102 protein-coding genes and 2 pseudogenes (1 of these 104 only partly in view) are annotated in these 114,183 nt (G+C 61.6%); 49 read left to right on the top strand and 55 right to left on the bottom strand.

All coding sequences use genetic code 11. From position 1 onward, the window contains the following. Positions 1-264 precede the first annotated feature (264 nt). The 11 genes from L4G42_RS03575 to L4G42_RS03625 all read left to right on the top strand — a co-directional run bounded on the left by L4G42_RS03575 (position 265) and on the right by L4G42_RS03625 (position 13,298). Positions 265-1,380: a DUF1615 domain-containing protein gene (locus tag L4G42_RS03575; RefSeq protein WP_237259572.1), complete on the top strand. Its 1,116-nt coding sequence runs from the start codon at positions 265-267 to the stop codon at positions 1,378-1,380. Positions 1,381-1,724: 344 nt separating this feature from the next. Further along, complete coding sequence (locus tag L4G42_RS03580) at positions 1,725-2,204, top strand: hypothetical protein (protein WP_237254822.1); 480 nt, start codon at positions 1,725-1,727, stop codon at positions 2,202-2,204. Between the two features lie 267 nt (positions 2,205-2,471). Then, positions 2,472-3,323, top strand: a complete 852-nt coding sequence (locus L4G42_RS03585) for an STAS domain-containing protein (protein WP_237254810.1) — start codon at positions 2,472-2,474, stop codon at positions 3,321-3,323. Between the two features lie 4 nt (positions 3,324-3,327). Further along, the gene (locus L4G42_RS03590) at positions 3,328-3,690 is read left to right on the top strand and encodes an STAS domain-containing protein (RefSeq protein ID WP_037010489.1); all 363 of its coding nucleotides are present in this window, start codon (positions 3,328-3,330) and stop codon (positions 3,688-3,690) included. Continuing rightward, positions 3,687-4,091: an anti-sigma regulatory factor gene (locus L4G42_RS03595; protein ID WP_237254811.1), complete on the top strand. Its 405-nt coding sequence runs from the start codon at positions 3,687-3,689 to the stop codon at positions 4,089-4,091. The genes L4G42_RS03590 and L4G42_RS03595 overlap by 4 nt, the downstream gene beginning before the upstream one ends. Next, positions 4,082-5,107, top strand: a complete 1,026-nt coding sequence (locus L4G42_RS03600) for an ATP-binding protein (protein WP_237254812.1) — start codon at positions 4,082-4,084, stop codon at positions 5,105-5,107. The genes L4G42_RS03595 and L4G42_RS03600 overlap by 10 nt, the downstream gene beginning before the upstream one ends. Next, the gene (locus tag L4G42_RS03605; protein WP_237254813.1) at positions 5,100-5,999 is read left to right on the top strand and encodes a sensor histidine kinase; all 900 of its coding nucleotides are present in this window, start codon (positions 5,100-5,102) and stop codon (positions 5,997-5,999) included. The genes L4G42_RS03600 and L4G42_RS03605 overlap by 8 nt, the downstream gene beginning before the upstream one ends. Beyond that, the gene (locus L4G42_RS03610; RefSeq protein WP_237260561.1) at positions 5,989-7,929 is read left to right on the top strand and encodes a response regulator; all 1,941 of its coding nucleotides are present in this window, start codon (positions 5,989-5,991) and stop codon (positions 7,927-7,929) included. Before L4G42_RS03605 ends, L4G42_RS03610 begins: the two co-directional genes overlap by 11 nt. Before the next feature lie 154 nt (positions 7,930-8,083). After that, positions 8,084-10,339 carry an ATP-binding protein gene (locus L4G42_RS03615; protein WP_237254815.1) on the top strand — a complete coding sequence of 752 codons (2,256 nt, stop codon included), beginning with the start codon at positions 8,084-8,086 and terminating at the stop codon, positions 10,337-10,339. 19 nt (positions 10,340-10,358) lie between these two features. Continuing rightward, on the top strand, positions 10,359-10,820 hold the full coding sequence (locus L4G42_RS03620) for a response regulator (RefSeq protein WP_237254816.1): 462 nt from the start codon (positions 10,359-10,361) through the stop codon (positions 10,818-10,820). 81 nt (positions 10,821-10,901) lie between these two features. Continuing rightward, entirely contained in the window at positions 10,902-13,298 is a 2,397-nt protein-coding gene (locus tag L4G42_RS03625) for a hybrid sensor histidine kinase/response regulator (protein WP_237260563.1), read from the top strand. A gap of 282 nt (positions 13,299-13,580) precedes the next feature. Here the strand turns inward: L4G42_RS03625 and L4G42_RS03630 are convergent, their stop codons facing one another. Both L4G42_RS03630 and L4G42_RS03635 read right to left on the bottom strand, forming a co-directional pair. Further along, a complete protein-coding gene (locus L4G42_RS03630; protein WP_237254818.1) occupies positions 13,581-13,985 on the bottom strand; it encodes a type II toxin-antitoxin system HicB family antitoxin in 405 nt (134 codons plus the stop codon). Positions 13,986-14,138: 153 nt separating this feature from the next. Then, on the bottom strand, positions 14,139-15,032 hold the full coding sequence (locus L4G42_RS03635; RefSeq protein ID WP_237254819.1) for a LysR family transcriptional regulator: 894 nt from the start codon (positions 15,030-15,032) through the stop codon (positions 14,139-14,141). A gap of 185 nt (positions 15,033-15,217) precedes the next feature. Here L4G42_RS03635 and L4G42_RS03640 point away from each other — a divergent pair, with 185 nt between their 5' ends. After that, positions 15,218-16,087, top strand: coding sequence for an SDR family oxidoreductase (locus L4G42_RS03640; protein WP_237254820.1), 870 nt, complete (start codon positions 15,218-15,220; stop codon positions 16,085-16,087). 337 nt (positions 16,088-16,424) lie between these two features. Here L4G42_RS03640 and L4G42_RS03645 read toward each other — a convergent pair whose 3' ends face one another. Beyond that, entirely contained in the window at positions 16,425-18,845 is a 2,421-nt protein-coding gene (locus L4G42_RS03645) for a DUF3772 domain-containing protein (protein WP_237254821.1), read from the bottom strand. 725 nt (positions 18,846-19,570) lie between these two features. Between L4G42_RS03645 and L4G42_RS03650 the strand changes: the two genes are divergently transcribed. After that, on the top strand, positions 19,571-20,515 hold the full coding sequence (locus L4G42_RS03650) for a DNA/RNA non-specific endonuclease (protein ID WP_237252483.1): 945 nt from the start codon (positions 19,571-19,573) through the stop codon (positions 20,513-20,515). 93 nt (positions 20,516-20,608) lie between these two features. On the opposite strand, the gene L4G42_RS03655 is transcribed toward L4G42_RS03650, so the two are convergent. Together L4G42_RS03655 and L4G42_RS03660 are read right to left on the bottom strand one after the other, a co-directional pair. Further along, a complete protein-coding gene (locus L4G42_RS03655; RefSeq protein WP_237260565.1) occupies positions 20,609-22,207 on the bottom strand; it encodes a J domain-containing protein in 1,599 nt (532 codons plus the stop codon). A gap of 3 nt (positions 22,208-22,210) precedes the next feature. Continuing rightward, positions 22,211-23,908 (bottom strand): molecular chaperone HscC, encoded by a 1,698-nt coding sequence (locus L4G42_RS03660; protein ID WP_237252487.1) that lies wholly within the window; start codon positions 23,906-23,908, stop codon positions 22,211-22,213. A 351-nt stretch (positions 23,909-24,259) separates the two neighbouring features. Between L4G42_RS03660 and L4G42_RS03665 the strand changes: the two genes are divergently transcribed. The 4 genes from L4G42_RS03665 to L4G42_RS03680 all read left to right on the top strand — a co-directional run bounded on the left by L4G42_RS03665 (position 24,260) and on the right by L4G42_RS03680 (position 30,770). Continuing rightward, complete coding sequence (locus L4G42_RS03665) at positions 24,260-24,961, top strand: DUF3053 domain-containing protein (protein WP_237252489.1); 702 nt, start codon at positions 24,260-24,262, stop codon at positions 24,959-24,961. A gap of 141 nt (positions 24,962-25,102) precedes the next feature. Next, entirely contained in the window at positions 25,103-27,289 is a 2,187-nt protein-coding gene (locus L4G42_RS03670; RefSeq protein WP_237252716.1) for a M48 family metallopeptidase, read from the top strand. A 210-nt stretch (positions 27,290-27,499) separates the two neighbouring features. Then, complete coding sequence (locus L4G42_RS03675; protein ID WP_237252490.1) at positions 27,500-29,251, top strand: right-handed parallel beta-helix repeat-containing protein; 1,752 nt, start codon at positions 27,500-27,502, stop codon at positions 29,249-29,251. A gap of 277 nt (positions 29,252-29,528) precedes the next feature. After that, positions 29,529-30,770: a DUF1835 domain-containing protein gene (locus L4G42_RS03680; protein ID WP_237252492.1), complete on the top strand. Its 1,242-nt coding sequence runs from the start codon at positions 29,529-29,531 to the stop codon at positions 30,768-30,770. On the opposite strand, the gene L4G42_RS03685 is transcribed toward L4G42_RS03680, so the two are convergent. Continuing rightward, entirely contained in the window at positions 30,771-31,232 is a 462-nt protein-coding gene (locus L4G42_RS03685; protein ID WP_237252493.1) for a GNAT family N-acetyltransferase, read from the bottom strand. A 76-nt stretch (positions 31,233-31,308) separates the two neighbouring features. Further along, positions 31,309-32,817 carry a Fic family protein gene (locus L4G42_RS03690; protein ID WP_237252494.1) on the bottom strand — a complete coding sequence of 503 codons (1,509 nt, stop codon included), beginning with the start codon at positions 32,815-32,817 and terminating at the stop codon, positions 31,309-31,311. Positions 32,818-33,117: 300 nt separating this feature from the next. Here L4G42_RS03690 and L4G42_RS03695 point away from each other — a divergent pair, with 300 nt between their 5' ends. After that, positions 33,118-34,158, top strand: coding sequence for a DMT family transporter (locus tag L4G42_RS03695; RefSeq protein WP_237252496.1), 1,041 nt, complete (start codon positions 33,118-33,120; stop codon positions 34,156-34,158). Positions 34,159-34,195: 37 nt separating this feature from the next. Here the strand turns inward: L4G42_RS03695 and mntP are convergent, their stop codons facing one another. The 3 genes from mntP to L4G42_RS03710 all read right to left on the bottom strand — a co-directional run bounded on the left by mntP (position 34,196) and on the right by L4G42_RS03710 (position 37,446). Then, complete coding sequence (gene mntP, locus L4G42_RS03700; RefSeq protein ID WP_237252497.1) at positions 34,196-34,762, bottom strand: manganese efflux pump MntP; 567 nt, start codon at positions 34,760-34,762, stop codon at positions 34,196-34,198. Positions 34,763-35,008: 246 nt separating this feature from the next. Continuing rightward, positions 35,009-36,319: an ATP-binding protein gene (locus tag L4G42_RS03705; protein WP_237252499.1), complete on the bottom strand. Its 1,311-nt coding sequence runs from the start codon at positions 36,317-36,319 to the stop codon at positions 35,009-35,011. Between the two features lie 215 nt (positions 36,320-36,534). Next, a complete protein-coding gene (locus L4G42_RS03710; protein ID WP_237252501.1) occupies positions 36,535-37,446 on the bottom strand; it encodes a LysR family transcriptional regulator in 912 nt (303 codons plus the stop codon). Positions 37,447-37,537: 91 nt separating this feature from the next. On the opposite strand from L4G42_RS03710, the gene L4G42_RS03715 reads away from it, so the two are divergent. Together L4G42_RS03715 and L4G42_RS03720 are read left to right on the top strand one after the other, a co-directional pair. Beyond that, positions 37,538-37,975 (top strand): ester cyclase, encoded by a 438-nt coding sequence (locus tag L4G42_RS03715; protein ID WP_237252503.1) that lies wholly within the window; start codon positions 37,538-37,540, stop codon positions 37,973-37,975. A gap of 20 nt (positions 37,976-37,995) precedes the next feature. Next, positions 37,996-38,916: an NADP-dependent oxidoreductase gene (locus tag L4G42_RS03720; RefSeq protein WP_237252504.1), complete on the top strand. Its 921-nt coding sequence runs from the start codon at positions 37,996-37,998 to the stop codon at positions 38,914-38,916. A gap of 65 nt (positions 38,917-38,981) precedes the next feature. Here L4G42_RS03720 and L4G42_RS03725 read toward each other — a convergent pair whose 3' ends face one another. Next, positions 38,982-39,569 (bottom strand): TetR/AcrR family transcriptional regulator, encoded by a 588-nt coding sequence (locus tag L4G42_RS03725; protein WP_237252506.1) that lies wholly within the window; start codon positions 39,567-39,569, stop codon positions 38,982-38,984. Positions 39,570-39,658: 89 nt separating this feature from the next. Between L4G42_RS03725 and L4G42_RS03730 the strand changes: the two genes are divergently transcribed. The 7 genes from L4G42_RS03730 to L4G42_RS03760 all read left to right on the top strand — a co-directional run bounded on the left by L4G42_RS03730 (position 39,659) and on the right by L4G42_RS03760 (position 46,129). Continuing rightward, the gene (locus tag L4G42_RS03730) at positions 39,659-40,672 is read left to right on the top strand and encodes an NADP-dependent oxidoreductase (protein WP_237252508.1); all 1,014 of its coding nucleotides are present in this window, start codon (positions 39,659-39,661) and stop codon (positions 40,670-40,672) included. Between the two features lie 103 nt (positions 40,673-40,775). Further along, positions 40,776-41,198, top strand: coding sequence for a hypothetical protein (locus L4G42_RS03735; protein ID WP_237259567.1), 423 nt, complete (start codon positions 40,776-40,778; stop codon positions 41,196-41,198). A gap of 128 nt (positions 41,199-41,326) precedes the next feature. After that, positions 41,327-42,322, top strand: a complete 996-nt coding sequence (locus tag L4G42_RS03740) for a YiiG family protein (RefSeq protein ID WP_237252512.1) — start codon at positions 41,327-41,329, stop codon at positions 42,320-42,322. A 245-nt stretch (positions 42,323-42,567) separates the two neighbouring features. Then, positions 42,568-43,572, top strand: coding sequence for an NAD-dependent epimerase/dehydratase family protein (locus L4G42_RS03745; protein WP_237259566.1), 1,005 nt, complete (start codon positions 42,568-42,570; stop codon positions 43,570-43,572). Continuing rightward, positions 43,572-44,330 (top strand): glycosyltransferase family 2 protein, encoded by a 759-nt coding sequence (locus L4G42_RS03750; protein WP_237252516.1) that lies wholly within the window; start codon positions 43,572-43,574, stop codon positions 44,328-44,330. The genes L4G42_RS03745 and L4G42_RS03750 overlap by 1 nt, the downstream gene beginning before the upstream one ends. Beyond that, positions 44,327-44,605: a lipid-A-disaccharide synthase N-terminal domain-containing protein gene (locus tag L4G42_RS03755; RefSeq protein WP_237252518.1), complete on the top strand. Its 279-nt coding sequence runs from the start codon at positions 44,327-44,329 to the stop codon at positions 44,603-44,605. Before L4G42_RS03750 ends, L4G42_RS03755 begins: the two co-directional genes overlap by 4 nt. A gap of 3 nt (positions 44,606-44,608) precedes the next feature. Next, positions 44,609-46,129 carry an ArnT family glycosyltransferase gene (locus tag L4G42_RS03760; protein ID WP_237252520.1) on the top strand — a complete coding sequence of 507 codons (1,521 nt, stop codon included), beginning with the start codon at positions 44,609-44,611 and terminating at the stop codon, positions 46,127-46,129. A 59-nt stretch (positions 46,130-46,188) separates the two neighbouring features. Here L4G42_RS03760 and L4G42_RS03765 read toward each other — a convergent pair whose 3' ends face one another. Next, the gene (locus L4G42_RS03765; protein ID WP_237252521.1) at positions 46,189-47,079 is read right to left on the bottom strand and encodes an SDR family oxidoreductase; all 891 of its coding nucleotides are present in this window, start codon (positions 47,077-47,079) and stop codon (positions 46,189-46,191) included. A 99-nt stretch (positions 47,080-47,178) separates the two neighbouring features. Between L4G42_RS03765 and L4G42_RS03770 the strand changes: the two genes are divergently transcribed. Further along, positions 47,179-48,024, top strand: coding sequence for a helix-turn-helix transcriptional regulator (locus L4G42_RS03770; RefSeq protein WP_237252523.1), 846 nt, complete (start codon positions 47,179-47,181; stop codon positions 48,022-48,024). A gap of 627 nt (positions 48,025-48,651) precedes the next feature. Here L4G42_RS03770 and L4G42_RS03775 read toward each other — a convergent pair. Next, positions 48,652-48,837: a DUF2986 domain-containing protein gene (locus tag L4G42_RS03775; RefSeq protein ID WP_237252524.1), complete on the bottom strand. Its 186-nt coding sequence runs from the start codon at positions 48,835-48,837 to the stop codon at positions 48,652-48,654. A 203-nt stretch (positions 48,838-49,040) separates the two neighbouring features. Between L4G42_RS03775 and L4G42_RS03780 the strand changes: the two genes are divergently transcribed. Beyond that, positions 49,041-49,667: a pyridoxamine 5'-phosphate oxidase family protein gene (locus tag L4G42_RS03780; protein ID WP_237252525.1), complete on the top strand. Its 627-nt coding sequence runs from the start codon at positions 49,041-49,043 to the stop codon at positions 49,665-49,667. Between the two features lie 58 nt (positions 49,668-49,725). On the opposite strand, the gene L4G42_RS03785 is transcribed toward L4G42_RS03780, so the two are convergent. The 5 genes from L4G42_RS03785 to L4G42_RS03805 all read right to left on the bottom strand — a co-directional run bounded on the left by L4G42_RS03785 (position 49,726) and on the right by L4G42_RS03805 (position 54,172). Next, complete coding sequence (locus L4G42_RS03785) at positions 49,726-50,601, bottom strand: EthD domain-containing protein (protein WP_237259565.1); 876 nt, start codon at positions 50,599-50,601, stop codon at positions 49,726-49,728. 98 nt (positions 50,602-50,699) lie between these two features. Further along, positions 50,700-50,951 (bottom strand): hypothetical protein, encoded by a 252-nt coding sequence (locus L4G42_RS03790; RefSeq protein WP_237252527.1) that lies wholly within the window; start codon positions 50,949-50,951, stop codon positions 50,700-50,702. A 34-nt stretch (positions 50,952-50,985) separates the two neighbouring features. Continuing rightward, on the bottom strand, positions 50,986-51,780 hold the full coding sequence (locus tag L4G42_RS03795; protein ID WP_237259564.1) for an NYN domain-containing protein: 795 nt from the start codon (positions 51,778-51,780) through the stop codon (positions 50,986-50,988). A 117-nt stretch (positions 51,781-51,897) separates the two neighbouring features. Next, positions 51,898-52,827 carry a 2-hydroxyacid dehydrogenase gene (locus L4G42_RS03800; protein ID WP_237252531.1) on the bottom strand — a complete coding sequence of 310 codons (930 nt, stop codon included), beginning with the start codon at positions 52,825-52,827 and terminating at the stop codon, positions 51,898-51,900. After that, positions 52,808-54,172, bottom strand: coding sequence for an MFS transporter (locus tag L4G42_RS03805; RefSeq protein WP_237252532.1), 1,365 nt, complete (start codon positions 54,170-54,172; stop codon positions 52,808-52,810). The genes L4G42_RS03800 and L4G42_RS03805 overlap by 20 nt, the downstream gene beginning before the upstream one ends. Before the next feature lie 186 nt (positions 54,173-54,358). Between L4G42_RS03805 and L4G42_RS03810 the strand changes: the two genes are divergently transcribed. Then, positions 54,359-55,114 carry a methyltransferase domain-containing protein gene (locus L4G42_RS03810; protein ID WP_237260568.1) on the top strand — a complete coding sequence of 252 codons (756 nt, stop codon included), beginning with the start codon at positions 54,359-54,361 and terminating at the stop codon, positions 55,112-55,114. An 89-nt stretch (positions 55,115-55,203) separates the two neighbouring features. On the opposite strand, the gene L4G42_RS03815 is transcribed toward L4G42_RS03810, so the two are convergent. The 3 genes from L4G42_RS03815 to L4G42_RS03825 all read right to left on the bottom strand — a co-directional run bounded on the left by L4G42_RS03815 (position 55,204) and on the right by L4G42_RS03825 (position 57,438). After that, positions 55,204-55,647, bottom strand: coding sequence for a thiol-disulfide oxidoreductase DCC family protein (locus L4G42_RS03815; protein ID WP_237260569.1), 444 nt, complete (start codon positions 55,645-55,647; stop codon positions 55,204-55,206). Further along, positions 55,644-56,639 carry an aldo/keto reductase gene (locus L4G42_RS03820; RefSeq protein ID WP_237252538.1) on the bottom strand — a complete coding sequence of 332 codons (996 nt, stop codon included), beginning with the start codon at positions 56,637-56,639 and terminating at the stop codon, positions 55,644-55,646. The genes L4G42_RS03815 and L4G42_RS03820 overlap by 4 nt, the downstream gene beginning before the upstream one ends. 88 nt (positions 56,640-56,727) lie before the next feature. Further along, a complete protein-coding gene (locus L4G42_RS03825) occupies positions 56,728-57,438 on the bottom strand; it encodes a glutathione S-transferase family protein (RefSeq protein ID WP_237252544.1) in 711 nt (236 codons plus the stop codon). Between the two features lie 136 nt (positions 57,439-57,574). Here L4G42_RS03825 and L4G42_RS03830 point away from each other — a divergent pair, with 136 nt between their 5' ends. Beyond that, positions 57,575-58,150, top strand: coding sequence for a TetR/AcrR family transcriptional regulator (locus L4G42_RS03830; RefSeq protein WP_237252545.1), 576 nt, complete (start codon positions 57,575-57,577; stop codon positions 58,148-58,150). Here L4G42_RS03830 and L4G42_RS26110 read toward each other — a convergent pair. Next, on the bottom strand, positions 58,108-59,046 hold the full coding sequence (locus L4G42_RS26110) for an AraC family transcriptional regulator (RefSeq protein ID WP_237260571.1): 939 nt from the start codon (positions 59,044-59,046) through the stop codon (positions 58,108-58,110). The two genes, L4G42_RS03830 and L4G42_RS26110, sit on opposite strands and share 43 nt — an antisense overlap. A gap of 85 nt (positions 59,047-59,131) precedes the next feature. On the opposite strand from L4G42_RS26110, the gene L4G42_RS03840 reads away from it, so the two are divergent. Further along, positions 59,132-60,112 (top strand): oxidoreductase, encoded by a 981-nt coding sequence (locus L4G42_RS03840; RefSeq protein WP_237252547.1) that lies wholly within the window; start codon positions 59,132-59,134, stop codon positions 60,110-60,112. 339 nt (positions 60,113-60,451) lie between these two features. After that, complete coding sequence (locus tag L4G42_RS03845) at positions 60,452-60,802, top strand: hypothetical protein (RefSeq protein ID WP_237252548.1); 351 nt, start codon at positions 60,452-60,454, stop codon at positions 60,800-60,802. Between the two features lie 33 nt (positions 60,803-60,835). Here L4G42_RS03845 and L4G42_RS03850 read toward each other — a convergent pair whose 3' ends face one another. Beyond that, positions 60,836-61,780: a LysR family transcriptional regulator gene (locus L4G42_RS03850; protein WP_237252549.1), complete on the bottom strand. Its 945-nt coding sequence runs from the start codon at positions 61,778-61,780 to the stop codon at positions 60,836-60,838. Between the two features lie 330 nt (positions 61,781-62,110). Between L4G42_RS03850 and L4G42_RS03855 the strand changes: the two genes are divergently transcribed. Continuing rightward, positions 62,111-62,968, top strand: a complete 858-nt coding sequence (locus L4G42_RS03855; protein WP_336886403.1) for a LysR family transcriptional regulator — start codon at positions 62,111-62,113, stop codon at positions 62,966-62,968. A gap of 78 nt (positions 62,969-63,046) precedes the next feature. On the opposite strand, the gene L4G42_RS03860 is transcribed toward L4G42_RS03855, so the two are convergent. Then, positions 63,047-64,081 (bottom strand): alpha/beta hydrolase, encoded by a 1,035-nt coding sequence (locus L4G42_RS03860; RefSeq protein ID WP_237260573.1) that lies wholly within the window; start codon positions 64,079-64,081, stop codon positions 63,047-63,049. 421 nt (positions 64,082-64,502) lie between these two features. On the opposite strand from L4G42_RS03860, the gene L4G42_RS26035 reads away from it, so the two are divergent. From L4G42_RS26035 to L4G42_RS03870, 3 genes are read left to right on the top strand one after another with little or no spacing between them, the layout of a single operon-like run. Beyond that, positions 64,503-64,817, top strand: coding sequence for an SDR family NAD(P)-dependent oxidoreductase (locus L4G42_RS26035; protein ID WP_272905089.1), 315 nt, complete (start codon positions 64,503-64,505; stop codon positions 64,815-64,817). Then, positions 64,807-65,253, top strand: coding sequence for an SDR family oxidoreductase (locus L4G42_RS26040; protein WP_272905090.1), 447 nt, complete (start codon positions 64,807-64,809; stop codon positions 65,251-65,253). The genes L4G42_RS26035 and L4G42_RS26040 overlap by 11 nt, the downstream gene beginning before the upstream one ends. Before the next feature lie 26 nt (positions 65,254-65,279). Further along, positions 65,280-66,362 (top strand): alkene reductase, encoded by a 1,083-nt coding sequence (locus tag L4G42_RS03870; protein WP_237252555.1) that lies wholly within the window; start codon positions 65,280-65,282, stop codon positions 66,360-66,362. A 19-nt stretch (positions 66,363-66,381) separates the two neighbouring features. Here the strand turns inward: L4G42_RS03870 and L4G42_RS03875 are convergent, their stop codons facing one another. Further along, positions 66,382-67,326: a LysR family transcriptional regulator gene (locus tag L4G42_RS03875; RefSeq protein WP_237252557.1), complete on the bottom strand. Its 945-nt coding sequence runs from the start codon at positions 67,324-67,326 to the stop codon at positions 66,382-66,384. Positions 67,327-67,439: 113 nt separating this feature from the next. Here L4G42_RS03875 and L4G42_RS03880 point away from each other — a divergent pair, with 113 nt between their 5' ends. The 4 genes and pseudogenes from L4G42_RS03880 to L4G42_RS03895 form a co-directional block, all read left to right on the top strand. Beyond that, complete coding sequence (locus tag L4G42_RS03880) at positions 67,440-68,630, top strand: CaiB/BaiF CoA transferase family protein (RefSeq protein WP_237252558.1); 1,191 nt, start codon at positions 67,440-67,442, stop codon at positions 68,628-68,630. An 18-nt stretch (positions 68,631-68,648) separates the two neighbouring features. Further along, positions 68,649-69,614, top strand: a complete 966-nt coding sequence (locus L4G42_RS03885; protein ID WP_237252560.1) for a hydroxymethylglutaryl-CoA lyase — start codon at positions 68,649-68,651, stop codon at positions 69,612-69,614. After that, on the top strand, positions 69,611-69,991 hold the full coding sequence (locus L4G42_RS03890; RefSeq protein ID WP_237252562.1) for a VOC family protein: 381 nt from the start codon (positions 69,611-69,613) through the stop codon (positions 69,989-69,991). The genes L4G42_RS03885 and L4G42_RS03890 overlap by 4 nt, the downstream gene beginning before the upstream one ends. Positions 69,992-70,375: 384 nt before the next feature. Next, positions 70,376-70,560, top strand: a pseudogene (locus L4G42_RS03895) (Rhs family protein); the annotation flags it as partial. A gap of 267 nt (positions 70,561-70,827) precedes the next feature. On the opposite strand, the gene L4G42_RS03900 reads toward L4G42_RS03895, so the two are convergent. Further along, positions 70,828-71,124 (bottom strand): hypothetical protein, encoded by a 297-nt coding sequence (locus L4G42_RS03900; RefSeq protein WP_237252564.1) that lies wholly within the window; start codon positions 71,122-71,124, stop codon positions 70,828-70,830. 339 nt (positions 71,125-71,463) lie between these two features. Here L4G42_RS03900 and L4G42_RS03905 point away from each other — a divergent pair, with 339 nt between their 5' ends. Then, positions 71,464-73,260 (top strand): sensor domain-containing protein, encoded by a 1,797-nt coding sequence (locus tag L4G42_RS03905; protein WP_237259561.1) that lies wholly within the window; start codon positions 71,464-71,466, stop codon positions 73,258-73,260. 430 nt (positions 73,261-73,690) lie between these two features. Here L4G42_RS03905 and L4G42_RS03910 read toward each other — a convergent pair whose 3' ends face one another. The 7 genes from L4G42_RS03910 to L4G42_RS03940 all read right to left on the bottom strand — a co-directional run bounded on the left by L4G42_RS03910 (position 73,691) and on the right by L4G42_RS03940 (position 78,825). Beyond that, complete coding sequence (locus L4G42_RS03910; RefSeq protein ID WP_237252567.1) at positions 73,691-74,131, bottom strand: SRPBCC family protein; 441 nt, start codon at positions 74,129-74,131, stop codon at positions 73,691-73,693. A gap of 144 nt (positions 74,132-74,275) precedes the next feature. Continuing rightward, positions 74,276-74,662, bottom strand: a complete 387-nt coding sequence (locus L4G42_RS03915) for a nuclear transport factor 2 family protein (protein ID WP_237252569.1) — start codon at positions 74,660-74,662, stop codon at positions 74,276-74,278. Between the two features lie 62 nt (positions 74,663-74,724). Further along, entirely contained in the window at positions 74,725-75,474 is a 750-nt protein-coding gene (locus L4G42_RS03920) for an SDR family oxidoreductase (RefSeq protein WP_237260575.1), read from the bottom strand. A 113-nt stretch (positions 75,475-75,587) separates the two neighbouring features. Continuing rightward, positions 75,588-76,691, bottom strand: a complete 1,104-nt coding sequence (locus L4G42_RS03925) for an alkene reductase (RefSeq protein WP_237252573.1) — start codon at positions 76,689-76,691, stop codon at positions 75,588-75,590. A gap of 57 nt (positions 76,692-76,748) precedes the next feature. Beyond that, on the bottom strand, positions 76,749-77,330 hold the full coding sequence (locus tag L4G42_RS03930) for a TetR/AcrR family transcriptional regulator (protein ID WP_237252575.1): 582 nt from the start codon (positions 77,328-77,330) through the stop codon (positions 76,749-76,751). 36 nt (positions 77,331-77,366) lie between these two features. Then, entirely contained in the window at positions 77,367-77,882 is a 516-nt protein-coding gene (locus tag L4G42_RS03935; RefSeq protein WP_237252576.1) for a GNAT family N-acetyltransferase, read from the bottom strand. Beyond that, positions 77,875-78,825: a LysR family transcriptional regulator gene (locus tag L4G42_RS03940; protein ID WP_237259559.1), complete on the bottom strand. Its 951-nt coding sequence runs from the start codon at positions 78,823-78,825 to the stop codon at positions 77,875-77,877. Before L4G42_RS03940 ends, L4G42_RS03935 begins: the two co-directional genes overlap by 8 nt. Positions 78,826-78,955: 130 nt before the next feature. On the opposite strand from L4G42_RS03940, the gene L4G42_RS03945 reads away from it, so the two are divergent. Together L4G42_RS03945 and L4G42_RS03950 are read left to right on the top strand one after the other, a co-directional pair. Further along, positions 78,956-79,345 (top strand): RidA family protein, encoded by a 390-nt coding sequence (locus L4G42_RS03945; RefSeq protein WP_108119461.1) that lies wholly within the window; start codon positions 78,956-78,958, stop codon positions 79,343-79,345. A gap of 119 nt (positions 79,346-79,464) precedes the next feature. Continuing rightward, a complete protein-coding gene (locus L4G42_RS03950) occupies positions 79,465-80,160 on the top strand; it encodes a tRNA (adenine(22)-N(1))-methyltransferase (protein WP_237252579.1) in 696 nt (231 codons plus the stop codon). A 26-nt stretch (positions 80,161-80,186) separates the two neighbouring features. On the opposite strand, the gene L4G42_RS03955 is transcribed toward L4G42_RS03950, so the two are convergent. From L4G42_RS03955 to L4G42_RS03965, 3 genes are all read right to left on the bottom strand, one after another. Beyond that, positions 80,187-81,608: a sugar porter family MFS transporter gene (locus tag L4G42_RS03955; RefSeq protein ID WP_237252581.1), complete on the bottom strand. Its 1,422-nt coding sequence runs from the start codon at positions 81,606-81,608 to the stop codon at positions 80,187-80,189. A gap of 107 nt (positions 81,609-81,715) precedes the next feature. Next, on the bottom strand, positions 81,716-84,379 hold the full coding sequence (locus tag L4G42_RS03960) for an ATP-binding protein (protein WP_237252583.1): 2,664 nt from the start codon (positions 84,377-84,379) through the stop codon (positions 81,716-81,718). 221 nt (positions 84,380-84,600) lie between these two features. Next, on the bottom strand, positions 84,601-85,413 hold the full coding sequence (locus tag L4G42_RS03965) for a phosphatase PAP2 family protein (RefSeq protein WP_237252585.1): 813 nt from the start codon (positions 85,411-85,413) through the stop codon (positions 84,601-84,603). Positions 85,414-85,752: 339 nt separating this feature from the next. On the opposite strand from L4G42_RS03965, the gene pmrG reads away from it, so the two are divergent. Further along, entirely contained in the window at positions 85,753-86,439 is a 687-nt protein-coding gene (gene pmrG / locus L4G42_RS03970) for a lipopolysaccharide core heptose(II)-phosphate phosphatase PmrG (RefSeq protein WP_237260577.1), read from the top strand. Positions 86,440-86,465: 26 nt separating this feature from the next. Here pmrG and L4G42_RS03975 read toward each other — a convergent pair whose 3' ends face one another. From L4G42_RS03975 to L4G42_RS04000, 6 genes are all read right to left on the bottom strand, one after another. Next, on the bottom strand, positions 86,466-86,759 hold the full coding sequence (locus L4G42_RS03975) for a winged helix-turn-helix domain-containing protein (RefSeq protein ID WP_237252589.1): 294 nt from the start codon (positions 86,757-86,759) through the stop codon (positions 86,466-86,468). A 90-nt stretch (positions 86,760-86,849) separates the two neighbouring features. After that, positions 86,850-88,229 (bottom strand): ATP-binding protein, encoded by a 1,380-nt coding sequence (locus L4G42_RS03980; protein WP_237259558.1) that lies wholly within the window; start codon positions 88,227-88,229, stop codon positions 86,850-86,852. Then, positions 88,205-88,870, bottom strand: coding sequence for a response regulator (locus L4G42_RS03985; protein WP_237252593.1), 666 nt, complete (start codon positions 88,868-88,870; stop codon positions 88,205-88,207). The genes L4G42_RS03980 and L4G42_RS03985 overlap by 25 nt, the downstream gene beginning before the upstream one ends. A 123-nt stretch (positions 88,871-88,993) precedes the next feature. Continuing rightward, positions 88,994-89,434 (bottom strand): hypothetical protein, encoded by a 441-nt coding sequence (locus tag L4G42_RS03990; RefSeq protein ID WP_237252595.1) that lies wholly within the window; start codon positions 89,432-89,434, stop codon positions 88,994-88,996. A 27-nt stretch (positions 89,435-89,461) separates the two neighbouring features. Further along, positions 89,462-90,226: a COG4705 family protein gene (locus tag L4G42_RS03995; RefSeq protein ID WP_237252597.1), complete on the bottom strand. Its 765-nt coding sequence runs from the start codon at positions 90,224-90,226 to the stop codon at positions 89,462-89,464. Between the two features lie 160 nt (positions 90,227-90,386). Continuing rightward, on the bottom strand, positions 90,387-92,318 hold the full coding sequence (locus L4G42_RS04000; protein WP_237252598.1) for an LTA synthase family protein: 1,932 nt from the start codon (positions 92,316-92,318) through the stop codon (positions 90,387-90,389). A 440-nt stretch (positions 92,319-92,758) separates the two neighbouring features. On the opposite strand from L4G42_RS04000, the gene L4G42_RS04005 reads away from it, so the two are divergent. Further along, a complete protein-coding gene (locus tag L4G42_RS04005; RefSeq protein WP_237252600.1) occupies positions 92,759-94,237 on the top strand; it encodes an ArnT family glycosyltransferase in 1,479 nt (492 codons plus the stop codon). 855 nt (positions 94,238-95,092) lie between these two features. Here the strand turns inward: L4G42_RS04005 and L4G42_RS04010 are convergent. The 9 genes and pseudogenes from L4G42_RS04010 to nosR form a co-directional block, all read right to left on the bottom strand. Continuing rightward, a complete protein-coding gene (locus L4G42_RS04010) occupies positions 95,093-96,487 on the bottom strand; it encodes a UDP-glucose dehydrogenase family protein (RefSeq protein WP_237259557.1) in 1,395 nt (464 codons plus the stop codon). Then, positions 96,465-96,870, bottom strand: a pseudogene (gene arnF, locus L4G42_RS04015) (4-amino-4-deoxy-L-arabinose-phosphoundecaprenol flippase subunit ArnF). The gene L4G42_RS04010 and the pseudogene arnF overlap by 23 nt, the downstream one beginning before the upstream one ends. A 26-nt stretch (positions 96,871-96,896) precedes the next feature. Next, positions 96,897-97,241, bottom strand: coding sequence for an EamA family transporter (locus tag L4G42_RS04020; protein WP_237252604.1), 345 nt, complete (start codon positions 97,239-97,241; stop codon positions 96,897-96,899). Continuing rightward, positions 97,238-98,890, bottom strand: coding sequence for a lipid IV(A) 4-amino-4-deoxy-L-arabinosyltransferase (gene arnT / locus L4G42_RS04025; RefSeq protein WP_237252605.1), 1,653 nt, complete (start codon positions 98,888-98,890; stop codon positions 97,238-97,240). Before arnT ends, L4G42_RS04020 begins: the two co-directional genes overlap by 4 nt. After that, a complete protein-coding gene (gene arnD, locus L4G42_RS04030) occupies positions 98,887-99,768 on the bottom strand; it encodes a 4-deoxy-4-formamido-L-arabinose-phosphoundecaprenol deformylase (RefSeq protein ID WP_237252607.1) in 882 nt (293 codons plus the stop codon). The genes arnT and arnD overlap by 4 nt, the downstream gene beginning before the upstream one ends. Continuing rightward, positions 99,768-101,780, bottom strand: a complete 2,013-nt coding sequence (gene arnA, locus L4G42_RS04035; RefSeq protein WP_237252608.1) for a bifunctional UDP-4-amino-4-deoxy-L-arabinose formyltransferase/UDP-glucuronic acid oxidase ArnA — start codon at positions 101,778-101,780, stop codon at positions 99,768-99,770. The genes arnD and arnA overlap by 1 nt, the downstream gene beginning before the upstream one ends. Next, positions 101,777-102,802 carry an undecaprenyl-phosphate 4-deoxy-4-formamido-L-arabinose transferase gene (gene arnC, locus L4G42_RS04040; protein WP_237252610.1) on the bottom strand — a complete coding sequence of 342 codons (1,026 nt, stop codon included), beginning with the start codon at positions 102,800-102,802 and terminating at the stop codon, positions 101,777-101,779. The genes arnA and arnC overlap by 4 nt, the downstream gene beginning before the upstream one ends. After that, on the bottom strand, positions 102,799-103,947 hold the full coding sequence (gene arnB, locus L4G42_RS04045; RefSeq protein WP_237252612.1) for a UDP-4-amino-4-deoxy-L-arabinose aminotransferase: 1,149 nt from the start codon (positions 103,945-103,947) through the stop codon (positions 102,799-102,801). Before arnB ends, arnC begins: the two co-directional genes overlap by 4 nt. A 708-nt stretch (positions 103,948-104,655) precedes the next feature. Beyond that, positions 104,656-106,020, bottom strand: a complete 1,365-nt coding sequence (gene nosR / locus L4G42_RS04050) for a response regulator c-di-GMP phosphodiesterase, NosR family (protein WP_237252614.1) — start codon at positions 106,018-106,020, stop codon at positions 104,656-104,658. A gap of 240 nt (positions 106,021-106,260) precedes the next feature. Here nosR and L4G42_RS04055 point away from each other — a divergent pair, with 240 nt between their 5' ends. From L4G42_RS04055 to L4G42_RS04065, 3 genes are read left to right on the top strand one after another with little or no spacing between them, the layout of a single operon-like run. Next, a complete protein-coding gene (locus L4G42_RS04055) occupies positions 106,261-107,181 on the top strand; it encodes a cytochrome-c peroxidase (RefSeq protein WP_237252718.1) in 921 nt (306 codons plus the stop codon). Continuing rightward, positions 107,160-108,992, top strand: coding sequence for a DAHL domain-containing protein (locus L4G42_RS04060; RefSeq protein WP_237252616.1), 1,833 nt, complete (start codon positions 107,160-107,162; stop codon positions 108,990-108,992). Before L4G42_RS04055 ends, L4G42_RS04060 begins: the two co-directional genes overlap by 22 nt. Then, entirely contained in the window at positions 108,989-110,395 is a 1,407-nt protein-coding gene (locus L4G42_RS04065; protein WP_237252618.1) for an ATP-binding protein, read from the top strand. The genes L4G42_RS04060 and L4G42_RS04065 overlap by 4 nt, the downstream gene beginning before the upstream one ends. Positions 110,396-110,408: 13 nt before the next feature. Here the strand turns inward: L4G42_RS04065 and L4G42_RS04070 are convergent, their stop codons facing one another. The 4 genes from L4G42_RS04070 to gspD form a co-directional block, all read right to left on the bottom strand. Then, on the bottom strand, positions 110,409-111,224 hold the full coding sequence (locus L4G42_RS04070; protein WP_237252619.1) for a DUF1206 domain-containing protein: 816 nt from the start codon (positions 111,222-111,224) through the stop codon (positions 110,409-110,411). A 546-nt stretch (positions 111,225-111,770) separates the two neighbouring features. Then, positions 111,771-112,745, bottom strand: a complete 975-nt coding sequence (locus L4G42_RS04075) for an alpha/beta hydrolase (protein WP_237252621.1) — start codon at positions 112,743-112,745, stop codon at positions 111,771-111,773. A 73-nt stretch (positions 112,746-112,818) separates the two neighbouring features. Continuing rightward, entirely contained in the window at positions 112,819-113,454 is a 636-nt protein-coding gene (locus tag L4G42_RS04080) for a LysE family translocator (protein WP_237252622.1), read from the bottom strand. A gap of 241 nt (positions 113,455-113,695) precedes the next feature. Next, positions 113,696-114,183 carry the final stretch of a type II secretion system secretin GspD gene (gspD, locus tag L4G42_RS04085; RefSeq protein ID WP_237252624.1) on the bottom strand. Its footprint extends 1,852 nt past the window's final position, so only the last 488 of its 2,340 coding nucleotides appear in the window; the start codon falls outside the window, past its right edge; its stop codon occupies positions 113,696-113,698.

Below are 114,183 nucleotides of genomic sequence, written 5' to 3' on the forward strand. Positions count from 1 at the left end.
GTGACGTCCGAAGCCTTCCCGGCTAAAGCCGGCCCCACTGAGGGAGCGCGGTGTGACAGTAGGACCGGCTTCAGCCGGGAAGAGGCCGGTGTATACGACATCATTTTCGCGGCGTGACGTCCGATGCCTTCCCGGCTAAAGCCGGTCCTGCAATTGGGGTCAGAGCAAGTCCCACTTCAGGAACCACAACCGGCACCGTTTGAATCAGCAGCGCTCCCCGCTGTCCATAGCCCGCCACCCCGTTTGAGTAACCAGCGAGAAGTCATGCCCGTGAATGGAATCAGCCGCCACCTCCATACCCTAGTCAGCCTGATCCTGCTGACACTGCTCGCCGGTTGCAGCTCGCAACGCAGCGAGGAACCCGCGCCAGAACCTTCGGTGGTACGCAGTGAAATCGTGCGGTTATTGCCCGCCAACGTCGCCGACCGCCAGGGCTGGGCCCAGGACATCCAACGCGCCTTCGACGCGCAGAAAATCGACCCCAGCGTTGAAAACCTCTGTTCCGTGCTAGCCGTGACCGAACAGGAGTCGAATTTCCAGGTCGATCCGGCCGTCCCTGGTATGGGCAAGATCGCCCAGGACGAAATCGACCGTCGCGCGAGCAAGGCGCACATCCCCAATCTGCTGGTGCGCAGCGCACTGGACATCCGCTCCTCAACCGGCAAGACCTTCAACGAACGCCTCAGCGCCGCCCGCACGGAAAAAGACCTGAGCGCGATCTTCGATGACTTCATCGGCATGGTGCCGCTGGGTCGTACCCTGTTCGGCAATTTCAACCCTGTGCACACCGCCGGGCCCATGCAGGTCAGCATCGAATTTGCCGAGCGGCAGGCCCGGGATTATCCGTATCCGGTCGAGGGTTCGATTCGCCATGAAGTGTTCAGCCGTCGCGGTGGCATGTACTTCGGCATTGCCCACTTGCTGGGTAATCCCGTCAGCTACGACAAGCCGCTGTACCGCTTCGCCGACTTCAACGCCGGCTGGTACGCCAGTCGCAACGCGGCGTTCCAGAGCGCTCTGGCGCGGGTGTCCGGCAAACGTCTGGCGCTGGATGGCGACCTGATCAGCTATGGTTTCGGCCCGGCGCTGGGGCAGACCGAACTGGCCGTGCGCAGCCTTTATCCGCGTCTGGACATGCGCAACACAACGATCCGCAGCCAGCTGGAGAAGGGCGAGACACTGGCCTTCGAAGACACCGAGCTGTACGCGCAGGTTTTTGCCATGGCCGACAAGGCCGCCGGCAAGCCGCTGCCGAGGGCGATTTTGCCGGGCATCGTGCTGGAAAGTCCGAAGATCACGCGCAAGCTGACCACGGCCTGGTTCGCTCAGCGGGTGGAGGAGCGGCGGGTGCGCTGCATGGCGCGGGCGTCGGGTTCTTGAAATGAGGGTGCGATGAATAAAAGCTTCCCGGCTAAAGCCGGTCCCACTTGCGAAAGCTGGTCCCACTTGCTGAAGCCGGTCCTGCGTGAGGCCGTCAGGTGTGAGTAGGACCGGCTTCAGCCGGGAAGGGGTTCATGACGTCCCACGCGCCGTTCGTCCAGTTCCGGGCACCTTGGGACGGCTCACTTATTCAGAAACAGAGTAGCGTCGCAGGTGATGCCTGCGTCGCCATTTAATTTGCAGGAGGCACCCTTGTGAGCCGTGACACCGAAACACCGATCATCATCACCAGCAGCAACCCGGCTGCCGAGGAGCCGGCGGCGAGTGATCAAGTGGCCGACGCCATGCTGTTCGGATCACCGAAAGACCGGCTGAATTTCTACCGCAATGAAATCCAGTACGAAACGACCATCCTGTCCAACCGCACCAACGCCTATCTGTCCGCTCAGTCCTTTCTGGTGATCGCCTTCGCGTCGTCGATGGCCAACCTCAATCCGGAATGGGGCAAGATGTTCACGCTGGTGGTGCCGCCCTTTCTGACCTTGCTCGGGCTGATCAGCTCCATGCACGCCTGGCCGGGCATCCGCGCAGCGTATGAAATCATTGATCACTGGCACTTCAAGCAGTCTCAGTTGCTCAGCAGTCAGCCGGCCATGGGGTTGGCGTATGACGATTCGCCCCTTTTCAGCGAGCACGAATCTAGCGAGAAGGGCTACCGCAAGTCCCTGATGTTTTCCATGCGCACACCGTGGCTGTTCACGGGGTTCTGGTTTTTGCTGGGGGCGTTTTCGATCTATGTACAGGTTGTCGACAGGGTGTTTTAAGTCCGGGACGATCATGCCGATAAAGAAACAGCGAAAACGGCCTGATGTTACCTTGACACCCTCTCGCCACAGGCGTATCCCGTCTGCGCGGTTTACGCCCGTTGTGGCGGCTGCAATCCGGTGAGCCAGGCAGTGTGCTGGTCCACGCCTGGCAACAACCTGCCGCTCAACGTTTTTCGCTGTTGTTTAGACCATCCCGCATATTTCACAGGCCTGCTCAAGTCGATCAACTCTCATTCTCGACGTGCACTCACTGGAGCCACCCTCATGGCAGCATTGCAACAAATCACCGTGGACGCCCTCAAGCGCTCCGAATCCCATCTGGCCGTTCAGTGGCACGCCGATCTCGAAGCCAGCGGCGCAACGCGCAATCTCAAGCCCGAGGAAATCCGCCAGCAAGTCGCCGACTTCCTGCGCTTGCTGACGTCGACGCTGGAGAAGGGCGGTTCTGCGAACATCACCACCACCGAGTGGGATGATGTTCGCCACTTCCTGGAAAAACTGTCCAGCCAGCGCGCGTTGGCCGGTCAGGATTCCCAGCAGACCGCCAGTTTCATCTTCGCGCTTAAGGGCCCGCTCTTCACCCAACTGCAAAATGCCTTCGCCGACCAGCCGTTGCTGATCGCCGAGCAAGTGCTGCAGATGTCCGAGCTGCTCGATGGTCTGGGTCTGCACACCATCCGCACTTATCAGAAGTCCCGTGAAGCGGTGATCAAGCGTCAGCAGGAAGAACTGCTCGAGCTGTCCACGCCAGTGGTCAAACTGTGGGACGGCGTTCTGGCGCTGCCGATGATCGGCACGCTGGATTCGCAACGCACCCAAGTGGTCATGGAATCGCTGTTGCAGCGCATCGTCGACACCGGCGCGGAAATTGCCATCATCGACATCACCGGCGTGCCGACCGTCGACACCCTGGTCGCTCAGCATTTGCTCAAGACCGTCACGGCCATCCGCCTGATGGGCGCCGATTGCATCATCAGCGGCGTGCGTCCGCAGATTGCCCAGACCATCGTCCATCTGGGGCTGGACCTGCAAGGCGTCGTGACCAAAGCCAATCTGGCCGACGCCCTCGCATTGGCCCTGCGCCGTCTCGGCGTCACCCTCACCAAGGCGGTATGAGCCCATGGAGCGCATCCCGATTCTGCAGATGGGCGACTTTCTGCTCGTCACCATCCAGGTGGACATGCATGACCAACTCGCGCTGACGCTGCAGGACGACCTGTCCGAGCGCATCAGCCGCACCTCGGCACGCGGCGTCCTGATCGACATTTCCGCCCTGGACATGGTCGATTCTTTCATTGGCCGGATGATCGGCATGATCTCCGGCCTGTCGCGGATTATGGACGCCGAGACCGTGCTGGTCGGCATGCAGCCCGCCGTGGCTATCACGCTGGTGGAGCTGGGCATGACCCTGCCCGGCGTCAGCACCGCGCTGAACGTCGAGCGCGGCATGAAGCTGCTGCGCGAGCGAGCCTATTCCCAATGACCGTGCGCAGCAGCGGCAATCAACCCATCCGCGTCGAGCAGGATGTTGTGTTGGCCCGGCAGACCGCGCGCAAGCTGGCCCAGGAATGCGGCATGCGCCTGATCGACCTGACCAAGCTGGTGACAGCGGTCAGCGAGCTGGCGCGCAACACCATGGTCTACGGCGGCGGCGGTGACATGGACTGGGCGATCGTCGAAGACGGCCTGCGCGTCGGCCTGCGCCTGACCTTTCGCGACGAAGGCCCCGGCATCCCCGACCTCAAGCTGGCGATGACCGACGGTTGGACCTCCGGCGGCGGCCTCGGCCTGGGCCTGACGGGTGCCAAGCGGCTGGTGGACGATTTCGAGCTGGACACCGCACCCGGTGCGGGCACTCGCGTGACGATCTGCAAATGGACGTGAACCTGCACAGCCACCTGACTCAGGTGTTGTCGGTGGAGGACATCAGCCAGGTGGGTCATGCCCGGCGCACGGCGCAGAGACTCGCCGAAGAGGCAGGTTTTGACGAGACCGATTGCGGCCGCGTGGCGCTGGTGGTGACCGAACTGGCAAGCAATATCATCAAGCACGCCCAGAGTGGTGAGCTGCACGTGCGCGCGCTGCCGGGCGACGTCTCGGGTGCAGGGGCGGGCGTCGAGATCCTTGCCATCGACCGGGGCAAGGGTTTCGATGTGCAGAACTGCATGGCCGATGGCTTCTCAACCCGTGGTACCCAAGGCATCGGCCTGGGTTCGGTGCTGCGTCAGGCACAGGTGTTCGACGTGCACAGCGACCCGCGCGGCAGCGTGCTGCTGGCGCGCTTCTATCCGCGCAAAGCCTCCGTCAAAGACCTGCGCATGGGCATCACTCAGCATTCGCTGCACGATGACCCGGCCTGCGGCGATGTCTGGGAAGTGGCTATCAAGGGGCAGCAGGTGTCGATCATGATGATCGACGGCCTCGGTCACGGCCCGGAAGCCGAAGAAGCGGGCATGGCGGGCGCACGGGCGTTCATTCGCAACCCCTTTGCCGACCCCGGAGTGTTGCTCGACGATTTGCACTTCGACATGCGCGGCAGCCGTGGCGGCGCCGCTGCGCTGGCGCAGTTCGACGGCGCGTCGGGCAAGCTGCGCTTCATGGGCATCGGCAACATCGGGGCGACGTTGATTGGCGATGACAAAACCCGAGGCATTCCTTCGCACCCCGGCATTGTCGGCCTGCAATACCGCAAGGTTGCGCCGGTGGACTACGCCGACTGCACCGGGCAGTTGTTGATCATGTTCAGCGACGGCCTGCAATCGCGTTGGAATCTTCGCGATTATCCAGGTCTGATGTACCGACACCCCGCGATCATTGCAGCGGTATTGCACCGCGATTACAGCCGGGGCAGGGACGATGTGACGGTATTGGTGATGGCTCTGGAGAGGTTCGATGACTGACAACAACGCCCGTGGGACCCTTGAGGGTTCCGCCGTGATCGACATCGAGACTAGGCTCGAGCTGGAACGCTTGCGCACTGAAGCCGAGTCGCTGCGTTCAGAGCTTGATGAAACCAATCAGGGCGTGCTGGCCCTGTACGCCGAGCTTGAAGATCAGGCCGACCAGCTACGCGAGGCGTCGGACCTCAAGAGCCGTTTTCTGTCGTACATGAGCCATGAATTCCGCACGCCACTGGGTTCGATCCTGAGCATCGCCAGCCTGCTGTCCGATGAGCTGGACGGGCCGTTGAGTCCGGAGCAGCACAAGCAGGTCGCGTTCGTCAGTAACGCTGCCCGTGAATTGAGCGACATGGTCGACGACCTGCTCGACCTGGCGAAGATCGAAGCCGGGCGTATCAGCATATCGCCGGCGTGGTTCGACATGTTCGATCTGTTCTCGGCGCTGCGTGGGATGTTCCGGCCCATCGTCGACACCTCGGCCGTGGACCTGATTTTTGAAGAGCCTGCGGGTCTGCCGAGGCTCTACACCGATGATCAGAAGCTCGGGCAGATTCTGCGCAACTTCATTTCCAACTCGCTGAAATTCACCCAGCGCGGCGAAGTGCGCGTTTCGGCGCGGCTGGAGTCCGAGGACTCGATTCGCTTTGCCGTGACCGACACCGGCATTGGCATTCCCCAGGAACTCCATGACGCGCTGTTCGAAGACTTCGTTCAGGTCGACTCGCCGCTGCAAAAACGCCTGCGCGGGACAGGGTTGGGCCTGTCCCTGTGCAAACGCTTCGCCGAATTGCTTGGTGGCCACGTGGGCGTGGAGAGCCAGCCCGGCGTGGGCTCCACGTTTTATGTGGTGATTCCGCTGGCCCTGGGACAGGGGCCTGCCGATGAAGCCTGAAACCCGGCTGCTGATCGTCGATGACAACACCGCGACCCGTTACGCGCTGCGTCGGCGCATGGAGCGTCAGGGTTTTGTGGTGTCCGAAGCCGGCACCGGAACCGAAGGCCTTGCGCTGATCGCCGAGCGGATCCCCGATGCGCTGATTCTGGACGTCAACCTGCCGGACATGAGCGGCTTCGACATCGTTCGCCAGTTGCGTGCTGCGCCCCGCACGGCGCTGTTGCCGGTGGTGCATGTCTCCGCGGCGTCGATCCAGACCGGCGACATTGTCACCGGCCTGGAAGCGGGCGCGGACGCCTATCTGGTGCACCCGGTCGATCCTGATGTGTTGCTCGCCACCCTGCGCACGCTGCTGCGGGTGCGTGATACCGAGCACGCCCTGCGCGACAGCGAAGAACGCTTTCGCGAGATTTTCGCCAACGTGTCGGCGCCGATTGCCGTCATGGACGGCAGCCTGAAAGTCCACGAGGCCAATCACGCTTTTGCCCAATTGCTCGGTCAGGACGCCGGCGACAGTTCGGTGCTGCGCAGCTTCAGTGAAGATCAGGGCTCGGCGCTGGACGGGCTGCGTGAGGCGCTGGCAGCGGGCGAGCGCTGGATGGGCACCCTGAGCATGCGGGTCAAGGGCGAACTGCGCGAGACCGAGTGGCAGGTCTCACCTTACCGGGTCAGCGGCATGAGCCTGGTGTTCATCGAGGACGTCACCGAGCACCGCCGTCGCGAGCAGTCGCATCTGCGGCAACTGGACTCGGTCAACACCCGGTTGGCCCATGAAGTTGCCGAGCGCGCGCGGGCCGAAGAGCAACTGCTGCAAGCGCAGAAAATGGACGCCATCGGCAAGCTCACCGGCGGCATCGCCCACGACTTCAACAACCTGCTGACGGGCATCGTTACCGGGCTTGAACTGGTCAAGAAGCGCACCGAGGACGGCCGCACGGAAAAGGTCATGGTCTATGCCGATGCCGCATTGGCGTCTGCAAAAAGCGCCTCGGCGCTGACCCACCGTCTGTTGGCGTTCGCCCGCCAGCAGCCGCTCGACACCCGCGCTTCGGACGTCAATCAGTACGTGCGTTCCCTTGCGGACCTGCTGGGTCGCACCATCGGCAAAGGCATCTGCCTGACCCTGGAACTGACCTCGCGCAGCGCCGTGGCGATGGTCGACGCGGGCCAGCTGGAAAGCGCCTTGCTCAATCTGGTGATCAACGCCCGTGACGCCATGCCGGCGGGCGGCAACATCTGGATCAGTACCTTCGAGACCTATTCTCAGGGTCATTCGCGCATGGCGGATGGCGCGTACATTGCCCTGACCGTCCGCGATGACGGCGTCGGCATCGAGCACCATCTGATCGACAAGGTGTTCGACCCGTTTTTCACCACCAAGCCTATCGGCCAGGGCACCGGCCTGGGCCTGTCGACGATCTACGGTTTCGCCCGGCAGTCGGGTGGCGACGTGCAGATTCGCAGCGTCGTCGGCCACGGCACCGAAGTGACGCTGTTGCTGCCGGCGGCGGACGAACAGAGCGTAGACCCCCCGCAGCCCGCTTCTGTGGCCGCACAGGGGGCCGGGGAGCACGTGCTGATTGTCGAAGACACGGCCTCGGTGCGCATGTTCGTCAATGAAGTGCTCACCGATGCCGGTTATCGCTGCACCCCTGTGGGTGACGTCGGCACGGCGCTGTGGTGCCTTGAGCACGACGCCACCATCGACCTGTTGCTGAGCGACGTGGGCATGCCGGAAATGAACGGCCGCGAGGTCGCGCAACGTGGCCGAGGCTGGCGTCCCGACCTGCCGGTGCTGTTCATGACCGGTTATGCCGAAAACGCGCTCAACCGTCAGGACTTCCTCGGTGAGCGCATGGACATGATTCTCAAGCCGTTCCAGTTGGTAGAGTTTCTGTCGAAGGTGCGCGCGATACTGGATGCTTGATGTGAATGGATGGTTTTTTTCGGTAATCAGTGACTTTGAAGTGTTTGAGGCGGCTGGTTTTTGTTACCGTGTGCGCCATTCCCATCCGTGCCGTCCTCTGGCACACATTGCCGACGCCGTTTGCTCAAACGTTGAAGGTTGAAGGAGCCAAACCTTGACCCTCACCGACGACGTCCTCCAGAGCGCGATAGAACAGTGCGCGCGCGAGCCGATCCAGATCCCCGGAAGCATCCAGCCCCAGGGCTTTCTGCTGGTCATCGATGAAGCAGCCTCGACGGTCATACAGGTCAGTGCCAATGTCACTGACTGGCTAGGGCTCGATCCGCAGTCGTTGATCGGTGCAACGCTGTCCGGCGTGTTCGCCGAGCATGAGCTGCTGCTCCAGCGCTTGCAGGCGCTGCCCGATGAGGAGCAAAACCCATTCCATCTGGGTGAAGTGCGCTTTCTGCAGGGTCTCAGCGCCGGTCAGCCGATGACCATGATGGTGCATCGTCATGATCAGGTGTTGATCGCCGAGTTCGAGCCGGCCGGGGACCTGACTACGGCCTACGGCAACGTGTACCCGCTGATGCGCGCCTTCATCAGCCAGATGAACGAGCTGGAAACCATCGATGCGCTGTGTCAGCGCGCGGCGGCCGAGGTCAAGCGCATTACCGGTTTCGGCCGGATTCTGGCCTACCATTTCGACGCCGACGGCAACGGGCTGGTGAGCGCCGAAGTCACCGACGACGGCTATGAAAGCATGCTCGGCCTGAGCTTTCCGGCGTCCGACGTGCCGGCCCAGGCTCGGAAGCTGTATCTGGCCAACCGTATTCGCGTCATCGAAGATGCCAACTACCAGCCATCGGCGCTGATACCGAGCAACAATCCCCTGACCGGCGCGCCGCTGGACTTGACCTTCGCCACCTTGCGCGCTGTGTCGCCCGTGCATTTGCAGTACATGCGCAACATGCAGACGCTGGCGTCGATGTCGATCTCCATTGTGGTTCGCGGGCAGTTGTGGGGCCTGGTGTCCTGTCACCATGCCACGCCACGGCGGGTCAGTTTCCAGACCCGTACCGCCTGTGAGCTGCTGGGCAGCGTGTTGTCGCTGCAGATCGAGAGCAAGGAAGCCCACGCCGACAACCAGCGCAGGCTCAGCCTGCGGCAGCAGATCGTGCAGATGCTGGCGGCCATGGCCGACCTCGACAGCGTGACCGGCGGCCTGCGCTCCATGCCTCAGGTGTTGCTGGATTTTGTGGGCGCGACCGGCGCGGCGGTGATTTCCGGCGACAGCGTCGATGTCTACGGAGAAACGCCCGACCGCGAGCAGCTTTTGAAGCTCTCCGACTGGTTGAGCGGGCGCCATCCCCATGAGGTTTTTCGCTCGGACAACGTCAGCCGCGACATCCCCGAACTCCCTGCGCTGGCAACCTCGGTCAGCGGCGTACTGGCGACAACGATCTCCGAGCTGCATTCCAACTTCATCATCTGGTTCCGTCCCGAGCAGACTCGAGTGGTGAACTGGGCAGGCAAGCTCGAGAAAAACATTGGTCCGACCGGCTCCCTGAGTCCGCGCCACAGCTTCGCCCTGTGGCAACAGACCGTCAGCGGCTTTTCCAGCCCTTGGGATGACATGATCTGCGAAGCCGTAACAGAGTTGCGTACGGCAGTATTGGGCATCGTGCTGCGCAAGGCAGAAGAAATGGCCGCCCTGGCCGATGAACTCAAAAAGTCCAACAAGGAGCTTGAAGCGTTTTCCTACAGTGTTTCCCATGACTTGCGCGCGCCGTTGCGGCACATCGCCGGCTACGCCGAGCTGTTGAGCGACGTTGAAGGCAGCAAATTGTCCGACCGGGGCGTACGCTTTCTGGAAAACATCACCGACTCGGCGCGGTTCGCGGGTACGCTGGTCGATAACTTGCTGAGCTTCTCGCAGATGGGCCGGTCGGCAATGCGCCTTTCCGACGTTGACTTGAACGCCATGGTGGAGTCTATCCAGCGCGAGATGCTGCCCGATTACGAAGGCCGTGCGCTGGCGTGGAAAATCAGCGAGCCGCTGCCGGTGGTCATCGCCGACGCGGCGTTTCTGCACCTGGCGATGCGTAACCTGCTGTCCAATGCGATCAAGTACACCCGCAACCAGGACGCGGCGGTGATCGAGGTCGGCAGTTACGAGGAGGACGGCAAGATCGTCGTGTACATCCGCGATAACGGTGTCGGCTTTGACATGGCGTACGCCGACAAGCTGTTTGGCGTGTTCCAGCGCCTGCATCGTATGGAAGAGTTCGAAGGCACCGGGATTGGCCTGGCCAGTGTCCGACGAATCATCGAGCGCCATGACGGCACCGTATGGGCGCACAGCCAGCTGGGCCATGGCGCTACCTTTTACTTTGCGCTGCCAAAGCGCGGTTCGACTGTAACCCTTTGAGTGTCGAAGGAGACGCCCAATGCTTAAACCCATTCTTCTGGTGGAAGACAATCCAAACGATCTCGAGCTGACCCTTGTCGCTCTTGAACGTAGCCAGTTGGCCAACGAAGTGATTGTGCTGCGTGACGGTGCCGAAGCGCTTGATTACCTGCTGCGCCGCAACCAGCATCAGGATCGTGTGGCAGGAAACCCGGCGGTGCTGTTGCTGGACCTGAAACTGCCGAAAGTCGATGGCCTTGAAGTGCTCAAAGCCATCCGTGAGACCGAGGAGCTGCGCAGCATTCCGGTGGTCATGCTGACGTCCTCGCGCGAGGAACCCGATTTGGATCGTGCGTACTCGTTAGGTGTGAACGCTTACGTGGTCAAGCCGGTCGAATTCAAGGAATTTGTCTCGGCGATTTCGGATCTTGGCGTGTTCTGGGCAGTCCTGAATGAGCCGCCACCGGGTTCCCTGCGACTCGCCCGCCGCCCAGGCTCTTGACCGCAGGCCCTGAATCCGGCGCATGCTGGCCTGCGTGAACGCATTTCGCGCAAGCCCTTATTGGAACAATGACGTATATCGATGCCGCTATCGCAGCTTAAATTGCTTTTGGTCGAAGACAGTTCGCTCGATGCCGAGCTGATTCTGCTCACCCTCGAAAACACTGGGCTGAAGATCGACGCCACGTTGGTCTACAACCATCAGGACGTTGAACGCGAGCTGATGGCCGCCCGTTTCGACCTCATCCTCAGCGATTTCCTGTTGCCGGGCTCGTCGGGAGCCGATGTGCTCAACAGCGCACTGCGCCTGGCGCCGCAGACGCCTTTTATTTTTCTCTCAGGGATCTTCGGCGAGCAGCATGCCGTCGAGATGATGCGCATGGGCGCCGTCGATTACGTCCTCAAGCAGAACATGAAGATGCTGCCCAAGGCGGTGATGCGCGCCGTGTCCGAAGTGCAGGAGCGGGAAAAGCGGCTGTATGCCGAGAAGACCCTTCAAGTGGCGGAAGTGCGCGCGCACCTGGCGATTGAAGCGGCGGACATGGGTATGTGGACGTATGATCCGCGCACCGACACGCTGCTGTGGGACGAGCGCTGTAAAACGCTTTACGGCGTTGGCGCCGACACCTCCGTCAGCCTGGCCCTCATGTTTCTGCTCTGCCATCCGGACGACCGCGATCACTTGCACAGCAAGGTCATGGCCGCGCTGACGGTGGACACCTCCTTCCAGATCGAGCACCGACTGGTCACCGACGACGGCGAGGAGCGCTGGGTGTTTTCCAACGGTCGCTCTTTGTTCGAAGAGGGCCAATGCGTGCGCTTCACCGGCGTCATGCAGGACATCACCGAGCGCAAGCACGCCACTCAGGCGCTGCATCAGCTCAACGATATTCTCGGCGAACGCGTGGTTCAGCGAACCCGCGAGCGCGACCGCACCTGGGAGCTGTCCCGTGAGTTGCTGGGGGTCCTGCACTTCGACATGACGCCGATTGCCCTCAACCCGGCCTGGGAAGCGACGTTGGGCTGGGGCCGCGACGAAGTCGGCCAGCAGCGTTTGAGCGAACTGATTCATCCGGATGACCTCGCCGCCACATTGCGCGAGACCGCCAGCGTGGCCGACGGTCACGTGACGACGCGTTTCGTCAATCGCATGCGCCACGCTGACGGTGGCTTTCGCTGGCTGTCGTGGACCATCGTGCCGGACGACGGCCTGATGTACGCCGCCGTCCGAGACATCACCGGCGAGCGCGCAGTGGTGGACGAGTTGGCCGCGACCAACAAGCGTCTGCGTGATCAGATCAAGGAACGTGAGCGCGTCGAGGCCGCCCTGCAGCAGATGCAGCGGCTGGAGGTGGTCGGTCAGTTGACGGCCGGGGTGGCCCATGACTTCAACAACCTGCTGACGGTGATCCTGACCAGCGCGAATTTCCTGACACGGGATCTGGAAAAAGGTGTGTTTACCAAGTCGCCGCAGCGCTTGCAGAACATCCGTGAAGCGGGCGAGCGGGGCGCCAAGCTGACCAGCCAGTTGTTGTCATTCTCCCGTCGTCAGCGCCTGGAGCCCGTCGCACTGAACCTCAATGACACGATTGCCAGCATGCGCGAGCTGCTGGGTCGTGCGTTGGGCGGCAGCGTCTGGGTGGAAACCGAATTGGCCGAGGACCTGTGGAGTGCGTTGGTGGACCCGACGCAGACCGAAATGATCATCCTCAACCTGGCGATCAACGCGCGGGACGCCATGCCCCAGGGCGGGCAATTGCGCCTGAGCACCTGGAACGAGATGGTGTATCGCTTGCCGCAGCGTCCCGAAGATCCGGAGCCCGGCGCGTATGTGGTGTTGTCGGTCAGCGACTCCGGCTGCGGCATGAGCGCAGAAGTGCTGGCCAAGGCTTTCGAACCGTTCTTCACCACCAAGGCGGTGGGCAAGGGTTCGGGGTTGGGCCTGGCACAGGTGTTCGGCTTCGCCAAGCAGTCCGGCGGCGGCGTGAGCATCGACACCGCCGAAAACGCAGGGACGACACTGCGGGTGTACCTGCCCAGTGTTGCACGCACGGCAGTCCCGGTGGTCAGCGCCTCTGACATGCCCGGCCGCGCCGACGCCGACGACAAGCACCGCACGATTCTGCTGGTCGACGACGATCCGAACGTGCGCTCGGTGACGGCGATGATGCTGGTCTCGCTGGGGTATTCGGTGGTCGAAGCGGACAGCGGCGAGGAAGCCCTGAAGAAGCTTGGCCCCGGCATCGAACTGCTGCTGACGGACTTCGCCATGCCCAACATGACTGGGGGCGAACTGGCAGAAATCGTCCGCCGTGACCACCCGCAGCTGCCGATCATGTTCATCACCGGATTCGCCGACATCGACATCCTCGACGTCGACCCGAAGCTGATCGTGCAGAAGCCGTACAAGGAAGAAGAACTGGCGAAGAAACTGGCCCGCGTGTTGACGAAGGCGCAGGTCCAGAATGTTGCGGGCTGAAGGCGGGCTCCCATTGTGGGACCGGCGTTAACCGGGAAGGCGTCGGTTGCTACACCGTGAGATTGATGCCGTACGCACTGGCCTCTTCCCGGCTGAAGCCGGTCCCACTGGAATTTTGTGTACGTCGCAATACCCTGTGGGAGCGTGGCTTGTCCCGCGATCTGGCGCGTAGCGGCAGCAAATCCGGCGAATGCGGTTTGTCTGAAAGCCCTCGGTCGGCTGGTTTTACGGCTGCTGCGCAGCCGATCGCGGGACAAGCGTGTTGCTGCGGTTAATTGCTACTCAAACCCGCCCGAGTTTTTCCAGCGCCGCATCCGCCAGGAACGAAGATCGGCTTTTGACATTGTGGTCGCGAACATAACGGTCGATGCGCTGTATGACAAACCCCGGCAAGGTGACATTGACCTTCTCGGTCTTGCCCAGATAAGGGGTAATGTCGATCTCGACCATACCCCAGCCCATGTTTGCGTAGTCGTCATGATCGTGATGCGCCCGAGCCGACGATGGCATGGGCACGGCGTGACCGTCGGCAACCAATTCTTCGAGGCAGATGTGGGCAATTTCGACCGCAGCGTTGTAAGCCTCTTCAAATGTGTCGCCAGCAGTCACCGCTCCGGGAATGTCCGGAATCTGCATGCCGACAGCCGTCGTATCGTCGCCCCATTCAATGGCGATTGGATATTGCATAGTGCGCTCCTGCGCTAGGTGGAAGTCGGTCTATGTTCGATCAAGGAAGAAGATGTATCTAGAGTTATGGATGATAGAACAGGGTAATCCTCTTCAGATGCCACGACGCAGTAAGGCTGCATCTTCGCCGGCGACAACGAACGACGCGTCCTCTCACCGCGCCATGAAAGCCGCCAGTTCCTCGGGCGCGCCGTTCGGAAACGCGCGTCGCAAATAATCGAGGAACGCCGACACCCGCGCGCTCAACAACCGTCGCGACGGATACAGGGCCCACAGTGCGACTTCCGGCGCGTCGATGTCGCCCCAGTGCACCAGCGTTCCGTCGCGCAGGTCCTGGCCCACCAGTGACACCGGCAAGCGACCGACGCCCACTCCCGCCAGGACGGCGTCGCGCACCATGACCAGCGAAGACAGACTGAGTACCGGGTCGATGGTCATGCAGGTTCGGCCGGTGGGAGAAGCTATATCCCAAACGAGCGTGCGGTCGCTGGGCCCTCTCGTCACCGCCGCTACCGGGACGTCGGGGGCAGGGCGGTCAAGGTGAGGGCTCGCAACGACCACCAGCCGGTCGTGCATGAAAATACGGCCGATCAGGCTTTCGTCGACGTCCGGATTGACCCGGATCACCAGGTCATAACCTTCCTCGATCATGTCGACGGCGCGGTCTTCGGTGGTCACCTCGAGGCGTACTTCCGGGTGCTCAAGGACAAAGCCCGCCGCCAGCTTGCCCATGGCGGTCTGGGCAAATAACAGCGGGGCGCTGATGCGCAATTTACCCCGTGGTCGCGCCCCGCCCGATGCAATCGCCGCCGCTGTCTCGTCAAGTTCGGTCAGCAACGCCCCCGTGCGTTCAAACAGCGCGCGGCCTTCCTCGGTGAGCTTCAGCGTGCGCCCGCCGCGCTCGAACAGGCGCAAATCCAGGCTGCGTTCCAGCTCCGCGACCCGACGTGACAACGTCGCTTTAGGCCGCTCGGCGGCACGTGCAGCGCGGCCGAACCCGCCATGCCGGGCGACGAGATTGAAATCAGCGAGGGCAAGCAAATCCATGGTTCACCTGAATGACGAAGGCACAGCTTAGAAATGAGCGACAACCCCGGTCGCAGAGCGCCAGGGCCAGAACTGGGAGCGACTGTTCCACAGATGGAACGCCTTGTCTAATTTCGGCGTCTAGCGGCTCACTCCTGATCCATCGATAGTGGTGTCTCCAGTCAAACCCACATCGGTGAACCATCATGACCATTCTCGTAACAGGCGCTACCGGCCGCGTCGGCAGCAAAGTCGTTGAGCAGCTCCTTAAGCGCGACGCGCACGTTCGTGTTCTTGTCCGTGATCCTTCGAACAGTCATTTCTCCTCGCAGGTGGACGTCGTTCAGGGCGAGATGCTCGATATCGAATCCCTTCGTCGTGCGTTCGTCGGCGTCTCCACGCTCTTCCTGCTTAACGCAGTGGCGCCCGACGAGTTCACCCAGGCGCTGATCGCGCTCAATATCGCCAGAGAGGCCGGCGTCAACCGCGTGGTGTACCTCTCGGTCATCCACGCTGACCGCTTCGTCGACGTGCCGCACTTCGCGGTGAAATCAGGCGCAGAGCGGATGATTGAACAGATGGGCTTCAATGCCACGATCCTGCGTCCGACCTATTTCATCGACAACGACGAAATGGTCAAGGAAGCCATCTTCGATCACGGCGTGTATCCGATGCCGATTGGCAGTAAAGGCCTCGCCATGGTCGATGCCCGCGATATCGCCGAAGTGGCAGCCATCGAGTTGATCCGCCGCGATCAGGCATCGGATGAGCTGCCCATCGAAATCATCAATCTGGTCGGCCCGGATACGCTAACGGGAGAGGGCGTTGCCACGATCTGGACGCAAGTCCTCGGACGCCCGGTGGTTTACGGGGGAGATGAGCCGTCGGGGTTCGAGCAGAATGTCGCGAACTTCATGCCCAAGTGGATGGCCTATGAAATGCGCCTCATGGCCCAGCGTTTTGTCAGCGACGGTATGATTCCCGAGACCGGCGACGTGGCACGCCTGACGCAAATCCTGGGCCGGGAGCTTCATTCCTATCGAGACTTCGCGACCCGTTTGGCAGGTTCGGTCTGAACAGGCGGCCAGCGGCATGCTGAGAGGCGAATTTGATCAGTATTTCGCTGGCCGCCCGCTCCGGCGGCGCCGGCACTAAAGCCGGCGTGTTCCGGTGAAAATCGCCGAGAGGAGCGGAATTTCCCCACGACTTCCTGATCGCTTCAATCTTCGGTGCCTTTTACGGACTGACCCTGGCGTGTTTCGTGCCGCGTCTGGATTATCGTTGGGCCCATGCTGAAGATCCGAACAAAGAGGTGAGCTGATCCCGGTGGGGGCGAGGCCCGTCCGCGACTCGCGGCGTGTCAGTCATGAAGCAGTCGACTGTCGCGCCGCGCGCCTCAATTCGACGGGGTGATCAATCAGCCACGGCCGGCGGCGGCTCTTTGCTCAGCCCGTCATTGATCAACACCATGCTCTGCGGTGCAGACAGCGCGATGCCCATTTCCCGCAGGCGCCCCAGCACGGTAAACAGCAGGTCGCTTCGGGCATTCCCCACCGAGCGCGGGCTGTTCACGTAACCACTGGCGCTGATGATCAGGCCCGTGTTGGTCAGGTCTTTAAAGGTGACCGACGGCGCTGGCGTATCGAGCACGGCTTCATGCTCGGTAAACGCCTGCAACAGCAGTTCGCGGATCTGCAAGACATCCGTTTCCAGCGGCAGCGTCAGGGAAATCCCGACAACGCCCAGCGCATTGCCCATGGTCACGTTGCGCACGTTCTGGGTAATGAACTGTGAGTTCGGCACGATCACCGTGGAGCGGTCGGACATCTGGATTTCGGTGGCACGCACGTTGATCCGGCGAATATCGCCTTCGACCCCCGCCAGGCTCACCCAGTCTCCCACCTTGACCGGTCGCTCGGTCAGCAGGATCAGGCCGGAGATGAAGTTCTGCACGATGGCCTGCAAACCAAAACCGATCCCCACCGACAGGGCGCTCACTACCCAGGTCAGGTTCGTCAGGCTGATGTGCAGCGTCGACATCACCACCGCAATCACCAGCACAAAACCGATGTAGCCGATCAGGGTTACCAGGGACGCCTGCATGCCGGCGTCCATGTTGGTTTCCGGCAGCAGGCGTTCGCCGAACCATTCCTTGAGGACGCGCACGCCCAGCAGGCCGATCACCAGGCAACCCAGTGCCAGCAGAATGTCCCCCGGGACGATATTCAGGTTACCCAGGGATTTGTTGGTGATTTCCATCCGGGTGAAGCTTTCGAGCAACTCGCCCGGGCTTGAACCGGAGGGGAGGAAGGCCAGCAGCACGGCGACCAACAACAGCAAACTGCGGCCCACGCCCGCGAGAATGGTGCTCGCCTGGGCCTGATGGCGCGGGGACAGGCCGAGTGCCGAACCCAGGGCCATGCCGCCTGGTTGCTTGGGCGACAACAGGGTCTCGCAGACGTCGCCGAAGAACGCCACCAGCAGGTAGGCGGTCGCCGCCACCACGCTCATCCAGAGCAGCTTGACTGCGAGGAAGTAGGCCAGGGTCAGGTAACCGCTCAACAATGCCAGCAAACTCAAACCGACCCAGACCGCGACAACGAAGGGAATCAACCCGGCGAGGCCGCCCGGACGCTCCAGCTCATGGCGGCGACGGGTGCGGCGGTAGCGCACCAGGCCGAAGAAAAACACCAGCGAAACGGCCAGCGCCGTCAGGCCGTTGACCGCCACGGTCAGCGCCAGGCTGCTGGCGATCACACTGTTGATCCGTTCCTGGGTGCCGATAATCATGAGCGCCAGGGCCAGGACGGCCGGGAAACGGCCCATGGCCGTGGCGATTTCGTCAGGAATCTTCGGCAGGCGCCACGACGGGTGCGGCAGCATCAACAGCGCGCGGCCCAGGCCGACGATGAAGGCGCAGAAGGTGATCAGCGTTTGCACCTGGTCGAGCAGATTGACCACGTCGTTGCTGAGCACCGCATTGCTGACGATGCCCCAGCGCAGCAGGGAGGTGGCGGCGGTGATGGTGAGCACCGTCGACAGCCCGACGGCCAGTGCCAGGGCGCTGCGGCGCAGACGGCCCTCGGGCAACCAACGGACCATCAGGCGAATCAGCAGGCTCTCCAGCAAGCGGCGCACCACCACCCAGATCAGCAGCGCGCCGATCACAACGCTGGCAAACAGCATGCGGTTGCCGGGCGCCAGCGCGCTGGTGAACACGCTGCGGACGTCGTCCAGCAGGCCGTTCATGCGCCTGAGGTCGTCATCGGTCGGGCGAATCAGGGTCGACCAGAATGCCGAACTGAGGGGGCTTGCCGTGCGGGTGCTGATTTGCGAATCGAAAAGGCTGCGGCGCAGGCTGAAGATCTGCGTGGCGAGATCCCGTGCCGACTGACTCAAGGTGTTGGTCTGCCGCTCGTCGCTGACAAGCGCGTTTTTCTGGGCGGTCAACGCCTTGCGCTGGCTGGTCAGGGTGGGCGCTTCATCCGGTTGCACCGGGCCAAGGATGTTCAGTTGATCGTTCAGGTGTTCGATGTCGACCGCCTGTTTCGCGATCAGATCATCGGCTTGCTTCTGCACCTGCAACGCGGCCTGGCGCAGGCTTGACAGCAAATCATCATTGGCACTCACGGTGACTTTTTGTCGGATCTGGTCAAGCTGCTCGCTCAAGTCATCCAGGCTTGGGGCCTCGACTTCCGGCGTTGCATCCGCCTGGCTGGCGGCCTTTGGCGCGGCTTGCGGCGCCGTCGCTGCCTGTGCGAAAGCTGGCAGGGTGACGCACAGCAACAGCGCGAGCACCCCAGCGTAGAAACGGTTCAACGTAGCGTGTTGCATTCGGGTTCCTTTGGGGCGTTAACCGGTTTTGCGATCTGAACGTTTGGCGCAGGTGTGAACGGCAGGCAGGGGCTCTCGACCATTCGTGCGCGCGGGGGCGGATCATAACAAGTATTGGGTCGGGGCGACTCACGCTCGCTGTCCACTGCCAGCAGTAGTGCGGCTGATGGAAGATCAAGAGCGTCTGCCTGGGGGCAGACTGTTTCGCCTTCGGCGAGTTACTTGATAAAGCCCCAAGTAACCAAGGGCTTGTGCTCTTGGTTGGGCCCGACTTCGTCGGGTTCCTTCACTCCGGTCTCGCTCCGTGGGCCCGCGCCGAACGGACATCCATGTCCTGACGGCGCTCTCGCCGCATCCATGCGGCTCGGCCCACTGCGCGAAACCTGCGTTCAGCCTGCACCCAAGTCGCGTTCTGCGGTGTCTGGGCTTTTTGCGTATGAAGATCAAGATCAAAAGCGCGTTTAAATCAGATCAAGGACTTCCCGGCTGAAGCCGGTCCTACGGTCGAGGTCACCGCGAATCCCACTGCACGCATACGATGGCTTTGTAGGACCGGCTTCAGCCGGGAAGGGGGCCTCTCGGTCAACATCAATACGTGCTGTGAACCCACAGTTAGCCGATACCCCCTTCAGGTCATGCGATATTCACACTTGGCGGCACATGATCGTGTTCGTTGTATCACCCGGGCCCGCCCGACGGGCCTCCATCAATCAAGAGGTAGCAGGATGCCGACAAATAACGCTCAGGTGGATCTCGCCCATCGCCCCCGTCTTGCTGATCTTCAGCCCATCACAGCCGACACGTCATCCCATGCCACCGCGCTGCGATCAACCCCGCAAGGGCGGGTCACGCCAGTGTCAGCACTGGAAGGTCGATCGGGTTACAGCGGTGAGTTTCTGGGGGAATTCGTCGTGCCGTGGCCGACGATTTCAACACCCGACGATGTGTATCCCGTGGGCAATCCGGGCAATCGTCTGGATTACACCCACTTCTCCATCAGCATGTCCCGGAGTCGGCGCATCGCGCTGTATGTGGGCGTGAACATCGAGGGTGGCAGCAGCGTCGAAATTGTGCGGAGTCAGGACAACTGGGCCTACGACGGTCGCCTGCCGGTCGAGGCGCAGATCGGCGACGATCTGTACCGCGATAACCTGCTGGATCGCGGCCATCTGGTTCGCCGGCAGGACCCCAACTGGGGCGCCGAGGCGCAAACCGCCAATCAGGACACGTTCCACTTCACCAACTGTTCGCCGCAGATGTCCGCCTTCAACCAGAAAACCTGGCTGGAACTCGAAGACTTCATTCTTGAAAACACCCGCCGCTGGAAAGAGCGCGCCACGGTGTTTACCGGACCGGTCCTGCGCAGTGACGACCCGCTGTACCGGGGCGTGCAGATACCCCGAGCCTTCTGGAAAGTCGTCGCATTCCTTGGCGATGACGGCAAGCCTTCGGCCAGCGCGTACGTTATCGACCAGACCCGCGAGCTGGGCAAGCTGGAGCTGGTGTTTGGCGCACTGAGGACGTATCGACGCAGCGTCACTCAGATTGAGGCGCTCACCGGCATCAGCTTCGGTGAGCTGGCGCGGTATGACGGGTTTTCCAATGAAGAACAGATCACCGGCACCCGCATCGAGGCACTGATCCAGCGGCCGGAGGATATTCGGCTCTAGCGCGGCACTGCGGTGTCCGAAGGCCCTAAGGCTTCTCCGCCGAGGCCTTCCAGCCCAGCTTCTCCGCGCAACGTCCCGCGTCGCGCCTGGAGCTCAGGAGCCTTGGGTCAGCAGCGTGCCGGGCATGTTCTGTTGCACATATGCGATCACAACCACCATGGCGATACCGAACAGCCACTGCAGCGGGCTGAGCCCGGCGATCCGGTAAATCGCCTGCAATGGCCGTCGCCAGCGGTATTGGCGATTGATTGGCACCGCGCGTCCGGCTGGCAGTTTGCCGATCAGCAGAGTGATCACATAGGTCACCACGCCCAGCAGTCCGAGCCATTTCCACAGAATGAAACCAACGGTCAGCATCGGTACGCTGTTGCGGATCACCAGAAAACGCCGATCCCGCGTCAGTTGGTGGCGTGCGCACCAGGCGCTGACGCTTTGATCGATGTCGTAGAAGGATTTCGTGAACGCGACCCAGAGGTCTAACAGCCATTTGCCCATGTAAGCGGCCAGCACCCCAAGCAGGACCAGGATCGGCGACATGATCACCATGACCGGGAGTTCGGCGGGGTGCAGGCCATTCATGCCCAAGGCGAGGGTGACCGTCATGCCAGCGCAGGCCCGCTTCATCACGTGCTGGGGACTTTCGTGCCCCACCAGTGCTTTCCAGAACCACGGATTGTGGTCAGGGAACATCCGTGCCCAGTCGGGAAACCGTGTCGTGAACGCCTCCGACAACTCCTCGCAAGCCTGCCAGTCAGCCTCGGTGAATGTCGCGACGCGTGCCTGAAGGCGTTCCGCAGACGAACCCGTCAGGAACAGCGCAGCGGCATTGGCGCGCGGGTTGGGATGCTGCTCACCCTCGCGCACCCGTGCACGCAATTCGTCCACCCATTTCTTCTCTTCGCAGCGCCGGAGCAGGGTGTGCCATTGCTCATCGACGATGGGAACAACCGCTGACTCAGTGTCCCAGGCGAAAAGCTGGCGGATCCTCTGAAACAAAGCGGGGGACCAGTTTTTATGTTCGAGAAAAAGATCGAGCACCTGCACGTGCAGCGTCTGGCGACGGGCGAGATCGCCCAGCCACCCTTGTTTGCTGTGGTGCTTAAGGCACTCGATAAAACGCGTTTCCTCACCGTCGGCCATGCATTGCTCCAGCCTGCGGTACAGCCCCAGGGAGAGCAGATGGCCGAGCCGCTGCTGATCGGCTTCCCGGGGACGAACCTGTTGCCAGGGTGTCAGCCACTGGCGGGTTTCCAGGCCCCATCGCAACAGGTTCGGGTACGCGTCCGGCGTGTGCGCGCAACGCATGAACAGCAGGGTCTCGACGGTTGATTCAATGCCCCGCGCGATCGCTTCATTCCAGCATTGATCCACGGCAGTGTCGTCAAACGTTTCGAGCAGCTCGGCGGCCTGCTCCTGAGCGGAACGCACCACTGGCCGGGTGACCGGCGCAGGTCTTTGCACCAGAGGCGCTGCCGAAGCCTGTACAAGCGAAGCGTCACCGCCAACGCCATCGTCGCCCTCGCGTGCCAGTTGCAACGCGCGCTCGTAGGCTTCTCGCAGTTGCTGGAACGCGACCGGGTTTTCGTCCGGACGGGTAACCTTCAGCAGCTTGGCGTATTGGCGTTTAACACTGCGCTCATCGGAGCGGGCAGGGAGGTCGAGAATCTTCCAGCAATCGACAGTCGCGTCCATGGGTCAGTGCCAGCCGCCGCGTTCCAGCTGGCCAAGGCGCTCGTTCAGCTCTGTGCGCGTTTGCCGGATGATGCGCTCGTCCTGACTGTCGAGGGCGCGCTGAAACTGGCTTGCCCAGTCACCGATCAGTTCGCGGCGTTCTCCCAGGCTCTCCTGATACAAATGCTCCAGCCTCGCCATCAGCAGCGTGTTGACCTGCTGGTCGCGGGGATGGACCTTGAGCACGGCGAGTGCTTGCAGACGCTCGGCAATTTCCTTGGGACTGAGCACGCCGGGGTTGTTTTCGATGACCAGCGCGAACTGCTCGCCGGTTTTGGGAATAGTGACCTGACACTCGAGAATGCCGTTGTTGTCGTAGGTGAAGCGGACGTCGAGATCGACGTTGCCCTTGTTGTGCGGCGGAAGGGGAATCTCCAGTTCACCCAACGGAATGTTATCGCGCACCAGGCGGCTTTCACCCTGGAAGATACACACCTTCACAGCGGCCTGGCCTTCCTCGGCGGAGCAAACGGTCTTCACCCGGCTGACCGGTACGGTGGTGTTGCGCTCGATGATCGGCAGATAGTGCCCATTCTCACGGTGCTGGCCGTGCTGTTGTGAGACCTCGATGCCCAGGGTGTAGGAGCAGACGTCGGTCAGCACCACTTCCTCCAGCGCCGCGTCCCGGGACTTCAAGGCTGCCTGAATCGCTGCTCCGTGGGCCACGGCTTCGTCGGGGTTAAGCTGAATGGAAGGGAAGCGCCCGAACAGGCCAGCCGCCAGTTTGCGCACCAGCGGCATACGCGTGGTGCCGCCCACCATAAGGATTTCGTCGAGATCGCCGATCTGCAGCTTGGCATCGCGCATGGCCCGTTCGACCGGGTTGCGCAGCCGTTCGAGCAACGGCGCATACAGCGCGGCCATGTCCGCTTGGGTGAAGGTTTGCTGCCACTGCTGGCCGTCCACGCGCAGCACGAACTCGTCGCTGCGCACCTGGCCCAGGGCGATGCGCAGGCGTTGAGCTTCGCGGTGCAGCGCGTGAGCGATTGATTCGGGGGCAGGGAAGCCTGGCTGGTCGGCTTGAGAGCGAACGAAAGCCTCGGCCAGCAGCCGGTCAAAATCCTCGCCACCGAGGAAGTTGTCCCCCGCACTGGCGCGGACCTCCATCACGCCCTCGAACAGCTCGAGGATCGACACGTCAAACGTCCCGCCCCCCAGGTCGAACACCAGAAACGAACATTCCTTGCCGTGCTGCGGCAAGCCGAACGCCAGCGCGGCGGCAGTGGGCTCGTTGATCAGCTTGTCGACCTTGAGGCCGGCCAGTTCTCCCGCGATGCGGGTGGCTTTGCGTTGGGCATCGCTGAAATAAGCGGGCACGCTGATGACCGCCTCAACGACCGTCTCGCCATAGGCGCGTTCGACGTCTTCCTTGAGGCTTCTGAGCACCAGCGCAGAAAGCTCTTCAGGACGGAATACGTGGTTGCCGAGGGCCGTCTGGTGGGCGCTGCCCATGTGCCGTTTGAACAACGCAGTGGTCAGGGAAGGGTGGGTGTGCAGGCGTTCGCGGGCGGCTTGCCCGACCAGAATCCGGCCCTCATCGTCCAGCCCGACCACGGAGGGGGTGAGCAGCTCGCCCAGCGCGTTCGGCACCAGCACGCTGGCATCGTCTTTCCAGACCGCGACCAGGCTGTTGGTGGTACCGAGGTCAATACCGACGATCATGGGTGAGTTCCTGTCTGCAGGCTTGGGGAGCCTGGGGCTGCGATAAACGTGGTGGCGTTCATGAATGTTGTCTTCCTTGAGCCCGGAGGTTGTGTGCGCGGATTTGAGAATGATCGGCGTGCAGGGTTCAAGTGCTCATTCGGACCCACTGCGCCGACTGCGTAACATTTCGCAAAATTACAAAATAATAGGATCCAAAGGGAATTTATTTTTGCACAAGCTATCTAGCATCACGCTTACAGACGGTTCATTGGTTTCGACAAGCTGCCGACTGAACCCGAACGCTGTACCGCCCCGAAGCAAGATTTCTCTGCCAACGGCTTTTTTTCACTTCCTGGAGATTCCCCGACAATGACCGTCTCATTCAGCCGCCACTGGTTACTCGCCCTCGCACTGCCGCTGCTACTGACCGCCTGCGGCAGCAGCGAGCCTGACCAGCGCGCCGCGTTCAAGCAGTTCCTGCAAACCCGGATCATCGACAAGCCGGGCGTCCACGTTCCCAAACTGACACCGGAAGAATCGAAGTCTTTCGGCGATTACACCCAGCACTACGCCGTGATCACTGACTTCAACAGTGGTATGGACGCCAGCATCAAACCCCTGAACGGCTTCGTGCAGAAAGGCGCGTTCCATTCATTGAGCGACGTGATTGAGCGCCGCGATGATCTCAAGACGGTGCAAACCGGCTTGAACGACCTGGTCGTGCAGCTCAAGCAAGCGCTGGCGAAAGCAGACACAGCCCATGCCCAGCTCAAGCAGCCGGACGATCTGAAAACGGTGTATGACAGCGCCTATGATCGCACCGTGACCGTCCCGGCCAACACGCTCCTGACCGTCATGCCGCAAGTCAACGGCACCTTCGAATCGGGCCTCAAAGTGGCGGACTACGTCGACGCTCACAAGGCGCAGATCCAGATCAATGGCTCGGTGATTCAAGTGACGGACCCCAAGGTGCAGGCTGAATTGAACACGCTGCTGCAGGACCTGAATGCCAAGGCCAAGGTGGTTCAAGAAGCGCAGACACGTATGCAGGCCGTCATGTTGGGTCGCTGAATCCCGACCTGATAGCGGTGCCGGGGGTTTCTTATCCCTCGGTTTCGTAAAGCACGCAAGGGTCATCAGGCCATTGCTCAAGGACGTAAGCGCGCCAGGGAAGGCACTCGGCGGCGCAGTAAAAAGGGCCGCCACGTGAACATGAAAAAGCTGAAGCTGATCGCTGTACTGGTTTTATTCCCTCTTGCACTGAATCTGTTTGGGGTCTGGGAGCTGCAACGCAGCACCGAGGACCGCCTGACCTACGCGGGCTATCAGGCTGACCTCGATGAAGCGCGTCCGGAACTGCAAGCCATCGCTGACAAAAGCGGTTCGCGGCCAGTGATGGTCGACGTCGGCGACGGCGAGAAAATGGAAGTGAACGAGGCGTTGGCCCGCGTCGCCGGGTTGCAGGACGAGCTGGACACTCTGCTGCCGCTGACCAACGTCATGGTCTGGCTCGCAACAGGCGTCATCACGCTGGGATTGCTGGCTGCACTGGTCGGCGGGCTCGGCTTGCTCGCCCTTGACTGGGCAGGCCGGCGCGCCATGCATTCGCGGGAGCAACTGCTGCACAGCTTCACCCGCGTGACCAGACTGCTGCCCTTCGTTCTGGTGGGGCACGTGGTGGTGATGGGGGCAGCGATTGCCGCCATCATCGCGTTCGAGGCGCTGAATGTCTGGCACGCCGGGCGACTCTCCGCCGGCGAAATGAAATTCATGTTCGCCGCCATGGTCCTCGTCGCCGGCTCCCTGTATTCGATCTGGCAGATGGGCACGCAGTTGCGCGTCATGCTCAACATGTTCCAGCCTACGCCGATGGACGTGATGGGGGAGGCGGTCACCGCCGAACAGGCGCCGTTGCTCTGGGCTTACGTGAACGATCTGGCCCAAAAACTGGGCGCGCTGCCACCCGATCACATCGTGTTGGGCATGGCCGCCGGATTTTATGTCACCTCCGGGGACATCTCCCTCGCGCCGGCCAACACCACCTTGACGGGACGCACCCTGCATGTGCCGCTGGTGTACCTGGGCATCCTCGATGAGGCCGAGACCACCGCGGTCATCGGCCACGAGTTGGGGCATTTTGCTGGCGCGGATACCGAGTTCAGCATGCGTTTCGTGCCGATTTACCACGGCATCGAGCGCAGCCTGGTGGTGATCGGGCAGACCCTGGTCGACAGTGAAATGCTGCAACGCGCGACCCTGCACCCGGCGTTCATGCTGGGTGTCTACTTCATGGAAAGTTTCGACCACGCGGTGATGCACTGGAGCCGTGTGCGCGAGCTGGAAGCCGATGCCGCCGGTGCTCAGTTGGCGGGCAATCTGGCTGCCGCTTCTGCGCTGGTGCGTATTTCCGCCATTGATCCGATGCTTCAGGACCGCTTGGCCACGCATATCGCGCAAGCCACCCATATAACCCCCGAGCAGAGCGCTGTTCAGGATCTGCCCACGACACTTCTGCATGAGATGGCTGCGCTGCCGCTGACCCTGCCGGAAGAGGAAATGGCCACGCAGCTGCCCCACCCGTCAGACACTCATCCTTCGAATGGCGAGCGCGTGGCGTCTCTCAAGGTCTCCATCGACGATGCCGTGCGCACTGGCACGCGGCCGCTGGATGCAACGCAAGCCTGTGCGACGATGGATCGCTACTTCGCGCAGCCCGACGTGTTGCGCAGCCGCCTGACGGAAGATTATCTAAGCCATCATGTTCAGCAGGACGCTGCGATCGTGGAGACGTTGCGCACCCACGCCGGCAACGTAACCGGCGACGTCGCACTGCACGAAGGGGCGCGCCTGCGGGGTCAGATCCTGCTCGGGTTCAGTGGCTTGTCGGCGCTGGCGGGGTTGGGCCTGCTGCTTGCCCCGCTGCTGTTTCCGGGGGTTGCAGGGCATGACCCGCAGCCGTTCTTCGTCGGTGGCGGCATCGCTCTGTTCATCACGCTGTGCACGCTGCCCTTTGGATTGCGCTTCTTCAGACGCGCCCATAAAACCGCGCTGCTGCTGACGCCGGATCACTTTGTGTTCGCCAACCTCAAAGCGCCGCTGCCGATTCGCGACATCGCCGATTTCAGCCTTCACGTCGGCAATGTGCTCATGCTGACTGTTCAGCTTGAAGACGACGCGCCGTTGCCCGATCTGAACCCGCGCTCGTTCTTCTCACCCGATGCCGTGCTCAATAAGAAGAAACGCTGGTTGATGTTGCCCCTCTCCCAGTTCTGCCGCGATGACAAAAAGCTCAAGATCCCTGAACTGGCCGAACTGATCGGGACCTACATCAACGCAGGTGCAGCGCGGCATTTGCTGCAGCAGCGGTTTGAGCAGGGTGGGGAGTTGAAGGCTGGGTAGATTGGGTCGGGTTGTAGCGAAATTCGGAGCCCCCAGGGTCGGGATAGTAGGACCGGCTTTAGCCGGGAAGTCTTTGATCCTGCGCCTGAGCTAAACGGGCAGAACTGAGGATGATTTACCCACCGTTCGTCACATGGCCCGTCAGATGACCCGCCTTTCACACAGCATGCCCATACTGCTCCCGTCTCTTCAGTTGAAACGGAGCACGTTATGACACTGCAATTCAATGTCCGGGATTTCGGCGCGGTCGGTGATGGACATACCTCTGACACTGCGGCCATTCAAGCAGCCATCGATGCTGCGGCAAAAGCCGGTGGCGGCGACGTTTACATTCCTGCCGGGACCTGGATCCTGACCCCAGGCGACAAGCCTGCCGATGGCGCGCTGATGCTTAAAAGCAACGTGTTCATCAAGGGCGAGGGCATGGGCAACACGGTGCTCAAGCTGGCCGATGGCACCGACCAGGCGGTCACCGGCATCATCCGCTCGGCGAGCGGCGAGGCGACCCACGATTTCGGCGTCAGTAACCTCACCCTCGACGGCAACCGAGATGCCACCAGCGGCAAGGTGGATGGCTGGTACAACGGCTTTCTACCGGGGCAGCCGGGTCAGGACACCAACGTCACGCTGTCCGGCGTCGAGATCCGCGATTGCTCGGGCTACGGCTTCGACCCCCACGAGCGCACGGCGAACATGCTCATCGAAAACAGCGTGTCCCATGGCAACGGGCTGGACGGGTTCGTCGCCGACTACCTGATCGACAGCACGTTTCGCAATAATCTGGCCTACGACAATGACCGTCACGGTTTCAACATCGTCACGACCACTCACGACCTGGCGCTGCTGAACAACGTCTCCCACGACAATGGCGGCGGCGGCATCGTCGTCCAGCGCGGTAGCGAAAACATCCCCTCGCCGTACCACATCACCATCGAAGGTGGCGAGGTATACGGCAATGCCGCTGAAGGCGTCTTGGTGAAACTGTCCAATGGCGTTGATATCAGCGGCGTGGACATTCACCACAACGGCACGTCCGGCGTGCGTGTCTATGGCAGCACGGACGTTGAGGTTCGCGGCAATCTGATTCACGAGAACGCGCAGAAAGCCGGCATCCCTGAAGTCCTGATCCAGCCGTTCGACGATCGCGGCGGCGTCTCCGGGAAGCTTCATCCGTCTGACCACAACACCTTCGCGGACAACATCATCACGGGCGGCGATAAAAGCACCTTCGGGGTGGCAGAGGAGAGCGGCCAGTCAGGCGGCAACTCGGTTTACGGCAACACTTTCGCTCATCTGCAACAGGACGCCGTAGCACTGCAGGGCGGGAGTGACCACGTAGGGACCAACCCCGTGCTGAATGCCATCGACGGCGGGAATGGCAGCGATGCCATCGTCGGAACGGCCAGGGCCGACTCGATCAATGGCAAGGACGGGGCAGACACCCTGAATGGCGGATCCGGGGCGGACCTGCTCTGGGGAGGCGCCGGTCATGACCGATTGCTCGGCGGCAACGGCAATGACACCCTGATCGGCGGCGCCGATGCCGACGTGTTATTCGGCGGCGCAGGCTCGGACCTGTTCCGGTTTGCCTCGGTGTCCGACAGCTACAGGACGTCGACTGCCAGCCATGCCGACCGCATCGGCGACTTCGATTCAGCCCACGACACCATCGATGTCTCGGGCCTTGGTTTTACCGGGTTCGGCGATGGCCATGACGGCACGTTGAAGTTCACGACCAACGCCGAGCACACCCGGGTTTATCTGAAGGACCTGGACGCCGACGTGCAAGGGCATCGGTTCGAGTTGGTGCTGGACGGTGACTTCAAAGCCGGTCTCCCTTCAAAATCGATGGTATTTGCCGACGCCTCAACGTTGTCGGCCAGCACATCAACGACAGCGGACGCGGTGTCAGTGGAGCTGGTAGGCGTGGCTCAGGATCATCTGGAGATTGGGCTCGTTTGACGTAACGTCAGGCCCGTCCTTGCCGGTTTACACGAGCACGGGCAGTGGACCGAGGGATGCACGCGCCGTGAGGCAACACTCACGGCGTGATGCCATACACTTCCCGCACCCATTCCCACACCCACCTTTGCATCCTTCCGACCTTCCCGCTAAAGTCGGCCTCCGGGCGTCTGCTGCGCCTGCGGTCCGCGCGAAGGGGTTTCCCAAGGCAAGCGTTGCACACTCATTCATTCCAGCTCCCGGCTTGTCGGCGGACCGAGCCCTGTAAGGAGTTGGCATGCCTGCCACTAATGCGTCCCGTCAACACGGTCTGCTCGATCTGACTGCGCTGCGTAAACACGCAAAACGTCTTCTCAAAGCCCTGAAAAACAACGAAGCGGACGACGCCCGGGCGCAACTGCGCGCGATGGGCCTGCCGGGCCCGGACTATCGGCTCGCCGACACCCAATGGCTGGTGGCCCGCGAGGCGGGGTTCGCCAGTTGGCCCAAATTGATCGCCCATGCCAACGCCGTCGCATTTGCTGCCCGTCATCCGGATTTCGCGGCGACGGGTGAAGCACAGGTTCAGCACTGGCGGTGCGGCAACGACATCGAGCGCAGCCTGCGCGTTGCCGGCTTCGCAGGTGCGTTCCAGATGTTCGACGACCCCATGGTCATGGGCCCGGTACCGGCACTGCCTGACGACGACTATTGGGCGGTGCGGGCCGCGTTTGCCCAACAGGCCTTCGGGTTGTCAGCCCGTGATGCCGAGCAGCGCCAGGCGATGCAGCGTGAGGCATTGGCACGCCTGAATGCCGACAGTGAACTGGTGCTGTGGTGCGAGGCCGATGCGTACGATCAGCTGTTTCTGGTGCGCTTGCTGGCGAGTCTGCCCACCGTGCCCCGTAGGCTGGAACTGATCGAGATCAGCCGGGTGCCCGGCATCGAGCGATTCATCGGCATCGGGCAACTGGACCCGGACGTGCTCGCCTGGCTCTGGCCCCAGCGGCGCGCCATCGGTGAGGACGCCCTGGCACTGGCCCGGCAGGTATGGGCCGCCTACACCGCAGCGGACCCGACTCGGTGGGCTGAGCTTGCGACACACCACCATTCGGCGCTGCCGCTGCTCGGTCCCGCGTTGGCGAGACAACTGCAAGAACTGCCCGGCGCCGAGGATGGCTTGAGCCTGACCCAGCGGCTGACCTTGCGCATTCTCGCGGAAAAAGGCGAGATGGCGGCGGGCAAGGTCTTCGGTCATTTAATGCTGACCTATGAGCCGCTGCCGTATCTGGGCGACACGATGTTCAACGCGTTGCTGAGACCTCTCATCAATGCACCGCAACCGCTGCTCCACGAACAACCGGGCAGCGAATGGCCCCGGCGGCTTGTCCAGCTGACGGCGCTGGGTGAGCGGGTAATGCGCGGGGAGTTGAACGGGCTCGACCTCGGGCCGGCAGAGCGTTGGGTCGGCGGTGTGCAGATCGTTGCCGATCGCTCGCCCTGGGTGGTCAGCGCAGAAGGGCGGGTGTGGCGTCGCTGACTATGCCGGAAACGTCAGCGACTTCTCCATGATGATCGTCCGCTCCTCGCCGTGGTATTCATCGCGAATGATCGAGTAGCCAAGCGACCGGTAGAAGCCCTCGGCCGTGATGGAAGAGGGCACGCGCAACTGACTGACGCCGTGGATCGCGGCGGCTGATTCAACGGCCGCCATCAACGCGCGCCCGGCGCCCAGGCCCTGGTGTGTCGGCGCGACGAATACGCTGCGGACAGTGGCCTGATCGAGGCTTGCCGTGGCAATGATGTCTTTGTCGAGGGTCGCCACGTAGACCTGCCGCTGCGCCATGAAACGCAGGATCGCCGACGGGGAAAAACTCTGCTCGACCTGGGCGATGACGGCTGCGGAATAGCCCTGGCTATTGGATTCGCGCAAGGCGGCCACGATGACGCGGCTGATCGCGGCAGTGTCCTTGTCCGTTGCCTTGCGGATCAGGCAGTTCATGGGGCTGTGCTCCTTGGCTTCCGGGCGCGGCTATGTGAATACCGATGAGCAGCGCACGCCGATCATCCCGTTTCATTTAATGGCCGCTTTTATCTTGTGGCCGCTGCTGCGCCTGCTGATCAAGCAGCATTTGTGTGACCTGCTCAATGTAGTCGAACACCTCAGGCTGGACCGAGTATTGGTACTGCTTGCGACGGTTATTGGAAACTTTCCCATTGTTCGTCAGGCACATCATCACGAGGTTGGCCAAATCGCTGCCGCGCACGTCGTAGGCCTCATTTACCGTCCGCACGACCCTGTCATAGTTTTCAAGAAACGTCGTCTCTTCCCGAAGCTCTACTTCTAACGCACGCTTCGCCATTTCCAGAGTGAACCGTACGGCTGAAGTGGCATCCCAGAAGCGATAGATAGAGGGATCACCCGTGAATTCGAACGAGTACTGACCCTGATCAATCCACCGGACATCCCAAAACTCACGCGCCGGGCGAGAGAAGGACTGCAGCGTCTCCAGGTATAGGCGCTCCTCACGCTTCATAGCGACGGAAACCGGCAGCAGCAGACCATTTTCCAGCGCGCCGGCGCGGCACAGGGTGTGGTGGATCAAAAACCGGGAGAGGCGACCATTGCCGTCCATGAACGGATGAAGAAAGACAAACCCGAACGAGACGATTCCCGCAGCTATCATAGGATCGATCCGGCCTGGGGCGGAATTTCCCAGCGCCATGAGTTGCTCCATCAGCTCACGACAAAGGTCGGGGTCTGGCGGAACGTAAGTGACGCCTGCGGCACCTTGCAGGCCATTCGCGAGATGGTTCTGTTCATGCCGAAATGCCCCCGCCATGTCCAAGGGGTTGGAGATCGTTGCATTCTGAAGATGGACCAGATAATCCTCCCTCAGGGGAATACCTTCGTGGGCCTGTCGGAGCAGCTGGATAAACTTGCGCGCCTTATCCTCGCTAGGCGACTCTTTCTCGATCGCAAATGAATCCTGCGTCTCGTGAAGGTAAGCCCGGTTGATCGCGCGATCCATCATTCCGGTCGGGAGGCTCCGCATGAAGTGCTGAGCGCGTGCAAGGATGTCGTAGTCGAGAAGTGCGACGATCTCCGGCGTACGCTCAACAGTCGCGCAGTAGGCGATTGTCCCAATACCGTTAAACTCTACCCGCCAGCGAGAATTGCGTTCTCCAGGCATCGTCACGTACAAATCAGGATCGAACAGCGGTACGAATGCACCGCGCACGGGTGAATGCTGAATCAGCTCTTCTCCGGTGAAGGCTTCGCGCAGAAAACAGGCTTTGCGCAGGTAAATACCGTTAGGGGCCTTCACTAACTCAGCCTCCACTCTAGCTGCGGGAATTTGCGGCAGTGCCTGGGCCAGGAGGGTGAGATTGATTCCTTCGTGCTTGAGCGCGAACAGCAAATGCCCCAGCAGGTCATCTGGCTCAGGCGCACTGCCCGGTGGCACCGTCAGCGTTTCACCGATGCGCTTGATCCTTGTGACTGGCTGAATCTTCGCGGGTCGGTTTAAATGGAAAGCCGATAGGCGCAACGAATCTTGCAGCCTGGCGTAGCCAACTAAATTCATAGCGCAATTCCTTGATTCACGACGATCCCATGCAATTTTTCTTCAGCGCACCAAGAAAATCTTCAGTTCGACCAATTATCCTGATTTTTTCTTAACTTGATACATCCCGTCTTATTCCTGCGACCGCCCGACCACGCCCATATCCCTGAGAATCCTGCCGGCATCCTGAGCGGGGGGAAGGCCGAACTCCTGGGTTTATCACAACTGAATTGCATGGCGCTGTCCGGCGCCGCAAAACATCTATGCAAAACATCCATGGGATAAGATGGCCACCCACCCAATCCTGGCGCGGTATGACCCATGAATCCCAGTATTTTCCATGCGCTGGCGGCCGCTGCGTTGTTCGGTGCCAGCACGCCGCTGGCCAAACTCATCGGGCTCGACGTTCCCCCTGTGTTGCTCGCAGGCTTGCTCTACCTGGGCAGTGGTCTGGGTCTGACCCTTGTCCGATTGGTGCGTGACCGTGGCTGGAAAAACGCCGGCCTGACGCCGTCCGAGTGGCCATGGTTGCTGGGCGCGATTATGTTCGGGGGCGTGCTCGGGCCGGTTGCGCTGATGTTCGGACTCACCACGACCTCTGGCGCGACCGCCTCATTGATGCTCAACCTCGAAGCGGCGCTGACAGCGCTGTTGGCGTGGGTGGTGTTCAAGGAGAATGCTGACCGGCGCATTGTCTGGGGCATGATCGCGATCATCGCCGGTGGCGTGGTTCTGGCCTGGCCCCATGAAAGCCTGCAAGCCCATGACTGGCTCGGGCCGCTCGCCGTCGGCGCTGCCTGTCTGTGCTGGGCCATCGACAACAACCTGACCCGCAAGGTGTCCGCGTCCGACGCGCTGTTTCTGGCCGGTTTCAAAGGCCTGGTGGCCGGTCTGGTCAATTGTTCGCTGGCGTTTGTGCTGGGCGCTCGACTTCCCGATCCCCTGGTGCTCGGGCAGACACTGGCGCTCGGGTTTCTCGGCTATGGCGTCAGCCTGGTGCTCTTTGTTCTCGCCCTGCGTGGCCTGGGTTCAGCGCGCACAGGGGCGTATTTTTCAACCGCGCCATTCCTCGGCGCCGCCATTGCGATCCTCTTCCTCGGCGAACCTGTGTCAGGAGCGTTCTGGGCGGCCGCTGTGCTGATGGGCATTGGCGTGTGGCTTCACCTCACCGAACGTCACGGACATGAGCACCAGCACTTGGCGATGACCCATGCACACCGGCATGTCCACGACGAGCACCACCAGCACGAACATGCTTTCAAGTGGAGCGGGACGGGCGCACACAGCCATGTTCACGACCATGTGCAGGTGCGCCACAGTCACCCTCACTTTCCGGATATCCATCACCGGCATACCCATTAGCGGCGTTGAATGAAGGGATGGCGCACCGGGCCTTGCGTTATGCCGCCGACAGATGCTCCTGCAGGATCGTCGCGCCGACCAGCATCAGCACAACGCCGCCGATGATTTCAGCGCGTCTGCCCACCACCGTCCCCAGCACGCGGCCCAGCATCACGCCGAGGGTGACCATTACCGTCGTAGCGACACCGATGGCTGCGGCTGCGATGAGGATATTCACGTTGACGAAGGCCACGCCAACGCCGACTGCCAGCGCATCAATGCTGGTGGCGAAGGCGGTGATGGCCAATATCAGGAAAGAGTGCTGGTTGGGCTTTTCCTCTTCAGCGTCCTCATGCCTGAGGCCGTTGTAGATCATGTGCACGCCGAGCACCACCAGCAAGGTGAAGGCGATCCAGTGATCCCAGTTCTTGACGTAGGACGTGGCGGCCTGGCCGATCAGCCAACCGATCAAGGGGGTAATGCCTTCGATGACGCCAAAGATGAGACCGGTGCGCAGCGCTTCGATAAAACGAGGCTTATGGAGGCTCGCGCCTTTACCGATGGCCGCTGCAAAAGCGTCCGTGGACATGGCCAGAGCGAGAAAGATGAGGGAAATGGGATTCACGGGTATTTCCAGTCGGGCTGTGAGTCAACGACGCAACCACACGCCCGACTTTGGGAATGGATGCCTCGTTGGTCTCGCCAGCCCGAAGGTGTTCGTGCCACGGCATGCCGCCGAGAATGTTGACACGAAGGCTCTGTGACACGGGGTCCAGAGCAGGCTACTCCCCAACAAGGGCCGCCACTGTAACGCGTGAATGTAAAAGAAATGTCGGCGTGTGATCCTTTGTTCAGCGAATCCTCCCACGGCTTAACCTGCTTCCGACGTCGCGATACAGCCCAGGATTCTCAAGTACAGGCTCACCGTCGTTCCGGCCCCGGCGGCTGTTTCGATGCGCGCATCGCCGCCAGACTTGACCGCAAAATCCTTTGCCTGAGCCAATCCCAGGCCCGTTCCCTCGCCGGTCGCTTTGGTAGTGAAAAAGGGTTCGAACACCCGGCCCGCGATTTCAGCGGGCATGCCAGGACCGTTGTCTCGCACACTGACGACAAGGTAATCGCCCTGCTGCAGCGTCAAGTCATCTTCCACATGCACCCAGCGCGTGGACACATGCACCTGACCGGTACCCTTCAGGGCATCACGGGCATTGCTAAGCAGGTTCATCACGACCGCGTGGAGCTGGGATTCGACACAGAGGACGCCCCAGCCCCATTCCGCCAGATCGAAATCAAGATCGACGCCTTCGCTCACCGAATGGCGCATCAGCGGCTGCGCTGCATGAAGGCGTGCGGTCACATCGATACAGATCAGTTCAGGCCCGTCACCGCGTACGCTCGACATCAAATAGCTGATGAGCTGCCGCCCTTGCTCAACGGCTTGCAGACCGGTCTCGGCGAAACGCTCGACGTCTATTGGCCGCCGGGAACGCAGGCGGGTCAACTGAAACGCGGCGCTGACGCTCTGCAGCAAGTTGTTGAAGTCATGGGCAATGCTCGCGGTGAGCATGCCCAGCGAAGAAATGCAGCGTGAGTTCTGCAACAGGGGCGCGACTTCGGCCTGGTTCTGCTCGGCTTGCTTGAATTGCTCCTGAAATCGCGCCAGTTGCTGTGCACGTTGCTGGCTGAGCAATCGGGCTTCCAGCAACGCCGCGGCCTGCCGGGCAAGCGCCTGCAGGGCCAGGGATTGGCGTTCGCTCAGCTGACGGGTGCGGGTATCGATCACACAAACTGTCCCCAATGCGACGCCACTGTCCGTGACCACAGGCGCACCGGCGTAGAAGCGAATGTAAGGCGGACCGAGCACCAATGGGCTGGAAGCGAAACGCGGGTCGAGGGCCGCATCTTCGACGACCAGCACCTGCGCAGGATCCAGAATCGCGTGGCCGCAGAAGGCCAGATCCCGATGGGTTTCCTGCACACCGAGGCCCACGCAGGCCTTGAACCACTGGCGATCTCGGTCGACCAGCGACACCAGCGCAATGGGCGCATCGCACAGGGTAGTGGCCAGCAGAACGATGTCGTCGAATGCCTTCTCGTTGGCACTGTCCAGCACGTCCAGGTGTTCGAGCGAGAGGACACGCTCTTCCTCATTGAAAGGAAAGGGGGCGGGATGGTGGGCCATCGATAGTCTGCGTTGGGAAATAAATAATCGCGCATCATGCGCTGTGCCCCGTCGCCCCGCAAGGGCACCGCCCTGTAGCGGGTCGCCCCGGCCCAGAGGCTTCCTGCTCAACCACGCTCGCAGTCCATGCCGTTTCAACAGTGGGCGGGCCGCCCGGTGTGCACGTGACAAGCCACATGGGTGCCTGGGGGCTTTATCACGCCGGGAGCTGTCTTTCAAAGCCCCGCTGCAGCCGATTCGATCATCCTCCTGAACCATTCCTGAGCCGGATTCCCGTTGCCACGACGATGCCAGATGAGATGAAAAATGATCTCCGGCAACGCGACCGGCGGCGGGAACAGGACCAGCTTCCCCCCCGTCGGCGAGCTGAGGGCGATACGTTTCAGGACCGTGGCCGTCATGCGGGAGGAGGCGATGATCGCCGGCACCGCGAACATCTGCGGCAGCGTCAGTGCCAGGGTGCGTTGCTTGCCCAACTGAGCCAATGCCTGATCCACCAAGCCGTGTCGTTCACCCTCGGGCGAGACCAGTACATGGGGCAGCGAGAGGTAAGTGTCCATGTCCATGCCGCGTCGGGCTGCCGGATGGCCGTGGGCGATGAGGGTGACGAACATGTCACGCAGAATCGGTCGCGTGAAAATTCGACCGTCTTGATGGCTCGGCAATACGCCAATTGCCGCATCAATCACTCCCGCATCCAGCATGTCCACGGCATGGTCGCGGTCATTGACTGCGTGAACGTTGATCGACAGGTGTGGCGCGTGTTCGCTCAAGGTCTTCAGCAGCGTGGGGAGCAGCACGAAGGCGGGATAGTCCGACAAGCCAAGGTTTATCGTGAACACCGCGTCCGCCGGGACAAAATCAGGCGTTGCAACCAGCGCGGCTTTGATCTGGCTCAGCGCCTGAGCGATGGGTTGGGCCAACTCACGGGCACGAGGCGTCGGCAGGAGGCCGTCAGGGCTGCGCAAAAACAGCGGATCGCCTAACAGCTTACGCAAGCGCGAAAGGGCTGCACTCATGGCCGGTTGGCTTACGCCGACCTGGGTGGCGGCGCGCGTGACGTTGCGCTCGTCCATCAGGGCGTTGAATGCGGCGAGCAGGTTCAGATCGATGCCGTGGAAATCCATAAATCAAATAAACCTATATACAAGTCATTTGTTATACAGATGTTAGCCCTGCGCTCACACTCTCGCCATACCCCACGACGAGCGCAATACCATGACGACCACAGCACTTGCAGACCGCCTTAAAACCGAACGTCTAGCCGTTGAAACGCTGTACCGCGCCTTCAGTGAGAACAATCCCGACCTCGTCGACAGCGTGCTGGCCGCCGACTGGGACGACATCCCGCTGGCACCCGGCCAAGGGTCAGGTCCAGAAGGCATTAAACCGATTATCCGCAGTCTTGCCGAAGCGTTTCCGGATGTGCGCATCGTCATCCACAACATGATCCAGGCCCCTGGCCAGGTCGCAGTGCGCGCTGAAATTACCGGCACCCACCTCGGCGAGCTATTTGGCATCGCCGCCACCGGCAAACAGGTGAGCTTCCGTTTGCATGAGTTTCATGCGCTGGAGAACGGGCGCGTCGTCACTACATGGCACATGGAGGACTGGTTTGGCCTGTTCCTGCAACTCGGTCAATTCCCTCAAGCCTGAACAACGAAGAGAAAGCCATCATGAAAACAGCGTCTATTTCTGTATTTGGCGGCCCTGAAGTCGTCACGCTGCACAACCTCGATCTGAGCAAGCCAGGCGTTGACGAGGTCCTTGTGCGCGTCGAGGCCGCCAGCGTCAACCCGCTGGATCTGAAGATCATGGCCGGGTACATGCAGCCGGTCTTTCCCGTTGAGCTGCCATACATCCCGGGCACCGATTTCAGCGGCATCGTCAGCAGCGTCGGTGAGCAGGTTACCCACCTGAAACCCGGTGATCGTGTGTTCGGCCGCAGCACGCCCACTGCCGGTGGCGCCTTTGCCCAGCAGCTGATAATTGCCGCCACCGAGCTTTGTCTGATTCCGGCTTCCATGAGTTTCGAGCAGGCGGCGGCGTTGCCGACGTCGTTCGGCACTGCGCGGCAGGCGTTGTTTGAGGTGGGGCAATTGAAGCCCGGCCAACGCGTCTTGATACATGCGGCAGCGGGCGGTGTTGGCAGCATGGCGGTGCAGTTGGCGCATCTGGCGGGCGCGTATGTCATTGCCACGGCTTCCGCGCGCAACATCGAGCGGGTGAAAAGCCTGGGTGCGGACGAGGCGATCGATTACCGCACTCAGGATTTCACCACGCTGCGTGACATCGACCTGGTGCTCGACACAGTCGGCGGCCCGACACTGGAAAGCTCCTGGTCGGTACTCGGCAAGGGTGGACGAATTGCGACCCTCGTGGAGTTCGACATCAAATCCCGCGAAGACCATGCCGGGGAAGCCGTGTTCTTTGCCAGCGCCACGCCGTATCTCCAGGAGGCCGTGCGGCAGTTCAGTGCAGGGCAGTTGCAGGTTGTGACCGACTCGATCTTCGTCCTGGACGAGACTCGCGCCGCGCTGGAGAAAGTCGCCACCGGGCATGCCTGCGGTAAGGTCATTATCCGTACTGGCCATTGATTCAATAGCGTCATCAATTGAGTGACGCCTGCGTCGACGGTTCAAGGGTGGCGGCGCCAGAAGCGTCAGGAGCTCATTCCAGACGCGTCTTCAATTCTATCAGCGCTACCGGGTACCAAAAGCGCACCTGCGATAACACCAAAAAGATGGTCCGCACGAGCAGTCAGCGTAGGCTGATCATTCAGCCATGCAAGAGCACCCACCAGTGCAAACAGATCCGCGCCATCAATGTCGCGACGCGCCAGCCCTTCAGCTTGAGCGCGGACCAACAGTCGCGTGCCTGATGCCTTCATCGCTACACACGATGCGTGCAGGGCAGACTCCGGGGCCTCAATAGCGGCAACCATCGAGGCAATGACGCCGCGCAAGGTGTGCGCGAGCGCGACAACTTCGCGCAGCCAGGACACCAGGCAATCATCTGCTGGCTCGGATGTTTCAAGCTCGCGGGCGCGCGCAGACAGCGCATCAAAACTGCTGCGCAGCAACGCCTCAAAAAGCGCCTCTCGCGTTGGAAAATGTCGGTAAAGGGTGCCCAAACCCACTTCGGCTCTCCGAGCGATATCACGCAGCGATGCCTCTGCGCCGTGTTCGGCAAACGTGTCGCGGGCGATTGCGAGGAGATGGAGATAGTTTTTCTGAGCATCGGCTCTCATGGTGTGACCCTTGACAATCGGAGCGGTGCTCCATATATTCGGAGCGTTGATCCGGTCAAGATATCTCACCTCTACGCAGGAAGAAAGCGATGACGATTCTCACGATGAAAGCGATACGGCAGCACGAGTACGGTGGCCCCGAAGTTTTACGTTACGAGGATGCGCCTGTGCCCGCGCTTATGCCCGGTGAAGTAAGGGTCCGCGTGCATGCGGTGGGCATGAATCCGCCTGACTGGTACCTGCGCGACGGCTACAAGGCCCTGCCGCCCGAGTGGCAGCCGCAGGTGCCGTTTCCGATCATTCTGGGCACGGACGTCTCTGGCGTGATTGAAGCGGTCGCCGATGACGTCACAGGTTTCAGCGTCGGCGACGAAGTGTATTCGATGGTTCGCTTTCCAAGCTTCGGGCCGAGCAAGGCTTACGCAGAATACGTCAGCGTGCCGGCTTCGGAGATCGCCCTCAAGCCACGCGGCATCGATCACGTGCACGCTGCTGCAGCGCCCATGTCGTTGCTCACCGCCTGGCAATTCATGATTGAGCTGGGGCACGACGAACCGAACCCGCTTCAGCCCTACAAACACGAGCCGGTGCCACTCGAAGGCAAGACCGTTCTGGTGAACGGCGCCGCGGGCGGCGTTGGCCACTTCGCCGTGCAGATCGCTAAATGGAAAGGTGCGCGGGTCATTGCGGTCGCCTCGGGTGAGCACGAGCGGTTCCTGCTCGGCATCGGTGCCGACGATTTCATCGACTACACCAAAGCGACACCCGAGGATGTTGTGAAGGACATCGACCTGGTCGTCGATTCGGTGGGCGGCCCGACAACCGGCCGCTTCCTCAAGACCCTCAAGCGTGGAGGCGCGCTGTTTCCGGTGTTTCCGTTGGGCTTCTCCGGCGCCGAGGAGGCCGAAAAACTGGGCGTCACGGTGTCCGCGACCCAAGTGCGCTCAAGCGGGGCTCAACTTGCGGAGCTCGCCGGCCTGCTTGATGCAGGGACGATACGCGTCGTGATCGACAGTGTTTATGCACTTGCCGATGCGCGTAAGGCCCACGAGCGCGCAGCCCGCGGCCATATTCGGGGCAAGCTGGCACTCACCGTTCGGTGATGGGTTTTTACCGAGCCGGATTCGTGCGTTAACCCTGAGTAAAAAAGGCTGTGAGATCACGAGCGCCGTTCAACGGGCCCGTGACGTTGCCTTGAGGCGCCGCATGGTCATTTCGGCCATTCGGCGCCTCATGTTGAAATTGACTGTCCCACGATGGAGAGCAACGTTGAATATTTTGAAGGGCGCCATCGATGACCTGTTCAATGGCCCGGAATCAGCAGTAAACGACGCCATCGACAGACACTTCGGCGCAACCTTTGTGCAGCGCGTTAATGGGGTGTGGATTGACCGTCAGACGTTCGTGGTGGGTATCAGCGAACTGCGCAGCGTCGTCGCTCAAGTCACGGTCACTGTGCTCGATGAGCTGGTAGATGCAGGCCGCTACGCAGAGCGGCACATCATTGAATTGATCAAGCACGACGGTGAGCGGATCGTTCAGGAGGTGTACGTGTTTGCACGGTTTGACGCAGACGGGCGCTTCAACCGGATCGAGGAGACAAGCGTGGCAGTTAGCGATCAAAGATAAAGAGCACGATCCACGTCCTTGGCGGCGGCGTTCGTTAATGTTGTTTGTGACTACTTTGCGCCGTGAAATACTTCGGTCGGGGCGAGCATCTGGTTGCGCGCGCCATCACGAATCAAGGAGCTACTGTGTTGAACAAAGGGATCAAGGCTGTAACGCTGGGGATGTTGGTCACCGCACTCGTGCTGCCGCTGGTGGCGTGTGACAAAAAGAATGCGACGCAGGGAAAGCCTGTACCACAGGCCGCTTCAAAGGTTGTTGAGGAGGACCCCGACACTCAGTTGAGCACCAAATTGAGCGCCTACGTGGATTGCTTCAATACCACCGATGGCTCGGTGCGCGACAGTGCCGACCGTTATGTCAGCTGGATTGGCGATCTGGACGCAGGACCGACAGGCAAGGAGCGCAAGGTCAAGACGCTGCGCGAGGTGAGCGCCGTCCAGCTCGACACCTGCACCAAGGCCATCACGCAAGCATCAAAAGCTAAGCCGGCGATTCCAGCGCTGGATGCTGCGGCCACCCAGTACCTCGCTGATCTGACTGCATTGGCACCGCTGGTGTCGCAAGCCTACGTCTATTACAGCCATGAGGATTACAAGGACGACGGGTTCGCCAAGGCCAAGCAAATGCACCAGCCACTGATGATGGCTTTCGGTCGCTTCATCCTGTCCAGCGACAAATACGGTGCCGAACTGGGGAAAGAGAACGACGCGCTGTCCGCCGCGCAAATCGTCGAGATCGAAAAAAACGAGGGACGCCACAGCGCCTTCTTCCATTTGGAGGTGATCAGGCAGGCCAAGTTGTTGACCGCCCAGCTCAGTCCTGAATCCTTCAACGTCGCCGAGGTATCGAAAGCGATCGACGTCTTCAACGCGCTGCTGGACGAGTCAGCCAAGGCAACGGCCGACGAGCCCGGCAAGCCACTCAGCTGGTCGAGCTTCCAGAGCCAGGCCGGGACATTTTTGAAGGACTGCAAGGATCGCATGCGCCGGGTGCGTGACCACACGCCTTACAGCGAGACTGACCAGATGAGGATGCAGGGTATCGGTGCCTCGAATATTGAAGGCTCACCGATGCGGCTCTTCGACGCCTATAACAAGTTGGTTGACGCGGGTAACAGGCTCTAAGCCCTCAAAGAGGGGAACGCGCATCAGCCGTTCCCCTTGTCCACAGCATTCACATTGCTTAAATATTGCTGTGACAAAGTTTCATGTCGCTTGATCAAGCATCCGACAGAGTCAGATAGCCGTCCCAGGGATTCCGGGCGGTTGGCTGGTTCTGTAAAAAGGACTCATGAAATGAACGTCACTGTCTCACGCGCAGGATACGCAGGACTCACCCAGGCTCGATGCCGCCGCCAGGCGGTAGCGCAATGACTGTGCTGATCACAGGGGTTGCGGGGTTTATCGGCTTTCACATGGCCAGAACGTTGTGCAGCCAGGGTGTTCAAGTGGTGGGCATCGACAACCTCAACGATTACTACAGCGTTGACCTCAAGCGTGTGCGGCTGGCGCAGCTTGAACACTACCCCTCCTTTCAGTTTCAGCAAATCGACATCATCGACCAAGGGCCACTGCTGGGCCTATTCAGTGCGTCTGGCTTCAGCGAAGTCATCCACCTGGCGGCGCAGGCGGGGGTTCGTTATTCCATCGACAACCCGCGCGCGTACGCCGATGCCAACCTGGTCGGGTTTCTTAACGTGCTTGAAGCCTGCCGGGCGTATCCCGTAAAGCACCTCGTTTACGCGTCGAGCAGTTCGGTGTATGGCGCCAATACCAAGATGCCGTTCGCGGTGGAAGACGCCGTTGAGCAACCCGTTTCCCTGTATGCCGCGACCAAGCGCGCCAACGAACTCATGGCCTACAGCTATTCGCATCTGTACCGGATTCCGGCGACGGGCTTGCGTTTTTTTACCGTTTACGGCCCTTGGGGACGGCCGGACATGGCGCTGTTCAAATTCACCCAAGCCATCCTCAAAGGCGAGCCCATCGACATTTACAACGACGGCGAGATGGCGAGGGATTTCACCTACGTCGACGACATCATCGAGTCGATGAATCGGCTACTGCCCAGACCACCGCCGCTCAGGGACGGTGTCGCGCCGTGTCAGCTTTTCAACATCGGGCGAGGGGAGCCGGTAAAGCTTCTTGACTTCGTCCACTGCCTGGAGGCGGCGCTGGGGATCCAGGCAAAGCGCAACTACCTTCCCCTTCAACCGGGAGACGTGCTGCAGACCTGGGCCGATGTCTCCGGCCTTACGCAGTGGATCGACTTCAGCCCGCAGGTCGGACTGGCGCAAGGCGTGGCTGAGTTCGTGCGCTGGTATGGCGATTTCTACCCGGCCAAACAGGCAAAACTGCAAAAACGGTGGGCGTGATGAGTGAATCGGTGTTTGTGTCGGTGTTGATCCCGGCAAAAAATGAGGCGCAAAACCTGCCTTCATTACTGAAAGAAGTACGCACCGCGCTGGCCGGTGAGCGCTACGAGGTGTTGGTGGTCGACGACGGCAGCACCGACGACACGCTGCGTGTCCTGCAGCAGATCAAAGCCGAAGGGTATGAACCCCTGCGGATCTTGCACCACAGGGTTTCCCTCGGGCAGAGCACGTCGATCTGGCATGCCGCCCAGGCCGCGCGCGGTGTGTGGCTGGCGACGCTGGACGGTGACGGCCAGAACGACCCTGCCGACTTGCCCGGCATGCTGGCGCTGGTGCGCCATGCAGGGCTGGGCAACGACCAGAACCAAGCCCAGCAGGTGATGTTGGTGGCGGGGCACCGCGTCAACCGGCGAGACACCGCGAGCAAGCGCTGGGCGTCCCGGTTCGCCAATGCCTTGCGCAGCCGCATGCTCAAGGACGCGACGCCAGACACGGGCTGCGGGCTGAAGCTGATCCAGCGAGCGGCGTTTCTGCGACTGCCTTATTTCGACCACATGCACCGCTTCATTCCCGCGTTGATCCAGCGCCATCATGGCCGAATGATCGTTCATCCGGTTCACCACCGTCATCGCCAGGCCGGCGTTTCCAACTACGGCAATCTGGACCGGGCGCTGGTCGGCATCCTCGACCTGTTCGGGGTCTGGTGGCTGGTGCGCCGCACGCGACTCAATACCCAGCCCGAGGAGATGAACGGATGAATTTCACGCGCGAAGCGCTTTGGCTGACGGTGGGGTTTCTCGGTCAGGCGGTCTTCACCGGCCGTTTCGTCTTGCAATGGCTGTACAGCGAAATCAAGAAACGCAGCGTGATTCCGGTGGGCTTCTGGTACCTGAGCATCCTCGGCAGCGCGTTGTTGCTGCTCTATGCGATCTACCGCGAAGACCCGGTATTCATCATTGGCCAGTCATTTGGCTTTGTGGTTTACCTGCGCAACCTGCAGCTGATTGCCAAACACAAAGACCTGAAGGAATAACCGGTGGGACGTGTTCATTCTCCCGCGTGGCAATGCCTGGCGCTGGTTGCGCTTTCCCTGCTGCTGGTCGGCGCAGGCTTTGGCATCAGGCAACCGCTTAATGTCGACGAAGAACGTTTTTTGGGTGTGGCGCTGGAGATGCTGCACAGCGGCAGCTGGTTGATTCCCCATCGGGCCGGCGAAATCTACGGCGACAAACCACCCTTGTTCATGTGGACAGTGGCGTTTTTCACCTGGCTGACCGGTTCGCCGTCGCTGGCACTCTTCATCCCGGGCCTGCTCTCGGCGGCGACAGCCACCGCTGTGTTGTACGACTTGGGCCGGCGCCTGTGGTGCCGCAGAGTGGGTCGCACTGCCGCGCTGCTGTTTCTAGCCACCTATCAGACCTACAGCATCCTGCGCACCGGCCAGATCGACAGCTTCCTGTGCCTGTGGGTGGCGCTCGGCTTCTACGGCATGGTCCGGCATCTTCTGCTGGGCCCGGCGTGGGGCTGGTTCTACCTTGGGTGTCTGGCGATGGGCCTGGGCATCATCAGCAAGGGGGTCGGTTTTCTACCCGCGTTGATGCTGGTGCCCTACGGCTATGCCGTTCGGAAGGGTTGGTCGGGTGTGGCCATCATGCCAGGGCAGGGGATTCGCTGGGCTGCCGGTTTTCTGGTGGTGCTGGCGGGATGTGCGGTCTGGCTTGTCCCGCTGCTTGCCACCGTGTGGCTCAAGGGTGGCATGGACGAGCTGGGTTACCTGAAGGAGATCCTGCTTCACCAGACCGGTGGCCGGTACGCGTCGGCCTGGGATCACCGCGAACCGTTCTGGTATTTCCTCACCGTCATCCCGCAGTACTGGCTGCCGTTGGTTCTGGCTTTGCCGTGGCTGGTACCCGCCTGGCGTCGGCAACTGCGAAAGCACGACGCCCGGATTTTGCTGTTGCTGGGCTGGGTCGTCCTCGTGGTGCTGTTTTTCTGCCTGAGCACCGGCAAGCGGAAAATCTATATTTTTCCTGCGCTACCAGGCTTGGTGCTGGCCGCTGCGCCGCTGATTCCGTGGCTGCTTCGACGATGGTTTGGCGATCGTCCGAAAGCCCGCGCCGTGTTTCGTGTAGCGGTGGTGGCATGGTTTTGCCTGTGGTTCGCCCGTGGTTTCGTCGAGCCGTTTACCGACGGCCCCAATCCCCACAAGGTACTCATGGCCGAAGCGGCTCGGCTGACGGACGGCGCTGAACTGGTGCTGGTCGGCTGGCGGGAAGGGCACTGGCTGTTCGCCCGCCAGCCGTTGGTGCACTTCGGCTTTGCCGATCAATCCGCCGTCGAGCACGCTGCGCTCTGGCTGCGCACTCATCCATCCGCCTTTGCTCTGGTGCCCGCCGCCGAGCTTGAACGCTGCTTTGTAGCAGGCAAAGCTCGCCAACTGGGTTCGACGTCGAGGGCCGAGTGGTTGATCGTAGGGCCCGACGCGGACAATGGTCGCTGCGAGCCGCCGGCGCCTGTGCGCGCTTATCGCTTCTCATGGGGTTCTGATGCGCTGTAGGCCCGTTGCGCGCACGGGCCCTTAGTTAGAAGCGGCAGCTCGGAGTCTCCACCAATCATTCACCGCCGTTCAAAACACCCGTTGAGATCTTCAATCAAACCCGGCCCGGTCGGCACCCAGCCCAACCGTGCCCGGGTTTTGCTGCTGTTACAGGACATGTCTTTGCCGACGAACGTCGACAGCCAACCGAACTCCGCGATCGCCTCATCTGCCGACACCGATACAACGGGCAGGCCAAGTCCTTCGCCCATGGCTTGGGCGATGAGGCGGAACGGGATATGGCTTTCGGCCGTTGCGTGATAGCGAGCGCCCGGTTGATGCTGCTCCAGCGCAAGGCGGTACAGCTGCGCGGTGTCCGAGACGTGCGCGGCGGACCAGTGATTCAGGCCTTCATCGACATAAGCCGAGACGCCTGACTGCTGCGCGTGCTTGATGAGTTCGGTGACCAGGCCCTGTTTGACCGTGTCGTGGATTTGCGACAGGCGCATCACCACCACGTTGAGGCCGCGCTGCAGCAGCGCCTCTGCGGCCAGTTCCGAAGCGGCTCGAGGGTTTGGATGCTCGGGATTGAAGTGATCTTCATCGGCGGGCTCGCCCGGTGCCGGCGAACCCATCGGCGTGCCGGAAGTGATCAACAGCGGGCGCTGCGAACCGTTCAGCGCCTCGCCCAGCGCGGCAATGGCCCGCGCATCTTTCTGGCAGTTGTCGGCGAAGTGGGCGAAGTCGTGATCGAACGCGGTATGAATGACCGCGTCGCACTGTTCGGCGCCGCGTCGCAGGCTGGCGAGGTCTTCAAGGGTGCCGTGATGAGGCTCGGCACCGATGGCGCGCAATGCGTCGGCGCCTGCCTGGGAGCGCGTCATCCCCATCACCTGATGACCTGCGGCGAGTAATTCCCTTGCGACGTGGGAGCCGATAAAACCTGTGGAACCGGTAAGAAATACGCGCATTGCTGAAAACTCCTTTTGCTGAAGCCGGCAGGATGCGCGTAACGTTTATCCGCTTAAAAGACGTGACATTATCAGGGTATAAAAACCAACAGGATCATCATGGCCAACCCGTCTGTTCATTTGCTGGGCACGTATCTGAAGGATTGCCGCGCGCGCCTGGACCCGGCGAGTTTCGGCTTTTCCGGCCGACGACGCACACCGGGTCTGCGCCGGGAAGAAGTCGCGCAGCGTGCCAATATCAGCGCGACCTGGTACACGTGGCTGGAGCAGGGGCGCGGCGGTGCACCGTCGGCGCAGGTGCTGAACCGGATTGCCGAAAGTCTGTTGATGACCGAATCCGAGCGTGAGCACTTGTTCATGCTCGCCTTCGGCCATCCGCCGGAAGTGGTCTACAGCGCGCCCGACGGGGTGACGCCGCGCCTGCAACGCGTCCTCGACACCCTCGCGTTCAGCCCCGCGTTTATCAAGACGGCGACGTGGGACGTGCTGGCCTGGAACACCGCAGCGGCGGCGGTCTTCACCGATTACAGCCTGCTGCCGGTGGGGCAACGCAACATCTTGCGCCTGATGTTCTGCAACCCTCGGGCCCAGGCCCGGCAGGCTGACTGGAACGCCGTGGCGCGTTTCATCGTCGCGGCGTTTCGGGCGGATGCGACCCGCGCCGGTGCTGCGTCTGAGGTGACCCGCTTGGCCGAAGAGCTGTGCACCCTGAGCCCAGAGTTTGCGGCGCTGTGGCGGGACAACGACGTGCGGCTTCAGGGCGAAGGCACCAAGCGCCTGCGCCACGATCCCCACGGCATCATCGAGCTGGAATACTCGAACTTTGCGGTGGACGGTCGCCTGGACCTGTCGATGATCGTCTATAACCCGGTCACTGCCGCCGATGCCGATCGTGTGCGGGCGGTGATCGAAGACCATTCCCGGCTGAAGTCGGTATCACCGTGATATGGCGTGTTCCGTGTAGGACCGGCTTTAGCCGGGAAAGCGTCAGCAGTCGCACTGCAAAATGGATGGCGTCCCCGCTGGCCTCTTCCCGGCTGAAGCCGGTCCCACTGACACCGCGCGCGTCCCGTAGGACCGGCTTTAGCCGGGAAGGCGTCGGCAATCACGCTGCAAAATTGATGGCGTACGCACTGGCCTCTTCCCGGCTAAAGCCGGTCCCACTGACACCGCGCGCGTCCCGTAGGACCGGCTTTAGCCGGGAAGGCGCCGGCAGTCGCACTGCAAAATGGATGGCGTATGTACTGGCCTCTTCCCGGCTGAAGCCGGTCCTACTGACACCGCGCGCGTCCCGTAGGACCGGCTTTAGCCGGGAAGGCGTTGGCAATCACACTGCAAAATTGTTGGCGTACGCACTGGCCTCTTCCCGGCTGAAGCCGGTCCTACTGACACCGCGCGCGTCCCGTAGGACCGGCTTTAGCCGGGAAGGCGTCGGCAATCACGCTGCAAAATTGATGGCGTACGCACTGGCCTCTTCCCGGCTAAAGCCGGTCCCACTGACACCGGGCGCGTCCCGCAGGACCGGCTTTAGCCGGGAAGGCGTCGGCAATCACACTGCAAAATTGAGGGCATTCACACTGGCTCGGAAGGGCTGACCGCTTCAGGGGTGGATTCGGTCGTGGCTTCAGCATTGGCCTCAGCCAGCTTCAACCGGTCGGCCTTGCTGACGTAGGTGTCTTTGTTCTTCGGCGCCAGTTTGGCACTCGCTTTTTTCGCGTTGGCTCTCAGTATCTGGTTAAGTTTCTTGCGACGGTTCATGCCTGTTTACCCGGTGTGCAGATGCTGGACTGTGAAAAGGCAGGCAGTGAACCAGATCCCGGATAAATCTTCCACACAGTCCTTGGCAAGATGGGCCGCAGGGTTTATCAAACACCACGGCATGCCGGCGTTTTTTTTCGCAAAAGCCATCCCGCAACAATCAATCCCACAAAAAAACACGAACACATTTTAGAGAGCGCTCGATGGATCTTGAAGACAGCTCATACCTGACAACCGTGCAGGCCCTGGAAGCGGTGTATGGCCCGATCGCGCCGCCGTCCCTGGTCAAGGAAGTGGATCACATCCACCCGGTTTACCGACCGTTCATCGAAGCGGCATCGTTCGTGATTCTTGCCTCGTCGGGAGCGGGCGGCCTGGATGCGTCTCCGCGGGGCGATCTGCCAGGCTTTGTGCATATCGAAGACAGCAAAACGCTGTATCTGCCGGACCGACGGGGCAACAACCGTATCGACACCCTGCGCAACATCGTCGAGGACGCGCGAGTGGCGCTTTTGTTTCTCGTCCCAGGCGTCGGCGAAACCTTGCGCGTTAACGGCACGGCGCAGATCTCCATTGCGCCCGATCTGCTGGCGCGTTTTGCCGTGGAGGGGAAGCCGCCGAAATCGGTGCTGCGCATCACCGTGACCAGCGTGTATTTCCAGTGCAGCCGTGCGGTGATCAGGGCAGGGCTGTGGGATGTGTCGCGGCAGGTACCGCGCAGCGCGCTGCCGACGGCGGGGCAGATTCTGAGGGAGGTCTCAAAAGCAGCCATCGACGGCGAGGCCTATGACAAGGCGCTGCCGGGGCGGATCGCTGATACGTTGTACTGACGACCGCGTAAACCCGAGCAGATTGGCGGCCACCGGACGTGGCTGCCGAGAGTCGCGCTTATGTGTTTTGCCCGCCTTTGAGCATCAGTGCCTCAACATCCGGCGTAACCTGATTCACCGCGCCCAGGTATTCAATCAGCTCTGCTGCCCGACTGCCGCGCAACCCTGCGGTGGTCAGGGACGTGTCGCGCACGTAGGTGTAGAGCCCGGAGACGGCGAACGCCTTGAGCTGGGCGATGTGCTGCGACTGCTCAGCCAAGCTGTTCTGGAACACGTCGCTCTGGAAAAATCGCCGACGCGCCAGCGGCGATTTGAACGCGATTTCCAGCACGGCCAATTCTGCGCGCGCCGGGTTAGCGAAGTGCGCGACGTTGGGCGCAGGTGGGTGCTGGCCATCGTTCTCGAAGGGTTCGCACAAGTGCAGACCGACCTTGACCACATCGTCGGCCGCTGCCAGCAGCGGCCCCAGCGTCGACTTCAAGTACGCGTGCAACTGCGGCAGGTTTGCGCGGGGGCTGAAATGCACGTGAATGCGGTCGAAGGTGTCGGTGCCGTTGAACCGCTCATCCGCCAGCGAATTGGTCAGGGTCAGCGAGCCCTGGGGCAGGGCGTAGGCGAGGGTCTCGTCAAACATGTTCTGTTCGTCCGAAAACAGAATGGGGCTGGCGTCCTGAAACTGCTTCTGGTCCGCAGCGGATTCGAAGCCGATCTCCACGCCACCGTCCAGTTCGTAATCCTGAATCTCGCGGATGCCGTCGGCGAGGGGCCAGAGGTGGGCGTCCTGCTGCCGGGAAAAGTGGTGCTGGATGTACAAGCCCAGGCCGGGAAGCCGCGAGCACAGCGGGCCGTGGACGTCGCGCCAGTAGTGGGCGAACACGTCATGGGGCACGCGTTCTCGACGCTTGACGGTCGTGTAGCTGTTGATCTCGATCACGGGGCACCTGTCAGTCGGGAAATGTTCAGTCGTAGTGATCGGATGCAGGTGCCGCTGCAGGGTTCAACGCGTTTTACCGGACGTCATCGGCGCAGGTATTACCGCAAGGAGGCATCAGTAGAGCCTGGCGTGACGTGAATATCCGTCAGCCCAAGCTGGCCGGCCTGTTCAGTGATTTCATCCGGCAGGGCGTCGGCGTTGGGCATGATCAGGCTGTTTTCGCTGTCGCCGAAATGCAGCTCAAGCAGGTGCATCGCGGCGTCGGACGCCGATAGCTCAGGCTGATTCAGCTCGAAGCGGTGGTTGCGGGGCTCATCTTTGAAGCGATAGTCGACTGAGAAGAGGGGCATGAAAAACTCCTTGAATGAAAAACACCGATGGGGGTTATTTGCCGTTTTGTTTGTGCCTGACGTACATCACTGCCGTGCCGCTGGACGCGGGTCTGGCTTGCAGCTCGAACGCTTGCGGGTAGCCCTTGATCAGGTCGCTGAGCTTTTTGTAGCCGTGGGTGCGCGGGTCGAATTCCGGTCGCAGCTTGGTGATGTTGGTGCCCAGGGCGCCGAGCTGGACCCAGCCGTCTTCGTCGGCGATGTCGTCCAGAATTTTCGCGATGAAGCTGATAGGCGCTTTGGGCCGTTTCGGCGTCTCGGTCGCTGCGGGCTTTGCCACATCGGACTGCGCGGGAGCGTCGAGCGTCTGCTCTGCGCTGGCGGCGGCGATCACCTCTTCGCGGAGCAATTCGATGTAGATGAATTTATCGCAGGCCGCCACGAACGGACGGGGCGTTTTCTCCTCCCCGAAGCCGATCACGGTCAGGCCTTCTTCGCGCAATCGCGACGCCAGGCGGGTGAAGTCGCTGTCGCTTGAGACCAGGCAAAAGCCGTCGAAGCGGCGGGTGTACAGCAGGTCCATGGCGTCGATGATCAGCGAGCTGTCGGTGGCGTTCTTGCCTTTGGTGTAGGCGAATTGCTGGATGGGCTGGATCGAGTGATCGAGCAGGACGTTCTTCCAGCCGCCGAGCTGCGGCCCGGTCCAGTCGCCGTAGATGCGCTTGACGCTGGCGACGCCATATTTGGCGATCTCTTCAAACAAGCCTTCGACGATGGCGGCGGGGGCGTTGTCCGCATCAATCAGAACGGCGAGGTGTTTTTGAGCGTGACTGGAGGGATGCGTGGCCATGGATCTTCCTTGGAAGGGAAAGCCACACCATACCTCCAAACCCTCACTGCAAACAGGCAACGCATCCCGTCTTCCCCGGCTCGGTTGTTCATTCAGCGTGCTGCTGGCGACGTCGGATTATTCCGGCACGGGGGTGGGCAAGTCTGTCCCGCTGTGCCAGGCGTGGAGGTTGGCCATGACCAGATCGGACATCGCCTGCCGGGTGTACCACGTGGCGCTGGCCATGTGCGGGGTGAGCAAGACGTTGTCCAGATCGAGCAGCGCAGCGGCGGGGTGCGGCTCGTTTTCGTAGACGTCCAGCGCCGCGCCCGCCAGACGACCCTCGGCGAGGGCCTGGGCGAGGGCGTTTTCATCGACCACGCTGCCACGGCCGACGTTAATCAGATACCCCTTGGGCCCCAGCGCCTCCAGCACCCTCGCGTCCACCAGATGATGGGTGCTGGCGCTGCCGCCGACCGCGACGACGAGAAAATCCACTGCTGCGGCCAGTTCGAGGGCTGACGCGTAATAAGTGAACCCGACGTCCTGTGGACGTCGACCGGTATAAGCGATCGACATGTCGAAGCCTTGGGCTCGACGGGCGATGGCGGCGCCAATGCGGCCCAGACCAATGATGCCCAAGCGAGCCCGGCTGACCTTGCGGCTGAACGCGATGGGCCCGTTTGCCCAGGCACCCGAGCGGGTGAAGCGGTCGGCCCCGCGCAGGTTGCGCGCGATGCCCAGCATCAAGGCCATGGCGAAATCCGCCACGTCTTCGGTGAGCACGTCCGGGGTGTGGGTGACGCGGATGCCACGCTCCCGCGCCGCCGCCACATCGACGCCGTCGTAGCCCACGCCGAACACGGCAATGACTTCCAGCGCCGGCAGGCTTTCGATCAACTGACGGCTAACGGTGGATTCGCCATTGGCGACCATGGCGCGGATGTCGGCGGTCGATTCGTCGACGCCGGTGCCGTTTTGATCGGCGTCCACCACCTCGTAGGTCGCGTTCAGCGCGTCATCGAGCATGGCCGGCAAACGGGCGATTTTAAGGAGCCTTGGCTTCATCTAAACCTCTTGAGACAGGAGCAGCAGCGGGGGCCGTTGAGGTGGCTGTGACAGGCGCCGAACGTGGCGAACGGGCCAGAAACAGTCCCAATACACCGCCGGCGAGCAACGCTGCGGAGACCAGCAGCAGTGCGTAGTCGTAGCTTTGCGTGGCGTCCTTGATCCAGCCCATGACAGGCGGCAGGCCAAGGCCGGCGATGTTGGCGATGGAGTTGATCAGCGCGATGGACGCAGCGGCGGCAGCGCCCGACAGGTATTCGGTGGTCGTCGCCCAGAACACCGGCGTGGCGGCCCAGTTCAGACCGACCGCCACCACCAGCAGTCCGTACGCCAGCCACGGGTTGCTGGTCCAGACCGCCAGCGCGAGCAGAACACCGGCCGCCATCAGCGGCAGCGCCAGATGCCACCCGCGTTCGCCCTTGCGGTCGGAATGGCTGCCGTTGAAATACATGAACACGCAGGCAAACAGGAAGGGCAGTGCCGACAGCACGCTGACGGTGAACGACTCCTGGCCCGACACCGATTTGACGATCAGCGGCAGGAACAGCGTGATGCCGATGGTGCCGAACGCCTGCAACAGCCAGAACAGGCTCAACAGCCAGACCTGACGGCTGCGAAAGGCGCTCTGCCAGGCGGCATGGTGGGAGATCGGTGAGTTCGCCTGCTCGGCGGCGATGGTGCGGCTCAGCCATTGCTTCTGATCGGCTTGCAGCCAGTGGGTGGTCTGCGGCGAGTCCGGCAGGTAGCCCAATACGACGATCCCGAGGATCACCGCCGGCAGACCTTCCAGCAGAAACAGCCAGCGCCAGCCGCTGACGCCGAAATACCCGTCCAGATGCAGAAACGCGCCCGACAGCGGCAGGCCGATCACCGACGCCAGCGCGGCGCCGATGTAGAAGAACGACATGGCCCTGGCCCGATCGGTTTTCGGGTACCACTGCGACAGGTAATAAATGATCCCCGGCGTAAAACCGGCCTCGGCGGCACCCAAAAGCAGGCGCATGCCGTACAGCTGATTGGCGCTCTGCACGAACGCCATGCCCGCCGCGACGATGCCCCAGGTGATCATGATCCGCGCGATCCAGCGCCGCGCGCCGACCCGCGTGAGAATGACGCTGCTGGGGACTTCGAGAAGGATGTACGTCAGAAAGAACAGGCCCACGCCGATGCCATACATGCGAGCGGTCAGGCCCAGCTCGGCATTCATCTGCAACGCGGCGACGGAAATGTTCGACTTGTCGATGTACGCGACCATGTACAGCAGCATCAGAAAGGGGATCAACTTGAGGTTGAGGCGCTTCATGGTGCTGGCGTGCAGGCCCGAATCCAGAAATGGCGGGGGCATGGGATTTCCTGTTGTTCTTATGGGGAGCTATGAAGAGCGAATAAGTCCCACCATAGACGACATACCCTGATACCTCAATATGTGATTGGTCGTCCCACATATAGGGATGTAACAGCGAAGAGGGAGTGCGTTGCGCCGGATCCCGGCCGTGGCGCAGACTCCGCGCACATTTCAGGAGCGCCTCCCATGACGACTGCCAAACCCGATTTCACCGCCCAACTGCTGAGCGATGCCGGCATTGGCCCAGGGATGCGCGTGCTGGACGTGGGTTGCGGATCGGGGGACGTGGCGTTTCTGCTGAGCGGGCTGGTAGGCGAAACAGGCGAAGTCGTAGGGATCGATCACGATTACGCGGCGCTTGCCACGGCGCGCAGCCGGGCAGCTGCGGGGCAAGCGTTCCCTACGTTTGTTCAGAGCGGGCTACTGGACGTGCCGGCATCGTTGGGGACGTTCGACGCGATTGTCGGGCGTCGCGTGCTGATGTATCAGCCCGACACCGTGGCGGCGGCAACGGCGCTGGCCCGGCTGCTTCGGCCCGCCGGCGTCATGGTCTTCCAGGAACACGACACCACGATGGTCCCGGCCAGCCTCGACGGCTTCGCCCTGCACCGCAAAGCCCAGGGCTGGGTCCGCGAAATGATCACCCGCGAAGGCGCCGACCTGCACATCGGCTTTCACCTGCACGGCATTCTGAGCAAGGCCGGTCTGGCCGTGGAAAACGTGCGCGCCGAATGCATCGTGCAGACCCCCGACAAGGTCTACGCCCTGGGTTACATCGTCCGGGCGTGCCTGCCGCGCATCATCACGCTGGGCGTGGCGACCGCCGACGAAGTGGACATCGACACCCTGCAGCAGCGCCTTGATGATGAGCGCACGCAGTCTGACGGGATCTACATCGGCGACGTGATGTTTGGCGCGTGGGCGCGCAAGCCGGGTCACTGAACTGCACTCGTTCACCCAGCGCGGGGTGGTTCAGGTCGCTGCTTTCTCCAGGAGAGCGGCTTCTCCAGTGAGTGGCTTTCTCCAGATCGCTACTTGAGGGCCTCCTGGGTCAGGAAGCGGTCTTGATGATCCGCAGCGGGCAAGTGACATGCGTCATAACGGCCGAACAGCTTGTAGCGGTTCAGCGCGATTTTGTCGTACAGCCAGTCGCGTAAAGCCCTCGGGAAAACCCGCGCCATGAGCAGCCAGTGCCATCGCGCGGGCAGGTGGGCGAGGATCTTGAACATCGCGTCCGAGCGCACATAAAAACGGTCGTTCTCCACCAGCACGATGGTACTGAACTGATCCTGGGGCAATCCCGCCCATTTCAGCAGCGCCTGACCCTCGGCTGACTGCACGGCAGCCAGCGTCAGGCGGTGCTCGCGGTCCTGACGGATGATGAAGGTCGCCCAGCCATTGCACAGCTTGCAGGTGCCGTCGAACAACACGACGGCCCGGCCCGTGGCAAGCCCCGAACTGCCATCGGGCCTCACGCGAAACCCGTCACGGCATGGGGAACGTAGGGCGCCTCAAGGCGTTTCACTTCGTCATCGCTGAGCACCAGATCCAGCGCCGCGATCGCATCGTCCAGATGGTGCGGCCTGGACGCCCCGACGATAGGCGCCGACACGCCACGCTGAGCCAATACCCAGGCCAGCGCGACTTGCGCCATAGGCACGCCGCGCTCACCGGCAATCTGCTCGACCACGTCGATGACGCGGCCATCTTCGGCTTCCGTTGCCTCGTAAAACGACTGGCCGGAGATGTCGGTTCTGGTGCGTTCAGTCTGCTGACCGTGGGGCCGGGTGAGCCTGCCACGGGCCATCGGGCTCCACGGCATCAGGCCGACGCCCTGATCCAGGCACAGAGGAATCATTTCGCGCTGTTCTTCGCGGTACACCAGATTGAGGTAGTTCTGCATGGACACGAAGCGGCTCCAGCCATGGGCCGCCGCGACCTGTTGAGCCTTGGCGAACTGCCAGGCGAACATCGACGACGCGCCGATGTAGCGCGCCTTGCCGGCCCGGACTACGTCGTTCAGCGCTTCCATGGTTTCTTCGATGGGGGTGTGATAATCCCAGCGATGAATCTGGTACAGGTCGACGTAGTCGGTGCCCAGCCGGGTCAGGCTGGCGTCGATGTTGGCCATGATGGCTTTCCTCGACAGGCCCTGTTCGTTGGGGCGCTTCGAGCCTTCCCACATATTGGCCGGAAAAAACACCTTGGTCGCGATGACGGTTTCTTCGCGACGGGTGAATTCCTTCAGCAGCTTGCCGACGATGACTTCCGAGGTGCCCGCCGAGTAGCTGTTGGCTGTGTCGAAGAAGTTGATGCCTTGCTCGACCGCGTGCTTGATGATCGGCCGGCTCGCGTTTTCATCCAGCGTCCACGGGTGCGTGCCGGCATCCGGGTCGCCAAACGTCATGCACCCCAGGCACAGCCTCGACACGTCCAGCCCCGTGGAACCCAGCTTCACGAACTTCATGCATTCACCTCCGAAATCGGTTGATGCCCAAACAAGCGGCTCAGTGGTGCGATCCCTCGCGCCCGATTAAGTTCTGAATTTGCCAGGTTCAGGGTTTCAGCGCCTTCGGCGCGCCCGCTGCAACCATGGCCCGCCAGGTCTGGATGCTCGGACGCTCGTTCATCTTCGCGTGCCAGGCCAGCAGCGCCTCACATTCTGCCGGCACCGCGAGCTCCACCAGCGAGGCGAAGATCATTCCGCCGAAGACCGCGATGTCGGCCATCGAAAACGATTCTCCCGCCACGAAGGGCTGCGTCTTCAGCACGCTGTCGAAATAGCCCATGCCCCGCACTGCCTTGTCGCGCATGCGGTTGCCCCATTCGGCGTTCTGGTACAGCTCGACTTCAGGCCCCAGGCCAGGTGTGCCGTGATGGAAATACGTGCTGACCGCGTCGAGAAACTCGATCTCCGCGCGTTTGGTCATCATGTGAATGCGGCCTTTCTCCACCGGGGTTGTGCCGGTGAGGTCGGGGCTGCCGACGAGGGCGTCCAGGTACTGGGTGATGGCGGTGCATTCGGCGATGAGGGTGCCGTCTTGCAGTTCAAGCACGGGCAGCGTGCCGGAGTAATTGATGGCCAGAAATTCGGGTTTCTTGTGCTCGCCTTTCCACAGGTTTACCGGGACGAATTCGATGCGCGAGAGCAGGTTTTTCTCTGCCAGTGCGATACGAACCCGGGCCGGGTAGGGGCCATTGAACCAGTCGTGGATTGTCATCATCGGAAGAGCGGAAGTATCGGACTGCGCTAGTGAGGAGGTCATGATGTGTCTGCCTGTCAGTTGGTAGGCAAACTTTGGGCGCGTTCGACCATGCTGTCAATCCCTACCTGTCAATTGGCAGGTTGATGTGTTTGGGCGTAGCATGCGGCCCATCAATCGACCCTTTGAGGAATTTAGCGTGAGCGAAAATGCGCGCGAGGCCATTCTGGCCGCTGCGAAAACGGCGGCACAGTTGCACGGGTACAGCGGCATCAATTTCCGCAGCATCGGCGAAACGGTCGGCATCAAGAACGCCAGCATTTACTACCACTTCCCGAGCAAGGCCGAGCTGGGCGCTGCGGTCGCGGCGCGTTACTGGCAGGACACCGCCAAAGCGCTTGAAGCGATCCGCGAGGTCAACCCTGATCCGCTGCGCTGCCTGGCGCTGTATCCGTCGATCTTTCGCAATTCCCTGGAAAACGGCAACCGCCTGTGCCTGTCCAGCTTCATGGCTGCCGAGCACGAGGACCTGCCGGAAGAAATCCGCCGCGAGGTAAAAGCCTATGCCGATGCCAGCGTGGCCTGGCTGGCGGACAGGCTGATGGAGGCGGGCTTGGGCAGCGTCGCTCAATGCGAACGCCGCGCGCTGGCGATTTATACCGCTGTGGCCGGGGCGCAGTTGATTGCCCGGACACGATCCGACATCGAGCTGTTCGACGCGCTGATTCAGGACTACCGCGATGCCGGGCTGATCCCGACGGTCTCGCGTCGGTAGCGTCCTGGCGACTTGCCATGGACGCGGCGGAAGGCCACGCCAAACGCCGCGTCGGACAAATAGCCCAGCGCCGCCGCTACCGTCGCGACGCTGTCCACGCCATCGAGCAAGCGCGCCGCCGCGACCTGCATGCGCCAGCGCGTGGCGTATTCCACCGGGGCCTGGCCCACTACATTTTTGAACAGCGCCGCGAAGCTGGAGCGTGACAGGCACGCCAGGCTCGCCAGCTGAGTCAGGGTCCATGACCTCTCTGGAGTGCCGTGAATGGCTCGCAGCACGGGGGCGATCGACGGGTGGCGCAGCCCGCCCAGCCATTTCAGCTCAGTGGCATCGGCCGTCGAGATGTGATGGCGCAGCGCGTGGATGAAGATCAGTCGGAGCAAGTCGTTGCACATGGCCTGGGCGCCCACCAGCCCCGATTGCCATTCCCGGTCCAGCTCGTCCAGCAGCCAGCCAAAGGAGGTCGCAGCGCCGCTTTCGGCGTGAATGATCAACGCGGGCGGCAGCAGGTCGAGCAGTTCGACGGCGCCGGGGCTGACCAGCGAGACGCTGCCGCCGAGCAATTCCACCTCATCGCCGACCCCAAAGCGCGCCGATTCGCCCGACGTCGAAAACACCTCGGAGGCGTCCAGCGCTTCCACCTCCGGCGCGCTCGCCAGAAAGAAGGGCGTGCGCGACACCACGAAGCAGTCGCCGGTGCGCAGCCGTCGGGGTGGCACGCCGTCCATGCGCAGCCAGCATTCGCCTCGGCGCACGACATTGAATTTCAGCTCGATGGGCTTGAAGCGCAGGGCCCAGGCGCCACCCGCCTGAAGCCGAACGGAGCACGCGGCGCGCAAACCGGCCAGGGCCAGTACGTCGGAAAGGGGATCAGATTCAGGGTTTTGGATGATCACGACAGAAAACCGGATTCAGATGACTGGTTCGTCCTGCGAGCTTAGCCAAGAATCCCCTCTCGCGATACTCATCCGGGAGAACAGCATGTCCACGCCTCAGCAACCCATCGCCACACCCTTCAACGCCGCCAGCACTGCTGCTGAAGTCATGGCAGGCATCGACCTTACCGGCCAGTTGGCCATTGTCACCGGCGGTCATTCCGGTCTGGGTCTTGTCACCACCCAACATCTGGTCGCCGCAGGCGCTCGGGTTATCGTTCCGGCCAGAGACCCGCAGCGCGCCCGTGTCGCGCTGGCCGGAATTGCCGGCGCCGACAGGATCGACGTCCGCGAACTGGACCTGATTCACCCCGATTCGGTGAGCGCCTTCAGCCGCCGCGTCGTCGGGGAAGGTCAGCCGGTCGCGCTGTTGATCAACTGCGCCGGCGTGATGGCGTCGCCTCTGTCACGGGACGTCGACGGCCACGAAAGCCAGTTCGCGACCAATCACCTCGGACACTACCGGTTGACCTGCGGGCTGTGGCCAGCGCTGGTGGCGGCGGGTGGTGCGCGGGTGATATCCGTGTCGTCGCGAGGGCACCAGATTGCCGGGATCGATTTTGATGACATCGATTTTCAGCGCCGCCCCTACGACAAATGGGTGGGCTACGGTCAGTCCAAAACCGCCAATGCGCTGTTCGCTATTGGCCTCGACGCGCGTGGGAAAGATCGCGGCGTGCGGGGGTTTTCGCTGCATCCGGGGCAAATTCTTACTGACTTGGGCCGGCACCTCAGCGCCGAGGAAATCGCGGCGTTCGACGTGCTGGACGAGCAGGGCAACCAACGGCTGGACCCCCACGCAGGCCTGAAAACCGTGGAGCAGGGCGCTGCGACGGGATTGTGGTGCGCGACCAGTCCCGCGCTGGACGGCAAGGGCGGCGTGTATTGCGAAGACTGCAACATCGCCGCCCCGCATGACGCTGAAGCGGGCCGCGCCGGCGTGGCGCGCTGGGCGACCGATGCCGAACTCGCTGAACGCCTGTGGGCGCTGTCTGAACAATGGACGGGGTTGACAGTGCCGGTGTGATGCGCCAGCCCTGAAACCGACGGCGGCTGGACTGGCCCCTTCTGTTAGCAGGATCGCTTCAGCCGGGAAGGCGTCATGCGTTACGCCGCAAAATGGATGGTGTCTGCGCTAGCCTCTTCCCGGCTGAAGCCGGTCCTCCTGAACAACGCGTGCAGTGATCCCTGACACGGCGCCGATCTATTCTCTCTCCTGCTGCGTAAGCCCTACTTTGCGGCACCGCATTCTCGCCCTGGCTCCCACGGGAGATCATGCAGGTGTAACGCCGAGATCAAGCGGACGCCGCCATCCAACAGGGGCGTGCGTCGTGGTTTACCTATGCTCCTGCAAAAGGAAGAGAACATGCGGCCACCGCCCGATGGTTATGTCAGCAGTTTCAACAGCATGGAGCTTCGCTTCCATGCCACCCCGGCACTCGATGCAGCATTGACGAGGGTCTTGAAGTCACTCAACGCGTTACCGGGGTGCGTCGTCTATCGCCTGGAAGTCCGCTCATACCGCCGCTATTGCTGGAAGATCATCGGCGTGTGGGAGAGCGATCACGCCAAAAAGGCCCACTACCACTCGGCTGACCTGCAAACACTGTTGACGCTGCTGCAGGCGTCGGGGTTGGCCGAGATCAGGTTTTCCGAAGCGGATTCCGGGTGCCTCAGCAACGAGTTTGCGCTCAGCGAATCGCGACTGGCGGGGTAGGCCGCCCGGTCACGATCACGATTCGGGTCATAGTCACGGTGCTCGATCGTGTCGGCGGGGAGGCTGCACGATGGCGTCCCACGCCGTGGGGGTCGGGAAAAGTTCGATCAAAAAGTCCAGGAAGGCTCTCACGTTCGGGCTGCCGCGTCGGCTTTCGGGCCACAGGGCAGTGATCGCGAAGCGGTCCACCATGTAGTCCGGGAACACCGGCACCAATTCGCCGCGTTTGACGAACGGCGCCGCCACGTACGTCGGGGAGATGCCGATCCCGCCGCCCGCTGCGAGCACCGCTGCCACTGCGTCACTCGCGTCGATGGTGATGCACGCATCCGGCGTCAGTTCCACCAGTCGATCCTCCACCGCGAACGGCCAGCGCAGGGCTTGGCCCGAACTCTGATAGCGGAAGTTCACGCATTGGTGGTCGAGCAAATCTTCCAGCCGATCGGGGACGCCATGTTTCTCCAGATAGCACGGGGAGGCGAACGCGCCTATTCGATGCGGGCCCAGTGCTCGGGAAATCAGACGCGAATCCGCCAGATTGCCCACACGCACGGCGACGTCGATGCCCTGTTCGATGATGTCGGCGAACTGATCGCCCAGCCTGAGATCGATCGCCAGCTTGGGGTAGCGCGCGGTGAACCGGGGCAGGGCCGGGGCGAGGATATTGGTGCCGATAGGCAGCGGAGCGGTGACTCTCAAGGTGCCGGACGGCTCGGCGCGGGTCGCCACGGCAGCCTGCTCGATGTCTTCCACTTCCCGGATGATTCTCAGCGCGCGTTCGTATAGATCCCTGCCCTCGGGCGTCAAGGTGAGGGACCGAGTGGTGCGGCTGAACAACTTCAGCCCGAAGTGCTCTTCCAGCCTCTGCACACTTTTGCTCACCGCCGATGGCGACACCGACAGTACCCGTGCCGCGGCGGTGTAACTCCCCAACGAAGCCGTACGCGCAAACGCTATGAGGCCCGTGAGCCTTTCCAAACCTATTTGCTCTTTCATGGCGGCAATTAGAGGCAAAACACCGGGGTTATACAACTGCCCACTTGCGACTGACTGACGCGCACCGACGATTCCCTAACCCTGTGTCACTTTTAGATCGCTGCAACCCTATGATCTCCCTGTCAATATTGGTTTTGACACGACACTCATGCCCTAACGGCACAACTGAAATGACACCTGCACCCATTCTATTCAGCGCATGGGACCTCTATGGTTGTCGCGGCAAATGGGGGCCAGGATGATTCGGATTGATGATCTCGCGATCTTTGTAAGAGTGGCATCGCTGGACAGTTTTCAGCCGTTGGCCGGGAGATGAATTTACTGCCCTCGCAAATCAGCGCGGCCATCAAGCGTCTGGAGCGTGAACTGGATATCCGTCTTTTCGCCCGCTCTACCCGAAGTTTGCGATTGACGCTGGAAGGTGAGAACTACCTGCCTCACGCCCGTGGGGTGCTCGATTCGCTGCATGCCGGCAAGGCTTGCCTGCACCAGAGTGACACGGACCTGCGCGGCACCCTGCAAATCGCCAGTTCCTCCGATTTCGGGCGCAACATTTTATTGCCGTGGCTGATCGAGTTCCGACAGCAAAACCCCGGGCTGAATATTCGCCTGTCGTTGTCGGATCATATTTCCGACATCTACCGTGAACCCATTGATGTGGCGATCCGTTACGGGATGATCCCGAACGCCGATTTCGTTTCCCTGCCGCTTGCCCCTCACAATTGCAGGGTGATCGCCGCCGCTCCTTCTTACCTCGATAAGCAGGGCCGGCCGACATCGCTGGAAGCGTTGAAAAACCACCAGTGCCTGCGCTACCACCTCAATGGCAAGTTGTACGACCGATGGGTGTTTCCGGCCGCCGATGGCAGTTCCACCTACATCAGCGTTTCCGGCCCGGTGGTCAGTGACGACGCCGATGTGATCCGGCGGTGCGCCATCGCGGGCGAGGGGATTATCTACAAGTCCTGGCTCGACATTTGTCAGGATATTCAGTCCGGTCACCTGGAGGTATTGCTCTCGGAACAGCGGGGGGAGTTGTTCCCGCTGCACTTCATCTGCCCGCACCGAAAACAATTCTCCCCGGCCATTCGCGGCCTTTACACCTACTTGCAGTTGCGCTGCAGATCATTGCTGAGTGACGTCGCGAATCAGCCCGTTCCAATGATGTGAGTCAGCTTCCCATACGCGGTGTATAAGAAGCTGGCCCTGTTCAATCGCCCCTGTGTTTAACCCAGGTGCGTGCAGGCCTCAACGCAGATGAGCCGCCAGCTCGAGACCGGCCTGACGCATTGCTGCCTGAACTTCCGGAACCTTGCTGAGCGGATTGAGCAGACCGTAGTCATGGATCATGCCGTTGTAACGCACGGCCGTGACTTCAACACCGGCGGCATCCAGCTTGTGCGCATACGCCTCGCCTTCGTCACGCAGGACATCCAGCCCGGCCGTTTGCACCAACGCCGGCGGCAATCCTTTCAACTCCTCTGTCGAAGCCCGTAGCGGTGAAGCGTGAATTTCAGCACGCTGCTTCGGGTCCTGGGTGTAGTTGTCCCAGAACCAGGTCATCATGTTTCTGGTCAGGAAATGCCCCTCGGCGTAGGTCTGGTAAGAAGGCGTGTCGAAGCCTGCATTCGTGACCGGCCACAGCAGCAGTTGGAAACGCAACTTCGGTGTGTGTTGCTGTTTGGCCATAATTGCCACGACCGCCGCCATGTTGCCGCCAACGCTGTTGCCGCCAACGCTGTTGCCGGCCACCGCCAGGCGCGAGCCATCCACGTTGATGTCCTTGCCGTGTTCGGCGACCCATTTCGTCGCCGTGTAGGCCTGATTGATGGCCACCGGGTAATGCGCTTCAGGCGATGGCGTGTAATCGACATAGACCGCTACGGCGCCCGAGGCCACCACCAGATCGCGAATCAACCGCGCATGGGTCGGGTAATCGCCCAGCACCCAGCCCCCGCCATGAAAAAACATGAAGGCCGGTAGCTCGCCCTTGGTATGGGCGGGCCGCACGATGACCAGTTTGATCGATTGATCACCGGCCCTGATGGTCCTGTCGCTGACTTCAACCCCGGTCATGTCCACTTCAACGGAGTTCTGCGCGCCGGTCAGTACCGCGCGGGCATCCTTGGGGCTCAGTTGCTCAAGCGGCTTGCCGCCCCCCGCCGCCAGCGCATTCAGGAAAGCCTGTGTGTGATGCTCTGCCATTTCCGGTTCCCCTGCGGACGCTGTCCCGATGGCCAACGCGAGTGCGCCGACGCTGATCGCTTTATGCAAATGCTTCATGGAGTGTTTCTCTTGGAGTGATGCCTGGACGCCGCCAGTGGGCGGATCACGTTGCCCCTCGCGACGCTGAGGTGTCGGGATGAAGGTGGCGCCAGGCCGGCTGCGCCAGACCTGCAGCGTTGAATCGATGGTGGTCTATTGGCCGCATCAGCGACATACGCAGCACGGCGTAGGACTTGCGCTACAGGAGCGCAACTGAGGCGGAACCGCGGAGCAACCACAGCGCCCTGCCCGGGCGGGCAGGGAAACAACGGGCACATCAGCCGCTGATATCGTACGCACACGCGTGCCACGTCAGGCGGCCCTGCATTCGTGCCGTCGGGGCATTAGTGAAGCGACGTCGACCCTGATTTTCAGGCCGGGTTCTGAGGAATAGTCTCGCTGCACAGACCGTCACTTCGGCGCTCACAGGAGATTACCCATGATCACCACCGCTACCGCACAGGCACTTCCCTCCAGCCTTCACGGCCAGCATGTCGTCGTCTTTGGCGGGACGTCCGGGATCGGTCTGGCGGCCGCCATCCAGGCCACGGCGGCGGGTGCCTCGGTCATCGTCATTGGCTCGAACGCCGAACGCGCCCGGCAGGCGGCAGAAGATCATGGCCTGGCAGGATGGCGGGCGGCAGACGTCACCCAACGCGAAAGCATCGATGCAGCGCTCTCCGACATCGCGCACGTCGACACACCTGGTGTTGTTGGCCGGTACGTTTGTGGCGGGTCGCGTCATGGACGCTGACGTTGATCATCTGCGCCGCGCATTCGACGAACGTATCTGGGCTGCCGTGCATGCCATTCGCGCCCTGGGCGACAGGCTCTCCCAACAAGGCTCGATCACGTTCATCTCCGGCAGCCTGGCCGACCGTCCAAACGCCTACGGCACGGCCGTTCTGGCGGCGGCGTCTGCGGCGATGGAAGCCATGGCCCGCGGCATGGCCCTGGAACTCGCGCCCGTGCGGGTCAACACCCTGTCGCCCGGCCCGATCAATACGCCGATCCTGGGCAAAGCCCTGGGTGACGGCCGCGATGCCTATGTCGCTTCGCTTGAGCAAGTGCTGCCGCTGCGTCGCCTGGGTTCGGCCGAAGAAGCGGGGAACGCCGTGGTCTTCCTGATGGCCAACACCTTCATGAACGGCGCCGTGCTCAACATTGATGGCGGCGCGCGCCTCGTCTGATCGCGTCCAGCGCGGGAGAATCTGCAATGACTTCGCTCTTTCAGCCGCTGCGCGTGGGCGCGCTCCAATTACCCCATCGCGTTCTGATGGCGCCGATGACGCGAGGGCGCGGCACCCGCGAGCACGTGCCCACCGCGATCATGATTGACTACTACGCCCAGCGCGCCAGTGCCGGTTTGATCATTTCGGAAGCGATCGGGATCACCCAGCAGGGGTTGGGCTGGGCCTATGCCACGGGCCTCTGGTCTGCAGAACAGATCGCGGGCTGGAAGCGCGTGACCGACGCTGTTCACGCGGCCGGCGGTCAAATCATCGCCCAGCTGTGGCACATGGGCCGGGTCGTTCATCCCAGCTTTCTGGCGGGCGGTCAGCCGGTGTCGTCGTCTGTCACCACGGCGCCAGGGCTGGCGCACACCTACCTGGGCAAACAACCGTATACGCCGGCCCGGGCACTGCCGATCGAGGAAATCCCCGAGATCCTGTCGCAGTTTCAACAGGCCACGCGTAATGCCATGGAGGCAGGCTTCGACGGCGTGCAGGTCCACGCTGCAAACGGGTATCTGGTAGACCAGTTCCTGCGAGACAGCGGCAACTTTCGCACCGATGAGTACGGCGGCTCGATCGACAATCGAATTCGTTTTCTGCTGGAAGTGACCCGCGCGGTGGCCGAGGTTATCGGCGCTGACCGCACAGGCGTGCGCTTGTCGCCCAGCAGCCATGACCAAGGTGTTCGCGACAGTGACCCGCAGACACTGTTCATCCGCGCTGCTCAGGCATTGTCAGAGCTGGGCATCGCCCATCTCGAACTTCGCGAACCGCCCCTCAATGGCACCTTCGGTGTTTCCGAACGGCCGCCCCTGGCGCCGCTGATTCGTGAGGCATTCAACGGGGTGCTGATCCTCAATTCGGACTACGACGTCAGGCGCGCCCAGGCGGCCCTCGACGCCGGCCAGGCAGATGCCATCGCATTCGGTCGCCCTTTCATCGCCAACCCGGACCTGCCGGAGCGGCTGCTGCGCCATCTTGCTCTGGCCCAGGACGACCCGGACACTTGGTTCAGCCAGGCTGCCGAAGGCTATAGCACGTACCCGGCGCTCGCGAAATATTGAATTCCTCGCTCTTCTTGTTTCAGGTGCTGTGGTGCTGGAGGTGGAGCGGCAAACCGGTGGGTATCGGCTTTCCCCCCGCCAAAAACCCGAAAAGATGACGCGCTTCAGGCGACAACCTTGCGCCGTCCGACACACCCACCAACAACGTTCGCGAGGCCCACCCATCGGTCAGCGGGATGGCGGTGAGTCGGCTGTCAAGAAGCCCCGGATCCACAGCACCAACCGGCAGAATGCCGACGCCCAGTCCGGCGGCGATCATGCGGCAGATGCCATCGAAACTCGCCACTTGAATGCGCACCTTCAGGCGCTGGCCGGTGTCGGCAGCAGCATCGTTAATGCGCCGCAACAGCGAACTGCCGGTGTTCAGCGCCACGTAGTCGTAGTCCAGCGTCTCGGCGAAGGCGACCTCGGCTCGCCCGGCAAGCGGGTGTTGCTGCGGCACCAGCACCACCAGCCGATCGGTGCGGTAAGGCCGGGTTTCCAGATTCGGCGCGGGTACATTGTCGGCGAAAATGCCGATGTCGGCGCGGCCGTCCTCGACGGCCTGAATGGTCAGTTCGCTCAACGCTTCCTCCATGCCGATGCGCACCTGCGGGTGGGCGGCGAGGAAACTGCTGAGGTCGTGGGGCAGGAACTGGATCACCGCCGAGGTATTGGCAAACAGGCGCACGTGACCGCGAACACCGTTGGCGTAATCGCTGGCGTCGTCGGCCATGCGCTGAGCGGCCTCCAGCATCTGCCGCGCATGTTCGGCCAGGCCTTTGCCGGCCGGCGTCAGTTGCAGGCCTCGGGGCAAGCGGATGAACAGGCCGCAGCCGGTGACGCGTTCGAGTTCCGCCAGGCGCTTGCTGGCGGCCGAAACGGTCATGTGCGCGCCGTTGGCCGCCTTGGTGAGGTTCTGACTGTCGGCGGCGAGCACCAGCAGCCGCAGCGAGGCGAGGTCGAGTTGCAGCAGGTTGAGCATGGAGTGCCTTCGAGGGTTTCCGTTGTGGAAAGGGTAGTGGAAATCATTGAAATTCTCACGACGGCGGTTTAAGAGGATGATCCCGACATCCCTTCCAACAATAAGGAATCCCCATGAGCCTGCCGCTGGATGGCATGAAGGTCATCGAAATGGGCCAATTGATCGCCGGGCCTTTCGCCGCGAAGATCCTCGCCGACTTCGGCGCCGAGGTGATCAAGATCGAGCCGCCGAATACCGGCGACCCGTTGCGCAAATGGCGCCTGCTGCATAACGGCACGTCGGTCTGGTGGGCCGCGCAATCGCGCAACAAGCAGTCCGTGACCCTCGATCTGCGTCAGGCTGAAGCCCATGACGTGGTCAAGCGGCTGGTGAAAGACGCCGACATCCTCATCGAAAATTTTCGCCCCGGCACCCTGGAAAAATGGGGTCTGGGTTGGGAGACCCTGAGCGCCATCAACCCGGGCCTGATCATGTTGCGAGTGTCGGGCTATGGCCAGTCCGGGCCTTACCGAGACTTGCCGGGCTTCGGCGTGATCGGCGAAGCCATGGGCGGTTTGCGGCATCTGTCCGGTGAACCCGGTCGAACGCCGGTGCGCGTGGGCGTGTCCATCGGCGATTCGCTGTCGGCCCTGCACGGGGTGATCGGCGTGCTGCTGGCGCTGCGTCACCGCGAGCAGCATCACGGCGCCGGCCAGCAGGTGGACGTCGCGCTGTACGAATCGGTGTTCAACATGATGGAGAGCCTGATCCCCGAACATTCGGTGTTCGGCGCCGTGCGCGAACCCGCTGGCAGCAGCCTGCCGGGCATCGCGCCCAGCAATGCCTACCGTTGCCAGGACGGAAAGTACGCGCTCATCGCCGGCAATGGCGACAGCATCTACAAGCGCCTCATGGAAAAAATCGACCGCCCGGACCTGGCCAATGACCCGGAGCTGGAGCACAACGACGGCCGCGTGCGTCACGTTGCGCGCATCGATGCGGCGATCTCCACCTGGACCGCCGAGCGAGGGCTCGACGACGTGCTGAACGCGCTGAAAGAGGCGAACATTCCGGCCGGGAAAATCTACGACGCCGCCGACATCGCCGCCGACCCGCACTATCAGGCGCGGGAAATGCTGCTGCCCAGTCAGTTGGATGACGGCACGCCGGTCACCTTGCCCGGCATCGTGCCCAAGTTGCTCAGCACCCCAGGGCAGGTGCGCTCCCGTGCGCCGACTCTGGGTCAGCACACCGACGCGGTGCTCGACGGCGTGGGCATCGACGCCGACACACGCGAGCAGTGGCGCGCGCGCGGCCTCATCTAACCGTCAGGAGCAGCCCGAATGAAACGCCTGTACATGCAGGAAGTCGCCACCCGTGACGGCTTCCAGAACGAGAGGACCTTCATCGAGACCGAGGACAAAATCGCCCTCATCGATGAGCTGAGCCAGTGCGGTTACGCCAGGATCGAAGTGACATCGTTTACCTCGCCCAAGGCCATTCCGGCACTGCGGGATGCCGAAGCGGTGATGGCCGGCATCCGTCGTCAGCCCGGCGTCGAGTACACCGTGCTGGTGCCCAACGTTCGTGGCGCGGAGCGTGCCTTGGGTTGCGGCATCGACGAGGCCAATCTGGTGATGTCGGTGAGCGAACCGCACAACCGCTCAAACCTGCGCATGACCCGCGAGCAGTCCTTCGCCCAGTTGAAGGAAGTGATTGGCGTCATCGGACGCGGCCCGGTGGCGGTCAATGTGTCGTTGTCGACGGCATTCGGCTGCCCAATGCAGGGCGATGTTCCCCCTGAAGAGGTGTTGCGCTGGATCGAGGGTTTCGTTGCGCTGGACGTTCGGGGCGTGACGCTGTGCGACACCACCGGCATGGCCTATCCGTCGCAGGTTCAGGCGCTGTCCGAGGCGGTGCGCGGACGTTTCCCGCAGCTGCAACTCACGCTGCATTTCCACAACACCCGGGGCATGGCGCTGGCCAATACCCTGGCGGCGTTGCAGGCCGGCGTCGATCGCTTCGATGCCTCCCTCGGCGGATTGGGCGGTTGCCCTTATGCGCCGGGCGCCAGCGGCAACGTGTGCACGGAAGACCTGGTGCACATGCTCGATCTCATGGGTTACGACACTGGCATGGACCTGGACCGGGTCATCGCCGCCTCGGCACGGCTGCCTAGCCTCATCGGCCACGACACGCCCAGCCAGATCCTCCGGGCGGGCAAGCGCCTGGACCTACACCCGATCCCCGAGCATGTGAACAGCCTCGGTCAGCAGATCGGCAATAACCCCACGGAGCGCAGGCAATGATTGATCACCTCGACCATCTGGTCCTGACCACCATCGATGTTGAGGCCTGCAAGGATTTCTACGTCCGCGTAATGGGCATGCAGCTGGAAACCTTCGGCAGCGGCCGCCTGGCGTTTCGCTTTGGCAACCAGAAGATCAACGTTCACGTGCGCGGTCACGAATTCGAACCCAAGGCCCACCTGCCGGTGCCGGGCGCGCTGGACCTGTGCTTCATCGCCAGCCAGACCCTCGACGCGGTGATTGAACATTTACAGGCGCAGGCGTGGCCCATCGTGGAAGGGTCGGTCCAGCGCACCGGCGCGACGGGGCCGATTCGATCGGTTTACGTGCGTGATCCGGACCTGAACCTGATCGAGATTTCCGAGCTGGAAGGGTAAGGGTGGTGGGCCACGTGATCCGTTACTGACTGCGGCGTTGGCCTGGAATCGCAGGGTTTGCGCCGGAATCCGGCACCTGACGCAAAATCCGAGGTTGACGCTGAATTTGTAGGAGCCGGCTTGCTGGCGAACGCGTCAGGTCAGTCACGAAAAGGGCGGCTGGCACACTGCATTCGCCAGCAAGCGCGCTCCTACGGATTGTGACTAGCAGACGATTGTGTGCGTTGCCAGGGTCCGCAGTAGGAGCGCGCTTGCCCGCGAACGCGGTGGGTCAGTGCATGCATCAGCGTCTGGATAAACGCCATCGCGGGCAAGCGCGCTCCTCAGGCGCCGCATTGATTTCCACACCATGGTCCTCGAGCAGTTTTTCAGCCAGTTGCGCGGCGCGATCAGGAATATACCCATGACGCGTGGGGCAACCCGATTGAAAAACGGTCAGGGCTAACCAAGCTGCAGACATTCACGTACGACTGCGAAAACCGGCTCGTCCGTGCCGAGACGATGTAAACAGCCAACTGCACAGCGTCGGCACCTATCTGTATGACAGTTTGGGTCGGCGGGTTGGGAAGACCTCGTCATAAACGGTAGAGCGGCCCTGGTCGCGGGCTTTCTCTTGGTATTCACCCGTATTGATCATCATCGCGGGGGGTTGCAGCGATCAAACCCTTGGCACGCATAACTCCGTTTTGTCTGCGCCGTTCAACGCCGGGTGCAATTGAGCACCAAAAGCTCACAGCAACTTAACGCCTCCAGCGCACGATGCGTGGCGCGACTTTGACTTTGGCTGTCCCGCCACGTGGCGGCCAGGTTATGGCGTCTCAAGATGGCCGTCGGCGTCAATCGCATGATTGATCTATTGCAGCGGAATTGGGTTTACCACTGGCAAAGCCGGTCCAAGTAATAAGTGACGTCGAACGGCTGATGAGCGAGATACGTTTCCGCCGGTCACAGCGCCGTGCTCGTGTCGTGCGTCCGCTCGCCAGGCTTGAGATCGAAAGGGCCTTTGCCTTCCAGGTCGTAAACGTCATGCGCGCCAGCTCGACTAAAAGCGAGCAGGGAAGTGAGATCCCGAGATGCATCAGACCAAGAAAGGGAAACAGTAATTCTTCGAGATGAAGGCCCATATCGAGCATTTGTCAGCCTTCGGGTTGAGTAAGGTCGCGAATTGCTTTGTGCCGAAGCGCGTCGCGAATATAAGTACCCGCCATTGTGAGTCTTTCGATGGAGAAAATTTGAAATCTGCCGTTAAAGACATTAGGGGCGCACTTGTGACGTGCGCATTTCGTTAGACCAACGTTGGAACCTCGAAAAATGATCTTTCGTATTGCGTGTTCGTCGTCGGCTCAAGCCGTGATCGACCTGGCGACACGGTCGATTGTCGATTCCAGCGGGCGCGTGGAGCCATGGTGCCGGCGCGTACTCGGTATTTTCCCTGCGTCAAGCCACTGGTTGTCAATAAGACGGGCGCGTCTTTGAAAGCCTTCGAACACACCCTGCTGCGTACGCTTGCCGAAAACGTACCGCATCGGATCTATGCGAAGGATTTGGACGGCCGATTTATTTTCGCCAACGGGTCAGTTGCACGCGGCATGGGCGTGTCTGACCCCGCCGAGTTGCTCGGAAAAACTGATTTCGATTTCTATCCACCTGAACTGGCAAGCGTCTACAAACTCGAGGAACAAGAAGTTTTAAAGCACGGACGCTCGCTCCTCAATCATGAAGAACACACCCGATACCTGTTGCTCGACGAGAAAGCCTGGCTGATCACGACCAAGGTCGCGGTGCGCAACGACGCTGGCCGCATCGTCGGGCTGGTGGGTATCAACTACGAGGTCACCGTACAAAAGGCCGCTGAAGTGGCGCTGCAGGCCGCTCACAAGGAAGCGGCAGAGGCGGCGACACGGCTGCAGGCCACTGTCGCACGGCTCGATCTCGAGATGAAAGAGCGGCAACGCTTCGAACAAGAGCTACGCCGCCAAGCGATGCACGATAGCCTCACCGGTCTGCCAAACCGGGCGCTGTTGATGGACCGGATAGAGCAAGCAATCAAGCTCGCGCAACGCTGCGATCATTCGCTCACGCTGCTGTTCCTGGATCTGGACCGGTTCAAGCTCGTCAACGACAGCCTGGGCCACGCCGCTGGCGACGAGCTGCTAAGAGTCGTGACGCGGCGCATCGGCCGCTTGCTTCGCTCAGGCGATACGTTCGCTCGCCTTGGTGGCGACGAGTTTGTCCTGTTGCTGCGCTCTCCGATGCCTGCAAATGCGCTCGCAGACTTGACCAATCGCCTCTCGAGAGTCGTCGCCAAGCCAGTCCGCGTCGCCGACCGGGAGGTGTCTGTCACGTGCAGCTTGGGCTACAGCGTCTATCCGCAGGACGGTGAGGATGCGACCACATTGCTCAAGCGAGCCGACGCCGCGATGTACGGCGCCAAAGAGGAAGGCGGAAACCGGGTGCGGTGCTACACACTCGACTTGATCTCGCACGCCGGCGAGCGACTGGAGGTCGAGACTCAGTTAAAGCAGGCACTGCAACGCGGCGAGTTCCTTCTGCATTACCAGCCGCAGATCGAGATCGCCAGTGGGCGCATCGTCGGCGTAGAGGCGTTGGTGCGCTGGCAGCATCCCACGCGCGGATTGGTGCCTCCGATGGAATTCATCCCGATTGCCGAAGAGTTGGGGCTGATCGAGCAGATCGGCGAATGGGTGCTACGCACGGCTTGCGCCCAGGCGGCGGCGTGGCAGCGCAGCGGATTGCCGGCTATGCGCATGGCTATTAACGTCTCGGCGCGCCAGTTTCATAACCCCGCATTGGAGTCGGTCGTTGCGCAGGTGCTCGCCGAGCACGGGCTTGCCCCCGAGCAATTGGAGCTGGAGATCACCGAGAGCCTGTCGATGAAGAACCCGGAAGAAAGCATCCGCATCCTGGCTAGCTTCAAAGCACTTGGAATCAGCATTGCGATCGACGACTTTGGCACCGGCTACTCCAACCTGGCGTATCTGTGCCAATTCCCTGTGCGTCGCATCAAGCTGGATCGCGCGTTCGTCCACGCGCTCGGTTCACCATCGAGCAGCCACGTGATTGTCGAAGCAATTGTCGCGATGGCTCATAAACTGGATTTACTGGTCGTCGCCGAGGGAGTCGAGACTGTCGAGCAACGCAACCAATTGCTGTGCTACGGGTGCGATGAGCTGCAAGGCTACTGGTTTTCGCGGCCAGTCGACGCCGACACCTGCGGGGGCCTTCTGCAAAAGCAACCATGGATTTAGACGTGTTCATACTTGGCCGAACCCGGTTTCCAAGCAGACCGGGGCTGGGTGACGATAGTCCGGCGTACCAATTAATATGTCTTTTGTTCTAGTAGCCAAGACGGATGGGATAGCACAGTGAAGGATAGGACTATTGTGGGTATTTCTCCTGCACAACTAGTCCGTATCTGGAAGGCGCCAAGTCCGTCTCGATGGCGTTGATTTTTAAGGTCTTCTCCTTACACGTTCATGCAGATCGATGAAATTCGCGAAGCACGCAGCCGCTGGTGGCTGGGCAGGCTTTTCAACTGGCTTGCTTCCCGGCGCCATTAGTCCGGTGCCTGCCTGGCCAATCACATTTGATCCCCACTGGGCGTCGGAACCCGGCGCGTCTTGCCTCGATGGGGTTCCGGCTTGCCCATCCACCCAACTCACTCGCAGACACCCGTAATCAACCTCGAACAACCCCCTCCAACCCCTCATGCCCCTGCACAATCAACCCCCTGACCGACTCCTCGAATTCCCCCTCCGTCCCAACCTCCCGCACCTCAAACCGCGCGCTCCATCGCACTTCACACCGTTCAACCAACCCCGCAACCTCATCCACCCGAACCTTCGCTCGATACCCATCCACCGGCAGCGGCGACTCCTCAAACACATAAGCCAACGCCCTAAGCCCATCATCAAACTCAGTCAACCGCTCTCGCAACACCGCACCGTCCCCAAGCGCCAGCCGCCTGACCGCACCCACCCCCAAAATCCCTGCTTCACCCTCGATGCCACTCTTCACAATCGCCGGATGCCAATCGGCAATCCCGCCAAACGCCCGTAGCACCTTCCACGCCTGTTCCGCGCTGCAGGGCAAACCCGCGCTGTACTCAACTAAAACCATCTCTGCTGTCTCCCAAATAACTAACGCTGCGACTCAAGGAATCAATCAAAAAAAGCGCCCAATACCACGCTGCTCTAACCCGGCCCGCAAGCCCCGAAGTCGAAACCCCGAGGCCTGCGTCCATAAAACTTACCTCTTGAAAATCTACCCCTCAAACTGGTGGTAAACCTTGGCAATCACCTTCCAGTCGCCATTGATCTTGATCAACGTCAGATAGTCGTTGTAATCCGCCCCAATGGCGTCCTTCTCCATATCCACCCGCACTACAGCCGTGGTCGGCGTAATCGCCAATACATCCAGACGCGTCGTGATGTCCGCCGCCTTACCGTTGCTCTCAACGAAGTCATACAAGTTGCTGATCGGCCCGCCGAGCAGGTGGCCGTTGGTGAAACCGTACATCACCGCTTCTTCATGAAAGGCCTGTTTGATCGTGGCAACGCTGCCTTCGCGCAGCCCTTCAACGTAGCGGCTAGCGGTGTCGATCACGGCGTTGTAGTCGTGGGTGGCAACGGCTTTGATGTTCTTGCTCATGTTTGTTTGCTCCAGGATTTAAGTTCGATAGGTAAGGGGGTCGAGCAGCCGTAGCTGCGCAATCACCAGTCCTGTCGGGTGGGTGAAATGATCAGGTCGTTGACGGTGACGTTGGCCGGCTGATTCAGCGCGTAGATCACCGCGCGGCTGATGTCTTCCGGTGCGATGGCGATGGCGATTTCGTTGAGCGCCTGAGCGGCTTCGCGTCCGGCGGGGTCGGTGACTTTGTCGGCCCAGCCGGTGTTGATGACGCCCGGGCTGACGGTGTTGACGCGGATGCCGTGGTGCACGCCCAGTTCCTTGCGCATGGATTCAGTCATGGCCTGCACGAAGAATTTGGTCGCGCTGTAAACGCCGGCGCCGGGGCCGACCTGGTGGCCGGCCACCGAATCCATGTTGAGGATCTGCCCGGATTTCTGTTCGAGCATGAAGGGCAGGGCGGCGGCGATGGTGTTCAGGTAGCCCTTGATGTTGACGTCGATCATGGCGTTCCAGTCCTGGGTCACGAGATCGACCCAGTTGGAAAACAGCATCAGGCCAGCGTTGTTGACGAGGATGTCGACCGAGCCGTAGGTGTCCTTGGCGAACTGAGCCAAAGCGCCGGTCTGTTCAGCGTCGGTCACGTCGGTGATGAAGCTGGATGCCTCGTAACCCGCTGCGCGGAGTTCGCTGACCAGCGCGGAGAGGCCTTTCTCATCCAGCGCAGCAGCCACGACGTTGACCCCTTGAGCCGCCAACGCTCTGGCCGTCGCAGCGCCGATGCCTGATGACGCGCCGGTGACGATAGCGGTTTTCTTGTCCAGATAATTCATCTTCATTTTCCTCAAATTCAAGGCGTGCGCGCAGCGTCGGCCTTCCTGGGAAAGCCTTGCCGTTTAGCCGTTATTGAATGCGGTGTCTGAAAGCGGCGCGGTTCGCCAGCGCTTTAGTAAGTGCCCAGCGGCCAGTCGGTGTAGCCCTGGGCGCCGCCGCCGTAATAGCTTTCGCGCGGGGCGATGGTCAGCTCGGCGCCGTGGCGCAGACGCGCGACCAGGTCCGGGTTGGAGATGAACAGGCGACCGAACGCGACGGCGTCGATCTTGCCCTGGGCGCGGCGCTCGATGGCCATGTCCAGGTCGTAGTTATTGTTGCCAATGAACGGGCCGTTGAACTGGGCGCTCAAGGCATCCATGTCGACGCCTTCCGGCACGTCGCGGGAGGTGGCGGTCGCGCCTTCGACAAAGTGCAGGTACGCCAGGTTGAAGCGGTTCAACTGCTGAATCAGGTAACCGTGCAACGCCATGACGTTGCTGTCCGGCGGCGTGTTACCCGCATCCGGCGTTACCGGCGAAAGGCGAATCCCCACGCGGTCATGGCCCCAGATATCGACGATGGCCTGGGTGACTTCCAGCGTCAGCCGGGCACGGTTTTCAATCGAGCCGCCGTATCGGTCGGTGCGCTGGTTGGTGGAATCGCGCAGGAACTGGTCGAGCAAATAGCTGTTCGCCGAGTGGACTTCGACACCGTCAAATCCTGCGCGCTTGGCGTTCTCGGCAGCCAGTTTGTACTGCTCGATGATGCCGGGGATCTCGTCGGTCTCCAGCGCGCGGGGCATCGACACCGGGACGAAGCCGTCGACCGTGTAGGTGTTGCCCTCGGCCTGAATGGCGGACGGCCCGACCGGGGCTTCGCCGTTGGGCTGCAGGTCCACGCTGGAGAACCGGCCCACATGCCAGAGCTGGCTGACGATTTTGCCGCCGGCCGCATGAACGGCGTCGGTGACGGTGCGCCAGCCGGCGACCTGCGCTTCGCTCCAGATCCCGGGTGTCGCTGCATAGCCGCGTCCCTGGGCCGAGATGTTGGTGGCTTCGGCAACGATCAACCCGGCGGTGGCGCGCTGGGCGTAGTAGGTGGCGTGCAGTTCACCGGGCACGCCGTCTTCTTCGTAGCGGCTGCGGGTAACGGGTGCCATGACAATGCGGTTGGCCAGTTCGATGGCGCCCATGTGCACGGGGGAAAACAAGTCGGTGCTGTTGCTGATGTCACTCATTGATAATTACTCGCATATTTGACCGGTCGTCTACCAATCTTTGAAAAAAAACGCCTGCTACCGCAGCAGGCGTTGGGTCAGGCTCATGGCCGTGTCGAAGGACGTAGTGGACTTGTTCACCTTCACCAGAAGGGAAGCGCCCAGCCACAGTTGATACAGGGTTTCGGCGAAGGCTTCGCTGCCTTCTTCGATGTGCAGGCTGCCGTCTGCCACACCCATGTCCACGCAGGCGGTGATGCGCTTGATGATCTTCGCCGTGCCGGCCTCCAGCACCCTGCGCATGTCCTCGGACAGGTCGCAGACTTCCGGGCCCAGCTTGACCACCAGGCATTTGCCTTCCGGATGATCGGTGCCTTGGGTCTCGATCCAGTAATCGAAGTAGGCCAGCAGCTTGTCGACGCCGCTGCCTGATCGCGTCATGACGGTGTCGACACGGCCGAGGTATTCGGAGAAGTATTCATCGAGCAACGCGGCGCCAAACTCTTCCTTCGATTTGAAGTAATAGTAAAACGAGCCCTTGGGCACGCCCGCCGCGCTTACTACTTCTGCCAGGCCCACAGCGGTGTAGCCCTTGTGGGTCATCAGCGACTTGGCGACGTCGATGATGTGTTGGCGCATTTCCAGGTTGGGTTTCTTCATAATGCGAAGCACCTTAAGACAAAACTGACCGGTCGTCTACAAGAGGGCAGATGCGTGCGATGAACGGCGCTTCAACCGCATCCCCATTTCATACGCCCGCGTCTCAAAGCCCAGCTCTTCATACAGCCGCCGCGCATGGGTATTGAAGCCCCACACCGACAGGCGAATGTCCTGCGCGCTGCGTTCCAGCGCCCATGCTTGTACGTGCCGGATCAGCCCACGGCCCAAGCCTTTCCCCCAGAAAACCTGGACCACGCACACCGAGCCGATCCGCGCGAACGCCATTGGCTGCATCAACGGCCCACCGGCTGAAAACATCCCTGCACTCACAAACCCCGCCGGCCGATCCCCGACAAACGCCAGGAAGATAACCTGCTCCGGGTTGTCCAGAAAGCTCATCCAGTGAGGGGCATCGCGCGTGTAATCCAGGGTTTCAGCCGCGTAGATATCGGGGCGCTCCGCGTGGTGAATCGCGTTGAGCAACTGCCCCAGTTCGCAGATTGTCGCCACGTCCTCGACCGTGGCTTCTCGGTAACTGATCACTTCATCCATTACGCGTCGCTCCTTGTACAACCGTTGCGGGTGATTGGGTTTTGTACCCGTCGCCCATCAACTCCACAACCCAGTCGATGAACACCCGCAGCTTGATGCTGATGTGCCGGTTGGGCGGGAAGGCCACGTACATTGGCATCGATTCCAGCTGCCAGCCCTCGAACAACGCGACCAGCTCACCGCTCTGCACGGATGGCTGGGCCATGTACTGCGGCAGCCACAGGGCGCCCATGCCGGCAAGACCTGCCGCGAGGTAGGCGTTGCCGTCGTCCACTGTGAGCAAGTAGCGGCTCTGCACCTGAACCGTTTCGCCGTCCCGCTGCAGCATCATCGGAAACAGCTGCCCGGTGCGGGCCCAGCGGTAACCGACGATGCGGTGCTGCGGGTCTTCGAGGTCACGGGGATGGTCGGGCATGCCTGCGCGTTGCAGATAGGCCGGCGACGCGTAGACGCCCAGCTTCAGGTCTTTGATGTGCCGCGCCATCAGCGATTGGTCGGTCAGTTCGCCGCCGCGCACCACGCAGTCGACGTTTTCGCCGATGAGGTCGATCATGCGATCGCTCACGCCCAGGTCGATCTGGATATCGGGGTAGCGAGCGTTGAAGTCCGGCAGCGCCGGGATCAGCACCATGCGCGCAAAAGGGCTGGGCACGTCGACGCGCAGACGTCCTCGGGGCGCGGCGGAGGCGGCGGACAGACCTGTTTCGGCGTCGTCCAGATCCGCCAGCACGCGTAGCGCACGTTCGTAGAACACCGCACCATCAGCAGTGACATTCACCTTGCGCGTGGTGCGGTTGAGCAGTTTCACCCGCAACCGCGCTTCGAGCTGCTGCACCAGTTGCGTGACCGTGGTCTTGCTCATGTGCAACGTACCGGCGGCCTTGGTGAAGCTGCCGGTTTCCACGACTCGAACAAACGCCTGCATCGCGTCGAAACGGTCCATCGCGCCACCTTATTGTTTGGGGAATGCAAACAGTCTTGATCAAGGCTGCTGGTTTATCCAGCGAATCCGTCGCCCTACAGTCTGCCCATCGAAACGACGGAGCATCCCGCTCCGCTGAAGGAGAAAACCCATGACTGTTCGTGACGTTGTATTCCCCCCTGGCCGCCACGCGTTGTACGAGCGCAATCGCTACTCGCCGGCGATCAAATCCGCCGGCTTGCTGTTTGTCTCGGGGCAGGTCGGCAGCCGTGAAGATGGCTCGCCCGAACCTGATCTTCGCGCCCAGGTCCGCCTGGCGTTCACCAACCTCAACGCGATTCTCAACGCCGCCGGCTGCACCTTTGATGACGTGATCGACGTCACCGTGTTCATGGTTGATCCGCAGTCGACTTTCGAAAAAGCCTGGGAAGTGGTGCCGGAGTTCTGGGGCGAAGCGCCGCATCCGACCATCACGGCCGTCGGCGTGACCTGGCTGTATGGCTTTGATTTCGAGATCAAGGTCATCGCGAAGTTGCCGTAGCGCCTGTCGATGAGTCCGCCGCCCGAGTCATGCAGTTGAAATCCTCGCCACAGCCCGACAGACTCACGCCCCGTTTCGGCAGGTCGTGCCGGGCGGTGGTGAGAAAAGGGGCGGCAACGTTGAACGAACACACATTGTCCAGGCGCCTGGAGCGCGTGGCGTCGCTGGTGCCTGCCGACGCGCGACTGGCGGACATCGGCTCCGATCACGCCTACCTGCCGGTGGCGTTGATGCGCCGTGGGCTCATTGCGATGGCAGTGGCGGGGGAGGTGGCGACGACGCCGTTCAGGGCGGCCGAGCGTACGGTGCGCGAGAACGGTTTCGAGGAGCGAATCCGCGTGCGTCTGGCCGATGGCCTCGCTGCAATTGAAGCCCAAGACGGCATCACCGCGATCAGCCTCTGCGGCATGGGCGGCGAGACGATTCGCGACATCTTTGAGGCCGGTAAATCGCGTCTCAATGGAAGGGAACAACTGATTCTGCAGCCCAACGGCGGCGAGCCTGAGCTGCGCCAGTGGTTGATGGACAACGGTTATCGCATCGTCCACGAGGAAGTGCTGCGGGAGAACCGCTTCGACTACGAAATCATCGTCGCCGAACGCAGCGGGCCGGTGGTGTACAGCCCTGAAGCGCTGTACTTCGGCCCGTTGCTGATGGCGGCACGCAGCCCGGCGTTTCTCGAAAAGTGGCGGCGCCTCCTGCGTCACAGGCAGCGCACGTTGGCCAACTTGCAACGTGCGCGGCAGGCGGTGCCGGATCAGAAATGGCACGACACCGCGCAGCAAGTGCGCTGGATCACCGAACTGCTTGGCTGAACGCGCGCGGTTTCAGGAGCTGGGTCTCACAGCTCCTTCTTCATGTGCTTCTCGATCTGCTCCAGGGACTTGCCCTTGGTTTCCGGCAGGCACAGAAACACGAAGATCAGCGAGCCGATGTTGATCGCCGCAAACACGAAGAAGGTCGGGTTGCCGAGGGTGTCCACCGCGATCGGGAACAGGAACGCGACGGTCGCGTTGAACAGCCACTGCATCGACACCGCCGTGCCGGTGAGTAGCCCGCGGGCCTGCATCGGGAACAGCTCGGACATCAGCAGCCAGTACACCGGCGAGATGCACATCTGCATGAACAGCAGGAACACCAGAATGCACGCCAGCGCGGCATAACTCTGGGTCAGGTTCTGCGGCATGAACTGCAGCACGCAACCCAGCGCCGCCTGCATCAGGACGACGATGACCAGACCGGTCATCAGCAAGTGCCGACGCCCGTAACGGCCGATGGCCCAGATCCCCAGCAAGGTCGCGATGACCGAAACGATGCCGTTGCCGATGGTCGCGGTCAGTGCAGCGTTGGTGCCCATGCCGGTGTGTTTGAGGATGATCGGCGTGTAGTACATGAACGCGTTGACGCCGGTGAACTGCGCGGTAAAGCCAAGCCCGACACCGATCAGCAACAGCTTCAACACCCACGGCTGACGCAGCAAATCGCGAGGGGCGACGCGCTTGTGGGCTTCTTTTTCCTGGGTTTTCATTTCCTCGACTTCGCGCTTGGCGGCGTCTTTGGTGTCTCGCAGTTGTTCGAGCACGTGCTGCGCTTCATCGAGGCGACCTTTCGAGGCCAGCCAGCGCGGCGACGGCGGCACGAAGAACGTACCGATCAGCAGCAAAACGCCCGGGACCATGGCGATGGCGAGCATGTAGCGCCAGATGCCGGGGGTGTGCAGCAGGGCGGCGAGCACCGCGCTCAGCACGTAGGCCAGCAACTGGCCGCTGACGATCATCAGCTCGTTGCGGCTGACCAGCCTCGCGCGGCGCGAAGGGCCGGCGATTTCGGCGATGAACACCGGCACCGTGGCCGAGCCACCGCCGACCGCGATACCCAGCAGAAAACGCGCGGCGACCATGAACGGCACCGACGGCGCCGTGGCAGTGCCGAGGGCGCCGACGATGAACAACAGCGACAGCATGCGCAGGGTCACGCGTCGGCCAAAGCGGTCGGAGAGGTAGCCGCTGCCCAGTGAGCCGAAGGCGGCGCCGACGATCAGCGATGCGGTGATCAGCCCTTCGCTGACGGGGTTCAGGCCGAGGCCCCCCTGATCGAGGGGTAAGGTCATGAAGGGCAGAGCGCCCGCGATGATGCCCGTGTCGTAACCGAAAGCGAGTGCGCCCATGGTGGCGACAAGGACCGAGATGAAAATCAGACGACGCGGCGAGGTGCGCTGCTCGTCTGGTTGGCCTATGGCGGCGGATGGGTTGCTGGAAGACATGGAAACCTGAACCTCTCGTGGAACTGGCGTTATGCCGGTTCGCTGACGTCGTGGTTAGGGGCATGCCGGCCCTCTGAGTTCCGTGGGGGGCGAAAAAAACTGACTGATCAGTCGTGAGCGGATGCGCCAGCCTGGAGCATCTCGCCGACCTTCTGCGCGAAACGGTTCATGCCAAACGGCTTGAGCAACACCGCCATGCCGGTCGCCAGTTGATCGCCACCCACCGCCGAGTTTTCCGCGTAACCGGTGACGAACAACACCTCGAGGGACGGCAGCAGGGCGCGGGCGGCGTCGGCGACCTGTCGGCCATTCATGCCGCCGGGCAGACCGACGTCTGTCACCAGCAGGTCAATCGAGGCCATCGACCGCAGCATCTGCAAGCCTGAGGGCCCGTCCATGGCTTCGTTGACCTGATAACCGCGTTCGCGCAGCGCGTCGCACATCAGCATGCGCACGTGGGGTTCGTCGTCGATGACCAGCACGCTTTCCCCGCGGCTTTGGCTCTGCGACGGGGAGCGGGCCGGCGGCTGTTCGCGGTCACCCGGATAGCGCGGCAAATACAGTGAAATCGTCGTGCCCGCGCCTTGGGTGGAGCGCGCCTGAATGGTCCCGCCGGACTGATGCACAAAACCGTGAATCATCGACAACCCCAGACCTGTGCCCTGGCCGATGGGTTTGGTGGTGAAGAACGGGTCGAAAATCCTGTCGAGAATGTCCGCGGCAATGCCGGTGCCTGTGTCGCTCACGCTGATTTCAATGAAGTCGCCTGCCGGCAATTGCGCCGCCACGCCTGTAGCGCTGTCAGCGGAAATGTTGCGGGTCTGCACAGTGAGTTCGCCGCCGTTCGGCATGGCGTCGCGGGCGTTGAGGGTCAGGTTGACCAGCGCGCTTTCCAGCTGAGGCGCGTCGATCTTGCTGAGCCACAGGTCGCCGCTGGCGCTGGTCCTTATGCTGATGGATGGGCCGATCGTGGACGAGATGAGCTGACCCATGCCCGCCACCAGCCGGTTGACGTCGGTGGGCTTGGGGTCGAGGGTCTGGCGACGGGAAAACGCCAGCAGCCGTTGGGTGAGGGTGGCGGCGCGATTGGCGGAATCGTGGGCGGCATTGAGGTAGCGGTCCAGACCCTCGACCCGGCCATTGGCGATACGCCGTTCGATCATTTCCAGGCTGCCGATGATCCCGGCGAGCAGGTTGTTGAAGTCATGGGCGATGCCGCCGGTGAGCTGCCCGACGGCTTCCATTTTGTGCGCCTGGCGCAGCGCCGAATGGGCTTCGGATAATTCCTGGGAACGTGCCAGCACGCGCTGTTCGAGGGTTTCGTTGACGCTCTGGACCTGTTGAAACAGTGTTGCGTTATCGATGGCGATGGCAGCCTGAGCGGCCAGGGCCGACATCAGTTTTTCATGGCGCGGGGTGAATTGGCCGGGCTCGGGGTGGCCATAGAACAGCCCGCCCAGCACTTCGCCGGAGCGGGACACCACCGGCACGGCCAGATAACTGCGCAGCGGCACATGGCCTGTCGGCAGGCCGAAATGCGGGGAGATCCGCCCATAACGTGGGTCCAGCAGCATGTCGTCGGAACGCATCACGCCCGCCGTCAGGAATGCCGGTGCGAACACCGGGCTGGCACGCGGGCCAGGCAGCCGGGCCAGTTCCGGCGACTGCACGCCAGACAGCGTGAAGAGGTCAAAATGATCGCTCGTGGCGTTGTGAAAATACCCGCCGATCTCGGCGCCGGTCATTTCGCGGCCGGCATCGGTCACCGTCTGCACCAACCGCTTGAGGTCCAGCTCCAGGGCCAGCTCCGTATTGACCCGGTTCAGCGTTTCCAGGGTGCGGGTTTCCTCGCGCAACGCGGCTTCGCTGGCTTCCAGTGCAGCACGGGAGAGATGCGCCTCGGTGACATCGTAGCCTTCGCAGAAAATCCCCGTGACCTGGCCCGCCTCATCGAGCAGCGGTTCGTAGATGAAGTCCAGGTAACGCAGTTCGAAGGGTGCGTCGGGATGATTGAGCTGGATCGGCGTGCGTTGATGCACCAGGCGTTCGCCGGTGGAGTAAACCGCATCGAGCCACTCGTAAAACCCTTGACCGGCCAGTTCGGGAAACGCCTCGTAAATGGTCTTGCCCACGTAGTCACGCTCGCCGAACAGCCGGGTGTAGGACTGGTTAACGAATTCGAAGCGGTGCTCGGGGCCGTTGAGGATGGTGATGAAACCGGGCGCCTGCTCGAACATCTTGCGTTGGCGGACCAGTTCCTGCGCCTTGCGCCGCTCGGCGAGGACCCGCTCGGTGACTTCGTGACCCTGGTTGAGGACCCCTGCAATGCGCCCGTTTTCGCCACGGATCGGCGTGAAACTGTAGTTCCACCAGGTCTCGTGCAGGCTCCCGTTACGCTCCATCATCAACAGCTGGTCGAATGCCGAAAAGCCTTCTGCATCCCTGACCGCCGCTTCGAGCTGTGGCCCGACGACGTCCCAGATGGCTGACCACACTTCCCGCGCCGGGCGGCCCAGCACGGCCGGATGCCGGTCGGCGGGAATCGGCGCCCAGGCATCGTTGTACAGCAGGCAAAAGTCTTCGCCCCAGTAGATGGCCGTTGGAAAACTTGAATGCAGGCAAATGCTGATGGCCGAACGCAGCGACTGCGGCCAGTGCGCCGGATCGCCCAGCGAGGTTGAGGCCCAGTCAAAGTCGCGGATCAATTGCCCCATTTTACCGCCGCCAAGGAGAAAATCCTGGGGGCCGACTTGCACGTTGTCCGACTTCATGGGCGACATCTCGACGCTGAAATTCAAAAATAGATGGACTTGAGACGAGGGGATAGATTTCCGCGACTGGATAAGCGGTAGGGGATCGCCCGTATCGCTGCCTCGTCGGCGGCGACTGGGCATCGACCCATGAGACGGCATGGGTATACCGAAGTATAGCCCTAAGCCATCATTTAGGCCGACGGTCGCCAGTGTGACAGCAATGCGAGTGGCTGTGTGGGCTATCGAGCGACGGCCGCGAACGAGGCGGGGCCTTTTGCGGGCGAGGGTGCAAGTTGGCGCCAGCCATAAAAGGCGAGGGCGGTGAGCAGCGCACCGATCCACACAATCACCCCGGCCCAGAAGGTGTGCGACATGAAATGCCAGCCCTGCAGGACGCGCGTGGTGCCGTAGATCGCGCCCAGAATCATCGAGGCGTAGAGGATCGCGCGGGCGTGGCGCCACTGATAACGGCGCGCCACGAAGTACAGCGCAACCATGGTGAACCCACCGGAAGCATGTCCCCCCGGCCAGCAGCGACCCGCTCCGGCCTCATGGAACAGGCTGAAATTCTCGAACCACTCTTTTTTCTCCATCGTCCCGCCGTACAGCGTGGTTTCCACCGGGCAGTAGATGCTGGTGTGGCTTTTGAAGAAATGGATCATGCCGGTGATCACTGCGAACGACACCACGATGAACAGGAAGTCCCGCCAGTGGCGAGCGGTGAAGCGCAGCAGCGGGGCGATGCGCAGGGATTCCAGCGAGCGCATCAGCCGGTCGTCTCGCCCGGGTTTCAACAGCGGCCAGATGAACGACAGGATCGACCCGATGATGGCGGCCTCTCCCGTGAGATCGGGAATGATCCGTGGCCAGCGGTGGGTCAGGTTTTCGAACAGGCGGTTGTGGCCAAACGGGAATTCGTGGTTTGGGTAATACAGCCAGTTGCTGATGGCCTCGTCCAGCGAAGTGAGGTCGAAGACCATGAATATCGCCAGCGCAATCGCGATCGGCAAACCCAGGTTCCACGCATAAAATCTTGATCGTTCGCTTCGCACGTTCGAATGTCCTGATAAATGTGAATGTCCCACTTCGCCAGGCCATTGCCTGCCGCTGACGGAAGGTACGCAGTCGCTGGTCAAGCGGTGGTGAAGGCCATGTGAAAACTCTATGCATGCTCAAACATTTACGGTCGTTAATGAAGAGAGAAACGCACTGTGTTGCAGGCATGTTACAGGATGAAGATTTACTCATTCGTCAGGAATAAAAGACTGACAACAGCCACCGTTTTTTTCACGTGCCGTTAACCAAATAACCATGCATCGCTATTTACGCTTGTTGACATTCAATGACGCAGATTTCCATCTGCCGATGGACTGAACAGTCGGAGCAACACGATGCACCAACACATTAATCTTCCACCCGAACCCACGGCGGGTAAGTTACTTAAAAGTGCCAACAAATTCCGTGTTTTGCTGACCGCTGCCGCCATCGTCGTGTCCCTGTTGCTGTTGACGGGTTACACCTACTGGCCGCGCTCGCCGGTTCAACTCGCCGCCGGTGAAAACATGAGGAAAGCGGGCCTTTACGAAAGTTGGAAAAAGGGTGAGGTGGTCGTACTGGTGCGCCACGGCGAGCGCTGCGACCGCTCCGATAATGAATGCCTGGGGCCAAAGGACGGGATCACCCGCAACGGCAGCCAGGTGTCGGCCCAGGTGGGGCATTCGCTCAGTCAGTTGGGACTGGCGCAGACCGATGTCCTCGCCAGCCCGTCCACGCGCACGGAGCAAACCGCCGAATCCCTGTTCGGCCATCCGGTCGCGTCCCAGGACTGGCTGTTTGATTGCCAGAAGATGAACCTCAGCCAGGTCATGGCGCACAAGGCGAGTCACCGTAATCTGGTATTGGTCACCCATAGCGGTTGCATCAGTCAGATAGAAAGCAAGCAGGGTTACCCCCATGCCGATACCAGCGAATACGACAGCGCGGTCTTTATCTCGCTGGATAAACGCAGCCGGCCGGTCATCAGGGGCGTGCTTAATCCGCGAGACTGGAAGCAACTGGCGATGAAAGCGGGTGATTGAAAACAACGTGAGGCAGTAACAACAGTTTATTTGCGAAGTTGATAACCGACGCCATACACCGTATGAAGCAGGGGGAACGCAAAACCGTCATCGACGACTTTTCTGATTTGATGCACGCGTGTACCGACGCCACTGCTCTTGTTCACCCCTAGTTCGCCCCACAGCATTTCCGCGATTTCCTCTTTACTGACGATCCCGGGACTTCTCAGCATCAGCAGCGCCAGGATGTCGATGTTGGTGGGGTTGAGCTTAAGGGGCCGTTGCGCTCGCATGGCCCTGTACTTGCTCGTGTCCAACACCAGATCCTCAACAACCAACATAGCAAAAACCCGCCACTGTAAACGTTGCGCGATCCTAGACAGGCGTTTGTCAAAAATAGGTTCGGCTGCCGTGAATATCTTGTCGTTTGCTCAATCGCTCCTGTCGGCGTCGGCGTATTGAACGCGGGCAGGCAACCAGACCGTCACACACAAGCCGCGGCAGTTGAGTTCATCGGTGTAGTTCAAATGGACCGTTGCCCCCGCCCGCTCGACGATGGTCCTGACGATTGAAAGGCCGAGTCCGGAACCCACCTGGTCGGTGCCCAGCGTCCGGTAGAAAGGGTCGAACACGCGCTCACGTTCTTCCACGGCAATGCCGGGCCCCGAGTCACTGACTTGCAATTTCGCCCGGTCACCGGCGATGTCAACCGACAGATCCACGCGACCGCCAGGCGGTGTGTAGCGGATTGCATTGTCGACCAGGTTCTTGACCAGCGTGAGCAGGTCCACCTCATGCATCCACACGAGCACGTCTTGCTCACCCTCGATGCCTATATCGAGGTGCCGAGCCTCCGCCAGGGACACCAGATCTTCAAGCACGTGCCGATAGACGCCCCGTACCGACACCATCTGCGTCGGTGAACGGGTTAGCGACTGGGCCGTCGCCAGCGATAACAGCTGGTCGATGAGCTTGCGTCCGCGCTCGATACCCCGGCGCAACGGTTTGAGACGTTCGTGTGCGGGTGCCGGCATCTCGGTCTGCGCCAGGCGCTCGGCTTGCAAGGAAAGCGCAGTGAGGGGCGAGCGCAACTCATGGGCGGCGTCGGCCACAAAACGGCTCTGGGTTTCCATCGCCATACGGACGCGCTCCAGCAGCCGATTGATGGCCACGACGAAGGGCCGGACCTCGATTGGCACGTGACGTTCGTCGATGGGGTGCAGTGCCTGACTCTCACGTTGATCGATCTCCCGGGAGAGCAGGGCGATAGGGCGAAACAGTTTACGGACCAGATCGCTCATCACCAGCAGCAGCACCGGGAACAGAATCAGGAACGGCAACAGGCTGCGCCAGGCGCTTTCCCGCGCATCTTTGTTGCGAGCCCCGATTTCCTGCGCCACGGCAATACGCTGGCCATCGTTTGTGGTCTTCACCAAAACCCGAAAGGGTTCGCCACCGACCTCAAGCGTCCAGAGTCCATCCGACAAGGTTGTCGGCAGTGGCAGCGGTGTGCTCGCATCACCGCTGTGCGCGGCGTTGGCGCCATCGGCCAGGTACTGGATCACCACCCGCGACTCTTCATCATCTTTCTCGCTGGCTACAGGGTCCGGGTAGCGCAAGGTCATGTGCTGACGGTCGAAGAGGTCGGCGACCTGACGCAGGGTCGCGTCCTGCATCTCATGGGCTTCGTCGAATGCGGAGACGAACGCGAACACGCTGGCGGCGATCGCCACAATCAGAATCACCAGTGACAGAAAGGCCGAAAGTCTCAGCTGGACCGATTCCCTCAGGCGTGTTTTGAAACCATCCATCCCACACCTCTGACGTTCTTGATGACATGGCTGCCCAGCTTGCGCCGCAGGGCGTGAATCAGAAACTCGACAGCGTTGCTCTCGACCTCGTTACCCCAGCCGTAAATACGATCTTCGAGGTCGGCCCTGGAGAGAATGGCCCCTGGCCGGATCAACAGCGCGTGCAAAAGTGCGAACTCGCGACCGGAAAGTTGCACGGGAGGCTGTTGCTCGGTACTGGCCTGTTTTGAGCTGGGGTCCAGCGTCACCACGCCGTTGCCCAGCAGCGGTGTGGCGCTGCCGCCTTTACGGCGCATGACCGCCCGCATCCTCGCCAGCAATTCGGCCATCTCGAACGGTTTGAGCAGGTAGTCGTCTGCGCCGCCGTCCAGCCCTTGCAACCGTTCATCGAGGCTGTCGCGCGCGGTAATGATCAACAGCGGAACGGGATTGTTCTGCGCACGAATGCTGCTCAGCACGGACTGGCCGTCCTTGCCCGGAAGGCCGAGGTCAAGCAGCACCAGGTCGTAGTGCTGAGTGTCCAGCGCAGCAAGCGCGACCAGGCCGTCTTTGACCCAGTCAGCGGCGTGACTGGCGTCCGTCAGTGCTCCTTGGATGGCTTCGCCGATCATCGGGTCATCTTCGACAAGCAATATGCGCACGTGGATCTCCATAGCGAACGCCCTCACGGGGAGGGCGTTCATTGAAACATCAAGCGTGGCGAGATCAAACCCGGTCGAAGGCGCGGCGCCTAAAACGGGATGGCGGGCCAGCGAGCAGACCGATCACTTGCCTTGCAGCGAGTCGAACGTCTTCATGAGGTCGCTCATGGCCGCCTTGCAATCATCCTGCTTGGGGGCGGTGGCACGCAACGCCGACAGCGCGCGGTCGATGGACTTGTCAAGCACGTGCCAATCGCTTGCTGCGCGTGGTTTGATCCCGGCCTCGGCGGAATCCCACGTCGATTCGAGGTCCTTGATACGCGTTTTTGCGCCGGACAGATCGTTTTTGTCCACCCGCCCGGCGACGTCCGCTGCAATGGTCCTGAATTCAGACAGATCGCCCAGCCTGGAAACGCTTGTCGCGTTGCTGTTGCTCTGTGAAGACGCCGCAGCGGATGCAGCGTTTGGCGGCGTGGCAGGCTTTGAGCAGCCAGCGGCCACGCTCAGCAAAAAGATCGAGGAGACGATGGCGATGTGGCGAATAGCGTTCTGAAAATAGCGCATGGTTTTACCTTTGTGAGTATCCAAGAGTTATTGAGCCGTTGCTTTGCGGTGGCCGACATCGAGTTGCGCCGCGGCCACCAGAATCAGGATGACGCAGAGGAAAATCGCACTGGTCCAGGTCGCTCCCATTCCCAGGCCACCGTAGGTTTTCGCCTGGGTCAGAAGATCACCCAATGAGGCACCGAAGGGGCGGGTGAGGATGTAGGCCAGCCAGAACGTCAGCACGGCGTTGCTGCCCAGGCGCCAGGCGATCAGGGTCGCGGCAATCAGCGCGCCGAAAATCACCGCGCCGAGCGTGAAACCCAGCCCCAGCGCTTCGGTGGCCAAGTCCCCGGCGGCGGTGCCGAGTGCGAAGGTGCAAAGCACCGTGGTCCAGTAAAACAGCTCCCGCCGGGGGGACGTGATCTGGCGAATGGAAAGGCTGCGCTCGGTGCGGTACCAGACGAGGAAATTCACCGCCAGCAGCACCGAAAACACCGCCGTGCTGGTGTACAGACTGACGTCCAGTACATCGGTGAGCACATCGGTTATCTGCGTGCCAACAATGCTCACCAGCACCACGGTGAGCCAATAGATCCAGGGCGTGTAAGCACGGGTACGCAGTTGTACGAACAGCGCGATGGCCAGTAGTAATGACATGCCGACCGTGGTTGCACCCGCGCCAAGGCCGGCGTCGACGGCAAGAAAGTCGGCGCCGGTTTCGCCGACCGTCGTAGACAGGATCTTGATCGCCCAGAAGCCAAGGGTGACTTCGGGCACCTTGTTAAGCCATCCGGCAGTGGTTGAATTCATGTGGAACGCTTCTCCTTGGCAGCGCAGCAATTGCGCAGGGGAGAAGGTACGCCGCGAAACTTAGCGCAGACTGAGGGCGCCGGATAATTCAGCGACGGAGAGGGTGGGCGGGCAATTCACGACGTGGTCGCGTCTTGCCCGCTCTGCACTGGCGGGGAGATTACGGCTTAGGAACGTCAGGCTTCCAGTCCAGCAGATGCTGTTTGAAACCTTCGCTTGCTACTTGGTAATAAGCGATGGCACGGGCGATCAGCGGATCGTCGCGGGTGGCCTTGCTTTCGACACTTTCGCCCAACGCATTGTCATGGCGACGCAGCCCCTGGCGCGGGCTGAGAATGGCGAGATCCTTGCCGTCGAACAGTCCCAGATGCTGGTAATTCCCAACCACCACGCGTGGCGGCAGTGCCGAGTCAAGAAACAGGTTGCGGCCAAAGAACGTGGACTGGTAATCCAGATTCAGCAGCCCCAGCAGCGTGGGCGCGAGATCGATCTGGCTCGCCAATTGAGAGACTTCTCGGGGCTGGATCATCTTCGGCGCGTAGATGAACAGCGGAATGAGGTAGTTATCGATGGGCAAGTCTTCTTTGCCTGCACTGCCTGCCGTGTGGTCGGCGACGAAGACGAACAGCGTGTTGTCGAACCACGGTTTCTGGCGGGCGCTTTCCAGGAACTTGCCGATGGCGTAGTCGGTGTATTTGACCGCGCCGTCGCGACCGTTGCCCGAAGGGATGTCAATGCGTCCCTCGGGGAACGTGTAAGGACGGTGGTTTGAAGTGGTCATCAACTGCAACAGAAACGGCTTGTTCGCAGCGAAGTCCGCATCCGCCAGATTGAGCGCCTGCTGATAAAGGTCTTCGTCACCCATGCCCCAGGCGTTTTTGAAATGAATGTCCTGCTCCTTGACGCTGCTCTGGTCCACCACGCGGTAGCCGTTGCCGCTGAAGAAGGCGTTCATGTTGTCGAAATAGCCGCGACCGCCGTAGACAAACACGCTGTCGTAGCCGACGGCACTCAGCTGCTGGCCCAGGCTGGCGAAACCGCTCTCGCGGCCGACGCGCTTGACAATGGAGCGTCCGGGCGTCGGCGGGATGGACAAGGTAATGGCTTCCAGGCCGCGGTCGGTTCGTGTGCCGGTGGCGTAGAAGTTATTGAAGTAGACGCTTTGCTTGCGCAGTGCATCCAGGTAGGGGGTCAGGTTGCGCGTGTCGCCGTTGCTGCCCAGGTATTTGGCGCTGAGGCTTTCAATGGTCACCAGCACGATGTTGGCCTTGCGTGACGTGCCCGGGTTGTCAATGGTGCGTCGAATGTCCACCTGGTCATTGCCGACAAATCGGCTGTTCGGCTCGGCCAGCTCCCGGCGCATCTGCTCGGCGACTTGAGGGTCGGGCAGGGTGGCGTAGAACTGCTGATAATCCAGCTCGTTGTTTCTGAACGCGGCGAAAAACTGGTACGGGCCGTTGCTTGCCAGTTCCCGTTGATAGGCGTTGCCACCCAGACCGCGGGGATTATCCTGATCGACGAATTGCAGGCTGACGGCCGCCAGCGCCAGCAACAGCGCGAGACCGGCCAGCCTGCTGCGCAGCGGCGGTGTGGGGGCTTTGGTGGAGGCCGCGACGGCGCGGCTGATGATCGCGCTCAATACAACAGCCACAATCGCCAGCGCGCCGAGCAGTTTGCCGATGGGGTAGGACTCGAGGATGTTATTGAGTACCTCGTCGGAATAAACCAGGTAGTCCACGGCGATAAAGTTGAATCTCACGCCGAACTCATCCCAGAAGAGCCATTCGGCCACGGCGACAAACAGCATCACGAAAATACTGACTGTCATGACCCCTTGCAGGAACCAGAGATGCCCGCGAGCGCGCCATAAGCCCGGCGGGCAGAGGAGGACATATAAGCCCAGGGGCAGTGCGGCATAAGTGAGAAATGCCAGGTCATAGAGCAAGCCGGTGGTGAACGTGGCTATTACTTGATTGCCGGCCTCGTCAAGATGGGTGGTGAATAAAACGAGGCGTGTGAGAAAAAAGAGGGCGAACCATGTGCCGGTTGCCAATAGCAGGAATCGGGCAGGGGCCGATGAGTGAATCCGCATGTGTCTAATCCTTTGGACGGTCATATCGAGTTTGCAGTTATCTGGCGCTGAGGTTCCTTTGCCGTCGTTTAACGGCGGGTACTTAGCGCAAATAAGTTTATTGTCAATTTTTTAGGTGTTTCTAATACATTTCAAATTGTAACTCCTGTATAAGGCGGTGTTCATAACAGTCATCCGTGGACTGTCGGGCTGGCGTCGTTAAAGTTGTGTGGCCTGAGTGTGAAAACTTCGTCAGTGTTTAATGTTCGATGGCAAAAGTATGGGCGCTTGGGCGCTTTGAATTGCGGCGCAGAGTATGCCAGTGATCATTGGTAAGTGCGCGTTTGTCAGCCATCCTCTGAAACGCTCGGCCGGCCAATCAGGTGTTGACGGGGCGTTGACAAGACTTCAACACAGCGCTGCCTATACTGCCGACAATCAACAGTCCCGGTACTCCCTCGATGACTTCTCGTGCGCTCTCGTTGTTCGTACTGGCAGCTGTTCTGTGCTTCTTCGCGCTGGGCAATCACCAACTGCAGAACTCGACAGAGCCGCGGGTGGCAGGCATCGCCATGGAAATGCACCTGAGCAACAACTGGGTGACGCCGACCCTTAACGGACAGCCCTTTCTTGAGAAACCGCCCCTGAGCGTCTGGCTGGACGCATCGTCGATCCGCGTCTTCGGCGCTACGCCATTTGCGGTGCGGCTGGCGTCGGCGTTCGCTGGGCTGTTCAGCGTATTGCTCCTTTACCGAATGCTGTTGCGGTTCGGACGCCCGGCCTCTGTGGCCTGGTTGGCGGCGTTCATGCTGGCGACAACGGCCAGCTTCTGGAGCAATGCGCGGCAGGTGGGCGAGGATGCGTTACTGTCCCTCGGCGTGACCCTGGCGCTGCTGGCGTTTTTCCACGCCAGCGAGGGCGCGCGACGCGGGGCGCCGGGACTAAGCCCTTGGCTCGCGTTCACGCTGGGCATCGTGATTTCAACCTTGAGCAAAGGCGTGTTGGGCCTGGCGCTGCCGGGTGTGGTGATTTTCTTCTGGCTGGTCATCGAGACTGTCCGGCAGAAGCGGTTGAAGGTTGTTGATTGGATTCGCCCTGCAGCCTTCACCCTGTTGGCGCTGGTGCCGCTTATCGTCTGGCTGGGTTTTCTGTACGGGCAGGGCGGTGCAGCGTCATTGAAAGAGGTGCTGTGGACCAACAGCGTTGGCCGGTTCAGCGGTTCGTTTACCGAAGCCGGGCACTACGAGCCGTTCTATTACTACCTGGCGAAACTGCCGGAAGCGTTTTTGCCGTGGAATCTGTTGGTGTATCTGGGGCTTTGGCACTTTCGCAAGCAACTGGTGAATAACCGTTATCTGGTGTTCTTCACCCTGTGGCTGTTCGCCCAATTCCTGCTGCTGACCCTGGCGTCGAGCAAACGCACGGTGTACCTGATGTCCCTGGCGCCGGCCGCTGCGGTCATTGCTGCCGAATATGCGTGGGTGCTTGTGGCGAGGGTCCGCGCGCATTCTGGAGGTTCGGCGGTTGCGGCGGCGGTGATGCGCCATCGTCGAGGGATTAGCGCGGCGGGTGTCCTGCTGGTGGTCGTCACCTACCTGGGTGCAGCGCAATGGCTTGCGCCGCGCGAGGACAAGCAGCTGTCATTCCTGCCATTGACGGAAAAAATCCATGGCCTGCAACAGCAAGGGGTGCAGGTGGCGCTGTTTCAACCCAGCGAGCGATTGGCGGGCGCCGGCGTGTTCTACAGCCAGAGCCTGCTCGAAAGCGTCATGGCCGGCACAGCACTGGACCGTTTTCTGGCGTTGGGCGCTGACAGGGTGGTGGTGATGGAAAGCGAGTCGCCTCCCGCGTTACCCCTGCGGGTGCTCGATACCTTCAAGGTGGGAGAACGAATCTACTACTTCGTCACTTCCGCCCCGACTGCAGAACGCCGTCCATAAACGCGGAGCGTCCTGGTCTGCATTCCCACGCGGAGCGTGGGGACGATCATCAATAAGCATCGCGTGCATTCAGCGGGACCGGCGCCGGACACAATTGTGGGACCGGCTTTAGCCGGGAAGACGTCAGGCGTCACACCGCAAAATTTATGGCGCACACCCGGGCCTCTTCCCGGCTTAAGCCGGTCCCACTAAAAGCATCGCGTGCATTCAGCGGGACCGGCGCCGGACACAATTGTGGGACCGGCTTTAGCCGGGAAGACGTCAGGCGTCACGCTGCAATTTTTGGGGTGTCCAAACCGGCCTCTTCCCGGCTGAAGCCGGTCCCACTAAAAGCATCGCGTGCATTCAGCGGGACCGGCGCCGGACACAATTGTGGGACCGGCTTTAGCCGGGAAGACGTCAGGCGTCACACCGCAAAATTTATGGCGCACACCCGGGCCTCTTCCCGGCTGAAGCCGGTCCTACTAAACGCATCGCGTGGATTCAGTAGGGCCAGCGCCAGACTCCATTGTGGGACCGGCTTTAGCCGGGAACACGTCAGGCGTCACGCTGCAATTTTTGGGGTGTCCAAACCGGCCTCTTCCCGGCTGAAGCCGGTCCCACTAAAAGCATCGCGTGCATTCAGCGGGACCGGCGCCAGACACAATTGTGGGACCGGCTTTAGCCGGGAAGACGTCAGGCGTCACGCTGCAATTTTTGGGGTGTCCAAACCGGCCTCTTCCCGGCTGAAGCCGGTCCCACTAAACGCATCGCGTGAATTCAGCGGGACCGGCGCCGGACACAATTGTGGGACCGGCTTTAGCCGGGAAAGCGTCAGGCGTCACACCACAGATCTAATGGCCAGCACGCCGGCCGCTACAACATCGCCCCACCCGCGACGTTTTTGTACGGCAGCCACTGCTTCTGCGGGATCGGCAACTCGCAGGATTCCCCACGGCCGATCGGGTAGTAGTGAAAGCCGCTGCGCGCCAGCCGCTCGGTGTCGTACAGGTTGCGGCCGTCGAAGATCACCGGCGCGGCGAGGCGTTGCTGGATCAGCTCGAAATCCGGTGCCTTGAACTGTTGCCACTCGGTGCAGATGATCAGCGCGTCGGCATCGTTCAACGTCGACTCCGGCGTGCCCATCAAAATCAGATCCTTGCGGTTGCCGTAGAGACGCTGCGTCTCTTGCATCGCTTCCGGGTCAAACGCCCGCACGGTGGCGCCGGCATCCCACAACGCTTCCATCAGCACCCGGCTCGGCGCATCGCGCATGTCATCGGTGTTCGGCTTGAATGCCAGGCCCCACAAGGCAAACGTCTTGCCGCGCAGATCCCCTTCGTAAAAGGCTTTTACCCGCTCGAACAGTTTGTTCTTCTGTCGCTCGTTGATGGCCTCGACCACCGCCAGCAGGTCGTTGGAGCAATGGGCTTCACGGGCGCTGTGGATCAAGGCGCGAATGTCCTTGCCGAAACACGAGCCGCCATAACCGCAGCCGGGGTAGATGAAGTCATAGCCGATGCGCGAATCCGCGCCGATGCCCAGCCTGACCGACTCAACGTCTGCGCCCAGGTGCTCGGCCAGTTCGGCGATCTGGTTGATGAAGCTGATCTTGGTCGCCAGCATGCAGTTGGCCGCGTACTTGGTCAGCTCGGCGCTGCGCAGGTCCATGAACATGATCCGGTCATGGTTGCGGTTGAACGGCGCGTACAACTCACGCATCACTTTGCGCACGGCGTCGTTGTCGCAGCCGATGACGATGCGGTCCGGACGCCGGCAGTCGTTGACCGCCGAGCCTTCCTTGAGAAACTCCGGGTTGGAGACGATATCGAACTGCAACAACCGCCCGGCCTGGCGCAGGGCCTTGTCGATGTGTCCGCGCAAGGCGTCGCCACTGCCCACCGGCACCGTGGACTTTTCGACGATGATCAGCGGCTCCGAACGGTACGTCGCGATGGCTTCACCGACCGCGAAAAATCCCCCCAGGTCCGCAGAACCATCATCGCGGGACGGGGTGCCTACGGCGATGAACAGCACCTCGGCGTGCTCGACCGCCAGCTGGGTGTCGGTGGTGAACTGCAGGCGCTTGTTCTCCAGGTTCTCTCGCACCAGATTGGCCAGCCCCGGTTCGAAAATATGCACCTGGCCCTGGCGCAACTGCTCGATCTTGGTCTGATCGATGTCCATGCAGACCACGTCGTGGCCCACTTCAGCAAGCACGGTCGCTTGCACCAGCCCGACATACCCGCTACCGAAAACGCTGATTTTCATGACGAAAAGCCCTGTGGAAGAGTGCTGGAAATGCGCCGAAGGTTGATGGTCAGCACGCCCATCACGATCAGCATGACGCCCAAAGTTTTCGATACCGTGAACGTCTCGTTGAAAAATGGCAGAACCGCAGCGAGTGCATACACCAGCACGTAGCTGACGCTGAGCAGCGAATAGGCGCGACTCAGCGGAAGATCACGCAGCGCCATTAGCCAGGCGAGCATCGACAGGGCGTAAGCGAGGATCGCGGCACCGATCACCGCCACGGCGAAGGGGGCCAGTTGCGTCAGCCCGCGCAAACCCGGCCAGGCATCAGGCGGGGGCAGATGACCCATGCCCCAGCGCATGCCCAGTTGCGCGGCGCTCACCAGCAACACGCTGGTCATCGCCCACAGTGTTGCGCTGCGCCGGCTCATGCCTGACGCCCCAGCAACACGACACCGGCCAGAATCAACGCGACGCCCAACCAATGGACGGCGTCGATGGATTCCTTGAAAGCAAAGCGGCTGGCCAGGGTGATCAGCACCACATTCAGGCCCAGCATCGGGTAGGCAATGCCGACCTCCAGGCGCTGCAACACCAGCAGCCAGCCGACGAGGCCCAATCCCAGACAGCCCACGGCCAGCCACAACCAGAACGAGCGCGCGGCGGCGAGCAAGCCGGGGAACGTTCCGCTCCAGCGTTCCACCGCGCACTTCTGCGCGACCTGGCCCAGGCACGTCAGCCCGCAGGTGCCCAACAGCAGCAGCCAGGTCATGGCCCTGTCTTCGCGTAAATGAGGATGATCAGATTGCCTTCGTCGAAGCGCTCGGCGTCCTTGGGCAGCAGTTCGAGTTCGCGCAGCTCCTCGTCGGTTCGGCCGCGCATGACCACGCCGACCTGACCCTCGCGCCGGGCCTGGGTCATCCACTCATCTATCCCTTTAAGGGTGACTTCGCGCCCTTTGACGTCGGGGTAGCCCAGGCCGTATTCCAGCTCGCCCCAGGTGTTGAACAACGACACGTCGGTTCTGTTCAGGCGCCAGGCCAGTGCCGAGGCCGCGCCCAGATCATTGCTCAGCAGGTGCATGCTGGCCGCCAGTTGCGTCTGATGCCGGAGCACGAATTGGTCAGGGGTTTTGTTGTACACCACGTCATCGGGCAGCGCGGCGGGCAGCAATGCCACCAACAGCCAGCAGCCCAGCGCCGGTGCTGCCCAATATTTCAGCGGGCGCAGGCCTTGCAGCGCGTTGCTCGCGCACCAGCCGATCAACACGACGATCGCCAGCAGCAGGTTCAGCGGTTCGTGGGCGTACACCGGCTGTTTGATTTGCAGCCAGAGCAGCGCGCCGAGGCCGAGCACGCCAGCCGCCGCGTTCAGCCACCCGTTGACGCGCAAGGCGGTGAGCCGACCTTGCCTGAGCCGTTCGATCAGCCCATCGGCCATCAACAGCGCCACCGGCAGCAGGCACGGCAGAATGTAGGTCGGCAGCTTGCCGTTGCTGACGCTGAGAAAAGCCAGCGGCACCAGCAGCCACAGCAGCAGAAAAGCGATATCGGGTCGACGCCTGCACTGCCAGGCCTGGCGAAACGTAACCGGCAACAACACGGCCCACGGCAGGCATGCCACCACCAGCAGCGGCAGGTAAAACCACCAGGGTTCGGCGTGCTGGGCATCGGCCCCGGCGAAGCGCCGGACGTGTTCGTGCCAGAAGAAGAACCGCCAGAAGTCCGGTTCCTGAGCATGCACCGCGAGCACCCACGGCAGGCTCACGATGATGGCAATCAACACCGCCAGCGGGCCGTAGCGAAGCAGTTCCCCGACGCGCCGCTGCCAGAGCATGTAGGGCAGGGTGATCATCACCGGCAGCGCCCAGGCCAGAAACCCCTTGGTCATGAACCCCATGCCGCAGGCCAGGCCGATCACCGTCCAGGCACCCAGTCGAGCACGCCCGCTGCTGTGAATGGCGCACCAGAACCCCACCAGCGTCAGATTGACCCACAACGTGAACGGCGGATCTAGGTTGGTGTAACCGGCTTGCCCGGCAATAAACGCGAAGCTCATGAACAGCAGCGCGCTGGCGAAGCTCTTGCGCGGGTCGTTCCACATGCGCGCGGCGAGCCCGTAAGCGAGCACCACGCTCAGGCCGCTGCTCAACGCTGACGCGATGCGCACGCCAAACAGGTTTTCACCAAAAATGGCCTGACCCACGGCAATCAGCCAATAGCCCGCAGCGGGTTTCTCGAAATAACGCACGCCCATGAAATGCGGCACCGCCCAGTGCCCGCTGTGCAGCATCTCCTGACTGATCTGGGCGTAGCGGGTTTCATCGGGAATCCACAAACCGTGGAATCCCAGCGGCAGCACATACGCCGCGACAAAGGCCAGCAGTAGCAGGGCGATGTTGCGGTGTTCGGCTTTGATCATCGCTGCACCCCCAGCCAGCCTTCGCGGCCGCGCAAAACGCCGCGAACCAACTGGCCTGAAGGCACGTGATCCAGTGAATTCGGCAGCAGCGCGCCAAGGGGTTGAAAGTGGATGCCACGGGTTTTCGCTTCACTTAACAGCGCGCGAAAAGCCGGTGCCATGACGATGCCCTCCACCTCGGCGTGAACCGTGTAGACGTTCAGCTTCGATGCCGCGAACCGCCCGAGGATGTCGTCGTTGAACGCCCGTGCGTCGAGCTGTGGCGAAACCAGTTCGTCGTAAGTCGGCAGGTCCACCGGAATCTGCGGTGTGCACAAGGTGCCGTCGGCCAGCACCGGCCGGAATATCGACGTCCCCCGGCAGTCGCTGTTGTAGCGAAAACCGAATGCCTCTTTCGCCTGCACCACGCGTTCATCGGCGCGCCAGCCGGCGGCGGCGGAGCAGGTCACCGGGTGGCCGAGAATGTCGCTGAGAACGGCAACGCCGCGCTGGATCTGATCGGTCAGCTCGGCATCGCTCCAACGGCCGGCATTGGCCTGCCAGCCGTGGTGATCCCAGGCGTGCAAGCCCACTTCATGACCGGCGTCCCGGGCGCGGCGCATCAGCGGCCCAAGGTCGCGGCCAATCGGTTTGCCGGGCCACGCGGTGCCCGCCAGCAGGATGTCCCAGCCGTACAGGCTGGCCGCTCGCGAACGCAGCATTTTCCAGAGGAACTGCGGCCGCGCCAGGCGCCACAGATGGCGGCCCATGTTGTCCGGGCCGACGCTGAAGAAAAACGTCGCTTTGACCTGCGCTTCGTCGAGCAGGTCCAACAGTCGCGGCACGCCGTCGCGGGTGCCGCGCCAGGTGTCGACGTCGATGCGCAGGCCGGCCATCATCAGCCGCGTGCGCCGGGGGTGAGGGTCATTTCCGCCTTCTCCGCCATGGCTTCCCGGAGAAAGAAGTCCAGGGTCTTGCCGATGGTTTCGCTCAGCTCGATGGTCGGTGTCCAGCCGATCAGTCGCTTCGCGTTGTCGATGCTCGGCTTGCGGTGGCTGACGTCCTGATAGCCCTTGCCGTAGAACGACTGGCTTTCAACCTCACGGAACCCGGCGAATGGCGGGAAGTTGTGGCGCAGCGGATGGGCTTCGAACTGGCGCAGCAACTCGGTACCCAGTTGGCGAATGCTGGCTTCGTTGTCGGGGTTGCCGATGTTGATGATCTGGCCGTTGCAGTGACCGCCCTTGTTTTCGATGATCCGCGCCAAGGCTTCGATGCCGTCCACGACATCGGTGAAGCAGCGCTTCTGCGCGCCGCCGTCGACCAGCCGAATGGGCGTGCCCTCGACCAAGTGCAGAATCAGCTGAGTAATGGCCCGTGAGCTGCCGATGCGCGCGGAATCCAGCCGGTCCAGCCGTGGCCCCATCCAGTTGAACGGGCGGAACAGGGTGAATTGCAAACCCTTCTGCCCATAGGCCCAGATCACCCGGTCCAGCAACTGCTTGGACACCGAGTAAATCCAGCGCTGTTTGTTGATCGGGCCGACCACCAGGTTCGAGGTGTCCTCGTCGAAGCTGGCGTCCTGGCACATGCCATACACCTCCGAGGTCGACGGGAAGATCACGCGCTTGTTGTACTTGACGCAGTAGCGGACGATTTTCAGGTTCTCCTCGAAGTCCAGCTCGAACACCCGCAGCGGGTTGCGCGTGTATTCAATGGGCGTCGCGATGGCCACCAGCGGCAAGACCACATCGCACTTCTTGATGTGGTACTCGATCCACTCGGTGTGGATGCTGATGTCGCCTTCGATGAAGTGAAAGTTCGGCCTGGCGCGCAGGCGTTCGATGGCGTCCGAACCGATGTCCATGCCATAGATTTCGTAGCGGTCGTCCTGCAGCAAACGCTCCGACAGGTGATTGCCGATGAAACCGTTGACGCCGAGGATCAGCACGCGCGTGCGCCGGACCGAGCGGCGCGGGTCCATGCCCTGTAAGCGTGACCCTTCTACCAGACCGAACTCTCGAGCCAGTTGGGCGCCGCTCAGGTACAGACCGTCGTCGCCACGCTGGCCGGCGCTGATCACCAGCGAGCCTTCGCCGCAGGCTATGCGCAAGGGCTCGCAACCGAGCACGGTGCCGTGCGCCTCGCCGCTGTTACCGACCTCCGCTCGCGCGGCCCAGACAATCAGTTTGTGCTCACCCACCGGGCAGAAGGCGCCGGGGTAGGGCTGGGTAACGGCGCGGACCAGATTGCCCAGCCGCGTCGCCGGGAGTGACCAGTCGAGCAAGCCGTCGGCAGCGGTGCGACGGCCGTAATAGGTGGCGGCAGATTCATCCTGGGGTGTCCCCGACAACTGACCCCGGGCAAGCAATGGCAGGGTTTCCGAGAGCAGATCCGCAGCGGTTTCACGCAACTTGCCGTGCAGGGTCAGCGCCGTTTCAGTCGGGCTGATCGAGATCCGCTGCTGCGCCACGATGGGCCCTGCATCGGCGCGCTTGACCATCTGGTGCAAGGTCACGCCGGTTTCGCTTTCACCGTTTACCAGCACCCAATTGGCCGGCGCCCGGCCGCGATACCTCGGCAGCAGCGAGCCATGCAGGTTAAACGCGCCGTCTTTGGCGCAGGCCAGCAACGGTTCGCCGAGCAGTTGGCGGTAGTAGAAGGAGAAGATGAAATCGGGCGCGAGTCGGGCGATGCGCTCAAGCCACAGCGGGTGGTTGGGGTCTTCCGGCGCGTGGACGACGATCTCGTGCTGCGCGCACAACTGGGCCACCGAGCCGAAGAAGGTTTTTTCTTTGGGATCATCGGCGTGGGTAAACACTGCAGCGATCTCATATCCCGCGTCGAGCAGGGCCTGCAGGCCAACGCAGCCAATATCGTGGTAAGCAAAAACGACAGCTTTTTTGTTCATGGTGCGACCTTGTGGGCGTAAGCAGGGGCAGAAGAGGGGGCAGAAGAATGGGCAGCATCGAGCGCTGTTACGGGGGATCCGCGCACGACTTTTTCAATGAAAAAACGCGGCCGCGCGCGCACGTCGCTGTACATGCGCCCGAGGTATTCGCCGAGCAGGCCCATGCCGATGAACTGTCCGCCGGTGAACACGAACAGCACCGCAAACAGGACGAAGGTGCCGTGCCCGGCCCACGGCGCGCCGAAGATCAGCCGCAGCACCACCAGCGCCAGTGCGAACAGCACGCCCAGCAGCGCCATGCCGAAACCGACGATGCTCAGCAGACGCAGGGGCGTAGTGGTCATGCAGGTGATCAGGTCGAACATCAGGTTGATCAGGCGCATGGGGCTGTACTTGGAGTCGCCGTGCTCGCGCTCGGCATGCTCGACCAGGATTTCCGTGGTGTGCCGGGCAAAGCTGTTGGCCAGAATCGGAATGAAGGTGCTGCGCTCCCGACAGGCGAGCATGGCGTCGACGATGGTGCGCCGGTACGCGCGGAGCATGCAGCCGTAGTCGTTCATCGCCACGCCGGTGGAGCGCTGCACGGCCAGATTGATCAGCTTCGACGGCCAGCGCCGCCAGGCGGAATCCTGCCGATGGTTGCGCACGGTGCCGACCACGTCGTAGCCCTGTTCGGCGAGGCGCACCAGACGCGGGATTTCTTCGGGCGGGTTCTGCAGGTCGGCGTCCAGGGTGATCACCACATCGCCCTTGCACTGTTCGAAGCCGGCCATGATCGCCGCGTGCTGACCGTAATTGCGGTTGAGAATGACCGCCACCACGTTGCTGCCTTCGCGCTCGGCGGCCTGTTGAAGCAGCTCGGCCGAGGCATCGCGGCTGCCATCGTCGACCAGCACGATTTCGAAGGCGTGGCCGAGCAGGGCGCAGGCGGCCTCGGTGCGGCGCAGCAGTTCGGGCAGGCTTTGTGCCTCGTTGTAGACCGGGATGACGATGGACACACAGCGGACGGGATAGGCTTTCAATGGTGCGCTTCCACAATGGATTCAATGGCGCGGACCACCCGCTCGACATCGTCGCGGGTCATGTCCGGGAACAGCGGGATCGAACACAGCCGCGACGAATTCCACTCAGTGTTCGGCAGGTGTACGTCCGGGAAGCGCTGGCGGTAATAGCGGTGCAGGTGCGTGGCGATGAAGTGAATGCCGGTGCCGATGCGGTGCTCTTGCAGCGCCTTCATGAACCCGTCGCGGTCCAGACCGCAGCGCTCGGGGTCGATGCGCAGAATGAACAGGTGCCAGGCGTGCTGTTGCGGGTACACGGGCTGAGAAAGCGGTGTGACCGGGCTGGTTGCCAGTCGGTCCAGATAGTGGCTGGCCAGCCGGCGGCGTTGCTCGTTGATGTGATCGAGCCGGTGCAGTTGCACGAGGGCAATGCTGGCGTTGATGTCCGCCAGGTTGTATTTGAAGCCGGGCTCGATGACTTCGGCCTGGGGTTTGCGGCCCAGGGTCAGGCGGTCATAGGCATCGACGCCGAGGCCGTGAAATTTCAGCTGGCGCACCCGGTCAGCCAGTTTCGCGTCATCGGTGACGAACATCGCGCCTTCTGCGCAGGTCATGTTCTTGATCGCATGGAAGGAAAAGATCGCCGTGCCACGGCTGCCCACCGGACGGCCCTTGTAGCCGGTGCCTGCTGCGTGGGCGGCGTCCTCAATGACGGCGATGCCGTGGCGCTCGGCCAGGGCGTAAATCGGGTCGAGATCGCAGGCGGCGCCGGCGTAATGCACCGGGACAATGGCTTTGGTGCGCGGGGTGATGGCCTGCTCGATCAAATCGGCATCGGTCATCAAAGTGTCCCGGTCAACGTCGACAAACACCGGGGTGGCGCCCAGCAGACAGATCATGTTGGCCGTCGAGACCCAGGTTTGCGAGGGCGTGATCACTTCATCGCCGGGGCCGACGCCCAGCGCGAGCAAGGCGATGTGCATGGCGCCTGTCGCCGATGAAACCGCCACCGCGTGCCGGGCACCGACCCGTTCGGCGAACTGCGCTTCGAGCTGCTGACATTCGGGGCCCGTGGTGATCCAGCCGGAGCGCAGCACGCGGGTAACAGCCGCCACTTCTTCATCGCCCAGGCTAGGCCGCGAGAAAGGAAGAAACGCCTCATTCATAATAGGATGCCCCACTGAAAGTCCGATATTTGAACGCACGAAACCACAGGCGCATTAACGCGGCGGTCGTAAATTGTATAAAGCCCGTGCACGACATCAGCATGGCGAAGTTACCGTTGCGGGTGGTGTGTCAGGTATACGTTTGCTTAATCAGGTTGCCGGGTTCAATTGATTGTATTTAAGTAAAGTCTGGTTCGGAGGTTAATCGCTGAAATATGAAAATAATGTCTGCGCCACGTCAGTTTTCCATGTAGCAGAGAGGGCGCGATGACCAATTGATACGGGCCTATCAGATGAATGTGACCGTTGTTAGGGCCGCCATTTATTTCAACGGCGGCGCAATAAAAAACAGGCCATTATTTGTCAGTCAGACAGCCTGGGTTCAGCCTGTCCGTGATCATCGAGTAATACTCGGCGAGCGGTCGAGCTGCCCGAACAGTATTCAGCTTCTATTTAAATGTTTTCCAGGTGCACACACTTTCCGCTGTGCGCCCAGTCACCATCGCGTTTAAAAATGTTTAAACCTCACCGCGCCTCGCCTAAAAGCGATTACGAACGCCGGCGGCCGAGGAGAGCGGATCCACGCCCCGTTTTTCTTCCATGGCTGTGGCCTTAACGTAGCGCCCGGATACTTAATCAGAGCTGAACATGAAGCCGCCCAACCGGATTCTCGCTGTCCGGATGGGCTCGCTCGGCCTTGGCGGGTCCCTAGTGGGACTTTGCGGTGTCCAGTGCTGTCGCTTCATCAGGCAAGCGCACGAAGATGTGGTATTTGCCCTTGTTCTCCATGGCCTCGAACGCAACCAGCTTGTCGATCAGGGCCGCGTTGATCACCTTGCCCGCATTGAGCAGCAACATGCCGTTTTCGGCATTCAGGTTGCGTACCAGTGTCATGCCTGGCACCAGATCGCGAGTGGTGACTGCCTTGACCCGCGGGTCGTTGAGCACTGCGTCGTTGAGGTAGGCCGCGCAGGCTGCGGCGAAACCGTCGGTCAGGCTCGGGTCGTAAAGCTTTCCGGAATATTTGCGAATGAACAGCAGCGCTTCATCGCTGCTCATGTGCCGCTCCAGGATCAGCCCGCCCTGCAGCTCGATGAAGTCCACGGCCAGCTTCAGCAGGCGAGCACCGAAGGGGATCGCCTCGCCCTTGAGGTGCGCGGGAAATCCGCTGCCATCCCAACGTTCCTGATGATGGAGGATGAGCTTGGTCGCGTCCTGCATCGGTTCCAGGGTCATCAGCAGCGACTCGCTCTGGCGCGGATAGCTGCGATAAGTCTCCTTGTCGGCGTGGGTCACCATGTCCGCCGGGGTGTTGATCAGCACGTCACTCCAGCCCAGCTTGCCAATGTTGTACAGCGCCGCGGCCATGGACAGGTCGCGACGGGTGGCTTCATCGAGCCCGAACTGGTCGCCGCAGACATTGATCAGGTCGATGACCCTCCTGTTGGTCTGCTTGTCCGGCGGCAGGCGCTGGTTCACCAGCAATGAAAACACCTCGGTGCCGGTGGCATAGCTGTGCTTGAGCTCCTCGTAGGCGAGGTCAAGCATGTCAGCGGTCTGCTGCAGTTCAGCGGTGCGCGCCAGCACGCGCTTTTCGAGGGTGGCATTGAGGCTTTTCAGCTCATCGTTCTGGCGCTGCGTCAGCTGTTCGAGGCGTTGTCTCTCACGTTCGGAAAACTGAAACGCGAGGGACTGGCGCAAGGTCAGCACCAGTTCTTCGTCCGTCCAGGGTTTGGCGATGTAACGATGGATCTGGCCTTCGTTGATCGCCTTCACGATCGTCTCCAGATCGGCAAAACCGGTCAGCAGGATCCGCGTGGTATCCGGATACAGGCTGTAGACCCGGGCCAGCAGCGTTGCGCCGTCCATGTTGGGCATGCGCGCATCACTCATGATCAGGTCGATGTTTCGTTCGGCCATGATTGCCAGGGCCTGCTCGCCACTGGTCGCCAGCAGCACATCGTAGGGTTGCCCGCGAAGCAAGCGTCGCAGGCTGTTCAATATCGGTTCTTCATCGTCCACCAACAGCACGGTGGGGCGTTGTTGCAACGAGCCGCTTGCTGACTCTTCCATGACTGACCTCACCTCGCTACCGAAACCATGATTTCCCTGGACCGCAGAATGCCGCAAGGTTAGACGAAATGTGCCAACCCCTGGCATTTTTGGGGAATATAAATCCGCGCCTAAACTTCAGCTCTGTCACGCCGACAACGAGGCATAAGTAAAAGGCAATCGCCATGGATGTGCATCGTGAAGAGGCGTGGATAAAGGATGGTCTTTCAAGGATCCGCTACGTTGCTCGTAATCTGTCTGATGCTCGCAGCGGGCGGCGCGCGTTCGCAACCGCTTGATGAGCCGCTGACGCCATTGCCCCTGCCGCCGGTTCAGGATCCGGCGAAAGTCGAACTTGGCCGCAAGCTTTTCAACGACGTACGCCTGTCGGTCAATGCCAGTGTGTCGTGCGCCAGCTGTCACCGGCTGGCGACGGGCGGCGCCGATGACCGGCCGTTTTCCATGACTGCCAGTGGCCAGCTGGAGCCGGTGAATACGCCCTCGGTTTTCAATGCAAGTCTAAATGCCAAGCAATTCTGGGATGGCCGCGCCGACACGCTTGAGCAGCAGATCGAAGCCGTGGTGCAGAGCCCGCGGGAAATGGGCAACGACTGGCGTGCCGTGATCGTGACGCTGGGCAACGACTCTGTTTACCAGGCTGATTTCAAGGCGGCCTACGCCGACGGGGTCAGTGCGGCAAATGCACAGAACGCGCTGGCCAGCTACGAACGCACGCTGCTGACCCCCGATTCGCGCTTCGATCAATACCTGCGGGGCGACACCAGTATTCTCACCACTGATGAAAAATATGGCTACCAGCGCTTCAAGGAGTACGGCTGCGTTGCCTGCCATCAGGGTGTCAACATCGGCGGCAACATGTTTCAGAAGTTCGGCGTAATGGGCGACTATTTCGCAGCGCGAGGCTATGTGACCGAGGCCGACCTCGGGCGTTATCGAGTGACCGGTGACGAGGATGATCGCTACGTGTTCAAGGTGCCAAGTCTGCGTAACGTCGCCGTCACCGCGCCGTATTTTCATGACGCATCGGCCGCGACGCTGGCCGACGCCGTGGACGTGATGTTCAAGTACCAGTTGGGACGCCTGCCGAGCGAGGAGGACAAGCGCCTGATCGTGCTGTTTCTCAAGACACTGACGGGCCAATGGCAGGGCAAGCCGCTGTGAGGCGCTCTTCAATCGTGGTGAGCCAGCTCGTCCTGGCCGGGCTTGCCCTGGCCCTGCTGCTGGGTCTGACCTATCTGTATGCGCGATCGCAGACGGAAAAATCCGAGTCCTACACCCAGTCCAAAGACCTGGTGAGGCAGATCAAACAGCTCAACGCGCAGTGGGAGTTGGAGATTCTCAAGAGCCGGATTGCGCTGACCCACGACTATGACCGGCTGGTCTCTCCGTTGACCGAGATCCAGCGCCTATGGCGCCAGCTCTCCGCAGTCCTGGGCAAACCGCAGGGCCTGAACGCGCAACGCTGGCAGGTCGATCGCGACGGCCTGGTTGAGTCGATTAACGAAAAGGCACGGCTCGTCGAACAGTTCAAATCCCGCAACGCCGTGTTGCGCAATTCCCTGACGTTCCTGGCGACCGCCGAAGATGACATCCACAAGCAGTTCGCCCAGCTGAATCCCGATGAACAGCTAAGGTTGCAAAACATCGCCACCGACACCTATGACGTGTTGCTCAGCTGCCTGGAGTTTTCCCAGACCACCTCCGACAGCAAGGCTGCCGAGTTGCTGCTGGGGCTCAATCAGTTGGGGATCAACCAGACGGTATTGCCGGCGAGCTTTGGACCTGCGCTGGAAAATCTGAGCAGACACGTGTCCCTGATCCTGCGCGAGCAACCTAAGGTCAATGATTTGCTGGCGCGCATCACCGCGCTGCCGGTGGCTGAGCAACTGGATCAGATCAACGCTCTCCTCGATCAGGACCAGCAGCGCGCTGAAACCGTTGACCAGCACTACCACACCTACCTGCAGGTATTTTCGATCATTGCCTTGGGCTTGCTGGTGTTCCTGGGCAAGCGGCTGTTGCACAGCTATCAGGTGATCAATCGCGTCAACGAAGACCTGCAAGCGTCTAACGAAGGATTGGAACACCGTGTCGAGGCACGCACCCGGGAACTCAAGGACACGCAGGCAGAATTGCTTGATGCCGCGCGCCAGTCCGGCATGGCGGAAATCGCCACCAACGTGCTGCACAACGTCGGCAACATCCTCAACAGCGTCAACGTTTCTGCGGAAATGGTGACGCGCCAGGTGCGCAACAGCAAAAGTGCCGGGCTGGAAAAGGCCATGCACCTGATGAACGCGCATACCGAGGATCTGGGGCACTTTTTGAGCAATGATGCCAAAGGCCAGATGCTGCCCGGCTACCTGAATCAGTTGGTCGAAGCGCTGGCCACTGAAAGGCAGGTCATTGTCGAGGAACTGCGCCATCTCAGCGCCAGCGTCGATCACATCAAAGAGATCGTCGCCACTCAGCAGTCCTACGCGGGCGTGGCCAACCTGGTCGAGCCGGTGCAGGTTGTGGACCTGATGGAGGATGCCTTGCGCATTAATTCAGGGGCGCTGAACCGACAGCAGGTCGATATCCGTCGCGAGTTCGGGAACGTCCCGGAAATCATCGCCGACAAGCACCGTCTCTTGCTGATCATGGTCAACCTGATCAGCAATGCGCGCTTTGCCATGACCGGCACCAGCGACAAGGTACGAGCCCTGACGCTGGGCATCAGGATCGTCGACCAGGCGCTGTTGCAGATCACCGTGAAGGACGATGGTGAAGGAATTACGCGCGAGAACATGGCGCGTTTGTTTACTCACGGCTTCACCACGCGCAAGGAAGGCCATGGTTTCGGGCTTCACAGTTGCGCGCTGGCGGCTGTGGAAATGAAAGGCCGGCTGACCGCACACAGTGACGGCACCGGGCAGGGTGCGACCTTTACGCTGGAAATTCCGCTGATAACCGAGGCAGGTGACGCATGAATGTGAGCAATCGGCGAATTCTGCTGATCGACGACACCCCGTCCATACACGAAGACTTTCGCAAAATCCTCATTCCGGCGGAGGCGACGAACCCCGATCTGGAGCTGTTCGAAGCCGCGTTGTTCGGCACGCAAGCCGCGCCCGAGTGCTTGCCTTTTGAGCTGTGCTCCGCGTACAGCGGCCAGCAGGGGCTGGAGCACCTCCAGCAAGGGCTGGTTGAAGCACGGCCCTTCGCCATGGCGTTCGTCGATATGCGTATGCCCCAAGGCTGGGACGGTGTTGAAACCATCGAGTATCTGTGGCAGGCGGACCCGCGGCTGCAAGTGGTCATTTGTACCGCCTTCACCGACCATTCATGGGGCGACCTGCTGGCGCGGCTGGACGGTCGCGACCGCTTGCTGATCCTGAAAAAGCCGTTCGACAACATTGAGGTGATGCAACTGGCCAGCGCCCTGACCAGCAAGTGGGAAATGACCGACCGCGCCCAACTGAAGATGCACGAGCTGGAAACTCGCGTCGAGCGCCGTACCGAGGAGTTCAAACAGGCCAGCCAGGCGCTGCAGCTTGAGATCGATGAACGCAAGCTGCTCGAAGGGCAACTGGTGCAATCGGAAAAGCTCGTATCGCTGGGCCAGATGGCCGCTGGCATCGCCCACGAGATCAACAACCCCATCGGCTTCATTTCTTCGAACCTGGGCACGCTGGCGCAGTATTTCCGCACGTTTCAGGAAGTGCTGGAGGCCTACAAAGCGGCCGAGAGCCAGATCGTTTCGCCGCAGATCATCGAGGAACTTCGCGCTCTGAAGGAGCGCCTCGACCTGCCGTTCATCGAGGAAGAAATACCCTTGATGATCCAGGAGTCACGCGACGGGGTGGGCCGCGCCGCGCAGATCGTCAAGGATCTGAAGGAGTTTTCGCGGGTCGATGTCAGTCCTCAATGGCAATGGGCAAGTTTGCAACGTGGCATCGATTCGACATTGAACATCGTCGCCAATGAAGTGAAGTACAAGGCCGACGTCATCAAGGAGTTCCAGCCGTTGCCCGAGATCGAATGCCTGCCGGCGCAACTCAATCAGGTCATCATGAATCTGATGGTCAACGCTGCGCAGGCGATAGGTCCGCAGCGGGGCACGATCACCCTGCGCAATGGAGTGGCAGGGGAGCATGTGTGGCTTGAGATCAGTGACACCGGCGCGGGCATCACCCCGGAGGTGATGCAGAAGATCTTCGACCCGTTTTTCACCACCAAGCCGGTTGGCAAAGGCACCGGACTTGGCCTGTCGCTGTCCTACGGCATCGTCCAGAAACACCGCGGCACGATCAGCGTGAAGAGCACGGTCGGCGTGGGTACCACCTTTCGCGTTCAACTGCCGATTCGTCAGCAACCTACGGAACAGGAATAGGTGAATCTGGGGCTCAGCGCTGTCCCACACCGGGCACGTCCATGTTGATCCGACGCCAGGCGGCTTCGGCAAAGCTGTACACCGAAAACGCGATCAGACCCAACGCCATGACCATCAACACCACGCCGCCGGCCGGCAGATTTTGCAGCGCATTGAGCGCGTCTTTAAGGCCCGGCGGGTGCATCGCCTGATAGCTCGAACCGCTGATGGCCAGCAGCACACCCATTTCGATGAACGCCACGCCACGGGCGATCAGGCCGAAGCGTGACACCGGGGTCACGTACCTCATCACGTCTTCGTCGGCCTCAAAATACTTTTCGAACGAGGCTTTCCAGCCTTTGAACAGGTGCGCGATGCCGACGCCCAGCGGCACCAGCGCGACGAGGTAGACCACCAGATTCGAGTATTTCCACGAGAGCAGGTAAGCGAGCAGATCTTCGGTCTGACCGCCGCCGGAGCCGCCTGAGCTGCGCAGGCCGTCGATCAGCAGGCCCAGGGCAAAGAACGCCAGCGCACCGTTGACCAGCCCGCCCGCCAGCAACCCGCCGCGGATGACCAGGCCCTTGAGTTCAGTGCCGTGATGGTCGACGTCGCGCGTCGCTTGCAACACGCGCCAGGCAGCGAACGCGAGCAGGCCCGCAACCACCAGCCCGACCAGAATGTTGCCGAAGGGCTGGCTGAACAGGGCTTCGAGGCTGCTGTGACTGTCTTTGGGGCGTGATGAATCGCGGGCGGCGAGCAGGGCGAAAATGCCGATGATCAGGTACAGAACGCCACGAGCGGCGTAACCCGATCGGGCGAGCAGGACAAGGGTGTGATGCGGGGACATCGAGTGTTCTCCGGTTAAGCAATAGATCAGCAGACCCGAGACAACGCGAGGGGTTCGATCGGTTTGCTTTTAGTGGGACCGGCATCACCGGGAATCTTAATGGCTGCACGCGATGCTTTTTAGTGGGACCGGCTTTAGCCGGGAAGAGGCCGGTATGTTCACGCTGATCGTTCCCACGCTCCGCGTGGTAATGCATCCTCCGACGCTCCGCGTCAAAGCGATGGACGCGGAGCGTGCCGGGTGGCATCCCCACGCGGAGCGTGGGGACGATCATTCAATGGCTGCACGCGATGCTTTTTAGTGGGACCGGCTTTAGCCGGGAAGAGGCCGGTGTGCACGTCACCAATTTTGCAGTGTGGCTGCCGACGCCTTCCCGGCTAAAGCCAGTCCTACAGGTCTGCGTCACGGCCAGATTCCACTGAATGCACGCGATTGCTTAGTAGGACCGGCTTTAGCCGGGAAGAGGCCGGTGTGCACGCCACCAATTTTGCAGTGTGGCTGCAGACGCCTTCCCGGCTAAAGCCGGTCCCACTAAAACCAAAGCGATCAACCCGCAGTGGACTGGATGCGCTGACGAATCCAGGCGCGGCTGTGTTCCAGCACGCGGTCGGCCATCATGGTGGGGAAATGGATGAAGCCGTGGGGCGCCTCGGGCAACAGGTGCACTTCGACGCCGGCGGTTTTTGCCCAGCGATCCGCCAATAGCAGGCTGTCATCGCGCAGCGGGTCCAGCTCGCCGACCCACATCAGCGCCGGCGGAAAGCCTGTGAAATCGCCATACAGCGGCGACAGCGGCGGTGCCTGACGCAAGGCATCGCTGATACCGGGCGTCAGAAGGCGCAGGGCGTCCACCATCCCCGGGCCGTCCAGCACCAGCGTGTCGGGGCCTGCCGTGCGCACGCTCGGCGTACCGGTCAGGTCGTAAACGCCGTAATAAAGCAGGGCGCCGCACACGCGCTTGAGCAGCTCGGGCCAGGCCTTGAGCTGCAGCAGGGTCGCCGCCGCCAGATGCCCGCCCGCCGATTCCCCGACGACGATCACCGGCAGTCCCGCGAACTCCGGGCAACCGTCACCCAGCAGCCAGCGTGCAGCCACCAGACAATCCTCCATCAGCCCTTCCACCGGCGTAGAAACGGCGAGCCGGTAATCGACCGAGACCACGGCCACATCGCACGCTCGCACCATCCCCATGTTGAGGTCGTCATTCATCTGCGGATTGCCGATCACCCAGCCGCCGCCGTGAATGTCCAGCACCACGCCTTTGGCCTTGCCCTTGGGCCGGATAATCCGCACTGGCACGCGATGACCGCCGACACTCGCCGTGGTGCTTTCGGCGTGCAGGCCATGGCGGGCCAGCTTGGCCGCGCCATTCAACTGGCCGACGCGCAACAGCGACTGAATCAAAAGCGGAGTGATGCGGTTGCGGATACGAAACCGCGGCAGCCAGGCCAGCTTCTTGTTGAACCGCCGCGCCTGCGCCAGTTCGTCGTCGTGAAAATGCAAACCGTCGTTGCTGTCCAATTGCGTGCTCTCTCTGGGGCTCACACCCGCAAGGGTTGGGTACTGTCTTGGTGTGCGCGGGCGGCTCAGAGTTTCACGTGCGCGAGTAAAGCAATTTGAGGCCGGCCGTGGCGTAAACCAGCGCGAGGGTGCCTTCGATCCAGCGCCGCGCCCTGCGGTAGGCGCGGATCATCGGCGCGGTCGAAAAGACAATGGCGTAGCCACAGAAGATGGTGACGCTGAGCACCGCGCAACCGGCGAGGATGATTGCGACGGTTTGCGGCGTCGCTTCTGCTCCCAACCCCAGCGTCATCGTCGCCACCCAGCCCAGCAGCGCCTTGGGGTTGGTGAGGTGCATGAGCAGGCCACGCTGGTAGAGGCGCGAGCCTGAGAGGACCGGTGCATTAGCGATCTCGCGCTCGACCTTTTCAGTGGATCTCAGCGCGGAGCGGGCCGCTTCGAACGCGAGAAACAGCAGGTAGGCGCCCCCGAGGATCTTCAGCAGGGTGAGCGCCTGGGCGTATTGCGTCAGCACGGCGGAAACACCGGTGGCCGCCATCGAACCCCAGAAAAACGACCCGCTGACCACGCCTGCCGCCAGCATCAGCGCCGGGCGTCGGCCCCGGTGCATGGCCACGCCCATGATGCGCATGTTGCTCGGCCCCGGACTCGCCGCGCCGACGATGTAGGCGGTGTACACCAGCAGAAGGTGATGGAGATCGAACGGCATGGGCCTTGGTCCTTTAAGGTCGTGACGGGGGTCGTTGGAAAAATCTGTTTTACCACGGAGCTGCGGATTGCCAAGCGCGCAATGACTTCGGTTGATCGTGCCCACGCTCTGCGTGGGTATGCCTACCATGACGCTCCGCGTCATCCCGCCCCTGACCTTAACCAGCCTACAGCGAAGGGACGCGGAGCGTCCGGGGCGGCATTCCCACGCGGAGCGTGGGAACGATCAACAGGTACTGGACTTACCGGGTACTCATCGGCGGCGTCGGCTTGATCAACTGCAACTGCTGCCGATAATCATCGGTCACCTGCCGCGCCTGGCTGTTGCTGGTGATGACCCGTGGGGTGATGAGCACGACCAGCTCGGTGCGTTTCTTGCTCTTGCTGGTGTTGCCGAACAGCCAGCGCAGGCCGGGGATGGCGCCCAGGTAAGGCACGGCGGCCACGGTTTCAGCGTTGTCCTGTTTGATCAGGCCGCCGAGCAACACCGTCTGCCCGCTCTGCACCGCGACCTGGGTGGACACCGACCGCGTCGAGATCCGCGGGTTGCCGTTGGCGTCAGTGGTCGTGTCGTTGGCATCGCTGACCTGCTGCTGAATGTCCATGTACACCAGGCCGCCCGGATTGATGCGCGGCACGACGTCGAGGATGACCCCGGTCTGCACGTATTCAACGCTGCTGAGGGTGGCGGTGGTGGTCGAGGTGTTGACCGTGGTCTGGCTGATCGGGA

Origin of the sequence: Pseudomonas petrae, assembly GCF_021728295.1 — a bacterium.
Taxonomy (GTDB): Bacteria; Pseudomonadota; Gammaproteobacteria; order Pseudomonadales; family Pseudomonadaceae; genus Aquipseudomonas; species Aquipseudomonas petrae.

What these genes read in the sequence shown, in the direction of transcription:
- L4G42_RS03575 (WP_237259572.1), top strand. Translation starts at nt 265, where the DNA reads ATGCCCGTGAATGGAATCAGCCGCCACCTCCATACCCTAGTCAGCCTG.
- L4G42_RS03580 (WP_237254822.1), top strand. Translation starts at nt 1,725, where the DNA reads ATGCTGTTCGGATCACCGAAAGACCGGCTGAATTTCTACCGCAATGAA.
- L4G42_RS03585 (WP_237254810.1), top strand. Translation starts at nt 2,472, where the DNA reads ATGGCAGCATTGCAACAAATCACCGTGGACGCCCTCAAGCGCTCCGAA.
- L4G42_RS03590 (WP_037010489.1), top strand. Translation starts at nt 3,328, where the DNA reads ATGGAGCGCATCCCGATTCTGCAGATGGGCGACTTTCTGCTCGTCACC.
- L4G42_RS03595 (WP_237254811.1), top strand. Translation starts at nt 3,687, where the DNA reads ATGACCGTGCGCAGCAGCGGCAATCAACCCATCCGCGTCGAGCAGGAT.
- L4G42_RS03600 (WP_237254812.1), top strand. Translation starts at nt 4,082, where the DNA reads ATGGACGTGAACCTGCACAGCCACCTGACTCAGGTGTTGTCGGTGGAG.
- L4G42_RS03605 (WP_237254813.1), top strand. Translation starts at nt 5,100, where the DNA reads ATGACTGACAACAACGCCCGTGGGACCCTTGAGGGTTCCGCCGTGATC.
- L4G42_RS03610 (WP_237260561.1), top strand. Translation starts at nt 5,989, where the DNA reads ATGAAGCCTGAAACCCGGCTGCTGATCGTCGATGACAACACCGCGACC.
- L4G42_RS03620 (WP_237254816.1), top strand. Translation starts at nt 10,359, where the DNA reads ATGCTTAAACCCATTCTTCTGGTGGAAGACAATCCAAACGATCTCGAG.
- L4G42_RS03625 (WP_237260563.1), top strand. Translation starts at nt 10,902, where the DNA reads ATGCCGCTATCGCAGCTTAAATTGCTTTTGGTCGAAGACAGTTCGCTC.
- L4G42_RS03630 (WP_237254818.1), bottom strand. Translation starts at nt 13,985, where the DNA reads ATGCAATATCCAATCGCCATTGAATGGGGCGACGATACGACGGCTGTC.
- L4G42_RS03635 (WP_237254819.1), bottom strand. Translation starts at nt 15,032, where the DNA reads ATGGATTTGCTTGCCCTCGCTGATTTCAATCTCGTCGCCCGGCATGGC.
- L4G42_RS03640 (WP_237254820.1), top strand. Translation starts at nt 15,218, where the DNA reads ATGACCATTCTCGTAACAGGCGCTACCGGCCGCGTCGGCAGCAAAGTC.
- L4G42_RS03645 (WP_237254821.1), bottom strand. Translation starts at nt 18,845, where the DNA reads ATGCAACACGCTACGTTGAACCGTTTCTACGCTGGGGTGCTCGCGCTG.
- L4G42_RS03650 (WP_237252483.1), top strand. Translation starts at nt 19,571, where the DNA reads ATGCCGACAAATAACGCTCAGGTGGATCTCGCCCATCGCCCCCGTCTT.
- L4G42_RS03655 (WP_237260565.1), bottom strand. Translation starts at nt 22,207, where the DNA reads ATGGACGCGACTGTCGATTGCTGGAAGATTCTCGACCTCCCTGCCCGC.
- L4G42_RS03660 (WP_237252487.1), bottom strand. Translation starts at nt 23,908, where the DNA reads ATGATCGTCGGTATTGACCTCGGTACCACCAACAGCCTGGTCGCGGTC.
- L4G42_RS03665 (WP_237252489.1), top strand. Translation starts at nt 24,260, where the DNA reads ATGACCGTCTCATTCAGCCGCCACTGGTTACTCGCCCTCGCACTGCCG.
- L4G42_RS03670 (WP_237252716.1), top strand. Translation starts at nt 25,103, where the DNA reads ATGAAAAAGCTGAAGCTGATCGCTGTACTGGTTTTATTCCCTCTTGCA.
- L4G42_RS03675 (WP_237252490.1), top strand. Translation starts at nt 27,500, where the DNA reads ATGACACTGCAATTCAATGTCCGGGATTTCGGCGCGGTCGGTGATGGA.
- L4G42_RS03680 (WP_237252492.1), top strand. Translation starts at nt 29,529, where the DNA reads ATGCCTGCCACTAATGCGTCCCGTCAACACGGTCTGCTCGATCTGACT.
- L4G42_RS03685 (WP_237252493.1), bottom strand. Translation starts at nt 31,232, where the DNA reads ATGAACTGCCTGATCCGCAAGGCAACGGACAAGGACACTGCCGCGATC.
- L4G42_RS03690 (WP_237252494.1), bottom strand. Translation starts at nt 32,817, where the DNA reads ATGAATTTAGTTGGCTACGCCAGGCTGCAAGATTCGTTGCGCCTATCG.
- L4G42_RS03695 (WP_237252496.1), top strand. Translation starts at nt 33,118, where the DNA reads ATGAATCCCAGTATTTTCCATGCGCTGGCGGCCGCTGCGTTGTTCGGT.
- L4G42_RS03705 (WP_237252499.1), bottom strand. Translation starts at nt 36,319, where the DNA reads ATGGCCCACCATCCCGCCCCCTTTCCTTTCAATGAGGAAGAGCGTGTC.
- L4G42_RS03710 (WP_237252501.1), bottom strand. Translation starts at nt 37,446, where the DNA reads ATGGATTTCCACGGCATCGATCTGAACCTGCTCGCCGCATTCAACGCC.
- L4G42_RS03715 (WP_237252503.1), top strand. Translation starts at nt 37,538, where the DNA reads ATGACGACCACAGCACTTGCAGACCGCCTTAAAACCGAACGTCTAGCC.
- L4G42_RS03720 (WP_237252504.1), top strand. Translation starts at nt 37,996, where the DNA reads ATGAAAACAGCGTCTATTTCTGTATTTGGCGGCCCTGAAGTCGTCACG.
- L4G42_RS03725 (WP_237252506.1), bottom strand. Translation starts at nt 39,569, where the DNA reads ATGAGAGCCGATGCTCAGAAAAACTATCTCCATCTCCTCGCAATCGCC.
- L4G42_RS03730 (WP_237252508.1), top strand. Translation starts at nt 39,659, where the DNA reads ATGACGATTCTCACGATGAAAGCGATACGGCAGCACGAGTACGGTGGC.
- L4G42_RS03735 (WP_237259567.1), top strand. Translation starts at nt 40,776, where the DNA reads ATGGTCATTTCGGCCATTCGGCGCCTCATGTTGAAATTGACTGTCCCA.
- L4G42_RS03745 (WP_237259566.1), top strand. Translation starts at nt 42,568, where the DNA reads ATGACTGTGCTGATCACAGGGGTTGCGGGGTTTATCGGCTTTCACATG.
- L4G42_RS03750 (WP_237252516.1), top strand. Translation starts at nt 43,572, where the DNA reads ATGAGTGAATCGGTGTTTGTGTCGGTGTTGATCCCGGCAAAAAATGAG.
- L4G42_RS03755 (WP_237252518.1), top strand. Translation starts at nt 44,327, where the DNA reads ATGAATTTCACGCGCGAAGCGCTTTGGCTGACGGTGGGGTTTCTCGGT.
- L4G42_RS03765 (WP_237252521.1), bottom strand. Translation starts at nt 47,079, where the DNA reads ATGCGCGTATTTCTTACCGGTTCCACAGGTTTTATCGGCTCCCACGTC.
- L4G42_RS03770 (WP_237252523.1), top strand. Translation starts at nt 47,179, where the DNA reads ATGGCCAACCCGTCTGTTCATTTGCTGGGCACGTATCTGAAGGATTGC.
- L4G42_RS03775 (WP_237252524.1), bottom strand. Translation starts at nt 48,837, where the DNA reads ATGAACCGTCGCAAGAAACTTAACCAGATACTGAGAGCCAACGCGAAA.
- L4G42_RS03780 (WP_237252525.1), top strand. Translation starts at nt 49,041, where the DNA reads ATGGATCTTGAAGACAGCTCATACCTGACAACCGTGCAGGCCCTGGAA.
- L4G42_RS03790 (WP_237252527.1), bottom strand. Translation starts at nt 50,951, where the DNA reads ATGCCCCTCTTCTCAGTCGACTATCGCTTCAAAGATGAGCCCCGCAAC.
- L4G42_RS03795 (WP_237259564.1), bottom strand. Translation starts at nt 51,780, where the DNA reads ATGGCCACGCATCCCTCCAGTCACGCTCAAAAACACCTCGCCGTTCTG.
- L4G42_RS03800 (WP_237252531.1), bottom strand. Translation starts at nt 52,827, where the DNA reads ATGAAGCCAAGGCTCCTTAAAATCGCCCGTTTGCCGGCCATGCTCGAT.
- L4G42_RS03805 (WP_237252532.1), bottom strand. Translation starts at nt 54,172, where the DNA reads ATGCCCCCGCCATTTCTGGATTCGGGCCTGCACGCCAGCACCATGAAG.
- L4G42_RS03810 (WP_237260568.1), top strand. Translation starts at nt 54,359, where the DNA reads ATGACGACTGCCAAACCCGATTTCACCGCCCAACTGCTGAGCGATGCC.
- L4G42_RS03820 (WP_237252538.1), bottom strand. Translation starts at nt 56,639, where the DNA reads ATGAAGTTCGTGAAGCTGGGTTCCACGGGGCTGGACGTGTCGAGGCTG.
- L4G42_RS03825 (WP_237252544.1), bottom strand. Translation starts at nt 57,438, where the DNA reads ATGACCTCCTCACTAGCGCAGTCCGATACTTCCGCTCTTCCGATGATG.
- L4G42_RS03840 (WP_237252547.1), top strand. Translation starts at nt 59,132, where the DNA reads ATGTCCACGCCTCAGCAACCCATCGCCACACCCTTCAACGCCGCCAGC.
- L4G42_RS03845 (WP_237252548.1), top strand. Translation starts at nt 60,452, where the DNA reads ATGCGGCCACCGCCCGATGGTTATGTCAGCAGTTTCAACAGCATGGAG.
- L4G42_RS03855 (WP_336886403.1), top strand. Translation starts at nt 62,111, where the DNA reads ATGAATTTACTGCCCTCGCAAATCAGCGCGGCCATCAAGCGTCTGGAG.
- L4G42_RS03860 (WP_237260573.1), bottom strand. Translation starts at nt 64,081, where the DNA reads ATGAAGCATTTGCATAAAGCGATCAGCGTCGGCGCACTCGCGTTGGCC.
- L4G42_RS26035 (WP_272905089.1), top strand. Translation starts at nt 64,503, where the DNA reads ATGATCACCACCGCTACCGCACAGGCACTTCCCTCCAGCCTTCACGGC.
- L4G42_RS26040 (WP_272905090.1), top strand. Translation starts at nt 64,807, where the DNA reads ATGGACGCTGACGTTGATCATCTGCGCCGCGCATTCGACGAACGTATC.
- L4G42_RS03870 (WP_237252555.1), top strand. Translation starts at nt 65,280, where the DNA reads ATGACTTCGCTCTTTCAGCCGCTGCGCGTGGGCGCGCTCCAATTACCC.
- L4G42_RS03875 (WP_237252557.1), bottom strand. Translation starts at nt 67,326, where the DNA reads ATGCTCAACCTGCTGCAACTCGACCTCGCCTCGCTGCGGCTGCTGGTG.
- L4G42_RS03880 (WP_237252558.1), top strand. Translation starts at nt 67,440, where the DNA reads ATGAGCCTGCCGCTGGATGGCATGAAGGTCATCGAAATGGGCCAATTG.
- L4G42_RS03885 (WP_237252560.1), top strand. Translation starts at nt 68,649, where the DNA reads ATGAAACGCCTGTACATGCAGGAAGTCGCCACCCGTGACGGCTTCCAG.
- L4G42_RS03890 (WP_237252562.1), top strand. Translation starts at nt 69,611, where the DNA reads ATGATTGATCACCTCGACCATCTGGTCCTGACCACCATCGATGTTGAG.
- L4G42_RS03900 (WP_237252564.1), bottom strand. Translation starts at nt 71,124, where the DNA reads ATGCTCGATATGGGCCTTCATCTCGAAGAATTACTGTTTCCCTTTCTT.
- L4G42_RS03910 (WP_237252567.1), bottom strand. Translation starts at nt 74,131, where the DNA reads ATGGTTTTAGTTGAGTACAGCGCGGGTTTGCCCTGCAGCGCGGAACAG.
- L4G42_RS03915 (WP_237252569.1), bottom strand. Translation starts at nt 74,662, where the DNA reads ATGAGCAAGAACATCAAAGCCGTTGCCACCCACGACTACAACGCCGTG.
- L4G42_RS03920 (WP_237260575.1), bottom strand. Translation starts at nt 75,474, where the DNA reads ATGAATTATCTGGACAAGAAAACCGCTATCGTCACCGGCGCGTCATCA.
- L4G42_RS03925 (WP_237252573.1), bottom strand. Translation starts at nt 76,691, where the DNA reads ATGAGTGACATCAGCAACAGCACCGACTTGTTTTCCCCCGTGCACATG.
- L4G42_RS03930 (WP_237252575.1), bottom strand. Translation starts at nt 77,330, where the DNA reads ATGAAGAAACCCAACCTGGAAATGCGCCAACACATCATCGACGTCGCC.
- L4G42_RS03935 (WP_237252576.1), bottom strand. Translation starts at nt 77,882, where the DNA reads ATGGATGAAGTGATCAGTTACCGAGAAGCCACGGTCGAGGACGTGGCG.
- L4G42_RS03940 (WP_237259559.1), bottom strand. Translation starts at nt 78,825, where the DNA reads ATGGACCGTTTCGACGCGATGCAGGCGTTTGTTCGAGTCGTGGAAACC.
- L4G42_RS03945 (WP_108119461.1), top strand. Translation starts at nt 78,956, where the DNA reads ATGACTGTTCGTGACGTTGTATTCCCCCCTGGCCGCCACGCGTTGTAC.
- L4G42_RS03955 (WP_237252581.1), bottom strand. Translation starts at nt 81,608, where the DNA reads ATGTCTTCCAGCAACCCATCCGCCGCCATAGGCCAACCAGACGAGCAG.
- L4G42_RS03960 (WP_237252583.1), bottom strand. Translation starts at nt 84,379, where the DNA reads ATGAAGTCGGACAACGTGCAAGTCGGCCCCCAGGATTTTCTCCTTGGC.
- pmrG (WP_237260577.1), top strand. Translation starts at nt 85,753, where the DNA reads ATGCACCAACACATTAATCTTCCACCCGAACCCACGGCGGGTAAGTTA.
- L4G42_RS03975 (WP_237252589.1), bottom strand. Translation starts at nt 86,759, where the DNA reads ATGTTGGTTGTTGAGGATCTGGTGTTGGACACGAGCAAGTACAGGGCC.
- L4G42_RS03980 (WP_237259558.1), bottom strand. Translation starts at nt 88,229, where the DNA reads ATGGATGGTTTCAAAACACGCCTGAGGGAATCGGTCCAGCTGAGACTT.
- L4G42_RS03990 (WP_237252595.1), bottom strand. Translation starts at nt 89,434, where the DNA reads ATGCGCTATTTTCAGAACGCTATTCGCCACATCGCCATCGTCTCCTCG.
- L4G42_RS03995 (WP_237252597.1), bottom strand. Translation starts at nt 90,226, where the DNA reads ATGAATTCAACCACTGCCGGATGGCTTAACAAGGTGCCCGAAGTCACC.
- L4G42_RS04000 (WP_237252598.1), bottom strand. Translation starts at nt 92,318, where the DNA reads ATGCGGATTCACTCATCGGCCCCTGCCCGATTCCTGCTATTGGCAACC.
- L4G42_RS04005 (WP_237252600.1), top strand. Translation starts at nt 92,759, where the DNA reads ATGACTTCTCGTGCGCTCTCGTTGTTCGTACTGGCAGCTGTTCTGTGC.
- L4G42_RS04010 (WP_237259557.1), bottom strand. Translation starts at nt 96,487, where the DNA reads ATGAAAATCAGCGTTTTCGGTAGCGGGTATGTCGGGCTGGTGCAAGCG.
- L4G42_RS04020 (WP_237252604.1), bottom strand. Translation starts at nt 97,241, where the DNA reads ATGACCTGGCTGCTGCTGTTGGGCACCTGCGGGCTGACGTGCCTGGGC.
- arnT (WP_237252605.1), bottom strand. Translation starts at nt 98,890, where the DNA reads ATGATCAAAGCCGAACACCGCAACATCGCCCTGCTACTGCTGGCCTTT.
- arnD (WP_237252607.1), bottom strand. Translation starts at nt 99,768, where the DNA reads ATGATGGCCGGCCTGCGCATCGACGTCGACACCTGGCGCGGCACCCGC.
- arnA (WP_237252608.1), bottom strand. Translation starts at nt 101,780, where the DNA reads ATGAACAAAAAAGCTGTCGTTTTTGCTTACCACGATATTGGCTGCGTT.
- arnB (WP_237252612.1), bottom strand. Translation starts at nt 103,947, where the DNA reads ATGAATGAGGCGTTTCTTCCTTTCTCGCGGCCTAGCCTGGGCGATGAA.
- nosR (WP_237252614.1), bottom strand. Translation starts at nt 106,020, where the DNA reads ATGGAAGAGTCAGCAAGCGGCTCGTTGCAACAACGCCCCACCGTGCTG.
- L4G42_RS04055 (WP_237252718.1), top strand. Translation starts at nt 106,261, where the DNA reads ATGCTCGCAGCGGGCGGCGCGCGTTCGCAACCGCTTGATGAGCCGCTG.
- L4G42_RS04060 (WP_237252616.1), top strand. Translation starts at nt 107,160, where the DNA reads ATGGCAGGGCAAGCCGCTGTGAGGCGCTCTTCAATCGTGGTGAGCCAG.
- L4G42_RS04065 (WP_237252618.1), top strand. Translation starts at nt 108,989, where the DNA reads ATGAATGTGAGCAATCGGCGAATTCTGCTGATCGACGACACCCCGTCC.
- L4G42_RS04070 (WP_237252619.1), bottom strand. Translation starts at nt 111,224, where the DNA reads ATGTCCCCGCATCACACCCTTGTCCTGCTCGCCCGATCGGGTTACGCC.
- L4G42_RS04080 (WP_237252622.1), bottom strand. Translation starts at nt 113,454, where the DNA reads ATGCCGTTCGATCTCCATCACCTTCTGCTGGTGTACACCGCCTACATC.